Annotated in this window: 120 protein-coding genes, 8 tRNA genes, 3 rRNA genes and 3 pseudogenes (2 of these 134 running past the window's edge); 24 read left to right on the top strand and 110 right to left on the bottom strand. The window is 35.3% G+C overall.

The features are described from left to right. From MHB61_RS11655 to MHB61_RS11615, 9 genes are all read right to left on the bottom strand, one after another. Positions 1-291, bottom strand: the 5' portion of a protein-coding gene (locus tag MHB61_RS11655) for a RusA family crossover junction endodeoxyribonuclease (RefSeq protein WP_014570746.1). The gene continues 99 nt to the left of window position 1, outside the view; 291 of the gene's 390 nt are visible here — the first part of the coding sequence; it begins with the start codon at positions 289-291; its stop codon lies beyond the left edge, outside the window. Further along, on the bottom strand, positions 281-445 hold the full coding sequence (locus tag MHB61_RS11650; RefSeq protein WP_014570747.1) for a hypothetical protein: 165 nt from the start codon (positions 443-445) through the stop codon (positions 281-283). The genes MHB61_RS11655 and MHB61_RS11650 overlap by 11 nt, the downstream gene beginning before the upstream one ends. Next, positions 426-1,343 (bottom strand): ATP-binding protein, encoded by a 918-nt coding sequence (locus tag MHB61_RS11645; protein ID WP_098408064.1) that lies wholly within the window; start codon positions 1,341-1,343, stop codon positions 426-428. Before MHB61_RS11645 ends, MHB61_RS11650 begins: the two co-directional genes overlap by 20 nt. A 9-nt stretch (positions 1,344-1,352) precedes the next feature. Next, positions 1,353-2,159: a phage replisome organizer N-terminal domain-containing protein gene (locus MHB61_RS11640; RefSeq protein ID WP_014570749.1), complete on the bottom strand. Its 807-nt coding sequence runs from the start codon at positions 2,157-2,159 to the stop codon at positions 1,353-1,355. Positions 2,160-2,283: 124 nt separating this feature from the next. After that, positions 2,284-2,709, bottom strand: a complete 426-nt coding sequence (gene ssb / locus MHB61_RS11635) for a single-stranded DNA-binding protein (RefSeq protein WP_014570750.1) — start codon at positions 2,707-2,709, stop codon at positions 2,284-2,286. Continuing rightward, the gene (locus MHB61_RS11630; protein ID WP_137016309.1) at positions 2,702-3,460 is read right to left on the bottom strand and encodes a Rad52/Rad22 family DNA repair protein; all 759 of its coding nucleotides are present in this window, start codon (positions 3,458-3,460) and stop codon (positions 2,702-2,704) included. Before MHB61_RS11630 ends, ssb begins: the two co-directional genes overlap by 8 nt. An 8-nt stretch (positions 3,461-3,468) precedes the next feature. Then, positions 3,469-3,987, bottom strand: coding sequence for a host-nuclease inhibitor Gam family protein (locus MHB61_RS11625; protein ID WP_014570752.1), 519 nt, complete (start codon positions 3,985-3,987; stop codon positions 3,469-3,471). Positions 3,988-4,086: 99 nt separating this feature from the next. Next, positions 4,087-4,314, bottom strand: a complete 228-nt coding sequence (locus MHB61_RS11620) for a hypothetical protein (protein ID WP_014570753.1) — start codon at positions 4,312-4,314, stop codon at positions 4,087-4,089. Between the two features lies 1 nt (position 4,315). Next, a complete protein-coding gene (locus MHB61_RS11615) occupies positions 4,316-4,516 on the bottom strand; it encodes a helix-turn-helix domain-containing protein (protein ID WP_014570754.1) in 201 nt (66 codons plus the stop codon). Between the two features lie 150 nt (positions 4,517-4,666). On the opposite strand from MHB61_RS11615, the gene MHB61_RS11610 reads away from it, so the two are divergent. Beyond that, positions 4,667-4,945, top strand: a complete 279-nt coding sequence (locus tag MHB61_RS11610; protein WP_014570755.1) for a DUF3892 domain-containing protein — start codon at positions 4,667-4,669, stop codon at positions 4,943-4,945. A 29-nt stretch (positions 4,946-4,974) separates the two neighbouring features. On the opposite strand, the gene MHB61_RS11605 is transcribed toward MHB61_RS11610, so the two are convergent. The 4 genes from MHB61_RS11605 to MHB61_RS11590 all read right to left on the bottom strand — a co-directional run bounded on the left by MHB61_RS11605 (position 4,975) and on the right by MHB61_RS11590 (position 6,565). Next, positions 4,975-5,169: a hypothetical protein gene (locus MHB61_RS11605; protein WP_014570756.1), complete on the bottom strand. Its 195-nt coding sequence runs from the start codon at positions 5,167-5,169 to the stop codon at positions 4,975-4,977. Positions 5,170-5,263: 94 nt separating this feature from the next. Next, positions 5,264-5,533, bottom strand: coding sequence for a hypothetical protein (locus tag MHB61_RS11600; protein ID WP_014570757.1), 270 nt, complete (start codon positions 5,531-5,533; stop codon positions 5,264-5,266). 12 nt (positions 5,534-5,545) lie between these two features. After that, entirely contained in the window at positions 5,546-6,313 is a 768-nt protein-coding gene (locus tag MHB61_RS11595; protein ID WP_014570758.1) for a phage repressor protein/antirepressor Ant, read from the bottom strand. A gap of 12 nt (positions 6,314-6,325) precedes the next feature. After that, positions 6,326-6,565 carry a helix-turn-helix transcriptional regulator gene (locus MHB61_RS11590; RefSeq protein WP_023189646.1) on the bottom strand — a complete coding sequence of 80 codons (240 nt, stop codon included), beginning with the start codon at positions 6,563-6,565 and terminating at the stop codon, positions 6,326-6,328. A 105-nt stretch (positions 6,566-6,670) separates the two neighbouring features. Between MHB61_RS11590 and MHB61_RS11585 the strand changes: the two genes are divergently transcribed. After that, positions 6,671-6,928: a hypothetical protein gene (locus MHB61_RS11585; RefSeq protein WP_014570760.1), complete on the top strand. Its 258-nt coding sequence runs from the start codon at positions 6,671-6,673 to the stop codon at positions 6,926-6,928. On the opposite strand, the gene MHB61_RS11580 is transcribed toward MHB61_RS11585, so the two are convergent. After that, complete coding sequence (locus MHB61_RS11580) at positions 6,918-7,127, bottom strand: hypothetical protein (RefSeq protein ID WP_014570761.1); 210 nt, start codon at positions 7,125-7,127, stop codon at positions 6,918-6,920. The two genes, MHB61_RS11585 and MHB61_RS11580, sit on opposite strands and share 11 nt — an antisense overlap. A gap of 154 nt (positions 7,128-7,281) precedes the next feature. On the opposite strand from MHB61_RS11580, the gene MHB61_RS11575 reads away from it, so the two are divergent. Then, on the top strand, positions 7,282-7,824 hold the full coding sequence (locus MHB61_RS11575) for a hypothetical protein (RefSeq protein ID WP_014570762.1): 543 nt from the start codon (positions 7,282-7,284) through the stop codon (positions 7,822-7,824). 131 nt (positions 7,825-7,955) lie between these two features. Here MHB61_RS11575 and MHB61_RS11570 read toward each other — a convergent pair whose 3' ends face one another. After that, positions 7,956-8,156, bottom strand: a complete 201-nt coding sequence (locus MHB61_RS11570; protein ID WP_014570763.1) for a putative transcriptional regulator — start codon at positions 8,154-8,156, stop codon at positions 7,956-7,958. A 274-nt stretch (positions 8,157-8,430) separates the two neighbouring features. Here MHB61_RS11570 and MHB61_RS11565 point away from each other — a divergent pair, with 274 nt between their 5' ends. The 4 genes from MHB61_RS11565 (at position 8,431) to MHB61_RS11550 (ending at position 11,031) form a co-directional block, all read left to right on the top strand. Beyond that, a complete protein-coding gene (locus MHB61_RS11565) occupies positions 8,431-8,994 on the top strand; it encodes a helix-turn-helix domain-containing protein (RefSeq protein WP_014570764.1) in 564 nt (187 codons plus the stop codon). A 5-nt stretch (positions 8,995-8,999) separates the two neighbouring features. After that, entirely contained in the window at positions 9,000-9,434 is a 435-nt protein-coding gene (locus tag MHB61_RS11560) for a zinc peptidase (protein WP_014570765.1), read from the top strand. A 13-nt stretch (positions 9,435-9,447) separates the two neighbouring features. Further along, positions 9,448-9,783: a hypothetical protein gene (locus tag MHB61_RS11555; RefSeq protein ID WP_014570766.1), complete on the top strand. Its 336-nt coding sequence runs from the start codon at positions 9,448-9,450 to the stop codon at positions 9,781-9,783. Between the two features lie 66 nt (positions 9,784-9,849). After that, positions 9,850-11,031, top strand: coding sequence for a tyrosine-type recombinase/integrase (locus tag MHB61_RS11550; RefSeq protein WP_058207138.1), 1,182 nt, complete (start codon positions 9,850-9,852; stop codon positions 11,029-11,031). Between the two features lie 299 nt (positions 11,032-11,330). On the opposite strand, the gene MHB61_RS11545 is transcribed toward MHB61_RS11550, so the two are convergent. The 15 genes from MHB61_RS11545 to MHB61_RS11475 form a co-directional block, all read right to left on the bottom strand. After that, on the bottom strand, positions 11,331-11,837 hold the full coding sequence (locus MHB61_RS11545) for an Asp23/Gls24 family envelope stress response protein (protein ID WP_003131479.1): 507 nt from the start codon (positions 11,835-11,837) through the stop codon (positions 11,331-11,333). 20 nt (positions 11,838-11,857) lie between these two features. Further along, positions 11,858-12,046, bottom strand: coding sequence for a DUF2273 domain-containing protein (locus MHB61_RS11540; RefSeq protein ID WP_012898445.1), 189 nt, complete (start codon positions 12,044-12,046; stop codon positions 11,858-11,860). 10 nt (positions 12,047-12,056) lie between these two features. Continuing rightward, positions 12,057-12,596: an alkaline shock response membrane anchor protein AmaP gene (gene amaP / locus MHB61_RS11535; protein WP_031299493.1), complete on the bottom strand. Its 540-nt coding sequence runs from the start codon at positions 12,594-12,596 to the stop codon at positions 12,057-12,059. A gap of 47 nt (positions 12,597-12,643) precedes the next feature. Beyond that, positions 12,644-12,886 (bottom strand): GlsB/YeaQ/YmgE family stress response membrane protein, encoded by a 243-nt coding sequence (locus tag MHB61_RS11530; protein WP_003131476.1) that lies wholly within the window; start codon positions 12,884-12,886, stop codon positions 12,644-12,646. Between the two features lie 174 nt (positions 12,887-13,060). Further along, positions 13,061-14,020, bottom strand: a complete 960-nt coding sequence (gene fmt / locus MHB61_RS11525; RefSeq protein WP_003131475.1) for a methionyl-tRNA formyltransferase — start codon at positions 14,018-14,020, stop codon at positions 13,061-13,063. Further along, positions 14,017-14,481 (bottom strand): VOC family protein, encoded by a 465-nt coding sequence (locus MHB61_RS11520; RefSeq protein ID WP_003131474.1) that lies wholly within the window; start codon positions 14,479-14,481, stop codon positions 14,017-14,019. The genes fmt and MHB61_RS11520 overlap by 4 nt, the downstream gene beginning before the upstream one ends. Then, positions 14,447-14,968: an NUDIX hydrolase gene (locus tag MHB61_RS11515; protein ID WP_003131472.1), complete on the bottom strand. Its 522-nt coding sequence runs from the start codon at positions 14,966-14,968 to the stop codon at positions 14,447-14,449. The genes MHB61_RS11520 and MHB61_RS11515 overlap by 35 nt, the downstream gene beginning before the upstream one ends. Before the next feature lie 12 nt (positions 14,969-14,980). Further along, entirely contained in the window at positions 14,981-15,355 is a 375-nt protein-coding gene (locus MHB61_RS11510) for a nuclear transport factor 2 family protein (RefSeq protein WP_014570768.1), read from the bottom strand. Between the two features lie 58 nt (positions 15,356-15,413). Next, the gene (locus tag MHB61_RS11505) at positions 15,414-17,753 is read right to left on the bottom strand and encodes a primosomal protein N' (protein WP_137016310.1); all 2,340 of its coding nucleotides are present in this window, start codon (positions 17,751-17,753) and stop codon (positions 15,414-15,416) included. Between the two features lie 138 nt (positions 17,754-17,891). After that, on the bottom strand, positions 17,892-18,245 hold the full coding sequence (gene rpoZ, locus MHB61_RS11500) for a DNA-directed RNA polymerase subunit omega (protein WP_010906189.1): 354 nt from the start codon (positions 18,243-18,245) through the stop codon (positions 17,892-17,894). Positions 18,246-18,424: 179 nt separating this feature from the next. Continuing rightward, a complete protein-coding gene (gmk, locus tag MHB61_RS11495) occupies positions 18,425-19,042 on the bottom strand; it encodes a guanylate kinase (protein WP_003131468.1) in 618 nt (205 codons plus the stop codon). Between the two features lie 147 nt (positions 19,043-19,189). Next, entirely contained in the window at positions 19,190-20,785 is a 1,596-nt protein-coding gene (gene rny / locus MHB61_RS11490) for a ribonuclease Y (RefSeq protein ID WP_003131467.1), read from the bottom strand. Positions 20,786-21,015: 230 nt separating this feature from the next. Further along, positions 21,016-21,729 (bottom strand): glucosamine-6-phosphate deaminase, encoded by a 714-nt coding sequence (locus MHB61_RS11485; protein WP_003131466.1) that lies wholly within the window; start codon positions 21,727-21,729, stop codon positions 21,016-21,018. Between the two features lie 104 nt (positions 21,730-21,833). Beyond that, entirely contained in the window at positions 21,834-23,033 is a 1,200-nt protein-coding gene (gene metK / locus MHB61_RS11480; protein ID WP_003131465.1) for a methionine adenosyltransferase, read from the bottom strand. Between the two features lie 325 nt (positions 23,034-23,358). Further along, on the bottom strand, positions 23,359-24,552 hold the full coding sequence (locus tag MHB61_RS11475) for an SAM-dependent methyltransferase (protein WP_003131464.1): 1,194 nt from the start codon (positions 24,550-24,552) through the stop codon (positions 23,359-23,361). A 252-nt stretch (positions 24,553-24,804) separates the two neighbouring features. On the opposite strand from MHB61_RS11475, the gene MHB61_RS11470 reads away from it, so the two are divergent. Then, complete coding sequence (locus MHB61_RS11470) at positions 24,805-25,557, top strand: biotin--[acetyl-CoA-carboxylase] ligase (protein WP_003131462.1); 753 nt, start codon at positions 24,805-24,807, stop codon at positions 25,555-25,557. A 106-nt stretch (positions 25,558-25,663) separates the two neighbouring features. On the opposite strand, the gene MHB61_RS11465 is transcribed toward MHB61_RS11470, so the two are convergent. The 39 genes from MHB61_RS11465 to pheS all read right to left on the bottom strand — a co-directional run bounded on the left by MHB61_RS11465 (position 25,664) and on the right by pheS (position 60,976). Beyond that, a complete protein-coding gene (locus MHB61_RS11465; protein ID WP_137016312.1) occupies positions 25,664-26,128 on the bottom strand; it encodes a PspC domain-containing protein in 465 nt (154 codons plus the stop codon). Between the two features lie 28 nt (positions 26,129-26,156). Further along, complete coding sequence (locus MHB61_RS11460; protein WP_003131460.1) at positions 26,157-26,360, bottom strand: PspC domain-containing protein; 204 nt, start codon at positions 26,358-26,360, stop codon at positions 26,157-26,159. A 61-nt stretch (positions 26,361-26,421) separates the two neighbouring features. Beyond that, on the bottom strand, positions 26,422-27,537 hold the full coding sequence (locus MHB61_RS11455) for a DUF4097 family beta strand repeat-containing protein (RefSeq protein WP_003131459.1): 1,116 nt from the start codon (positions 27,535-27,537) through the stop codon (positions 26,422-26,424). A gap of 213 nt (positions 27,538-27,750) precedes the next feature. Beyond that, positions 27,751-29,286 (bottom strand): amidase domain-containing protein, encoded by a 1,536-nt coding sequence (locus tag MHB61_RS11450; protein ID WP_373962036.1) that lies wholly within the window; start codon positions 29,284-29,286, stop codon positions 27,751-27,753. Between the two features lie 973 nt (positions 29,287-30,259). After that, the gene (locus MHB61_RS11445) at positions 30,260-31,156 is read right to left on the bottom strand and encodes a class II fructose-bisphosphate aldolase (RefSeq protein ID WP_003131457.1); all 897 of its coding nucleotides are present in this window, start codon (positions 31,154-31,156) and stop codon (positions 30,260-30,262) included. A 182-nt stretch (positions 31,157-31,338) separates the two neighbouring features. Continuing rightward, positions 31,339-31,424: transfer RNA gene (locus tag MHB61_RS11440), tRNA-Leu, on the bottom strand. A gap of 35 nt (positions 31,425-31,459) precedes the next feature. Beyond that, positions 31,460-31,531: transfer RNA gene (locus tag MHB61_RS11435), tRNA-Gly, on the bottom strand. 25 nt (positions 31,532-31,556) lie between these two features. Continuing rightward, positions 31,557-31,629 (bottom strand) — tRNA-Thr (locus MHB61_RS11430). Between the two features lie 12 nt (positions 31,630-31,641). Then, positions 31,642-31,723, bottom strand: a tRNA-Leu gene (locus tag MHB61_RS11425). 8 nt (positions 31,724-31,731) lie between these two features. Further along, positions 31,732-31,804 (bottom strand) — tRNA-Lys (locus MHB61_RS11420). A gap of 17 nt (positions 31,805-31,821) precedes the next feature. After that, positions 31,822-31,894: transfer RNA gene (locus tag MHB61_RS11415), tRNA-Asp, on the bottom strand. 29 nt (positions 31,895-31,923) lie between these two features. Next, positions 31,924-31,996, bottom strand: a tRNA-Val gene (locus tag MHB61_RS11410). A gap of 3 nt (positions 31,997-31,999) precedes the next feature. Beyond that, positions 32,000-32,115 (bottom strand): 5S ribosomal RNA (rrf, locus tag MHB61_RS11405). An 83-nt stretch (positions 32,116-32,198) separates the two neighbouring features. After that, positions 32,199-35,099, bottom strand: a 23S ribosomal RNA gene (locus MHB61_RS11400). A 138-nt stretch (positions 35,100-35,237) separates the two neighbouring features. Beyond that, positions 35,238-35,310, bottom strand: a tRNA-Ala gene (locus tag MHB61_RS11395). A 93-nt stretch (positions 35,311-35,403) separates the two neighbouring features. Continuing rightward, a 16S ribosomal RNA gene (locus tag MHB61_RS11390) occupies positions 35,404-36,950 on the bottom strand. Together the 16S, 23S and 5S rRNA genes with 8 tRNA genes alongside form the textbook arrangement of a ribosomal RNA operon. 262 nt (positions 36,951-37,212) lie before the next feature. Continuing rightward, entirely contained in the window at positions 37,213-37,872 is a 660-nt protein-coding gene (locus MHB61_RS11385; protein WP_004254956.1) for a trimeric intracellular cation channel family protein, read from the bottom strand. Between the two features lie 106 nt (positions 37,873-37,978). Then, positions 37,979-39,919 (bottom strand): threonine--tRNA ligase, encoded by a 1,941-nt coding sequence (thrS, locus tag MHB61_RS11380; RefSeq protein ID WP_004254953.1) that lies wholly within the window; start codon positions 39,917-39,919, stop codon positions 37,979-37,981. Positions 39,920-40,462: 543 nt separating this feature from the next. Continuing rightward, complete coding sequence (locus MHB61_RS11375) at positions 40,463-40,780, bottom strand: ATP cone domain-containing protein (protein WP_004254946.1); 318 nt, start codon at positions 40,778-40,780, stop codon at positions 40,463-40,465. Positions 40,781-40,837: 57 nt separating this feature from the next. After that, positions 40,838-42,100: an Nramp family divalent metal transporter gene (locus MHB61_RS11370; protein ID WP_012898456.1), complete on the bottom strand. Its 1,263-nt coding sequence runs from the start codon at positions 42,098-42,100 to the stop codon at positions 40,838-40,840. 105 nt (positions 42,101-42,205) lie between these two features. Then, positions 42,206-42,814, bottom strand: coding sequence for a nitroreductase family protein (locus MHB61_RS11365; protein ID WP_004254938.1), 609 nt, complete (start codon positions 42,812-42,814; stop codon positions 42,206-42,208). Between the two features lie 141 nt (positions 42,815-42,955). Next, entirely contained in the window at positions 42,956-43,591 is a 636-nt protein-coding gene (upp, locus tag MHB61_RS11360) for a uracil phosphoribosyltransferase (RefSeq protein ID WP_004254935.1), read from the bottom strand. 225 nt (positions 43,592-43,816) lie between these two features. Further along, positions 43,817-44,956, bottom strand: coding sequence for a cation:proton antiporter (locus MHB61_RS11355; RefSeq protein WP_137016339.1), 1,140 nt, complete (start codon positions 44,954-44,956; stop codon positions 43,817-43,819). Between the two features lie 54 nt (positions 44,957-45,010). Further along, positions 45,011-46,174, bottom strand: coding sequence for a MalY/PatB family protein (locus tag MHB61_RS11350; RefSeq protein WP_004254927.1), 1,164 nt, complete (start codon positions 46,172-46,174; stop codon positions 45,011-45,013). Between the two features lie 246 nt (positions 46,175-46,420). After that, entirely contained in the window at positions 46,421-47,509 is a 1,089-nt protein-coding gene (locus tag MHB61_RS11345) for a cystathionine gamma-synthase (protein ID WP_010906196.1), read from the bottom strand. A 30-nt stretch (positions 47,510-47,539) separates the two neighbouring features. Further along, positions 47,540-48,505, bottom strand: a complete 966-nt coding sequence (locus tag MHB61_RS11340; protein WP_004254910.1) for a homoserine O-succinyltransferase — start codon at positions 48,503-48,505, stop codon at positions 47,540-47,542. Positions 48,506-48,654: 149 nt separating this feature from the next. Continuing rightward, positions 48,655-49,215 carry an NUDIX hydrolase gene (locus MHB61_RS11335; protein WP_004254908.1) on the bottom strand — a complete coding sequence of 187 codons (561 nt, stop codon included), beginning with the start codon at positions 49,213-49,215 and terminating at the stop codon, positions 48,655-48,657. An 8-nt stretch (positions 49,216-49,223) separates the two neighbouring features. After that, on the bottom strand, positions 49,224-49,934 hold the full coding sequence (locus MHB61_RS11330; RefSeq protein WP_223203824.1) for an AEC family transporter: 711 nt from the start codon (positions 49,932-49,934) through the stop codon (positions 49,224-49,226). Between the two features lie 5 nt (positions 49,935-49,939). Next, positions 49,940-50,131 (bottom strand): hypothetical protein, encoded by a 192-nt coding sequence (locus tag MHB61_RS11325; RefSeq protein WP_031297017.1) that lies wholly within the window; start codon positions 50,129-50,131, stop codon positions 49,940-49,942. A 135-nt stretch (positions 50,132-50,266) separates the two neighbouring features. Beyond that, positions 50,267-51,136 (bottom strand): aldose 1-epimerase family protein, encoded by an 870-nt coding sequence (locus tag MHB61_RS11320; RefSeq protein WP_004254893.1) that lies wholly within the window; start codon positions 51,134-51,136, stop codon positions 50,267-50,269. 313 nt (positions 51,137-51,449) lie between these two features. Continuing rightward, positions 51,450-52,394, bottom strand: a complete 945-nt coding sequence (locus MHB61_RS11315; protein WP_004254890.1) for a 3'-5' exoribonuclease YhaM family protein — start codon at positions 52,392-52,394, stop codon at positions 51,450-51,452. A 246-nt stretch (positions 52,395-52,640) separates the two neighbouring features. After that, a complete protein-coding gene (gene rmuC / locus MHB61_RS11310; RefSeq protein ID WP_004254886.1) occupies positions 52,641-53,945 on the bottom strand; it encodes a DNA recombination protein RmuC in 1,305 nt (434 codons plus the stop codon). Between the two features lie 91 nt (positions 53,946-54,036). Further along, positions 54,037-54,687 carry a ribulose-phosphate 3-epimerase gene (gene rpe, locus MHB61_RS11305; RefSeq protein WP_004254883.1) on the bottom strand — a complete coding sequence of 217 codons (651 nt, stop codon included), beginning with the start codon at positions 54,685-54,687 and terminating at the stop codon, positions 54,037-54,039. A 58-nt stretch (positions 54,688-54,745) separates the two neighbouring features. Then, positions 54,746-55,003: a hypothetical protein gene (locus tag MHB61_RS11300; RefSeq protein WP_004254880.1), complete on the bottom strand. Its 258-nt coding sequence runs from the start codon at positions 55,001-55,003 to the stop codon at positions 54,746-54,748. After that, a complete protein-coding gene (locus MHB61_RS11295) occupies positions 55,000-55,260 on the bottom strand; it encodes a hypothetical protein (protein ID WP_004254877.1) in 261 nt (86 codons plus the stop codon). Before MHB61_RS11295 ends, MHB61_RS11300 begins: the two co-directional genes overlap by 4 nt. Beyond that, a complete protein-coding gene (gene rsgA, locus MHB61_RS11290) occupies positions 55,232-56,155 on the bottom strand; it encodes a ribosome small subunit-dependent GTPase A (protein WP_004254873.1) in 924 nt (307 codons plus the stop codon). The genes MHB61_RS11295 and rsgA overlap by 29 nt, the downstream gene beginning before the upstream one ends. Before the next feature lie 59 nt (positions 56,156-56,214). After that, positions 56,215-57,279 (bottom strand): 3D domain-containing protein, encoded by a 1,065-nt coding sequence (locus tag MHB61_RS11285; protein ID WP_058221526.1) that lies wholly within the window; start codon positions 57,277-57,279, stop codon positions 56,215-56,217. A gap of 226 nt (positions 57,280-57,505) precedes the next feature. Continuing rightward, the gene (pheT, locus tag MHB61_RS11280) at positions 57,506-59,899 is read right to left on the bottom strand and encodes a phenylalanine--tRNA ligase subunit beta (protein ID WP_004254861.1); all 2,394 of its coding nucleotides are present in this window, start codon (positions 59,897-59,899) and stop codon (positions 57,506-57,508) included. Positions 59,900-59,935: 36 nt separating this feature from the next. After that, positions 59,936-60,976: a phenylalanine--tRNA ligase subunit alpha gene (gene pheS, locus MHB61_RS11275; RefSeq protein ID WP_004254858.1), complete on the bottom strand. Its 1,041-nt coding sequence runs from the start codon at positions 60,974-60,976 to the stop codon at positions 59,936-59,938. Between the two features lie 453 nt (positions 60,977-61,429). Here pheS and MHB61_RS11270 point away from each other — a divergent pair, with 453 nt between their 5' ends. From MHB61_RS11270 to MHB61_RS11255, 4 genes are all read left to right on the top strand, one after another. Continuing rightward, on the top strand, positions 61,430-61,963 hold the full coding sequence (locus tag MHB61_RS11270; RefSeq protein ID WP_004254852.1) for a phenolic acid decarboxylase: 534 nt from the start codon (positions 61,430-61,432) through the stop codon (positions 61,961-61,963). Positions 61,964-62,198: 235 nt separating this feature from the next. Continuing rightward, positions 62,199-62,738: a PadR family transcriptional regulator gene (locus MHB61_RS11265; RefSeq protein ID WP_004254847.1), complete on the top strand. Its 540-nt coding sequence runs from the start codon at positions 62,199-62,201 to the stop codon at positions 62,736-62,738. Between the two features lie 166 nt (positions 62,739-62,904). Beyond that, positions 62,905-64,383 (top strand): glycosyl hydrolase family 18 protein, encoded by a 1,479-nt coding sequence (locus MHB61_RS11260; RefSeq protein ID WP_014570773.1) that lies wholly within the window; start codon positions 62,905-62,907, stop codon positions 64,381-64,383. A gap of 19 nt (positions 64,384-64,402) precedes the next feature. Further along, a complete protein-coding gene (locus MHB61_RS11255; protein ID WP_004254840.1) occupies positions 64,403-65,065 on the top strand; it encodes a lytic polysaccharide monooxygenase auxiliary activity family 9 protein in 663 nt (220 codons plus the stop codon). A gap of 42 nt (positions 65,066-65,107) precedes the next feature. On the opposite strand, the gene MHB61_RS11250 is transcribed toward MHB61_RS11255, so the two are convergent. The 8 genes from MHB61_RS11250 to MHB61_RS11215 form a co-directional block, all read right to left on the bottom strand. Beyond that, entirely contained in the window at positions 65,108-66,400 is a 1,293-nt protein-coding gene (locus tag MHB61_RS11250) for an adenylosuccinate synthase (RefSeq protein ID WP_004254838.1), read from the bottom strand. Positions 66,401-66,672: 272 nt separating this feature from the next. Further along, complete coding sequence (locus tag MHB61_RS11245; RefSeq protein WP_137016337.1) at positions 66,673-67,293, bottom strand: CadD family cadmium resistance transporter; 621 nt, start codon at positions 67,291-67,293, stop codon at positions 66,673-66,675. 258 nt (positions 67,294-67,551) lie between these two features. After that, positions 67,552-67,710, bottom strand: coding sequence for a hypothetical protein (locus MHB61_RS11240; RefSeq protein ID WP_004254823.1), 159 nt, complete (start codon positions 67,708-67,710; stop codon positions 67,552-67,554). A 169-nt stretch (positions 67,711-67,879) separates the two neighbouring features. Further along, positions 67,880-68,347, bottom strand: coding sequence for a hypothetical protein (locus MHB61_RS11235; protein WP_004254819.1), 468 nt, complete (start codon positions 68,345-68,347; stop codon positions 67,880-67,882). Between the two features lie 65 nt (positions 68,348-68,412). Next, positions 68,413-69,090, bottom strand: coding sequence for a hypothetical protein (locus tag MHB61_RS11230; protein WP_004254818.1), 678 nt, complete (start codon positions 69,088-69,090; stop codon positions 68,413-68,415). Between the two features lie 65 nt (positions 69,091-69,155). After that, positions 69,156-69,683, bottom strand: coding sequence for a pyridoxamine 5'-phosphate oxidase family protein (locus MHB61_RS11225; protein WP_004254817.1), 528 nt, complete (start codon positions 69,681-69,683; stop codon positions 69,156-69,158). Between the two features lie 79 nt (positions 69,684-69,762). Beyond that, positions 69,763-70,014, bottom strand: coding sequence for a hypothetical protein (locus MHB61_RS11220; RefSeq protein WP_004254815.1), 252 nt, complete (start codon positions 70,012-70,014; stop codon positions 69,763-69,765). 95 nt (positions 70,015-70,109) lie between these two features. Further along, positions 70,110-70,433 carry an iron chaperone gene (locus tag MHB61_RS11215; protein WP_004254812.1) on the bottom strand — a complete coding sequence of 108 codons (324 nt, stop codon included), beginning with the start codon at positions 70,431-70,433 and terminating at the stop codon, positions 70,110-70,112. Positions 70,434-70,671: 238 nt separating this feature from the next. Between MHB61_RS11215 and hslO the strand changes: the two genes are divergently transcribed. The 4 genes from hslO to MHB61_RS11195 all read left to right on the top strand — a co-directional run bounded on the left by hslO (position 70,672) and on the right by MHB61_RS11195 (position 73,572). Then, entirely contained in the window at positions 70,672-71,538 is an 867-nt protein-coding gene (hslO, locus tag MHB61_RS11210) for an Hsp33 family molecular chaperone HslO (RefSeq protein ID WP_004254807.1), read from the top strand. A 54-nt stretch (positions 71,539-71,592) separates the two neighbouring features. Next, positions 71,593-72,114, top strand: a complete 522-nt coding sequence (locus MHB61_RS11205) for a dihydrofolate reductase family protein (protein ID WP_004254803.1) — start codon at positions 71,593-71,595, stop codon at positions 72,112-72,114. Between the two features lie 127 nt (positions 72,115-72,241). Further along, a complete protein-coding gene (gene dusB, locus MHB61_RS11200; protein WP_010906232.1) occupies positions 72,242-73,246 on the top strand; it encodes a tRNA dihydrouridine synthase DusB in 1,005 nt (334 codons plus the stop codon). 95 nt (positions 73,247-73,341) lie between these two features. Further along, complete coding sequence (locus MHB61_RS11195; protein ID WP_004254795.1) at positions 73,342-73,572, top strand: hypothetical protein; 231 nt, start codon at positions 73,342-73,344, stop codon at positions 73,570-73,572. Positions 73,573-73,611: 39 nt separating this feature from the next. Here MHB61_RS11195 and MHB61_RS11190 read toward each other — a convergent pair whose 3' ends face one another. The 13 genes and pseudogenes from MHB61_RS11190 to yfmF all read right to left on the bottom strand — a co-directional run bounded on the left by MHB61_RS11190 (position 73,612) and on the right by yfmF (position 86,857). Next, positions 73,612-74,496, bottom strand: coding sequence for a YitT family protein (locus MHB61_RS11190; RefSeq protein WP_004254791.1), 885 nt, complete (start codon positions 74,494-74,496; stop codon positions 73,612-73,614). 149 nt (positions 74,497-74,645) lie between these two features. After that, a complete protein-coding gene (locus MHB61_RS11185) occupies positions 74,646-75,521 on the bottom strand; it encodes a YitT family protein (RefSeq protein WP_012898480.1) in 876 nt (291 codons plus the stop codon). A gap of 99 nt (positions 75,522-75,620) precedes the next feature. After that, on the bottom strand, positions 75,621-76,550 hold the full coding sequence (locus tag MHB61_RS11180) for a YitT family protein (protein ID WP_004254786.1): 930 nt from the start codon (positions 76,548-76,550) through the stop codon (positions 75,621-75,623). After that, complete coding sequence (gene aspS / locus MHB61_RS11175) at positions 76,531-78,303, bottom strand: aspartate--tRNA ligase (protein WP_004254782.1); 1,773 nt, start codon at positions 78,301-78,303, stop codon at positions 76,531-76,533. The genes MHB61_RS11180 and aspS overlap by 20 nt, the downstream gene beginning before the upstream one ends. Before the next feature lie 60 nt (positions 78,304-78,363). After that, positions 78,364-78,733, bottom strand: a pseudogene (locus tag MHB61_RS11170) (HIT family protein). Positions 78,734-78,757: 24 nt separating this feature from the next. Next, positions 78,758-80,050, bottom strand: a complete 1,293-nt coding sequence (hisS, locus tag MHB61_RS11165; RefSeq protein ID WP_004254776.1) for a histidine--tRNA ligase — start codon at positions 80,048-80,050, stop codon at positions 78,758-78,760. Positions 80,051-80,362: 312 nt separating this feature from the next. Continuing rightward, complete coding sequence (locus MHB61_RS13840) at positions 80,363-80,704, bottom strand: hypothetical protein (protein ID WP_249351763.1); 342 nt, start codon at positions 80,702-80,704, stop codon at positions 80,363-80,365. A 20-nt stretch (positions 80,705-80,724) separates the two neighbouring features. Then, positions 80,725-81,498 (bottom strand): helix-turn-helix domain-containing protein, encoded by a 774-nt coding sequence (locus MHB61_RS11160; protein WP_249351759.1) that lies wholly within the window; start codon positions 81,496-81,498, stop codon positions 80,725-80,727. 243 nt (positions 81,499-81,741) lie between these two features. After that, positions 81,742-82,317: a DUF5626 family protein gene (locus MHB61_RS11155; protein ID WP_010906237.1), complete on the bottom strand. Its 576-nt coding sequence runs from the start codon at positions 82,315-82,317 to the stop codon at positions 81,742-81,744. A gap of 259 nt (positions 82,318-82,576) precedes the next feature. Further along, a complete protein-coding gene (pgsA, locus tag MHB61_RS11150) occupies positions 82,577-83,149 on the bottom strand; it encodes a CDP-diacylglycerol--glycerol-3-phosphate 3-phosphatidyltransferase (protein ID WP_004254763.1) in 573 nt (190 codons plus the stop codon). Between the two features lie 40 nt (positions 83,150-83,189). Beyond that, entirely contained in the window at positions 83,190-84,086 is an 897-nt protein-coding gene (locus tag MHB61_RS11145) for a helix-turn-helix domain-containing protein (RefSeq protein WP_004254758.1), read from the bottom strand. Between the two features lie 211 nt (positions 84,087-84,297). Then, positions 84,298-85,581, bottom strand: a complete 1,284-nt coding sequence (yfmH, locus tag MHB61_RS11140) for an EF-P 5-aminopentanol modification-associated protein YfmH (protein ID WP_004254752.1) — start codon at positions 85,579-85,581, stop codon at positions 84,298-84,300. Next, positions 85,571-86,857 carry an EF-P 5-aminopentanol modification-associated protein YfmF gene (yfmF, locus tag MHB61_RS11135; protein ID WP_021214872.1) on the bottom strand — a complete coding sequence of 429 codons (1,287 nt, stop codon included), beginning with the start codon at positions 86,855-86,857 and terminating at the stop codon, positions 85,571-85,573. The genes yfmH and yfmF overlap by 11 nt, the downstream gene beginning before the upstream one ends. 197 nt (positions 86,858-87,054) lie before the next feature. Between yfmF and yaaA the strand changes: the two genes are divergently transcribed. After that, on the top strand, positions 87,055-87,417 hold the full coding sequence (gene yaaA, locus MHB61_RS11130) for a S4 domain-containing protein YaaA (RefSeq protein ID WP_004254746.1): 363 nt from the start codon (positions 87,055-87,057) through the stop codon (positions 87,415-87,417). Beyond that, a complete protein-coding gene (gene recF, locus MHB61_RS11125) occupies positions 87,417-88,493 on the top strand; it encodes a DNA replication/repair protein RecF (protein WP_010906242.1) in 1,077 nt (358 codons plus the stop codon). Before yaaA ends, recF begins: the two co-directional genes overlap by 1 nt. Positions 88,494-88,579: 86 nt before the next feature. Here recF and MHB61_RS11120 read toward each other — a convergent pair whose 3' ends face one another. Further along, positions 88,580-88,948: a carboxymuconolactone decarboxylase family protein gene (locus MHB61_RS11120; RefSeq protein WP_004254740.1), complete on the bottom strand. Its 369-nt coding sequence runs from the start codon at positions 88,946-88,948 to the stop codon at positions 88,580-88,582. Positions 88,949-89,025: 77 nt separating this feature from the next. On the opposite strand from MHB61_RS11120, the gene MHB61_RS11115 reads away from it, so the two are divergent. Next, positions 89,026-89,403 carry a MerR family transcriptional regulator gene (locus MHB61_RS11115; protein WP_010906243.1) on the top strand — a complete coding sequence of 126 codons (378 nt, stop codon included), beginning with the start codon at positions 89,026-89,028 and terminating at the stop codon, positions 89,401-89,403. A gap of 12 nt (positions 89,404-89,415) precedes the next feature. Here MHB61_RS11115 and MHB61_RS11110 read toward each other — a convergent pair whose 3' ends face one another. The 9 genes and pseudogenes from MHB61_RS11110 to MHB61_RS11070 form a co-directional block, all read right to left on the bottom strand. Next, positions 89,416-90,360: an alpha/beta hydrolase gene (locus MHB61_RS11110; RefSeq protein WP_010906244.1), complete on the bottom strand. Its 945-nt coding sequence runs from the start codon at positions 90,358-90,360 to the stop codon at positions 89,416-89,418. A gap of 122 nt (positions 90,361-90,482) precedes the next feature. Next, on the bottom strand, positions 90,483-91,463 hold the full coding sequence (galE, locus tag MHB61_RS11105; protein WP_010906245.1) for a UDP-glucose 4-epimerase GalE: 981 nt from the start codon (positions 91,461-91,463) through the stop codon (positions 90,483-90,485). Between the two features lie 51 nt (positions 91,464-91,514). Continuing rightward, positions 91,515-94,511 (bottom strand): beta-galactosidase, encoded by a 2,997-nt coding sequence (locus tag MHB61_RS11100; RefSeq protein WP_127093583.1) that lies wholly within the window; start codon positions 94,509-94,511, stop codon positions 91,515-91,517. A 5-nt stretch (positions 94,512-94,516) separates the two neighbouring features. Next, a pseudogene (locus MHB61_RS11095) lies at positions 94,517-95,139 on the bottom strand (sugar O-acetyltransferase). A 40-nt stretch (positions 95,140-95,179) separates the two neighbouring features. Continuing rightward, complete coding sequence (locus tag MHB61_RS11090; RefSeq protein ID WP_004254716.1) at positions 95,180-96,661, bottom strand: UDP-glucose--hexose-1-phosphate uridylyltransferase; 1,482 nt, start codon at positions 96,659-96,661, stop codon at positions 95,180-95,182. 173 nt (positions 96,662-96,834) lie between these two features. Next, a complete protein-coding gene (locus MHB61_RS11085) occupies positions 96,835-98,034 on the bottom strand; it encodes a galactokinase (RefSeq protein WP_004254713.1) in 1,200 nt (399 codons plus the stop codon). Positions 98,035-98,060: 26 nt separating this feature from the next. Beyond that, positions 98,061-99,080, bottom strand: coding sequence for a galactose-1-epimerase (gene galM / locus MHB61_RS11080; RefSeq protein WP_004254708.1), 1,020 nt, complete (start codon positions 99,078-99,080; stop codon positions 98,061-98,063). 129 nt (positions 99,081-99,209) lie between these two features. Continuing rightward, positions 99,210-100,598, bottom strand: a complete 1,389-nt coding sequence (locus tag MHB61_RS11075; RefSeq protein ID WP_004254704.1) for a glycoside-pentoside-hexuronide (GPH):cation symporter — start codon at positions 100,596-100,598, stop codon at positions 99,210-99,212. A gap of 278 nt (positions 100,599-100,876) precedes the next feature. After that, positions 100,877-101,614, bottom strand: a pseudogene (locus tag MHB61_RS11070) (MurR/RpiR family transcriptional regulator); the annotation flags it as partial. Between the two features lie 125 nt (positions 101,615-101,739). Between MHB61_RS11070 and mgrA the strand changes: the two are divergent. After that, on the top strand, positions 101,740-102,744 hold the full coding sequence (mgrA, locus tag MHB61_RS11065) for an L-glyceraldehyde 3-phosphate reductase (protein ID WP_004254695.1): 1,005 nt from the start codon (positions 101,740-101,742) through the stop codon (positions 102,742-102,744). A 67-nt stretch (positions 102,745-102,811) separates the two neighbouring features. On the opposite strand, the gene MHB61_RS11060 is transcribed toward mgrA, so the two are convergent. The 5 genes from MHB61_RS11060 to MHB61_RS11040 form a co-directional block, all read right to left on the bottom strand. Further along, complete coding sequence (locus MHB61_RS11060; RefSeq protein ID WP_004254691.1) at positions 102,812-103,951, bottom strand: nicotinamide-nucleotide adenylyltransferase; 1,140 nt, start codon at positions 103,949-103,951, stop codon at positions 102,812-102,814. After that, entirely contained in the window at positions 103,938-104,915 is a 978-nt protein-coding gene (locus tag MHB61_RS11055) for a D-2-hydroxyacid dehydrogenase (RefSeq protein WP_004254687.1), read from the bottom strand. The genes MHB61_RS11060 and MHB61_RS11055 overlap by 14 nt, the downstream gene beginning before the upstream one ends. Positions 104,916-105,112: 197 nt before the next feature. Continuing rightward, positions 105,113-106,405, bottom strand: coding sequence for a peptidase U32 family protein (locus tag MHB61_RS11050; protein WP_137016334.1), 1,293 nt, complete (start codon positions 106,403-106,405; stop codon positions 105,113-105,115). Positions 106,406-106,660: 255 nt separating this feature from the next. Further along, positions 106,661-106,828, bottom strand: a complete 168-nt coding sequence (locus tag MHB61_RS11045) for a hypothetical protein (protein WP_004254670.1) — start codon at positions 106,826-106,828, stop codon at positions 106,661-106,663. 136 nt (positions 106,829-106,964) lie between these two features. Further along, entirely contained in the window at positions 106,965-107,888 is a 924-nt protein-coding gene (locus tag MHB61_RS11040; RefSeq protein WP_004254664.1) for a peptidase U32 family protein, read from the bottom strand. A 220-nt stretch (positions 107,889-108,108) separates the two neighbouring features. On the opposite strand from MHB61_RS11040, the gene MHB61_RS11035 reads away from it, so the two are divergent. After that, positions 108,109-108,390 (top strand): DUF3270 domain-containing protein, encoded by a 282-nt coding sequence (locus MHB61_RS11035; protein WP_004254660.1) that lies wholly within the window; start codon positions 108,109-108,111, stop codon positions 108,388-108,390. Positions 108,391-108,412: 22 nt separating this feature from the next. Here the strand turns inward: MHB61_RS11035 and MHB61_RS11030 are convergent, their stop codons facing one another. After that, the gene (locus MHB61_RS11030) at positions 108,413-109,234 is read right to left on the bottom strand and encodes a putative RNA methyltransferase (RefSeq protein WP_004254659.1); all 822 of its coding nucleotides are present in this window, start codon (positions 109,232-109,234) and stop codon (positions 108,413-108,415) included. Between the two features lie 117 nt (positions 109,235-109,351). Here MHB61_RS11030 and MHB61_RS11025 point away from each other — a divergent pair, with 117 nt between their 5' ends. Beyond that, positions 109,352-109,978 (top strand): copper homeostasis protein CutC, encoded by a 627-nt coding sequence (locus MHB61_RS11025; protein ID WP_004254657.1) that lies wholly within the window; start codon positions 109,352-109,354, stop codon positions 109,976-109,978. A 39-nt stretch (positions 109,979-110,017) separates the two neighbouring features. Here MHB61_RS11025 and MHB61_RS11020 read toward each other — a convergent pair whose 3' ends face one another. From MHB61_RS11020 to MHB61_RS11010, 3 genes are read right to left on the bottom strand one after another with little or no spacing between them, the layout of a single operon-like run. After that, entirely contained in the window at positions 110,018-111,037 is a 1,020-nt protein-coding gene (locus MHB61_RS11020) for an ABC transporter permease (protein ID WP_004254656.1), read from the bottom strand. Further along, entirely contained in the window at positions 111,030-111,800 is a 771-nt protein-coding gene (locus MHB61_RS11015) for an ABC transporter ATP-binding protein (protein ID WP_004254655.1), read from the bottom strand. The genes MHB61_RS11020 and MHB61_RS11015 overlap by 8 nt, the downstream gene beginning before the upstream one ends. Positions 111,801-111,818: 18 nt before the next feature. Next, positions 111,819-113,624, bottom strand: a complete 1,806-nt coding sequence (locus MHB61_RS11010) for a glycerophosphoryl diester phosphodiesterase membrane domain-containing protein (RefSeq protein ID WP_170959153.1) — start codon at positions 113,622-113,624, stop codon at positions 111,819-111,821. A 278-nt stretch (positions 113,625-113,902) separates the two neighbouring features. Between MHB61_RS11010 and MHB61_RS11005 the strand changes: the two genes are divergently transcribed. Continuing rightward, positions 113,903-114,304, top strand: a complete 402-nt coding sequence (locus tag MHB61_RS11005; protein ID WP_004254651.1) for an HIT family protein — start codon at positions 113,903-113,905, stop codon at positions 114,302-114,304. Between the two features lie 12 nt (positions 114,305-114,316). After that, positions 114,317-114,538: a hypothetical protein gene (locus tag MHB61_RS11000; protein ID WP_010906257.1), complete on the top strand. Its 222-nt coding sequence runs from the start codon at positions 114,317-114,319 to the stop codon at positions 114,536-114,538. Positions 114,539-114,549: 11 nt separating this feature from the next. Here MHB61_RS11000 and MHB61_RS10995 read toward each other — a convergent pair whose 3' ends face one another. Then, on the bottom strand, positions 114,550-114,583 hold the final stretch of the coding sequence (locus tag MHB61_RS10995) for a hypothetical protein (RefSeq protein WP_004254648.1). The gene runs 311 nt beyond the window's last position; the window shows 34 of its 345 coding nt (coding positions 312-345); its start codon lies off the right edge, out of view; the stop codon is at positions 114,550-114,552.

Here is a 114,583-nt window from a genome sequence, read left to right as displayed (position 1 = left end):
CTTAGTCATATAATCTTGTAAGTTCTTCATAAGATTGTCTAAGTCAGGTCTGCTTGTTTTCCATTGCCACCAACGCTTTTTTTGCTTGATAGCGTAGAAGAAAGTAACGGATAGCTTCAAAGGAACGTTTTTTTCAAAGCACTCTTTCGGTTTATTTTTCATGAGTTGAGCTTTAAGGCTGTAGTTTTTTGTCCCTCTACGGTCATAGAATTGAAGTTTCCCTTTCACTTTTTTAATGCCTTTTTGCTGCTGAGTAGTTGGCATTTTATCTAATTCAAATTCAAACTTCACTTGCTTCTCCAAATCTAGCAATTGCAGGCATCTGAGCCATACGATTAAGGATAAAAATAATCTCATGCTCAGTTTTCTCTGCCAGCTTCTGCTTTTTAATTTTTCCAAGTGGGTAATGTTCGTTTTCCCACTGCTCAATGATTATTGTTTTCATTGCTTCTCCTAGAACGGCAATTGACTAACACGCTTATCTTTAATATTTTCAAAATTGAATGCTTTTTTTCCAATACCTCTGAACAAACGGCTATATGTCCTGTTATGATATTTTTTCTTATTTCATCACTTTTTAGATTAGTGGTAATAATAGTCTTAGTCCTTGCATCCAAAACTTCTGTCAGTAAAGACATCGACCATTCTGTTATTTTCTCGCTTCCAATATCATCAATAACTAATAAGTCAGTATTTCTAAAAACTTCCATGAAGTATTCAGTTGAATAAAAGCTGTCTTTATTATCAAAACTATCTTTGATTAAGTGAAGAACCTCTGACCAACTTGCAAAAATAACGGTTAAATCAGTATGCTGCAAACAATCTTTTAAGATGCTCATGGCTAGGTGACTTTTCCCTGTTCCTGCTGGCCCGCTTACTACAGTATTTCCCTCACCGCCAGTATAATAATATTCAGATACTTCTTTTGCGAACGCCAAAGCTCTCTTTTCTTCGTCAGTTACTGCATTAAAATTTTCAAAACTTGCTTTTTTTATTGTCATATCTCTCACAATGCTATTGCGATTAAGCCTTTTGACAAACTCAGCTTTTTTCCTACGTTTAATCACTTCTTCAGTCTCACGATAGACAACATCGGCATAACCACAGTTCATAATCAAAAAAGGTTCATGTCCACTCAATGCTGTTTTTTCGTTATTATCAAATTTATTTTTCTCTTTAAGATATTCGTAGAATTTAGAATAACTTTTTGAAACTTCATCGCTAGTCATCTTATTATCCGAAATGAATTTTTCAATTTCTGGATGGCTTGTTACATCATTTGCCATTGACCTAAATTTATTCATATCAACAAATTTTCCAATAACATCTCCGATACTTTCCATTTCTTCCTCCTAAAATGGCAATCCAAGATCATCATAAGGCTGTGCTTGTTCTTGGCGCATTGGTGTCTGGTTAAGGTAATTATCAAACTTCGTTCCGAATAAAGTTGACGGCTGTAAATATTTTTCTGCTGGTTGACCGTTTATTGTTTTACCTGTCCAGTCAGCAACTTTATTATCAACGACCTTCTTAAAGTCATCTAGTTTATAATCCTCATTCCACCTCGCTTTGATAAAACGTTTGTGAGCTTCAGTAGTTCTAAAACTTCGCCCTGTTTTTTCATTCAAGTAAGAAATAATTTCAGAATATGGAATAACATCGTCAGATTTATCTGACATAGTATTATTATTCTTTTTCTTATTCTTACTCTTATTCTTATCTTCTTCTGTTGCATCACGTGACGTCACGCTAACGTCACTATTCTCTAAAAGCTTCTTCCGTTCTCGATACTTCTTATTACGTTCAGCATTTAATTTTCTGATTTTCTCCATTCCATCAATGTTTTGGTGCTTTTCCCAATTACTGATACCAATCATGTTGTTATCATATATCTCAATCAACCCAAAGTCTCTGAATGTTTTGAGAGCCAATCTTACAGTAGAAACAGGCCTATTACACAAAGCAGAAATCATTTCATCAGTATATGGAATATGATTACTTAAATAGACAAGCCCAGAATCATTTGTTTTTCCCGCCAAACTAAGCAAGTAAACCCATATTCTAAAGATCGCATCATTTTCTGGCATCTCATCAATCAACTTCATTTTTTCATCATCGAAAATATTAACGCTCAATTTAATCCAACTAATTTCAACCATTCGATCTCCTTTCTTCTATATTTATTTCAAGTTTTATTTTTCAAATTAAAGGCTGGGGGATGTTGCGCATTGCCTATCCCCTCGAATTTAAGCATTTGTTACGCACGCTGCACCTGGTTGTTAATTAAAATGGTAGGTCATCATCTGAAATTTCCATTGGATCACTTCCAAAAGAATCATTATTTTGTGGTTTTGAAGCTGGATTACCAACTCGTTCACCATTTGCTTGATTACTTTTTTCTAGTACTTGGAAATTACTTGCGACAACCTCCGTAATATAAACACGTTGCCCTTGTTGGTTCTCATAGTTCCGAGTTTGGATATTCCCAATAACTCCAATTAATTGACCTTTATGAGTCCAATTGGCTAAGTTTTCGGCTGATTTACCCCAGATAACACAATTGATGAAGTCAGCTTCTCTTTCTCCATTAGCATTTTTAAATTGACGATTAACTGCAAGAGTAAATGAAGCAACTGCTTTATTTTGTGGTGTATATCTAAGTTCAGGTTCTTTAGTAATTCGCCCTACTAGAGTGACATTGTTAATCATTTTGTTCTTCCTTTTTTATATCTACGAATTTTTCGATATCATTGTATGCTTCATCAAGTGGCATTTTTAGCCAATCATTTTGTTCATCAACACTTGCCCCATAGTCTTTTCCGGCAATAATAGCCATTTTGTTAACTACAGCTTGAAGCTTTTTCTCATCAAATTCTTTTTTATCTTTACCAACAACATATAATTTAGGTGGAGTTGGTATCTCTTCTTCAGTAAAATCAGCTTTTGTATTTTGAACCTTTGAATTCTGAGGTAAAGCCCAACTTGGAAGCTGTGGATTCTTCCACCAAAAGTCCTTTTTTGAATTTTTATCAAAAACTTTGTTCCAACCATCAGTCTTTTCAAGTGAGGTTTGAGCAAAACTGGTAGGTAAGTCATATAAATATCTACCTACTCCCCATTGGACAGCTGCTCTCTTCATTGATCCAGATAATCCACCTTTGACTGCTTCAACCTGAGTATTTTCTGCGCCATCCCATTTGGTGACCCATTCATCTCCAAACTTAACGGATATACCACATAATGTTCCACCATCTGGAGCTGTTTTGAATTCGTTCTTCCATCCAGCAATTCCAAAAACTTCATCAAAACGTTCTTGAACTGCCCGATTATCCATATAAGCAAGAACCATAGCCCAAGGTTTCCCTTGTTTAGAAAATCCTGATTGTTGAACTCTCCAAACTACTCGGTCAGGTTGTAAAGGTTTTTGTAAGGCAAGCATTTGTTCTTCATAATCTGCCATGATTTACCTCAAACTTTAACTGTAAATTCTTCTGTTTTATCAAACTTGAAACCCTCTACGATTTCGCCATCTTCTGACACGAGCTGACCGCCATCTTTTACAAATGCTTTTAGCGCCTTTTTATTGACGCTCTCAGTCGTTTTAGTCTTAACAGAAATGAATTTGCCGAACCCTTTTTCTTTAAGCTCTGAAAGCAAATTATCGTCATAAGAAGCATTTTCTTTTTTTGAAAATCGAACACTACCATTGATTGTTTTCTTAGGACTTTTCGTCTCAAGAGTTAAATAATATTGTTCAGCCAGTCCTTTGAAATAATCCATTTCTTTCTGTTCTTCAGCTTGAAGTTTTAAACGGCGCTGTTCAATTTCATACAATTCGGCATTATATTTTTCTTCGATAGCTTTTCTTGATTCTTCAGCTTGAATTTCATACTCGTCACATTGGATTTGATGTTCTTTATATTTACCAAGTACCCAGTTCAGTTCACTATCATTTTTAACTTTATACGGTTCTTTTTCTTCCGTCATTTAATGTTCTCCGTTTCAAATTTTTAGGCATTCGTGGTATAATTTAAGTAGAAGTTTTGGCGAATTTCCTACTTGCTCTGCGTGCCATGCAGGGCTTTTTTATTTTGCTACTGTTAATTTTTGACGAAATTCATCATTTTTGCGACGAATAATTAATTCTGTTTCGGCTGATTCAAGTTTAGCTTCAATGGCTTTAGCGTAATCCATCCACTCATTGCGATTTTCTTCCATCGCTTTATCATGAGCTAGCAAATCTTTATTTTCAGCTAAAAGTCTGTCATAATCAGCTAACTTAGCTTTTTCTTCTTCTGTTTTAAATCCGAACATTTTATTTTCCTTTCTCTCTGAATTCATCTAAGCTGATGTCTAGTGCATCCGCTATTTTGACCATTGTTAGCCAACGAGGATTTTCAGAATTTCTTTTTTTAAATTGATGAATTTGTTGAGCACCAAGTCCTGTAACTTTTCCAAGTTCATACTCAGTCATATTTTTATCAACAAGTTTAGTTTTTATCTTCGACCACAACATTTAGTGTTCCTTTCTTGTTTTTTACATAATTAAACACAATATATAGTATGTTATGTTGACTAAAACAATTTGTAGCAGTATAATATAGTAGAATGGAATACCGCGGCTAGCTGTTTTTATTCAAAATATTAAATAGAAAGTTGGTACCCTATGGGAACATACCAAATCACTCATGTCCGTGTTTCGGATAACAACGCAACTTCTACAGAGAAGATTACTGATGTTAGACTAGCTGGCAATTATGCAGATTGCACAGTAGCTCAAATCATCAAATATCTTGAAAACAATAACGACTTCTTCTATACGACTGCTTATCAAACAGCTAAGTCATTTATAGAAGTTGCTACCTCATCACTTGGAAATAAGTACATTCGTACTAAGGCTAATTACACTACAAAAGATAATTTGCTCAGCCTTCCAAGATTCTAAATTTTGGCCCATTACTTATGTGATGGGTTTTATTTTTTTAACTGAGGTCCATCTTTTTCTGAAGGCTCATCAACTTCATACTTAAAAGTCACAAGTTGATTAACTTTTCCTTTAGTTTCGCTTGGCTCGTTGCTCAATGCATATTCAACGGGAGTTACTTCTCCGCTCAATGTACGTGCCAAAATTTCAGTAAGTTTTTGTTCAAATAATGTGTTTGATTTCATAAATTTCTCTTTTCTAGCGGAGCACCGCATTTAATAAATTAACTTGGTATGTGGAGGTAGTCGTTTTCTCCTTAATCATGTCTTGCCCGACATTTTAGTAATAAAAATCATGTAAATCTTCCAATAGATAGAAGACTGAACCACCTCGATTTATCGAAGGTAATCCGTTTTCTCTCCACTTTTTCAGCGTATCTGATGACATATGGAATTCTTTTAACAAATCAGACTGCCTGATTTCTCCGGTCTTGCTTTCATATTTGAAAAGCTCCTTTTGGAATTTCAGCCATTCATTCGTCATCTTACGAAATTCTTCTAGGACGCCATTGGCTAGATACGCAGCCATTGGATCATATCGTTCTCCCATAGCTTCTCCTTTCTAACTAGCTAAATCTTGTAAAAATTTGTTTACAAAATAGATTTGACCTTTGCCTGTTACTTTGGGCGTTTTGGTTACGGTGATCTTCCCACTATTATGAACGTGAGTGTTTTCGGTAAACTCTAAAATACCTAAATTCATCGAACGTTGAGTTGGTGAGTTATAATCGCTACCAATTTTTTTAACGAGGTATCCGTTATCTCTAAGCCAAGTAAATAATCGTTTCTCTCCGATATCAATTCCATTTTGTTTCAGGATTTTAGCTAAATCTCGAATGAGAATCGTGTTTTTGGAAGCTGAAACACTATCAGCGAATAACGCTTTTGGTTTCATTTGGCTTTTTTCTAGTTCAAGTTGCTTAATCTGATTACCTGCTTGAAGTAGTAAATCAGCCAAACCGTTACCAGAAATAACATCTTGTACTTTCGCATCCGTCATATACGCTCCGTGCTTGCGGATTGTTGGGAGGACTTCAACAGCCAACCAATCTGTGAATTTTTCAGATACAGCATTGTTTGCTTTGAATGCAAGTTTGTATACCATAGGTTCACTGATGAATGAACCTTTTTCAATTTCCCCAGAAAGTTGGGGAAGATATTTATTAATAGTTTCCCAGCGAATGCTCTCGTAAATCTTTCCACTCTTATTTTGCTTTTGAGTTAAACCTAACGATTTTGCGACTTGTTCTGCACTAAATAGAACTTCTTCTCCCTCGACTTTAACGTCAAGATTGAAAATTCCATTTGTGAAATTTTGTAATTCGTTCATATTTTTTCCTTTCTAACTAGCTTTAAACCGATTATATTCGGTTGTTTTTCCTAAAAAAATAAAATCAATAGGATAGTCGTAAATTTCTGCCAATTTTCTTGCTAGACTCATGGGAATTTCAGTGCTATCTTTTTCATAACTCAAAATAGTTTGATAGTTTTTTCCAACAATTTCAGCAACTTCTTTAGCTGAAAAGTCAGCATTTGTTCTTGCAGCTTTTAATTTAATTTTTGGTGGTGTTTTCTCTGCCATACTGGCTCCTTTCTGTGTGTGTATTTGAATCCTCCAAGTGCTATAATGATTGAGTAAATATTTCTCAGATATTTACTTAATATTATGGAAAGGAGGAATAGTGTAATGGATTATTCTGATATTGTGTTCACGTTGGAATTTGACGATGACGGAGCAAATTATAGAGCTAACGATTTTCTATCTAAAGGATGGAAACTTATTAGCGTTGGAACAAAATTAATTGATATTCTTGAAAATAATCAAGCCTACTACAATACTGCCTATGTTGTTGGAGCAACTAAAGAGCAGTATGAGGGCTATTTAATTCAGGAAGAAGAAGATTTAAAAGAATCTCAAAGGATTACTGACCGTTTTACTGATTAGATTTTAAGTGCCTCAAACTTTTGTTCATGGCAACTTTATAAAGTTCTGTATCTACTGAATACAGGACTTTATTTATTTGGATTACTGAAAGCTCGGTTTTTGATAGTACTTCAATTATTTTTTCGAAAGCTTCTTTTTCTTCTTCAGATAACAAATGATTAATCGAAGCACCATTGAAACCTCTTAAAATTTTTTCCATTTTCGTTTCCTTTCTATTTTTAAACTTCTGCTTTCGCAGTAAGGGAAGTTCAGGAATCGAACCTGTTCGCCAGTCTTCCCTGCTCATTGTGAGCGATATCATAACTCCGTGATATAATGTAAGTGACTAAACTAAAATTATATTGGAGGTTCTTATGAACAAAAAATTACAGATCAACTTGAAAGACTTAGCAGACAAATTGAATAATAAAATAGGTAAAGTTTTAGGGTGGATTGCAATAGCAATAGTGGGATTTAGTTTTAATAATATTTTAACTATTATTTCAAATCCTAAGCATTTTATTTATCAAGACATTTATAAAGATTTTTATAATTACTCATTTATATCTCCAAATTTAATGACGATATTTTTAATTTTCTCTTTTGTTATGGGGATAGCTTGTCTTTTTGCTATGGTATCTTTGATAATAAAAAAGAAATTTGTTTCATTTCTAGGATTACTAGTAATATTATTACTAAGTATATTTAATTTTTCTAATACTTTTTATTCCCTGAAAGGGATATCAGAAAATAGAAAAATAAGTGTAAACCTAGAAATAGTACATCCATTTATATCAGATAAAGAATATCTATTATTAAAATCTCAATATATGCAGACTAATTCAAAAGAAGAATTTGAAAAAATCAATAATAGGATAAGATACATAGCTAATAAAAACGATGCAAATATCAATTAAGATATATAGTATAATCCACAAAGCTATGAAGTTCGCTTTGTCTTGCAAAGTTTTTTGAGGTTTCGCTTTGTAATCAAGGAGATTAAGCAATAACCATCCACATACTATATTAAGTAAAAATACTCTAGTCATTAACTATCTTTCTGCCCCTCTGGGGCTTTTGGTTTTGTCAGTTCAACTGCTGCTTTATAAGCATTTGACCATTCAAATAACTGAGGTAATAAAGAGTCTTTGATAAATTGAACAGAAAAATCTTTTAACAGTTGTTTTTTGTACCACTCAACACTATGCTGCTGAATAGTTTCTCTGTAATGCGTGACTACTTTTTCCATTAGAACCTCCATTTGCCTGCAAGGGCTTTTTATTTGCCAAACTTGCTACTTACGTCGCGGTGGATACGTCGTGTACCGTCATTTGAGCCTGTTCCGTCCGCCGTACTGAATGCTCCATGTTTGTTCGCTTGTTTGACTTTATGAATTAATTATAACACCGATTTTATTCGGTGTCAACTATAAAAACGATTTTATTCGATATTTTTTAGCTTTTGTTATTTACACTACCGATTTTTTTCGGTATAATATATTTAAATATTAAAGGGAGATGGAAATGGGAAGATCAAAATTAACGCCAAGAGAAGAAGCATTAAAGCCTATTATTGCAGGTAATATAAAAAAATATTTAAATAAATTCAACAAGAAACCTGCAGATTTGCAACGAGGAACTGGAATAGCCCAAAGTACTATTAGTGATTATACTAGCGGAAAAACTTTGGTTAATCCTGGTAATGTTGAAAAAATTGCTAGTTTCTTTGGGATTTTAAAATCTGATATAGATCCAAGATTTAGCGATGAATGGGTAAGCGAAAATGAGTTTCCTATTATTGAAAAAACTATTGATGCAATGAAACAACTTGAAGAACCACGTCAAAAAATAGTTCTTGATACTGCTTCTTCTCAATTGGAAGAGCAAGAAAAGGCTAAAAGAGCTGTTAAACCAAAACCAAAAGTTACTCCTCTTTTTGATATAAATTCTCCGCTTACTGACGAAGAGCTTCAAGAGGCTGTTGACGAAGCTGTAGCTTTTGATGGTGTGCCTCTGACAGATAGAGAAAAAGAACTTTATAAACATTTGCTCCGTGAAACATGGGAAGAAGACCATGGCAGGGGGTAAAATATATGTCAGTTATAAAGGAGTTGCTTTCAGAACTCGCACTAAAAATAAAATACTATAATCCTTCAGATTACCCTCATCTTAAAGATGGAATGAAATTTAATATTAGAGGAACAGCTTATATTTTTATTGATATATTCAATAGTGAAAAGGTAACTCAGAATATATTACTTCACGAAATAGGGCACGTTTCCTTTGGACATAGACATCTTGATTGTCGTTCTTCTGGTTGGGACAGAAGGCAGGAAAGAGAAGCCGACCGCTATATGATTGAACATAGAGCCGATGAATGGCTTGCTCAGTTCGATTGGGAACCGGATGTTATTGATTATGATAAATTTATTGAATATTTTGAGTTAGAAAAACGTCATTATGGATTGGTTGTTGAGGTGTTTGATGAAATAATCGGTCAACCTCAACTAGATAGCCACTGTTTATAGTAAGGGATGAAAAATGGATTACACAGAATTTAGAAAATATGTTGAAGAAAATACTCGTGCTCAAGGTAAATTCTTAGAAAAAGCTACAATATACCTATTAGACAAAAACGCTAGTAGACAATCATCCGCAAAATGGCCTGATTCTCGAATTGAGAAAGAAGCTAACAAGATGTGGGATATGAACATAAGCGGCGCTTTCACAAACGTGGCAGAAGGAATTAAAAATGCAGAAAACAAGCCTCGCTTTCACAGTCACGAAGAGCAAGTAGATTACTGGATAAACTTCATGAATGAGTATGAGTTTTTAGAAAACTTTACTGACGGTATCGATGATATGGAATTTGAATAAATAAAACTTTAATACTATCGCTTTCTCCTTAATCATGTCTTGCCCGACAATAGAACAGGAGAAAAAATGAATATTAAAGAAGTTCAAAAAAAAGACGGTACAACCGTCTATAAAGTAAATGTCTATCTTGGTGTAGATAGCCTAACAGGTAAGCAAGTACGCACCACGGTTACAGCCAAGAACCGTAAAACGTGCGAGAATAAAGCTCACCAAGCTATGAATAAGTTTATCAAAAATGGCTCTACTGTTGCAAGAGAAAAAGTTTCATTTGACAATTTTAATGCCTTAGCCACTAGTTGGTTTGATTCTTATAAATTGACAGTAAAAGCAAACACTATCAGAATCAATAGTAATTTTTTAAAAAATTATATTTTGCCAGCACTCGGAAACTATAAAGTTGAGAAAATTACAACTGTACTATTGCAAAATATTGTTAATGACTGGGCTAGAAATGCCAATACTGCTGAAATAGTTAACGGTAATCGTGAAAAGGGAAAAAGTAAAGATTATAAATTGTTGCTCAATATCATCAAACGCATTCTTGATTATGGTATGCAATTAGGTGTTATTTCAGACAATCCAGCTATAAAAGTATTTTCTCCAAAACTCAAGACAAGAACAGTCAAAAAAATAAAGTATTTTAATAATGATGAACTTAAACGTTTCTTGGCTTACCTTGACTCGTTACAATCAACCACAACAAATAAAAAGAGCGCTACTCTATACAAGCTTTTACTTGCTACTGGTTTGCGTATCTGTGAGGCTTTAGCCTTATCATGGTCTGATATTGATTTTGTCAATAATACCGTTAGTGTTTCTAAGACACTCATACAATACAGCAATGAGATACAAGACAGCGCAAAAACAAAAGAAAGCAATCGTTTAGTTTCTGTAGATAGCGAGACAATTTCAATGTTGAAAGAGTGGAGAAAACACCAAAATTATGGTGCTATATCTTTGCATGATTCTCTAGTTTTCTCATATCATCAAAAAATGAGAACTTACGAACTCGAAAGACAGCACTTAGTTCGACACTTTAAAAAAGCAAAAGTTCCTAACATAGGTTTTCATGGTTTCCGTCACACTCACGCAAGCCTACTAATGAACAATGATGTAAATCCTAAAGAAATTCAAATGAGATTAGGACATGCAGACTATTCGATCACAATGAATTTGTACAGTCATCTTGCTAAAGAGAAAAAGAAAGAAACTGCTGAAAAGTTCGCTAATATACTTAAAGCACTATGATTTTTCGAGTTTTTTCCGAACGTAACTAAAAACGTAACTAACTAATATAATGACAACTGAAATCCCTTTATATAAGGGATTCTAGGGATTTGTTGTGATACAGAGCTATTATACCCTTAGTAGTCAATGACTGTCAATGACTTTCGTCAGATGATTTTCCTTAAATTTCTTAAAAACACTCTCTTTTCATGATTCTTTTGTACTATATATAATACTTAACCGTTTTCTATTTAAAGTAAAATTTTCTTGAAAGTAACAAAAAAACTGACATCTTGTCAGTTTTTTTGTTAAATTGATTCTTATTTTACACGAGCATCATCGCCCATGTCATCAACTTTTTCTTTGACTTTATCTACTTGATCAGATGTAAATTTCCCTGTTGTTTGAGCTGCGCCAACCACACGATCTTGTAAACTTTTTTCATCATCTTTTTGTTGTTCTTTTGTTTTAATATCAACAACTGTAACATTAACTTCAACAACTTCTAAATCAGTCATATCAGAAACTTCTTTACGAATGACATCCTTAATTTTTCGGTAAATATCAGGAACGTTCTTCTTGTATTCTGTGACTACTTTTAGGTCCACTGCAACTTGTTTTTTACCAACTTCTACACCGACACCTGCTGTAACATCATCTGTATTTACTAGTTTTCCTGTCAGATTTGAGAAAAATCCTCCATCGACAGACAATAGTCCATTGACAGATTCAAGGGCAAGTCCAACAATTTTTTGAATCACTTTATCTTCGTAAGTCAAGCTACCTTTAACTTCAGTTACTTCTGTTTTTGTGTTTTCTTGTACCATAATTTCCTCCTAGTATTTTCTTATTTTTTCTTTAATAGTTGTTCAATGATTCCCGTACGTTGAAGATAAAGGCCAACGAAAATTCCTAAGCCAATAAGTAAGAAGAGAAGAATCATTTTCCAAAATCCGATTGTGAAGATACAAATAGCTATAATTAAACCTACTATTCCTCCAATTATCGGATAGCGATATCTTTCTAAAAGATTCATTTCCACCTCCTTATTCTACACGACGACTTGTCGAACTTTTATTTTCAGCAAGTGAGCTAACTTTTATTTTTAATTTTAAGTCATAATTTATACCAAAGAAATTTTGGATACTTTCTTTAATTTCTTGCTCAATTTCTTTTGTTTTTTCGACAATCTCAACTCTGGGAATAATTTCTCCTTTAACATCAATTTTTATTTTGGCTTGATATAAAGTCACATTGATTTTTGGATTTCTGATATAACCGTTGTTACTAACAATTTCTCTGACCAATCCTTCGATTGCTGAAACTTTTAAAGTTAGATTTCCTGTTTTATCATCTAGTAGAACTTCCTGATAAGTTTTTGGATAAAAAATAAGAATCAGCAAACAAATTAACAATAATGCTCCTAAAATTGAAGAGCTGATAAATATATATTGGGAAAGATGATTCCCAATGTAAGGAATTTCTGATGAGGGCATAAGCTCCCAACGAAAATTCATATAATTAAAGTAATCCCATAATATGGGGATAAGAATGGTGAGAAAGAATAAATCAGCCAAAATAAAAATAAATTTTTTCCTTTTGACACGATACCTCCTCTCTTTTGCTGCTTTATCTAGTTGTTAGCTCTACCTAAGAAGAATGAAACGACAGCAACAACGATGACAGCACCAACAATAGAAGGGATAAGTGCCATACCAGCTAAACTTGGACCCCAAGAGCCTAAAAGTGCTTGCCCGACGAAAGACCCAACAAGACCGGCTAAAATATTAGCAATCCATCCCATTGATTTACCCTTATTTGTAATTGCTCCTGCAATTACACCAATAATAGCTCCAACAATTAATGACCAAATCATAAATACCTCTTTCTAGTACAGTTCCTGTACATTTTTAATATATCAAAGTTCAAGCAACTTTTAAAGTAATTCGCTTTCTTTTTATTACACTCTAACTTATTTACCATATTTTGATGTAAAAAAAGTTCTATCATTAAAAATGATAGAACTTTTAATTTATTATTGTGGATAAATTTAGTCGCCAAACTTATCTCCAACTTGTATTTTTTGACCTAGACCGTTAAGAAAGCTAACGATATCCATCTTGGGTTTACCTGCTGGTTGAACGAAAAGAAGTTCAAGGAGTCCCTCACCTGTGGCAACTTTTAATGATTTCTTCGTTTTTTCCACAATTTCACCAGCTTGTAAGTTACCGACAGAATCATCAACAACTTTTGTTTCATAAATCTTGAAACGCTCTCCATTCCATGTGGTATGTGCAACTGGGAATGGATTCATACCACGAACTTTATTGAAAATTTCACGTGCAGATTTATTCCAGTCGATTTTTTCTTCTTCTGGCGAAATATTAGGACTAAAAGTCACTTCATCTTCGTTTTGAGCTTGAGCTTTTAATTGGCCACTCAGGTATTTTGGCAATGTTTCAAGTAACAAATCACGTCCAACAAGGGCTAACTTTTCAAACATAGTGCCAACATTATCATCCTCAAGAATTGGAGTAGAATCTTGAGAAATCATGTCACCGGCATCCATTTTACGAATCATTTCCATGATGGTTACACCAGCTTCTTTTTCGCCATTCATAATAGCATAATGAATAGGTGCCCCACCGCGATATTTTGGTAGTAAAGAAGCATGAGTATTGACTGCAAATTGAGCAACATCTAATAATTTACCTGGCAAAAATTGTCCAAAGGCGGCAGTCACAATTCCAACTTCTCCTGATTCAAGGAGCGTCATGATTTGAGTCATTTCTACTGAGCCTGAAAGTTTTTCTGGTTGAAGAACAGGCAAGTTAACCGTTAAGGCAAGTTCTTTAACTGGTGTCATTCTTAATTCCTGTTTCCGACCAACCTTACGGTCTGGTTGAGTCACTACTGCTAGAATTTCATATTGATTAGAATCAATCAAACCTTTTAAAACGGTCGCAGCAAATTGTGGTGTCCCCATAAAGATAATTTTTGTTTTTGTCATAAGTTTTCAAACTCCTCGATAATAATTTTCTTTTGTTTCATTAATACTTGAACAGCCTTATCGCCTTTTGCCATTAACTGTCCAAGATTTTCTGGAATAATTTGCCAAGAAATACCAAATTTATCTTTGCACCAACCGCATTGTTCGGCTTCTTTAACATGAGAAAGTTTTGACCAATAATCATCAATTTCGGCTTGATTTTTACAAGTTACAGTAAAACTAACTGCTTCATTAAATTTGAAAATTGGACCGCCATCAAGGCAGATAAAGTCAAGGCCATTCAGACTAAATTCACCATTTAATACTTTTCCAGACATTCCTACGAAATGCTCATCTAGCTTTTCATCAGGATAATATTCGATGTTTTTGATTTTTGAATTTGGAAATACAGATACATAATAGTTCATTGCTTCTTTGGCATTGTTATCAAACCAAAGGCTTGGGATAATTTTTGCTTCCATAGTTGACCTTCCAATCTCTGTAAATTTCAGCTTTATCCACATGGGGATAATTATTGATTTCGGCAATTACTTTTAGGACAAGTGGAGATGAATTTTCTACTGACAAGTTTTTAATCGATTTCCAGACTGCTCTGTCAGAGTCATTTTTTCCGTCAGCAACAATTTGTGGTAATTTTTTGGCTACACTATTTAATTTTACATCAAAAAGGTTGAAAATGTGGTGCCCAACGACTCGACGGTCATTTTCATAAATCCAAGCCGAATACAGGCGATTATTAGTACTTGCAAGAACCGTAAACCCTGTTTCTTCAAGAACTTCTCGCTCTAATGTGTCAACCATTGATTCACCAACTTCTTGCGAACCGCCAGGTAAATCATAGCGATTTTGATAGGGACCTGAATTTTTTTCAATGACAAGTAATTTCTCATTGTCAATTGCCACACCATAGACTCCAAAATGCTTCAATAAATCGAATTTCTCAAACATATTTACCTCATTTCATTTCAAAAATGGCCGAAATTTTTCATGTTTTTGTTCAAATTCTTGAATTTCACAAATTTTATTTCCGGAAAATTTAACAAGAGAAATTCCATCAAGAATGCCTTCTTTACCTTCATAAAAACACCGGAAAGTCCATGTGAATAAAGCAGTCTCATTATCCACATAATATTTATCCACAGTCCATGACTTAACTTTGTTTTCCACAGGATTATTCCACTGACAGAACCATTTTTCAATTTCAGCTTTTCCTTGATACTGAGCGCCGAAATATTCTGTCCATAAAATATCTTCTGATAAAATTATCAGTAACTTTTTGATGTCTTTATTTAACCATGCGTCAATTGTTTGTTGAAAAAGTTCTATTTTCTGCATTTTCCACACCAACTTTCTTTTGTTTTCAAATTCTTAACTTTTTCACCTGTGGAAATTTTTATACAAAATTTTGTGGCTCACTATCAATCAATACTCGTAAATTTTTGTTATCCCGAAGTTGGGTTAATTCAAGCACTTGATTTAAAGCTGATTCTAATTCTTCTTCAAAACGATATTTAACTAAGATTTGATAATGATAAAGGTTATGTGTTCTGGCAATTGGTCTGGCGGTTGGCCCTAATATTTTAGCTTTTTCTGTCAAATTTTGCTTGAGTAATTGAGCGATCTCATAAGATTTTTGAATGGCAACTTCTTCATCTTGATGAGAAACAAGCACTTGAACGGTGAAATAATAAGGTGGATAGGAAAGTTCACGACGAAATCTCATTTCCATTTCATAAAATTTTTCGTAATCTTGAGCCTTGGTCATTTCAATAGCATAATGATGTGGATTGAAAGTTTGAATTAATACTTCACCTTTTTTATCTGCTCGTCCAGCTCGTCCAGCCACCTGCATCAACAATTCAAAGGAACGCTCACTCGCTCTAAAATCAGGTAGATTTAGGCCAGTATCTGCGTTAATGACACCCACTAAGGTTACGTTTGGAAAATCTAAACCTTTGGCAATCATCTGAGTTCCTAAGAGGATATCAGCTTCATGATTACCAAACTTTTCAAGAATTTTTTCGTGAGCATTTTTTGTCCGAGTCGTATCTACATCCATTCGCAAAACTCGTGCTTCAGGCATGATTTCTCGAAGTTCTTCTTCGACTTTTTGCGTTCCTGAACCGTAATAACGAATTTTTCGTGAATGACAATTAGGACAAGTTTGCGGAATTCCTTCGACATGACCACAATAATGACAATTCAAAGTTCGGGTATCCATGTGAAGGGTCAAGGAAATATCGCAATTGGGACAATCAACAACAAAACCACATTCACGACACATGACAAATGAAGAATAACCCCTTCGATTCAACATCAAAATGACTTGTTCATCTTTGTCAATTTTTTCTTTTATTTTTGTCAGTAAAGATTGTGAAAAATTAGCAGATTGGTCAGAAATTTCACTGCGCATATCAATGATTTTTATTTCTGGCAGGATTGCTGCTTCATTTGCCCTTTTTGTCAGTAATAAAAGTTCATAAACTCCGCGCATGGCACGTGCTCGCGTTTCTAAACTTGGCGTTGCAGAACCTAAAACAAGTCTTGCACCATGCCATTTTGCACGCAAAAGCGCAATATCTCTTGCATGATAACGGGGACTTGAATCTTGCTTATATGAAGTTTCATGTTCTTCATCAATGATGATAATTCCCAAATTTTCAACAGGTGCAAAAATAGCTGAACGTGCACCGACAACTACCTGAGCTTTGCCAGATTTAATTTTTCGCCATTCATCATATTTTTCACCATCAGATAAACCAGAATGCATAATCGCCACTTTATCTCCAAAACGAGCAATAAATCGATTAGTAATCTGTGGCGTCAAAGAAATTTCTGGCACAAGCATAATTGCTGTTTTACCGAGTTTGAGAAAATGGTCAATGGTCTGTAAGTAAACTTCTGTTTTACCTGAACCAGTAATTCCTTCCAACAAAAATGGTTTGTCAGAAGATGCAATTATTTTTTCGTAAGCTGCATTTTGTTCAGAGTTGAGAATTTTAGCACTGTCATTTTCCGCATCTTCAAATTTTTCTTTCGTCCTCGAAATTTCAACTTCTTCAATTTTGACTAGGTCATGCTCAACGAAAAATTTAATGATTTGTGAAGAAAAATTTAATGATCTGACAGCAATTTTTTCTTCTTGAAGTCTTAATAGAAAATATTTCAACTCTAAGCGTTTTTTAGCTCTCTTTTCAATTTCAAATTCAGCTAGTTTTTCGATATCTGGAATAGATAAGAATTTTTCTGTTTTTTTATTTTCTTTAGATTTTGCTAAATATTCTACTGACAGCTGACCCAAACGCACAGCCTTTGCTGACGAGATTTTTTCTGCTTCTGTCAGTTGTGACCATTTGACAGAAGTTCCGTCAGTCGATTTTAGGAGCTTGTCATAATTAGAATTCAAAAGATTAGGTAACATGGCTTTTAGACATGAAATTTTATAAGAAAATACTGAATGACGCATTTCATCTGCCAACCAAAGCTGTTCATCCGTTAGGACTGGCTCAACGTCGAGTAGTTCAGAAATTCCTTTCAAATTTACTGACGGCTCAAGTTCTTCATCTTCAAATCCAATGACAATTCCTTGAACAAGCCGGTTTCCACTTCCAAAAGGAACATGGACCCGCATGCCCACTTCAAGCAAATTTTCAAATTCAGCTGAAAGGCTGTAAGAAAAGGGTTTATCCGTCTGCATCAGAGGCACATCAACGATGACTTTAGCAATTTTCATTTATTTTTGACCTCCGTTTTCTTATCTTTAATTATAACAGAAAAGCATTTTTCCTGCTTTTGACTTATCCGCTTCTTACTGACAAAGCTGTCAGTAACTTTTAGAAATCAAAAAAGCGCCAATTGACGCTTAAAAAATTTATTCTGCGGCAGCTGCTTTAGCGGCGCGGCTATTTTTTTGTTTTGCTTCTTCTTCAGCTTCTTCTTTAGCAATTTGCTCTTTGATGAGTTGTTCTTTCATCTTAGCTTGCAAACGTTCCAATTCGCGTTTTTCAACTAAAGTTTCACGTTTCAATTCAGGTGATGGGTGAATTTTAACTGTTCCATCAGCAATTTCTTCCAAAGCACGCAAAGTATTTTTTACAGCTTTAAATTCTTTTGTTGGGCGTTCTTTATCACGCAATTCATGCGCACGTTTTGCTTCCAAAACTACTAAAGAATATTTTGAATCAACTTGGTCCAATAACTTGTCAATTGAAGGTTCTAACATCATAATTCATTACCTCATTTTCTAAACTTTTCATTCTATTTTTACTGACAGACTTGTTATCGTCAAAATACAATTCTGTCAGTAAAATTTATCAACTTAATCATTTCTGGCAGGACTATCAGTAGAATTGATAGCTCCTTCGCATTAAACTGATAAATCTGTCAGTAATTTTTCCAATTAAATCAAACTTTCACATCATCAATCATATGAACGTAGCGTTCAATCACGCGGTCCACTCGGTAATGTTCAGCTTCAATAATCTTCTTAACACGTTCGGCAGCAAGTTCAACTTTGTCATTAACGACGGCATAATCATATTCACTCATCAAGCGAATTTCTTCTTTTGCTTTTTCAAGTCGTGAAGCAATGACTTCAGCTGAATCTGTCCCACGTCCAACTAAACGTCCACGCAATTCTTCCAAATCTGGTGGAGTCAAGAAGACAAAAACACCATCTGGAACTTTTTCCTTCACTTGAAGCGCACCTTGCACTTCAATTTCTAGAAAAACATCTTTTCCTTCGTCCAATGTCTGATTGACATAAGTTAAAGGTGTGCCGTAATAATTTCCAACATATTCAGCATATTCCAGCATCTGACCATTGCGAATCATTTCTTCAAATTCATCACGTGTCCGGAAATAATAATCTTTTCCATCTACTTCGCCAGGACGTTGCTTACGCGTTGTCATTGACACTGAATATTCAAAGTTGTTTTCACTCTCAAAAATTTTAGCACGAACTGTTCCTTTTCCAACACCAGAAGGTCCAGAAAAAACAATTAATAAACCACGCTCACGCATTTTTTCCTCCGATATATCTCTAATTCCATCTCTTAATCAACGATTAAATTCATTCTATCAAAAGCTAGCTCTTAAAACTAGCTTTTGTAATAAAAAAGAAATATAATTTTGTAATAAGACACAAAAAAACTGTCAAAAGACAGTTTTTTATTTTGCATAGTCAATCGCTCGAGTTTCACGGATAACAGTAATCTTGATATTACCAGGATAATCCATTTCATCCTCAATTCGATTTTTCACATCACGCGCCAAAATCACAATTTGGTCATCCGTTAATTTTTCTGGTTTAACCATTACACGAATTTCGCGTCCAGCTTGCAAGGCAAATGCTGTTTCCACACCTTCAAAGCTTGTTGAAATTGCTTCAAGGTCTTTCAAACGTTTGATGTAATTTTCAATTGATTCACGACGAGCTCCAGGACGTGCTGCTGACAAAGCATCAGCCGCTGCAACAAGTACCGCAATGTTACTCAAAGGTTCTGTATCACCGTGGTGACTCGCAATTGTATTGATGACAATTGGATTTTCCTTGTACTTACGCGCAAGTTCTGTTCCAATTTCAACGTGGCTTCCCTCAACTTCATGGTCAAGTGCTTTACCAATATCATGCAAGAAACCTGCACGTTTAGCAAGTGCCACATTTTCTCCCATTTCGCCAGCCAAATTACCAGCAATATGAGCAACTTCGACTGAGTGATCAAGTACATTTTGTCCATATGAAGTACGGAAATGCAAACGTCCCATAATCTTCATCAAGTCAGGATGCAAGTTATGCGCCCCAACTTCAAAGGCTGCTTGTTCACCATATTCACGCATTTTATGATCAAGTGCTTTGCGGTTTTTCTCAACCAACTCTTCAATTCGCGCTGGATGAATTCGACCATCTTGAACTAATTGTTCAAGAGTCATACGAGCAATTTCACGACGAATTGGGTCAAATCCTGAAAGTACAACTGCTTCTGGCGTATCATCAATGATGACATCAATCCCAGTCAAAGCTTCAAAAGTACGAATATTACGACCTTCACGACCGATAATCCGACCTTTCATACCGTCGTCTGGTAAATTGACAACTGAAACAGTTTGTTCAGCTACAGAATCAGATGAAACGCGTTGAATAGCAAGTGAGATAATATTTTTAGCTCGCTTATCTGCTTCAACTTGAGCTTTTTCTTCGCTTTGACGAATAATTTGAGCCATTTCTTTTGTCAAACCATCTCGAGTTTCACTCAAAATAATTTCACGAGCATCATCTGTGCTCAAATTTGAAATACGCTCCAATTCTAGTCGTTTCTTTTCTTCAATATGCGCTAATTGTTCTTCTCGCTTACTGAGCGTATCAGTTTTTCTAACGAGGTTCTCCTCTTTAGAATCTAAGTTTTCTTCTTTTTTCGTTAAGGTATCATCCTTACGGTCTAAGATTTCTTCACGTTGTTTTAGGCGCTTTTCAGTCTCCTTTAACTCCTGACGTTCTTGCTTAAATTCATCTTCGATTTCACGACGCTGCTTTTGTTCTTCTTCACGAAGGGTGTAACGGGCTTCTTTTTTGAAGGCTTCAGCCTCCATTTTCAAAGACTCCGCCTCACGTTTAGCATTCGCCATCACCTCATTTGCTTTATTTTCAGCTTCATTAAAAAGAGATTCAGCATCCTGCTTATTTTTCTTTATATTTTGAGCGTAAAAAATAAATGCGACAACTAATACAACCAATAAGACCAAGAGAACGATAGAAATAATGTCCATTAGTCTCCTCTAAAGTCAGTAGTAATTCCAATAAATTCTACTCACAGTTTGATTATAAATTAATGTATTTTACATAGTAAAACACTCATTTATTATATCATTTTAAGGCTCATTATTCAATGAAAGATAGTGTAACGCTTTCAGAATAATTTAGAGTCAATTATGTCATCATAAATTGACCTCCTTTACGAATAAATAAAAACAGTTATTTTACTAACTGTCTTCATCAACTAATTTTCAAGTAAAGCAGCGGCTTCTTCATCCAAAATAAAAGTAACATTTGGATGCGTCCGTAAAATAGAAGCTGGAATTTCTTCTGTGATTGGCCCCTCAAGAACTTTTTTCATAATCTCTGCTTTCTTTTTTCCGTCAGCAAAAACTAAAAGTTGCTTGCTAGCTAGAACTGTTCGTGGACCAAAAGTGACATAAGGAGAAGCCGGTTCTTTATCTGTCAAATTTTTGATTGACTGATAAATCTCATCCCCTTCTTCAAATGGAACAGCAAAAATTTCTCGCTCAAAGCTTGTATGTCCAGGCATATTTGCACAAAAATGACCATCTTCTCCTATCCCCATAACAATCAAATCAATCCCACCGTCCTGTAAGATTTTTTGATCAAAAACTTGATTATTTTGAGCATTTAATTCATGAAGATTACCATCATCAATATGTACTCGATCATAAAAAGCTGTCTTTAAAGCACTCATTGTTAATCCATAGCGTTCACCAGCAAGTGGTACTTCATCAAAATTGTAATAATGGATATTTGAGCGATCAAAATTCATTTTTTGGAGTTTATCAATAAGAATTTCATACATTCCAAGAGGGGTATTTCCCGCTGTAAGCGAAAGATTTACCCTTTTTGAAAGCATCATCTTATCAAGAACAATCGCTGCAGCAAGTTCACTCATTGTGGCGTAATCTTTAGTGATTATTTTTTTCATAGAAGCTCCTTTTTTCTTGTTACTTCTATTTTACAGGATTAAGTATTCTATTTAAAGCAATTCTACTCGTTGAAAATAAAAAAAGCGGAAATCCGCTTTTTTTATTATTTTTTAAGAGCTGTTTTAAGTTCTTCAACCTTATCTGTTTGTTCCCATGGTAATTCTACATCTGTACGGCCGAAATGCCCGTAAGCTGCTGTTTGTCCGTAAATAGGACGGAGTAAGTCAAGCATTTGAATAATTCCTGCTGGGCGAAGATCAAATACTTTACGAATTGCTGCTAAAAGTTCATCATCTGAGACTTTACCTGTGCCAAAAGTATCAACATTGATTGACGTTGGTGTCGCAACACCAATAGCGTATGAAAGTTGAATTTGCGCTTTTTCTGCAAGTCCAGCTGCCACAATATTTTTGGCTACATAACGTGCTGCGTAAGAAGCTGAACGGTCAACTTTTGTTGCATCCTTACCAGAGAAAGCTCCACCACCGTGGGGAGCATACCCACCATAAGTATCAACAATAATTTTACGTCCAGTCAAGCCTGAATCCCCTTGAGGACCACCAATAACAAAACGTCCTGTTGGATTGATGAAGTATTTAGTTTCATCATCTAAAAGTTCAGCTGGAATAACAGCCTTGATGACTTTATTAATCACATCATCGTGAATTTCTTCGTTTGTTGCTGACGCAGCATGTTGAGTAGAAATAACGACTGTGTCAATGCGTTTTGCTTTGCCATTATCATCATATTCTACAGTTACTTGTGATTTTGCATCAGGACGCAAGTATGAAATTTCACCTGATTTACGTAAATCAGCTAATTTTTTAACTAATTTATGTGAAAGTGAGATGGCGAGTGGCATATATTCGGCAGTTTCGTTAGTCGCAAAACCGAACATCATTCCTTGGTCACCAGCACCAATCAAATCAAGCGGGTCAACTAATTGGCCATTTTTATCGCGAACTTCTTCGGCTTCATTTACCCCTTGTGCAATATCGCTTGATTGCTCAACAAGTGAGACGTGAACGCCCACTGATTTATAATCAAATCCATTTTCGCTATCTGTATAGCCAATTTTTTTGATTGTTTCACGAACGACATGAGCAATATCAACATAAGCTGATGTTGAGATTTCACCAAAGACATTGACCGTCCCTGTATATACGACCGTTTCACAAGCAACGTGTGCATGTGGGTCTTGTGCGAGAATGGCATCAAGAATGGCATCTGAGATTTGGTCTGCAACCTTATCTGGATGGCCTTCTGATACTGATTCTGATGTAAATAAATGTTTTTCTGACATTAAAAATGTCCCCCAATCTAAATTTTGGTTACAAGGCGTCTTTAAACTTATCTAATATTTGCTGACGAAAAACCTTCATAGGATAGCCGTTGGCGCTTCAGCGCTTACGGAGATGCTAGTATTTTCATCAGTAATTTTTAAAATAAATCAAATCCTTTCGGGACTCGTAACTCTCTTATTTTACCTCTTTTTTGGAAAAAATGCACTCTTTCCTTTACATGATTCTAAAATAAATCTACTGATAAATTTTAAATAAGTTGTCCTTATGATAATTCAAACCCGAAATGCTGAATGGTCTTGTTTTTCAACTTATCAATTGTCAAACTTAATGTTTTTTAAACATGTATTCGCGGGTCATTGGCAAACCTTGACCTGAAGCACCTTTAGTCAAAAGATATTGAACAACATCAATATTTCCAGCTTCAAAACTTGCAGCGCAGGCTTGAAGATAAAGTGTCCACATCCTTGCAAATGGTCTACCCATTTCTTTTTCTACTTCATCAAAAACTTCGAGATAATTTTCATTCCAAATTTCAAGCGTTTTTTGATAATGACGACGAAGAGGTTCAAGATCATCCATTTGCAAACCAGCAGTCATAATATGTTCAACATTTTCAGCGATATTTGGAATATAACCTCCAGGGAAAATGTATTTTTCAATAAATGGATCCACACCAGCACCGCGATGTTGTCCAGTAATACCATGAATCAATGCACGACCGTTTGGTTTGAGATAATCAGAAACTTTTTGGAAATACATTTCCAAATTTTCTTTCCCAACATGTTCAAACATTCCGACAGATGTAATGTAATCAAAAGGTTCTTCTTTGAGGTCACGATAATCAACCAAATAAACTTTCACTTTATCAGAAAGTCCCAAATCATCCGCTTTTTTGCGAACATAATAATATTGTTCTTCTGAGAGTGTCACTCCGACTGCTGAAAGGCCATATTCTTGAACAGCCTTAAACATCAAAGTTCCCCAGCCACAACCAATATCAAGCAAACGTCCCCCAGGTTTACTATCGAGTTTGTCCAAAATATGATGAACTTTAGCAATTTGTGCTTCTTCCAAAGTCATATCTTCATGTTCAAAATAAGCACATGAATAAGTCATCGTTGGGTCAAGCCATTTGTTATAAAAGTCATTCCCAATATCATAATGACTATGAATATCTTCACGAGATTGTTTTTGAGAATGATTTCCCAAAAGTTTTATCATTGATTTCCCAATACCAGATTGGTCTGTTAAAAAGCTACCAGCCTTACGATATGCTGAGGTAACAAGCTCTTGAATGCTCCCCTCAATTTCAATTTCTTCATTCATGTAAGCTTCAGCCAATACTAAGGTTGGCATTGAGCTCAATTCACTAAATGAGAATTTTTTATTAAAAGTAATGTGAACTTGCGTTTCTCCCTCACCATACTTTTCTGTTTTTCCATCCCAATAAGTTACTGCAATGGGGATATCGAAAGCAACTGCAAGTGCTTTGTTCAAAACTGTTTTTTCAAATACCAAGTTATTCTTCCCTTTCCTAACATTGTTCTAATAAAACTATACTCCGTAGATTATTGAAAGTCAAATACTTACTATCGTTAGATTTTTCTGAAAATTTTCATTGTCAGTAAATTGCTAAAGATTTTGCCCATAACCGAGGTCAGTCTCCTAGACTATAAAAAATAGATAACTTTGAACTTGCGCAAGTACAGAAACGTAATTTCCTAATTTTTTCTCTCGCTTGCAGTCGACTTCACATGGTATAATAAAAAAATGAACGACAAACTTGAAAAATCTATTATTTTACAAAAAAATCCTTGGCTGACCGATGTAAAAATTGTCGCTGAATCTGAATCAACTCAAAAAGATGCTAAATTAGACGGACAAGAAAATTGTCTTTATTTAACTGAAAGACAAAATAAAACTTATGGTCGTTTTGGCCGTCAGTATTTTGCTGCGCCGTCTGGCGGAATTTATATGAGTTTGTCACTCAAGCCCAAAGTTGAACTAGAAAAACTTCCAGAGTTCACTCTGCTGACAGGAGCTGCCATTGTGTCAGCAATCGAAAAATTAACTGACAAAAAGCCTCAAATTAAATGGGTTAACGATATTTATCTAGACGATCAAAAATTTGTTGGTATTCTTGCCGAAACATCACTTAATCCAACTCAAGAAGCTCAAGTTATCATTGGTGTCGGAATTAATTTTTCTATTTCCCAATTTCCAACTGAAATCGAAGAAAGAGCCACTTCTTTATTTTATAATGAACAAGCAAACATCAGTCGTTCGGAATTAATTGCCGAAATCTGGTCTGAATTTCATCGTTTATCAGAGGGTTCATTTTTTGAAATTTATAAATCTCACTCATTTATTCTCGGCAAACAAGTTGAATTTGTTCAATCTGGACAAACTTTTTCCGGAAGAGCCACAGATTTAACCCCTAAAGGTGAGCTTATCGTAAATTTAGATAATGGTCAGCAAAAAATACTTTCCAGTGGCGAAATCTCACTAAAAAAATGGACTTAATCAGTCCATTTTTTCAGTTATTATTATTATATTATATAGGAGGCCAGTTTTTGGTCATGGTGGACCAGAATTATTTTACTGACAGAACTTTCTGTCAGTAACTTTTTTAGAAATCTGACCATTCATCTTCTTTTTCTTTTTCAACTGGTTGTGCTTCCTTAGTCTTACGACTTTTTGGTTCATCCCATGGATTTCCCCATTGGTTTGAATCTTGTTGATTTTGACGTCCTTTATCTTCATAACGACGTGCCCAATTATTCATTTTATCTGAATAACGTTCTGACCAACGATCCATTTTTTCATCAAAATGTTGCGCTTTACGATTCCATTTTTCTTGATAATCATCTTCTGAATCATCATAGTAATTTCGTGGTCTAGCACTTGGAATAATCCAACTTGCTACGAAATACAATGGAATCAATCCGCCCCAGCTTCCAAAAGCCAGAACAACAAATAGGATACGTAGAATCGTCACAACATCACGACCCAGACCAAAATATTCTGCAATCCCTGCAATGACACCACTGACTCTACGATTTGTCACTGATTTTGTTAATTGTCTTTGAGACATAATTTATCCTTTCTTCATAATCGTTGAATTAACCTTGTGACGGTGTCATCAATAGACTCGCAATCACATAAACAATGAGTAATGTTCCCCAACTTCCGAAAGTACCAAGCACAATCAGAACCCGAATTACATTAATTACTGTACGGCTCAAGCCAAAGTATTCACCAAGTCCCCCGACGGTTCCTGCGATGACTCGATTGCTACTTGATCTTTTCAGAGTTTTCTTAGCCATTTCTCACCTTTCTTTTCAAATTTACTGACAGAACTCTTATAAAATTTCTGTCAGTAAAATTTTATTCAGTTTCTTCTTTGTCAGTAGTTTCAGTATCTTTAAGCCAAATCGTTCCTGATTTTGTTTCAAATTCAAAGGTTAATGACTCAGCACCTTGACGGACAATCGCTGCTCCATTACGGCCAGCTTCAAAAGGACTATCAAGATTTAAACGTGTCTTATATCCGCCAAAGATTGTGCGAACATGACCAACCAAGCCCAAACTTTCTGGTACAGAAACTTTGATATCGCCATTCACATTTTTAAGATTTAATTTGTGAGCCGTTCCTGTTTTTTCGGTCAGCAAAATATTTCCGTTTACGAGTGAGACATCACCAGATTCAAAAGCAGTTGTAATTCTGATATTACCATTAACTCCAGTTAATTCTAAATCTGAATTCGTGCCATCAATTACTTTGATTTCACCATTCTTATTGTTAATCTTCAACTCATCGCTGTTTACTTCAAGCACTTCAGCATTTCCGTTCATAAGATTAATATTCATTTTTTGACTGGAAATTTTTTCAACTTTAAGTTCTGCATGAGGTGTATTAATCTCAATATTTTCATATTCTTTTACTGGTAAGTAAAGTTCAATATCCGCAGAAATTCGACCATTTGCTTCAATTTCAAGCACATCATCTTCAACTTCAAGTTTAGTTTTTTCAGCAATGTAAGCTTCTACATTACCATCTTCAACTGCCCCGTAAATTTTATATTCTACTTTTACATGGGCATTTTCACCCGGTAAAATATTTACTTTACCACTCTTAAGATTAAGATTAACATTTTTGAAATCTTCGTTGATATCTTTTTCTACAGTGTGAGAAATTGATTTAACCTTAGGAAATCCTTTTGAAAAATCAATATTATCATCAACAGATTTTGCAACCCCTTGGAAAATTTCTTTACCTCTAGCAAACAAACTTTCTGCAACATTTTTCATTGCATCAGGAAAATCTACATCGTGATTAACATATCCTTCTTTATCTGTATATGTGAATTCTTTGTTCTCAGTTTTATCATCAGAAGCTTCTCCATTCACTGAACCATTTTTTTCAAGTAATTCTAAAGCTTCATCTTCCGTGATAATTCCACGACGCATCAAATCCATAATTCTATCTTTTTTATTAGCCATTTTTTTAGATCCTTTCTCTGCTCATTCAAGCATTCAATATCTTAAAAACTTTTTTTATTGAGATTATCTTTATCTCGTACACTTATTATCTCAAACTTTTACCAAATAAAAATCAGCCTTTGGGCTGATTTTTAACATCTTCTTTTTTTAACTAAATAAAAGATTCAATACTCCTATTTTACTGACAGAACCACTAATTAATTTTGTCAGTAATTATTTAGGTTGAATATAAGTTGCCAAAGCAGCTACACCAGCAGAAATATGGCGTTCGCTGACAATATTATTACCTTTAACATTCATCTCTGAAACGAGAATAGAGTTATCTGAATAAACCTTTTCAACAAAAGCTACGTGACCATATTCTGAACTTGAACCAGCTACTCCTGGTGGGAAGCTAACAGCATAACCCTCAGTTGGAACAGTTGTTGTGAAATAACCTTGAGCTTGGGCATTAATTCCCCATTCTCCACCATTTCCCATATGTGTTCCAACGAGCCCACCTAATTGAATGATACGGTTATAAACATACTGTGTACAATTACCAAAAGCATAACTATCAGCACCTGGATATTCTACCCCATTATATTCTGGATAAGCTGAATTATCTAATTTTGATGCCACCAATGGACTTTCAGGAATTTTACTATCTACAACTTGTGTTGTACTATCAACATTATCATAAGCATCTAATTTATATTCTTGAATAATTTCAATTAATTTTTGTGCATATGCTGGGTCAGTAGCAAAAATTCCTTGCAATGCTTGAGCCGCCTCTTGGTAAGTCTTAGCATGTGACTTCCATGCGCCAGCATAAATTTCTGAGTTCCAAGTTGTCCCTTTAATCATTAAATTAATATAATCATCCAAGGCTTGGTCATAATTACTATAAACTCTAAAACTTTGTTCAATATAATAAGGATTATTTCCCGAAAATTCTTCCGTCTTAAATGAAATTGATTTTCCTAAATAAGCACCTGTAATATTGAAAATATTAAAATACTGCTGACTCATATTACTTTGACCAGAACCAGATTCTAAAATCGCCTGTGCCAAGATAATTGATGCATACAAATTATTCTTACCAGCTAAAATTCTCACGCGGTCTGCAATACTTTTAATAAAGGCTTCTGTACTAGAAGTATCAATTTTATCAATTGACTTAGCTGCTTCAATTGTTTTCAAAACAGGGCCAGCGTAAATAGAAGGAGCTGAATCTGCTGAAGAATTAGGAATTTGTGCTGCAGTTGATGTTTGATAGTAGGCATTATCCTGTGAATAATTAGAGGGTGCAACTGTAGAAGTTGATGCTGAAGGAGCTATGGTAGAAACTGAAGTTGATGGTGCTTGAGTTGTTGTAGAGGAATTACTAGTTGAATTATTATTTGTTGATGAACTTGGATTACTTGGTTTTGATGTCGAACCTGAAGTACTTGGTTTTGATGATGAACTTGAATTACCTGTACTTGACGATGAACTTGAAGCATTTGAATTTGATGATGAGCTTGAGCTACCTGTACTTGATGATGAACTTGAACCCCCTGTACCTGATGATGAACTTGAGCTACCTGTGCTTGATGATGAACTTGAGCTACCTGTGCTTGATGATGAACTTGAGCTACCTGTGCTTGATGATGAACTTGAGCTACCTGTGCTTGATGATGCATCTGAACTACTTCCAACAGTTACTCCATCAGCATGGCCAGCCACGCCAAAAGTCGTCATTCCTAAAATCAGCGCTGTTCCCGCAATAAATTTTTCCTTTTTTAAGCGCTTAGTTTTATCATTATTAGTCAATTTTAGTTAATCCTCCATGGTATGTATTATAATTTCAACATCATTTCTTTCAAGACATCTACTTTTACACAATTGTAACATTTAAAAATAAGCAAGTCAAATTAATCACTTTTATTTATTGAACACATTTCCATTTTTATTTGAAAAAATTATTATACGATATAGCTAGTAGCAAAATCATATAAAAAATGTCCTTCATAAGTGACAAAGCCATATTTAATCATATTTTATAATAAGTTGTTTATGACTTAGTTGAATTAACCCGTGCTCTCTCTAAAACAAATGACTACTATCGTCTCTAAAAAATATTCTGTTCTCTTTATCTTATATTTCTAAGTAAAATTACTAAAAAATAATATATTTATTACAAATTTAATAATGTAGAAAAATCAAATTCAGTCAAAAAACCTTATACATCGTCCGCTCATATTTCACAACTCTTCTTATCTTCATCTAGGTAATATTTTAAAAAGGTAGCATTCGCATAAAATAGATTCTTATATTCATTTTTTTTAGTCCCTCTCAAATGTCTTTTAAAGGAGAAATTTCAAATATCCTAAGAACAATTAATGAAGGAATTACTAGAGTACACTCTTTTGCTGTATAATAGTTCAAATCAATAAAGCTTATACCAGATTATTCGTAAATTAGACAAAATATTTTTGTAAGACAAGCATTCTTCTGGCCCAATCAGGAATTCAATGTGCCAATTTGTTAAAATCAAATTTTCTTTCATCATTCTGTAAGCAATGATAGATTTCCAACAACCAGATAAAGTTTTTTACTAGCACATAATGGATAAAATCGAAAATACTTGTTGAACATATATACTAAGATAGAACCTTATGCTATATCAAAGCAAATTGAAAAATAAAAAAACGTCCATCATAAATGACAAACGTTTATTTAATCATGTTTTAAAAGTTGATTAAGCTTTGTTAGCTGAACCGAATACATCGATACGTTCTTCAACAGACGCAGTAATTGCATCGAAACCAGGTTTCAAGAATTTACGTGGGTCGAAAAGTTTTTTCTTCATGTATTCTGCTTCATTAGCATCAAATTCATTAACGAATTTACGAGTAGCAGCTGCGAAAGCAAGTTGGCATTCAGTATTAACGTTAACTTTAGCTACACCATTAGCGATAGCTTCTCTGATTTGATCATCAGGGATACCAGAACCACCGTGAAGTACGATTGGCACATTGTGTCCCATAGCTTCAACAAGTGCTTTGTTCAATTTTTCAAGGTGATCGATGTGAAGACCTTTCCAGTTTTCTGGGTAAGGACCGTGAATGTTACCGATACCTGCTGCAAGGAAGTCAACACCAAGTTTAGCCATTGCAACTGCATCATCGATAGGAGCAAGTTCACCTTCACCAACGATACCGTCTTCTTCACCACCAATTGAACCAACTTCACATTCAACTGAGATGCCTTTAGCATGAGCTTTAGCGATTACTTCTTCAGCAAGTTTAAGGTTTTCTTCGATTGGAAGATGTGAACCATCAAACATCAATGATGAGTAACCAACTTCGATACATTCCAAAGCATCATCAAAATGACCGTGGTCAAGGTGAATAGCAACTGGAACTGTGATTCCCATTGATTCTACAAGAGTTTCAATGAGGAGTTTACACATTTTGTAACCACCCATGTATTTAGCCGCACCCATAGAAGTTTGGATCAATACTGGAGTCTTTTTAGCTTCTGCTGCACGCAAGATAGCTTGAGTCCATTCAAGGTTGTTTGTGTTGAAACCACCGATAGCGTATCCGTTATCACGAGCGGCTTGTACGAATTTTTCTGCTGAAACGATTGCCATTTCAAAATTCCTCCGAATATTTTATTACTTACCTAGTATAGCATTTTGTGAAGTATTTTTCTAGTCCAAGCTCGCAAAAATACAAAGTAACCGCTTTATTAAGCCATTCTTAAAGAAAGATAAAGAAAGATAAAGAAAGATAAAAAAAGATTAATAGTTTAATAACTATTAATCTTAGCATATCCCGAGGACCGGTTTCGAACCGGTACGAAGGTTACCCCTCGCAGGATTTTAAGTCCTGTGCGTCTGCCAGTTCCGCCACCCCGGGTATTATACAAAAACTCCCACTTGGGAGAATTATCAAGCGAACGACGAGATTCGAACTCGCGACCCCAACCATGGCAAGGTTGTGTTCTACCCCTGAACTACGTTCGCACTTAAACTTTGTGTCTTACGACAATGCCGACTACATGATTCGAACACGCGACCCTCTGATTACAAATCAGATGCTCTACCAACTGAGCTAAGTCGGCTAATACCTAGTATGCGGATGAAGGGACTTGAACCCCCACGCCGTTAAGCGCTAGATCCTAAATCTAGTGCGTCTGCCAATTCCGCCACATCCGCTAGGATTATGACCCGTGCTGGGCTCGAACCAGCGACCCTTTGATTAAAAGTCAAATGCTCTACCAACTGAGCTAACGAGTCATTAGTATTTCTACTAACGGTTCTGACGGGAATCGAACCCGCGATCTTCGCCGTGACAGGGCGACGTGATAACCGCTACACTACAGAACCTTTATTCACTTAATGGCTGAAACAACCAATGGGAGTTAACGGGATCGAACCGCTGACCCTCTGCTTGTAAGGCAGATGCTCTCCCAGCTGAGCTAAACTCCCAAAACTTGGCCACTCGCCTATCTCCCAGGGGGCAACCCCCAAGTACTTCCGCCGTAGATGGACTTAACTTCTGTGTTCGACATGGGAACAGGTGTATCTCCATCGCAATGATGACCAAATCATTAAATGTTACCTTGAACATTCAAAACTAAATAACAATTCTTCTAACTTTTAAACCATAAGCATATTATATTTGACTCTTTTGGTAAAGTCCTCGAGCGATTAGTACTGGTCCGCTCCAAGTCTCGCAACTCTTCCACTTCCAGCCTATCTACCAGATCATCTCTCTGGGCTCTTAATTCTTACGAATGGGTAATCTCATCTTGAGGTGGGCTTCGCACTTAGATGCTTTCAGCGCTTATCCCTTCCCTACATAGCTATCCAGCCGTGCTCCTGGCGGAACAACTGGTACACCAGCGGTAAGTCCATCCCGGTCCTCTCGTACTAAGGACAGATCCTCTCAAATTACCTACGCCCGCGACGGATAGGGACCGAACTGTCTCACGACGTTCTGAACCCAGCTCGCGTGCCGCTTTAATGGGCGAACAGCCCAACCCTTGGGACCGACTACAGCCCCAGGATGCGACGAGCCGACATCGAGGTGCCAAACCTCCCCGTCGATGTGAACTCTTGGGGGAGATAAGCCTGTTATCCCCAGGGTAGCTTTTATCCGTTGAGCGATGGCCCTTCCATGCGGTACCACCGGATCACTAAGTCCTAGTTTCCTACCTGCTCGAGTTGTAGCTCTCGCAGTCAAGCTGGCTTTTACCTTTACACTCTACGATTGATTTCCAACCAATCTGAGCCAACCTTTGAGCGCCTCCGTTACTCTTTAGGAGGCGACCGCCCCAGTCAAACTGTCCGTCAGACACTGTCTCCCTGGCCGATTATGCCAGCGGGTTAGAGTAACCATAAGTCAAGGGTAGTATCCCAACAACGCCTCAATAGAAACTAGCGTCCCTATTTCAATGGCTCCTACCTATCCTGTACATGACTTACAGGTACTCAATATCAAACTACAGTAAAGCTCCATGGGGTCTTTCCGTCCTGTCGCGGGTAACCTGCATCTTCACAGGTACTAAAATTTCACCGAGTCTCTCGTTGAGACAGTGCCCAAATCATTACGCCTTTCGTGCGGGTCGGAACTTACCCGACAAGGAATTTCGCTACCTTAGGACCGTTATAGTTACGGCCGCCGTTTACTGGGGCTTCAATTCATACCTTCGACTTACGTCTAAGCACTCCTCTTAACCTTCCAGCACCGGGCAGGCGTCACCCCCTATACATCACCTTGCGGTTTAGCAGAGAGCTGTGTTTTTGATAAACAGTTGCTTGGGCCTATTCACTGCGGCTGGCTTTTACACCAGCACCCCTTCTCCCGAAGTTACGGGGCTATTTTGCCGAGTTCCTTAACGAGAGTTCTCTCGATCACCTGAGGCTACTCGCCTCGACTACCTGTGTCGGTTTGCGGTACGGGTAGATATGACTTTACGCTAGAAGCTTTTCTTGGCAGTGTGACATCAGAGAGTTCGCAACCGTAGTTGCTTCCCCATCACAGCTCAATGTTAAAGAGAAATGCATTTGACACATCTCACACCTCACTGCTTAGACCAGAATCCATTAACTGGCATCTCTTAGCCTACTGCGTCCCTCCATCACGATCATATCTAGTACTGGAATATCAACCAGTTGTCCATCGACTACGCCTTTCGGCCTCGCCTTAGGTCCCGACTAACCCAGGGCGGACGAGCCTTCCCCTGGAAACCTTAGTCTTACGGTGGATAAGATTCTCACTTATCTTGCGCTACTCATACCGGCATTCTCACTTCTTAACGCTCCAGCACTCCTCACGGTATACCTTCATCGCGGTTAAGAACGCTCTCCTACCATTGATAAAATATCAATCCAAAGCTTCGGTAATATGTTTAGCCCCGGTACATTTTCGGCGCAGGGTCACTCGACTAGTGAGCTATTACGCACTCTTTGAATGATAGCTGCTTCTGAGCTAACATCCTAGTTGTCTGTGCAACCCCACATCCTTTTCCACTTAACATATATTTTGGGACCTTAGCTGTTGGTCTGGGCTGTTTCCCTTTCGACTACGGATCTTAGCACTCGCAGTCTGACTGCCGAACATGTGTATTAGCATTCGGAGTTTATCTGAGATTGGTAATCCTAGACGGACCCCTCACCCAAACAGTGCTCTACCTCCAATACACTTACATTTCGACGCTAGCCCTAAAGCTATTTCGGAGAGAACCAGCTATCTCCCAGTTCGTTTGGAATTTCTCCGCTATCCACAAGTCATCCAAACACTTTTCAACGTGTCCTGGTTCGGGCCTCCAGTGCGTCTTACCACACCTTCACCCTGCTCATGGATAGGTCACTAGGTTTCGGGTCTACATCATGATACTAAGTCGCCCTATTCAGACTCGGTTTCCCTACGGCTCCGTCTCTTCAACTTAACCTCGCATCATAACGTAACTCGCCGGTTCATTCTACAAAAGGCACGCTCTCACCCATTAACGGGCTCGAACTTCTTGTAGGCACACGGTTTCAGGTGCTATTTCACTCCCCTCTCGGGGTTCTTTTCACCTTTCCCTCACGGTACTGGTTCACTATCGGTCACTAAGGAGTATTTAGGGTTGGGAGATGGTCCTCCCGGATTCAAACTGGATTTCGCGTGTCCAGCCCTACTCAGGATACTGCTAGGTATAAGCGCTATTTCGTCTACGGGATTATTACCCTCTTTGATTAACCTTCCCAGGTTATTCGACTATAATGCTTAAGTCCACGTTGCAGTCCTACAACCCCAAGAAGCAAGCTTCTTGGTTTGCCCTTCTTCGCGTTCGCTCGCCGCTACTTACGAAATCGTTTTTACTTTCTCTTCCTGCAGGTACTTAGATGTTTCAGTTCTCTGCGTTACCTTTACATGAGCTATGTATTCACTCATGAATAACTGCTAGTAGCAGCTGGGTTTCCCCATTCGGAGACCTAGGGATCAATGCGTACTTACTGCTCCCCCTAGAATATCGTCGTTAGTCACGTCCTTCATCGGCTCTTAGTGCCAAGGCATCCACCGTGCGCCCTTATTAACTTTGCCATGATGATTTATAATCATCGTTTTTCAAGTATAAGTTTGTAAATTCTTTAAAATTCACAGCTTTTGGTTTATTTATCGTTATTAGATATTGTTATTTAGTTTTCAATGTTCAAGTGATTTTAACGTCTTGTCTGACAATGGAGCCTAGCGGGATCGAACCGCTGACCTCCTGCGTGCAAAGCAGGCGCTCTCCCAGCTGAGCTAAGGCCCCACAATCAAGAATTTGATTCTTGCTTAGGTTTATCACTAAACCCCTCAAAACTGAATAAAGTTGAATGCTCATGTCTTTGTATATATTCCTTAGAAAGGAGGTGATCCAGCCGCACCTTCCGATACGGCTACCTTGTTACGACTTCACCCCAGTCATCGGTCTTACCTTAGGAAGCGCCCTCCTTGCGGTTAGGCAACCTACTTCGGGTACTCCCAACTCCCGTGGTGTGACGGGCGGTGTGTACAAGGCCCGGGAACGTATTCACCGCGGCGTGCTGATCCGCGATTACTAGCGATTCCGACTTCATGTAGGCGAGTTGCAGCCTACAATCCGAACTGAGAATGGTTTTAAGAGATTAGCTAAACATCACTGTCTCGCGACTCGTTGTACCATCCATTGTAGCACGTGTGTAGCCCAGGTCATAAGGGGCATGATGATTTGACGTCATCCCCACCTTCCTCCGGTTTATCACCGGCAGTCTCGTTAGAGTGCCCAACTTAATGATGGCAACTAACAATAGGGGTTGCGCTCGTTGCGGGACTTAACCCAACATCTCACGACACGAGCTGACGACAACCATGCACCACCTGTATCCCGTGTCCCGAAGGAACTTCCTATCTCTAGGAATAGCACGAGTATGTCAAGACCTGGTAAGGTTCTTCGCGTTGCTTCGAATTAAACCACATGCTCCACCGCTTGTGCGGGCCCCCGTCAATTCCTTTGAGTTTCAACCTTGCGGTCGTACTCCCCAGGCGGAGTGCTTATTGCGTTAGCTGCGATACAGAGAACTTATAGCTCCCTACATCTAGCACTCATCGTTTACGGCGTGGACTACCAGGGTATCTAATCCTGTTTGCTCCCCACGCTTTCGAGCCTCAGTGTCAGTTACAGGCCAGAGAGCCGCTTTCGCCACCGGTGTTCCTCCATATATCTACGCATTTCACCGCTACACATGGAATTCCACTCTCCTCTCCTGCACTCAAGTCTACCAGTTTCCAATGCATACAATGGTTGAGCCACTGCCTTTTACACCAGACTTAATAAACCACCTGCGCTCGCTTTACGCCCAATAAATCCGGACAACGCTCGGGACCTACGTATTACCGCGGCTGCTGGCACGTAGTTAGCCGTCCCTTTCTGGGTAGTTACCGTCACTTGATGAGCTTTCCACTCTCACCAACGTTCTTCTCTACCAACAGAGTTTTACGATCCGAAAACCTTCTTCACTCACGCGGCGTTGCTCGGTCAGACTTTCGTCCATTGCCGAAGATTCCCTACTGCTGCCTCCCGTAGGAGTTTGGGCCGTGTCTCAGTCCCAATGTGGCCGATCACCCTCTCAGGTCGGCTATGTATCATCGCCTTGGTGAGCCTTTACCTCACCAACTAGCTAATACAACGCGGGATCATCTTTGAGTGATGCAATTGCATCTTTCAAACTTAAAACTTGTGTTTAAAGTTTTTATGCGGTATTAGCATTCGTTTCCAAATGTTGTCCCCCGCTCAAAGGCAGATTCCCCACGCGTTACTCACCCGTTCGCTGCTCATCCAGTTGGTACAAGTACCAACCTTCAGCGCTCAACTTGCATGTATTAGGCACGCCGCCAGCGTTCGTCCTGAGCCAGGATCAAACTCTCAAATAAAGTATTTAAGTCACCTTAGTGACTGGCTTGTCTTTCATTATTGATTGACAGATTTTTGATGTATCTTACTACATCACATGAGTCATTCTTCTTTATTCAGTTTTCAATGGTCTAGCTTATCGCTTCAAGACTCTCGTCTCTTGCGACAACTATTATATTCTATCAAACCTAACTAAACTTGTCAAGAATTAACTGTGACTTTTATACCTTTTTTTATCTTACATCCGGAAAATCCCACGGTTGTCATGTTTTATTAAATACATTAATATTCGATTCTTGGTAAATTTAGTTTTCTTTGTTCCGAAATGATTCTGATGAGAACGATAAAGATGACAGAAATAAACAAAGCTAAGTTATGGCTGATTACCGATTGAAGGTATACATATAGAATTCCACCAATAATACATGGTAGGGCATAGATGTTTTCTCTAAAAATCATCGGAACTTGATTTGCAATCACATCGCGTATCATTCCACCACCGACACCTGTCAATACTCCTAAGAATACAATGAAGAAGATATTTTGTGAATAACCATGTGCTATTCCGGCATCAATCCCTAATACAGTAAAAATTCCTAGACCTATGGCATCAGAAACTAAGAGAAGATTATTGTAGAAACGTGCTGCTTTAAAAATACTCAATGCTTCTCTTCTTGATTTAATTATTAGTGCTACAAGCATAGCTACTATTGATGCAATAATCGAAATAACTATAAAAAATGGCGATTTTAATGCTGTAGGAGGTGTTGCTCCTAAGAGTAAATCTCGAAATATCCCACCACCAACTGCTGTTATTACTGACATCACAAGAATACCAAAAATATCTAGTTTATGATTGATCCCCACCACGGTCCCCGAAATAGCGAATGCTACGGTTCCTAAAATTTCCAAAAATAAATAAAAACTGCTAATCACTTCCATATCCCTTTATACTTCACCTTAATAATCTTTTTAATACAATTTATTATACCCTATAATTCTCCAATATAAATAAAAAAGAGACTGATTTTCAACAGTCTCTTTTTCTTTAATCAACGCGGCTAAAATTAGCAACATCTGCGCTGATATTTTCAATAAATTCTTCAAGCGGAATGACTTTTGTTTCTTTTGAGCCATAACGACGAATATTTACAGTTCCATCAGCTTGTTCTTGGTCTCCAATAACGATTTGATATGGAATTTTGTGTGTTTGTGATTGACGAATCTTCCAGCCCATTTTTTCATTGGCTTCATCGACAACAACGCGGAATCCTTTATCTTGAAGTTCACGTTGAATTTTCCATGCGTAATCGGCATGAATTTCATTATTTACTGGGATAATGGTTGCTTGAGTTGGAGCGAGCCATGTTGGGAAAGCACCTTTATAAACTTCGATAAGGTAGGCAATGAAACGTTCAAGTGTTGAGATTACGCCACGGTGAATCATTACTGGGCGATGTTTTTCCCCGTCAGCACCGATATACGAAATGTCAAAGTTTTCAGGATTAAGGAAGTCCAACTGAATAGTTGAAAGTGTTTCTTCATTACCAAGCGCAGTTTTAACTTGAATGTCAAGTTTAGGACCGTAAAATGCTGCTTCTCCTTCTGCTTCAACGTAGTCAAGATTCATGTCATCCATTGTCGCTTTGAGCATGGCTTGAGATTTTTCCCACATTTCATCATCTGGGAAATACTTCACTGTATCTTTAGGGTCACGGTAGCTGAGTCGGAAGCTGTAATCATTGATTCCAAAGTCACGGTACATGTCCATAATCAATTGAAGAATTTTACTAAATTCTTCTTGAACTTGTTCTAACATGACGAAAGTATGACCATCATTCAAAGTCATTTCGCGGACACGTTGAAGTCCTGAAAGTGCTCCTGATTTTTCATAACGGTGCATCATCCCAAATTCAGCAATACGAATTGGGAGTTCACGATAAGAGTGAACGTGATGTTTATAGATAGCAATATGGCTCGGACAGTTCATTGGACGAAGTTCCATTTCTTCGCCATCACCCATATCCATTGGTGGATACATATCTTCATGGTAATGTTGCCAGTGACCTGATTGTTTATAAGTATTAAGGTTCATCATGACTGGTGTGATAACGTGTTGATAACCGTTTTTCACCTCTTGGTCAACGACAAAACGTTCAATAATTCGACGAATTGTTGCTCCAGCTGGGAGCCAGTAAGCAGTTCCCGCACCAAGTTCTGCGTCATTAAAGAACAAGTCAAGTTCGCGACCGAGTTTACGGTGGTCACGTTCTTTTGCTTCTTCACGAAGTTTAAGATTTTCTTCTAATTCTTCTTTTGTAAACCAAGCTGTACCGTAAATACGTTGCATCATCTTGTTATCAGAATTACCGCGCCAGTAAGCACCTGCAACGTTGAGAAGGTGGAAAAATTTGATGACACCAGTTGATGGAACGTGTGGGCCGCGGCAAAGGTCAGTATATTCACCTTGAGTATAGATAGTAAGTCCACCTTCATCTTCATTGTGTTCTTCAATGAGTTCGAGTTTGTATGGATCATTTGCAAAAATTTCTTTTGCTTCTTCTTTGCTTACTTCTTTACGTTCTGATTTGAAGTTTTCTTTAACAATTTTCTTCATTTCAGCTTCAATTGTTGCCAAATCATCATTTGAAATTTGACCGGCTTCGTTATCTGTATCGTAATAGAAACCATCTTGAATAGCTGGTCCAACACCCAAGTGAATATCAGGGAAATGGCGTTTTGCTGCTTGAGCAAAAAGGTGAGCAGCTGAATGTCGTAAAATTCCAAGTGCATCTTCATGGTCTGGTGTTACAATTTCAAAGTTGCTATCTTCATTGATTGCTCGAGTGGCATCAATCAATTTTCCGTTGACCTTACCTGCAAGTGTTTTTTTGGCAAGACTAGGTGAGATTGATTTAGCAATTTCAAATGTTGTTACGCCCGCCTCAAATTCTTTTACGTTACCGTCTGGAAATGTTATTTTAATCATTTTATGTGCCTTTCTTTAATCTTTTTTTAGTTGGAAATTACTGACAGAAAAATCCGAATTACTTGTTAAAAGTCTTGTCAATAATTTATGGAAATAAAAAAACGCAAATCTCATCCTATAAAGGACGCTACTTGCGTGTTACCACCTTTGTTCTATTTGCTGACAAAATTCGTTAAGCTCTTTCTAGCAATTATTGCTTACAAAAGTGCTCAATTTTTAGCTATAAAATTGCTGTCAGTAAATTTCTCTTCTTTGACGTAACGTGTCAGAGACGCTTTTCTGTTGTCCAAAAAAGAATTTAACTTACAAAAAGTCTGTAAGTAGTGAGTGGTATTTTTAGCTGCCATTTTCAGGCTCGCATCAACCGCCTGATTTCTTAGAAATTTTCACTAAAAACATGTCTCTTTTTATATTGTAAAGCTTGACCTAAAATTTGTCAAGAAGGAAATTATACTAAATAAAATTACTGACAGCCCAAGATTAAAAGTTCTGTCAGTAATTTTTACTGACGAGTAAAAAAGAACTCAATGAGTTCTTTTTATATTAATGTCTTTGCTCAATATTTTGCTTTGTTTTGTAAGCAAGAAAATCGCGTGCCACATCTTTATCAAAATCATTGAGTTGTTTTATCACTTGGTTTTGAATCGTTTCAATCTCAATTTTTTCAAAAGAGAGCTCAGCAATTACTTTTTCAACGACTTTTGTTACATTATTAGCAATCATATTGGCGTGGAGCGGTTTATCTTTGTATTTACCATTGATTGCAGCTTTGAATACTGCCGTTTGAATGCGGAAGCTATCCCAGTCAACGACATGTCCATTACGTTTGATAACTACTTTATTAACTAATTTTGCTTGCATCAATTTCTCCTTATTTTTTAATCTTCTTACAATACTATTATACCAAATTTTTCGGAATTATTTAAAAGTTTCGACGATTAATACGATATTGAGTAGAGTTACAAAAACTCCTGTTGCTAATAAGAGCCACTTTGTAAACCAAACATTTTTATATTTACCCATTACTCTTTTAGAACTTGTCAAATAAATTTGCAAAAAGATAGTAATTGGTAATTGGATACTTAAGAAAACCTGTGAATAAATTAAAATATTAAAGGGCGAAGTCACAAAACTTAAAGCGCAAATGGCAATCGTTGCTCCAATTATTGTGATTAAAACACCTAATTTACTATGTGGGTCTTGTGCATCATAAGGTTCTGCAAAGATTCCTGCAAAAATTGACCCACCTGCCATTCCGGCTGTTACCGATGAGGCTACTCCTGCAAAAAGAAAAGCAATCGCAAAAATAATTGCAGCCACTGGACCAAGGAGAGGAACGAGCATTTCTTGTGCTTGATTAATTTCTGTTACAATTCGAGGGAAAAATAAAGCCGCAGCAATGATAATAATTGCAGAATTAATCACCCAGCCTAGAAACATTGAAAAAATTGTATCAAAGAACTCAAAACGCAATTGTCTTTCCATCACCGCTTCATCTTTTAAATTCCACTGACGACTTTGAATAACTTCCGAGTGTAAAAATAGATTATGTGGCATGACAACTGCCCCTAGGGCTGACATGATGATTGGCATTGATTTTGCATCAACAAAAGGAATAACCATTCCTTTTGCTGCTTGTCCCCAATTAATATGTGGAATAATAAAAATTTCTAGTAAAAGTGCAATCCCAATCAAACTTACAAAACCAATAATAACTTTTTCAATTTTAGGATATGAATTACTAAACAAAAACCAGATAACCAAACCAGCTGTTAAAATTGCTCCTACCACAATTGGTAATTTAAAGAGCATTTGCAAAGCTATTGCTCCACCCAAAATTTCAGCAACTGCTGTCGAAATAGAAGCTAAAACTCCCGTTCCCAAAACTGTTCTACTGAGCCAGGGTCTAAGGTATTGGGTCGCATTTTCTGACAAACACTTTCCTGTGACAATCCCTAAGTGGGCCACATTATGCTGGAGAAAAGCCAACATAATTGTTGATAGTGTAATTACCCAAAGTAATTTATAACCAAATTGAGAACCCGCAGCAAGATTGGCAGCCCAATTTCCTGGATCTATAAATCCCACCGCAACAATCAATCCTGGTCCAACATACTTCAAAAAATCAAGGGCTGGATATTTTTTATCTTGTAAAAATCGCCTCATTTTTATCCTTTTCATTTTCACTTCCTTTTGGATAATTATAGCATGCAGCTTTTAAGAGTTCAACTTTACAAAATAAAAAACCGTCAGTAAATTTTACTGACGGTCATTAAAAATGATTGATTATTTAGCAACGATGAAACGGTCTGCATCATCCATGAAAGTTTTTTCGCCAGCAGGTGCTTCGATTGAACCAAATACAAGTTGTCCACGAAGTTTCCAGCTTTCTGGAAGATTCCATTCTTTAGCAACAGCTTCGTCAATCAATGGATTGTAGTGTTGCAAGTTAGCGCCTAAACCAAGTTCAGCAAGAGCAGTCCATACATTTACAGAAATAATTCCTGAACCTTGTTCTGACCAAACTGGGAAGTTATCTGCATAAAGAGCAAATTGTTCTTGAAGATTTTTAACAACTGCTTGGTCTTCAAAGAAAAGAATTGTACCAAAAGCAGCTTTAAATCCATCAAGTTTTGCACGTGTGTTATCCCAAGCTGATTCAGGAACACCTTGTGCTTCCATGGCTGCTTTAAGTTCTGGGGCAACAATTTCATACCAAAGTTTATCTTGGGCATCACCTGTGAGAATCAAAAGACGTCCAGTTTGTGAATTGAAAGCTGTTGGTGAAAAACGTACAGCTTCTTTAATTGTTTCAATCACTTTTTCTTCATCTTGAACGTTTCTTCCAAGAGCGTAGATTGTGCGACGGTTTTCTAATGATTTAATGAATGACATAATAATTACTTCCTTTTTTGTTTTTATTGTTTACATATGTAATCTTATCAAATAAATTTACACTTGTAAACTATTTTGATTCAAAAAATTACTTTTTTTATAAAATAAAAAAAATCCCTATTTGAAATAGGGATAAATTTATTATTTAGTACCGAACAAACGGTCTCCAGCATCACCAAGACCTGGGACAATATAACCATGTTCATTAAGTTTTTCATCCAAAGCTGCAGTATAAATTTCAATATCTGGATGTGCTTTTTGGAGAGCTTTCACTCCTTCTGGTGCAGCAACAAGACAAACAAATTTAATATTTTCTGCTTTAGCATTTCGTTTTTTAAGAGAATCAACTGCTAAAATTGCTGAACCACCAGTCGCAAGCATTGGGTCAACAAGGAAAATTTGACGGTCAGCAATGTCGGCTGGAAGTTTAACTAAATATTCAACTGGTTTAAGTGTTTCTTCGTCACGATACATTCCGATATGCCCTACACGAGCAGCTGGAATCAATTTCAAAATTCCGTCTACCATCCCAATACCAGCACGCAAGATTGGTACAATCGCTAATTTTTTACCTGCGATTTGTTTAACTGTCGTTTTTTGAACGGGTGTTTCGATTTCGACATCTTCAAGGGGTAAATCTCTTGATACTTCGTAGGCCATGAGCATTCCAATTTCATCAACAAGTTCACGGAATTCTTTTGTCGATGCCTCTTTACGACGCAAGATTGAGAGTTTGTGTTGAATCAATGGATGTTCTACGACTTGAAATTTTGACATTTTGATTTTCCTTTCGCTAGATCTCTTTGCTAAGCAAAGTTCAGATTTATAAACTGCCTTTAAAAGGCAATTTTGCTAATTTTAGGCAAAATTTTTTAGAGCCTAGCAAGTTCGCTATTCTCTAAAAGCATTTTTTCTATTTTACCACTTTTTTGGTCTTTTTGGGAGGAATAAGATGAAATTTAAAAAAATTTAAATTTTTCGTCTTTTATTCTTTATTTTTTCTTAATTATCATATTTTTTCAAGACCATTTTAATTAAAAATGGTGCTAATACAGTTGCTAAAATAATCACGATAACCAGCTCCGAATAAACTTCATCTGTAATAATGGCACTCGTCAGACCAATTTGAGCCACAATCAGGGCCATTTCTCCTCGTGAAATCATTCCTGTTCCAATCAACATACTCTCACCAGTACTTAATTTACTTGCTTTTCCAACAAAATAGGCGGGGATAAATTTTGTCAAAATTGCTAAGAAGGTAAAGAGTAAAATTATCCAAGGATGATGAATTAAACTATCGAATTGAACAGATATGGCGATAAGTACAAAGAATACTGGGATAAAAATAACATAACCGATTGCTGAAGTATATTCTTCAATCTTATGACTTACTTCTGTTTGTGAAATAGCAAGTCCTGCAAAGAAACTACCTATTACCGCTGACATTCCTACGCTATCAGCAAGTAGACTTAAGCCCAAACAAATAATCAAGGCAACAATCGTATTTTTGTTGGCAATGGGTAGTTTTTGGACGAATTTCCAAAATCTTGGAATAAGCTTATGCACAAGAAATAAAAAGGCAAAAAAGAAAAGTTCAAGCAAAAATTGGATGAAAAGATGAGAACCAGAACCACCATTTTTAAAACTAGTAAAAATTGATAAAATCAATACAGCTAAAATATCATCAACAACTGCTGCTCCTAGAATAATCGAACCTGCACGTGTACTGAGTTTACCATATTCTTGTAAGACTTCAACCGTAATCGACACTGAGGTCGCAGCGAAAACAATTCCATAAAAGAAACTGGTCGATATTCCGTAACCAAAGCCAAAAGCAACAAGTCCAAAGGCAATTAATGGCACAATTACACCACCAACTGCAACGAGCATTGATGCTTTAAAATTTTTCTTTAGAACAGTTAAATCACTCTCAATTCCTGCTAAGAACATGAGTAAGATAACTCCAATCTCAGACATCACTTCTAGAACATGACCGCTATGAACCAAGCCTAAAACTGATGGAGCAATCAAAATCCCAACAAGCATTTGTCCAACGACAGCTGGAATTTTAAGGCGTCTTGAAACAAGAGTAGCAATTAAAGAGGCAATTAAAACAATTGTGAGTTGTAAAATATCATTCATAAGTTGATTTTAACATATTTTTCATTCTTAAAAACACATTTTCGACTAAAATCCTTAAATTTTGAATGTTTCTACGAGTCGTTTGCTTGCTTCTTCAGTCAATGAAAAAGGTGCAGCAGCATTTAATCTGGCATGCGCTTGTCCAGCTTTTCCAAAGCTTATTCCTTTATTTAGAATCACACCTGCCTCTTCTGCTAATTTTTCATCCAATACCTTATCTTCTAATTGATATTCAGAAAAATCAAGCCAAATTAAATAGGTTCCTTGAGGTTTCATTACTTTGATTTTTGTTTTTTGATGAAGTTCTGACTCAATATAAGTGATATTTTTTTCAAGCACATTTTTGAGTTCATTTAACCATTCACTTCCATTTTCATAAGCAACTTTGGTGGCTAGCATTCCTAAAGTGCTAATTTCTTGTTGATTATTTGCTAGTCTTCTTTGCAAGTATTTTTCACGTAAATCTTGGTTTTCAATAATTGCATAAGCGCATTTCACGCCAGCAATGTTAAAACTTTTGGTGGCAGAAGATAAAACAACTGAAAAATCTTTGAAGTCTTCTGAAAGAGTGTTAAAGGTCTGGTGCTGATGACCAAACAATGTTAAATCTTGATGAATTTCATCAGAAACGACAATCACATTATGCTTTTTACAAATTTGGCCAAGTTTTATCAGTTCTTCTTTCGTCCACACGCGCCCACCAGGATTGTGGGGGTTACAAAGAATATATAATTTCACGGAATTTTCAACAATTTCTTTTTCAAAAACTTCAAAATCAATTAGAAATTCCCAATTTTTTTCCATCAGTTTATTTTCAATTAGCTTTCGATTATTTAGCTTAACTGTTCTGGCAAACGGGGGATAAACAGGTGTGTTTATTAAAACAGCATCATTTTCTTTGGTCAATGCTTGAATGGCCAGACCAATTCCTGGAACAACTCCTTCAACCAAAATTAAAGCTTCTTTAGAAAAGTCATACTGATGTTGATTTTTTTCCCAATTTTGAATGCTTTTAATTAAATCTTCTTCTACATAGGCATATACATAAACTCCATAGTCTGCGTAATCATGAATACTTTGTTTTATTTCTGGTAAGGCAAGAAAATCCATATCAGCCACCCATAATGGAAGTTTATGAGGATTCTCTTTTATTTCTTGCCATTTTACAGAATTATGGTCAAGTCGATTTGGAATGGTTGTAAAATCATATTTTGTCATTTTTATACTCTCTTTTTTCTTTTCGTCATAGGATAGCTGTCACTGCTTTAGCAGTTTACAGATATGATAGTAGCTCCATCAGTAAAAAATTTACTGACAGAACATATTTTAGCACTTATGGATATGCTGGTAGTCTCATCATAGGATAGCCGTTGGCGCTTCGCCTTTTTGTCACAAAACGGACAGCGTAGCACGCAGTGCGTAGATAGCCTTTACGGATATGCTAGTTTGTTCATCAGTAATTTTTTAATTTTCTAAAGCTTCTTTGAGATCTTCTATTAAATCGCGAACATCTTCTATCCCAATCGAAAGGCGAAGCAAATCATCTGTTAAACCATAACTTTCTCTAATCTCAAGTGGAATATCATGGTGAGTTTGCGCTGTTGGATAAGTGATTAAAGATTCAACACCTCCTAAGCTTTCAGCAAAGGTAAAAACGCCCAAGTGATTTAAAATAGCAGGAATTTTGGTTTTGTCAGTAACTTTTAGAGAAATCATGCCACCTAATCCTGAGTAAAGTACTTCTTTTACTGATGGAAGTTTTTTTAGGAAAGTCACAATTTTTTGGGCATTTTTAGTTGCCCTCTCCATTCTGAGGCTTAAAGTTTTCAAACCTCGCATGACAAGATAACTGTCAAATGGAGAAAGAACTGCTCCAGTAGTATTGAGCTGATATAATAATCTTTCATAAAGTTCTTCATCATAAACAATGACCGCTCCAGCCAAGACGTCATTATGTCCTGATAAATATTTTGTTGCCGAATGAATCACTAAATCCGCACCCAATTCTAATGGTTTTTGATAAATTGGGGTATAAAAAGTATTGACAACAATCACTTTTGCATGATATGCCTGTGCTTTATTGGCGATTTTTTCAATATTATATTTAACCATCATTGGATTTGTCGGTGTTTCAATATAAACAATATCAGTATTTTCATCTATTAGCTCAAGCATTTCTTTTTCAGTTTTAGCATAGGAAAAGTAAAATCGTCCCTCTTTTTCTTGTTCATCGAACCAGCGAAATGAACCTCCATACAAATCTCGACTGGCAACAATTTTTGAACCGATTGGGAAAACTGAAAAGGCCAAGACAATTGCAGCCATTCCTGACGAAGTTGCTAGAGCAAATTGTCCTGATTCAATTGAAGCAAGTGCTTCTTCCAAGGTTGCTCTTGTTGGATTTTTGGTTCTGGTGTAATCAAAGCCAGTCGATTGGCCAAATTCTGGATGTTGATAGGTCGTTGAAAAATGCAAAGGACTAACTAAAGCTCCCGTTGCCTCATCTTGATGAATTCCGACTTGCGCCAATAAAGTATCTAATCTTTTATCCATAAAATTCCTCATTTTTTAACTCATTATTTTTTACTTTTGCTCTTTTTGATTAAAATCATAATTTTCTTCATTCAAATGTTGACTCAGACGTTCTCCTAGATAAGGCGTTCCTTGATAAACCGCATAATTCAACCAATTTGAAAAAAAGAGGGAAGCTGCTGAAGCCCAAGTGCTTTTTGGCTTATTTTTATCATCATTTTCTGGAAAATAATTTTGGGGAAGATTGGGTTTCAGTCCTTCTTCTTTATCTCTCTCATATTCCCAAGCTAAAGTTTCACGGTCATATTCTAAATGGCCAAAAAGGTAAATTTCACGCAAATTTTTCTTCGCTAAAATTGAAAATCCGGTTTCTTTGGAGCTTGACAAGACTTCCAAATCAGGTACTTTTTTTATTTCTGATGGATTTGATTGGGTATATCGCGATTGTGGATAATTAAAAAAATCATCAAATCCTCTAAATAATGGATTTTTAGGTTGCTCTACTGAGCTTTTGTAAATACCACACAATTTTTGCGGAAGATTTTCTTTAGTTACACCATAGCGAGCATAAAGTGCCGCTTGTGCCCCCCAACAAATATGCAGACTTGAATAGACATGGCTTTTAGACCAGTCAATAATTTTCAAAAGCTCACTCCAATAGTCCACTTCTTCAAAGTTTAACTGCTCAACCGGAGCTCCTGTGACAATTAATCCGTCGTAATATTGACTCTTAATCTCAGAAAAAGATTTATAGAAGGAATCTAAATGCCCTTGTTTCGTATTTTTAAAATCATGAGAAGTCATATATAAAAATTCAACATTAATTTGTAATGGAGTGTTCGATAGTAATCGTAAAATTTGTCTTTCAGTTATTAATTTACGCGGCATGAGATTGACCACCAGCAAATTTAAAGGGCGAATATTTTGATTCTTCGCTCGTTCATCATTCATAACAAAAATATTATCCGCTCGCAAATCATCAATTGCGGGCAGACCTTCAATCACTTTTACCGGCATAAATCACTCAACTTTCAAATAGAATTAGACTCAATTATAGCCCTTCGTGATTTTTTTGCAATAGTCTCGTATTTTAATTCTGTGATGGTCTAATTTAAAATTTTTAATCTTATAATAAAACTTGCCTATGGCAAGTCTCATTTTGTATTTTATTTATTTATAATTCGAGTAATGATTTTATCATAGATTACTCTCATTTCTTTTTCTGAGGATTTTTCGGAAAATTTTTCTAGGGGAATCCAGGCTAATCCCCCTGTTTCATCCGTATTCTTTTGAAGTGAATCACTTTCCTTTGCTTCAAATAAAAAAGTAACATTAAGATGAATATGAGCACTGACATAACCATATTTTCTGTGATGATGTCCAAAAACAGGTAAGGCTTCAATTGAAATTGGCATTTCTGAAAGTTTTTTGAAAGATCGCAGTCCCGTTTCTTCTTGAACTTCTTTTACCGCTACAGCTAATAAGTCAGCATTGCCGTCAGCATGGCCGCCTACCCAACCCCAACTTTGATAAATCTTATGATAAATTCCTAAAATTTTATCATGACTTTCATTCAAAACAAATACACTTGCTGTAAAATGTGCAATAGAAGACCGATTCAAATTTTTTTCATCAGCTGCAAAATCTTGAAAAACTTTAAAATCTGTTTTTTCTTGCTGACCTTCTGGTACAAAATTCTCTAATAATTTTTCTATTTGATTTTTCATTTTTCACCTCACAAAATTATTACAATGATACTCATTAAAATTAAAGAAATAAACATGGATAAACTTATTGTCAATCCAGCTAAGGCCTTATCATTTCCAAGTTCTATAGCCTGAATCATATGTAAAAAGGACATTGGGCAAAAGAAGATTAATAAAAGAATTTCTTTTATTATAGCTGGAAATGGAAGGAAAAAATAAACCAAACTAGCTAAAATAAAGGCTAGTAAATAGCGCCAAGTCATATTTTTAAGACAAGTTTTAAATTTTCCCTTTGGCAGACGAAATTCCATAAAAAGCCCAATCGTAAAGATAGATAAAAGAGTATTAGCATTTGCTAAGGGGCGAATTGGAATCAGCCATTCATCCGGAAAAGATAGGCCGAAAATTGCTAAAATAAACATAAAAATATAAACAACAAAGGGTGGATTACGAAATAAGACGCCAAATATTTCTTGTAAGATAAAGCCGTGCTTTTTTCTACCACTTGAAAGTTCAACAATTGCTTGAGTAGTCCCTGTCACCATTAATGAATTTCCCATGTCAAACATGGCAAGAAATGGAATTGCTGCTGGAAAAAAACTAGAAACAAAAGGAATTGAAAAATTTCCGATATTATAACCTGACAAATCAAACATATAAAGTCCACGTTCTTCAACAGTAGCTTTTCGTCCAATAAATTTTCCTAGAAAAACTAAAAGAAGATTGGAAAAAAGTCCCATAAACATCAAGATAAAAAAATATTAGAGAGTTTTGTATGATTGACTCCAATTAAAATTGTTGCTGGCAAGGTCAAATAAACAACCATTTTTGAAGTTAATGCTCCGTCTTTTTGATGAAGAATTTTAATTTTCTTTAGTAGGAGAGCTAAAAATAAAACAAGCATGATACTCAAGGCGTTCAGAAGAATTGTAGTCATTATTTTACTTTCTGTCAGTCGTTTTTTATTCTGTCAGTAATTTTGTAACTCCTAAGTTTACTGACAGCCTATCTCAATTAATTCTAGCATTTTTTTAAGCAAAAACTCCCGTAAAAATACGAGAGTCTTTTTTGATTATTTAATTTCAATGGTATATTCACAAGAAAATTTTCCTTCTGGTGCCAATTGATTGATTCCAAATTTGTTGGTAATATCTCCATCAGTATTTTCATCATCTGCAATTCCACACCAAGGTTCGATACAAACAAAGGGTGCTTCATTTGGATAAGGTGACCATAAACCAAAATAAGGCATATTTTTCCATGTTAGGCTGACTCCGTGGTCATCTAATTTATTGGTCAAAGAAACTTTCATCTCCTTTGATGAGGTATAAACTAAAGCATCTTTATCAAAAAGTGCTCTTGTTAACGGAAGTTGACTGACTTGACTTTCAACTCTTTCATCTAGTTTCAAAGTTCCTGACGGTGGATCAAGTGGAATAAATGTCCGCTTTTCATCTGGTGAAATTGTTAATTGGTAATCTTCAAAAGTTCCATTTTTTAAAGGAACATTGAAAGCTGGGTGAGCCCCAACGCCAAAAGACATGAATTTTTCATCTTCATTTTTCACTTCATAACGAACTCTAATTTTATTGTCTACTAGTTTATAAGAAACACGGAAAACAAAATGAAAGGGATAGTGATTTAAGCTATCTTCATTGTCACGAAGTTCAAAAACAAGTTCATCAGCTGATTTCTTAATTAATTCAAAGTCATTATCACGTGCAAAACCGTGTCCGCCCATTTTATAAGTTTTGTCATTATAGCGATATTCCCCATTTTTCAATTTCCCTACGATTGGAAAGAGAACTGGAGCATGACGGCCCCAAAATTTTGCATCTGCTTGCCACAAATATTCAATATCATCATGTTGAATAGAATGCATTTCTGCTCCAAAAGTATCCACAACAACATTTAAGTGGTCATTTTTTAAAGTGTAATTCATAAAAAACTCCTTATATTTTTTTAACTTCCTCTATTTTACCATTTTTACTGACAAAAATTTCTGTCAGTAAAAAAATGTACGTCACACTTCAGAATGTTGACAAAGTACTTTCCACAAAAAATCAAAAAATTTAATTATGACTCAAATGACTGTGGAAATAGACAAAAGAGGAGCCTCTTGGGCTCCCCTTTTAACAATCCACTCGACTGCGAGAGTGGAAAGCCTAGCATGAAGTGCGAAGCTGTTCCACACCAAATTGTTCAAATTTAGGTGCAAAACAGCTTTTTTATTCACTTGAACCATGCGCCACGGTTTAATCTTTTCTTGGTTTATAAAAATTACGATTAGATAAAGCCCAAACGCGTTGACTAAATTGACCTGGGTCAAGCGTTTGAGTCGCCGTAGTCATCATCATCATATTGGCATCCATAACATCAATTTGATGAATCATTTCTGCTTCCATAATTTGCGGACGAACAGGGCTACCATATTCCAACTCACCATGATGACTCAACAAACAATGACGAAGCATTAATAAATCTTCATTGTCATCATCAAAGCCAAGTTCAATGGCGGCTTTACTCACTTCTTCATCAATCAAAACAATGTGCCCAAGCAAATTTCCGCGCAAAGTATAAGAAGTATTTTCCGCACCTGTAAACTCTAAACATTTTGCCATATCATGCAGTAAAACACCGGCAAACATCAAATTTTCGTTGAGTTGTGGATAAACTTCGCAAACTTTTTCTGCTAATTGAAGCATGGTGGTTGTATGGAAAGCAAGACCTCCTTCAAAAGCATGGTGATTAGTTTTTGCAGCAGGAAATTCATAAAATTCTTTATCAAATTTTTTCAAAATCGTTCGTACAATTCGATTTAAAGTCGCATTTTCAATACGGAAGACGATTGATTGAACATATTCACGTAGATCTTTTTCTTGAACAGGAGAACTTTCTCGGTAATCATGAGGTTGATTAGGTTCACTATCTGTCGCCAAACGTAATTGTATTTTATTGACTTGAGGCATTCCATTATAAAGTTCTTTGAGAGCCTTCATATGTACGACACGTCCAGCTCTAAATTGTTCAACCGCCTTAGGATTGGCATCCCAAATATTTCCGTTGATTGTTCCTGTTCGGTCTTGAAAACTTAAAGCTAAAAAGTCTTTTCCTGCACGAGTTTGACGTAATTCAACTGATTTAATCAGATAAAACCCTTCAAAAAATTCGCCAATTTCTAAGTTTTTAATGAGCACCATGTTTTCTCCTTTAAGATGTGAGTACGAGCATTCAGAAGTGATGGAAATTGTGGTTCTGAATATAATCCAGTTACTATTTCACACGCTTCTACGAGCCCGAACTCAGTTAAATTAATTTGCAGGGGCGCTTCATTTCACCAAAGAAATAAATGTTTTTCTTTCTTACGTCCCACTTTTATATGTTAATTTTTTACCGCTTTTAAAAGCGACTTTCTTAGATATCGAACCTAAACTAGAAAGAGAAGTTTATTCATTATCTATCCCTAGAAGTTCACTACTTTTACTATTATCAATTTCATTGATATTCCGTAATTTACGATTCATCACATTTGTTCTTGTGGTGATTAGATTGCTAATCTCTTTTTCAGATTGTTGCAGACGTTCTTGAACTTTTTTCAGTGAACCTTCAAACTTACCAAATTCTGTTTTGACAGCACCTAGTAGCTCATAAACTTCAGCTGATTTTTGTTCGATTTGCAAAGTTTTAAAGCCCATTTGCAAACTGTTCAAGACGGCTGTCATTGTCGTTGGACCTGTCACATTGACCTTGTAATCACGACTGATTTGTTCATAAAGTTCAGGGTTATTGACCACTTCCATAAACAGCCCTTCAGTTGGTAAAAACATGATGGCAAAATCTGTTGTTTTTGGTGGAACAATATATTTTTCGCTGATTGATTTGGCTTGAGCTTTGACGGCATTAAACAATGCTTTTCTTGTCTTATCAATTTCCAGACTGTCATTAGATTCTAAAGCCATTTGCAAGCGTTGATAATCTTCCATCGGGAATTTTGAGTCAATTGGTAATAAAAGCTCTGAATCATCAGATTTTCCAGGTAAAATCAAAGCATAATCAACTGCATTGCCCCCTTGGATATTGACTTGTTCACGGTATTGACTACTTGTAAACATTTGCTCTAAAATTCGGCCTAACTGAATTTCACCAACAATCCCACGTGTTTTAACACCTGTCATTACCTTTTGTAAGCTGTCCACATCGCTGGCAAGATTTCTCATTTCGCCCAAGCCCTCTTCCACATTTTTCAAATGTAAAGTTACCTGTTCAAAGGATTGCGAAATTCTGCGATTTAATGTTTCTTGCAATTTTTCATCGACCGTTTCTTGAATCTGACTCAATCTTTTATCATTTGAATCTTGTAATTCTTTAAATTTATGGTCAAATTTGGCGGTAATTGACTCTGTCAGTTCTGACAGTTTACTAACCGTTCTATCAGTAGATTCTACCAAACTTACAGAAATTTTTTCTAATTTTTGCTCATTTGAGTTTTGTAAATCTTTAAACTGCCAATCAAACTTACTATTGATATTTTCTGTCAGTGCCGAAAAATCATTATTGACCGAACGTAAACTACTAGAAAGTTCCTGTCTATTTTGCGCAAGTTGCTGGTTAATATCTGAGCGCATTTCCGATAAATTTTGATTAAGATAATTTAACTGATGACTCGTATTTCCTTTGTCAGTTTTTTTGAAAAAATTGGCAAGGGACAGTAAAATCAAAAGTATAAGTAATATAATAATTATGACTTCCATCTTGATTTTTTATTTTCCTACATTTCTAAAAACTTTAAATCAATTCCTAAAGTTTACTGACAGAAAAGCTGTCAGTAACTTTTTGAGAATTTTATAAATTTACACGAAGTTTTTCAATATTTTTCTCAACTTCACCATTAAAAATAAATGACCCTGCAACAAAAACATTAGCTCCGGCAGCTTTAGCAACTTTAATTGTTTGGTCATCAATTCCACCATCAACTTCGATTTCAAAATCAAGCTTTTTATCAGTCCGAATTTGAGCGAGTTCACGAACTTTATCCATCATTTCAGGAATAAATTTTTGACCCCCAAAACCAGGATTGACTGTCATTACTAAGACCATATCCACAAGTGGTAAAACAGTTTTAATCGCCTCTACAGGAGTTCCAGGATTAATAACTACCGAAGCTTTCATGCCGGCATTCTTAATTTTTTGAAGTGCTCCGTGAATATGATGAGTTGCTTCAACATGAATACTCATGCTATCAGCTCCTGCCTTTGCAAAATCCTCCACATATTTTTCAGGATTTTCAACCATCATGTGAACATCGAAAAATAAATGAGTTTGTGCGCGAAGTGCCGAAACAACGCCAGCTCCAAAGGTTAAATTATCCACAAAATGTCCGTCCATTACGTCAATATGTACAAGGTCAGCTCCAGCAGATTCTAAACGTTTCACATCTCTTGCAAAATTTCCAAAGTCTGCTGACAAAATTGATGGAGCAATTTTATTTTTCATTTCTATCCTCTCTCTAAATAACTTGAATTAGTAATTTATCTTTTGAAACTAAAAACACTTATTCACCACTATTTTCTGATGAATCATCATGAAGTTCTTCTTTAATAATTGTTTTCCAAGATTCACCCTCACGTTTATGCTCTACAACGGTTGCCGCACGAACTCCAAGCATAATTGCTAAGCCTAAAGCAATGACGGTCAAGAAATTCATCACAAAGGCCAGACTTCCACTTTTGAAGACAAACATTTCTAAGATTTGGCAAATAAGCGCAAAAATAACCGCTAAAAAGGCTTCTGTTTTCAATCGTTTTTTCATTTTTCTTTGTCCTGTGAACTCTCTAAATCTTTTTTATCCTCTTTGGGCTGATTAGTTAATCCAAAAAAGACACGGTTTAACCAACAAATAACAAAGAAAGTTGCAATAACCAAGAGGATAAATACAATAATCATCATTGTTTTTGACAAATCATTTTTAAAATAAATCGCTAAAATCCATGCTAAAACAAGGGCAAAAAAACTAGCTTGTTTTAACCAAATATTATCTTTAGCCCTGTTTTTTTCGTTTTTTCTCATAAGTCTCCCTCGTGTGATTAATTTCATCTAAAATCTGTAAATAATTATCATAGCGGCTCTCTAAAATTTCATGATTTTCTAGTGCCAGCTTGACTGCACAGCTGGGTTCATGCGTATGTGTACATTCGCGAAACTTGCAATCATGACTGATTCTTAAAATTTCAGGAAAAGCAGCATTTAAATCCGGCTGATTCGTCACTTCATAGTCTAGACTAGAAAATCCCGGTGTGTCAGCAATTAAGCCACCAGCCAATTCAAAAAATTCAACATGACGTGTCGTATGACGCCCACGTCCCAGTTTTTCTGAAGTTTCTCCCGTTGCCAGTTGCATTTCTGGTGCAATTTTATTTAGCAAAGTAGTCTTACCAGCGCCAGTTTGCCCCATAAAGACAGTTACTTTTCCCGCTAAATTACTGACCAAATGCTCAGCATCAAAAAAAACATCATAACCAATTTGTTCATAATCACTTTTTATCTGTTCATAATCTGTCAGCTGATTAAAAGTTTTTTTATTCTTATCTGAGCCTTCCTGCATCTCTGTCAGTAAATCCAACTTAGAAATGTAAATCATCGGGTGAATATTTTTATGCTCTAAAAAAACCAAAAAGCGGTCTAATAAATTCAAACTAAAATTTGGGCTCACTGTTGACATAATAATCACAGCTTGATCAATATTAGCAATAGATGGTCGAATTAAAGAATTTTTTCGCTCACCAATTTTTAAAATATAACCTTCTGAATTTTCCTCAGTAGAAAATTCAACAAAATCTCCCACAACAGGTTTCATTCCTTTTTTTCTGAAATTACCACGCGCACGCGTCTGATAAACTTCACCTTCTGATTCTACATCATAAAAGCCTGCCAAAGATTTGACAATACGTCCATTTTTTATCATGTTCTCATTATACCAAAAAAAGGCTTCACTGTAAGCCTTTCATTATTTTTTAAAGTTTATTAACTCAAAACAGTGATTTGAATATTTTTCCGTCCCCAAGCAATTGCTTGGTCATTAGTTGGAAAATGGACATCAATGATATTCCCAATAATTGCTCCCCCAGTATCACCAGCAATTGCAATTCCATATCCTGGAACTTCAACAAGAGAATTCAAAGGAATAACACTTGGGTCAACCGCAATACAAATTGGATTTTTACTTAAATCAATTCCCGTTGCTGTAATCCCATTCAAAGCATAAGCCGTTGCTTCTACATTTAAAGTACGACCACCAGAAGGAGTTGTTGGAGTAGTTTGTTTTGGTGGATCTGGCACTGTCGGTGGATTTGAGCTCGTATTTTTAACTGTTTCCGCTTTAGCTTTAACCTCAGCTACCGATTTAGCCAATGCTTCATCGCGAGCTTTTTGTTCTGATGCTGCTTTTTCTTGCATTTCACTCAAAAGTTGTTTATTAGAACTAATTTTATCCTTAAGCGATGAAATACTACTTTGCAAGCTATCTACTTGTCCTTGATAGTCATTTTGGTTTTTCACAAGAGATTCTTGCGTTTCTTCCAATTTAACTTTCATTGTTTTAAGTGAAGCTTCTTTCTCTATCAAAGATTTAGCTTGGTCAGCCTCGGCTGTCAAAACTACATTCAGATTGGTCAAACGTGTAATCATCTCTGAGAGATTTTTTGATGACGCAACGACATCAATATATGAGAACGTAGCCCCACCATTTGATTGTACTGCCCGCATTTGTTTTGCGACAGAAGCCTTGAGTTGAACAATATCATTTTCAGTTTCAGCAATTTTGCTTTCATATTCTGTGATTTTGCTCTTTGACTGCTTAACTTTTTCTTGAGCTTCTTGCGCTTGACTATAAATCTTATTCGCCTGCGCTAATTTGCTATCGAGTTCTGTTTGGAAGTTTGTAAGTTCTTGGTTGACTTCCGTTTGAGAGCTCTCAGCATTTACCTTTGTTACTCCTAAGAGATTAGATGGTAGTACTGACAAAATCATCAGTAAAGCTCCCACAAGTATTCCAACTTGTTTTATTTTTTTAGGAATTAAATTCTTCATACTTTGTCTATTCTAACATATCCCCTCAGGATTTTAATTGCAATATCTTTACTAAGATTAACATAACTTTAAAATAAATACAAAATGACACTTCCATAAGAGCCACTTGATTTACTGAAAGCAAATTTTCATTCGCTTCTTTATTATTTATTTGCAAAAAAATCTCTATCAGTAAAATACCAATAGAGATTTTTACTGACAGTTTTTTTGTCAGTACTTTTTTAAATTAACGGATTTCTATATCCAATTTTTCCACAAGATTTTTTGTAATTTTATTGACCGCAGCCGTAATTTCTTCATCTGTCATTGTATTTTCAACAGGTTGGAAAGTGAGACTGTAAGCCATTGATTTCTTACCAGCCGGTAAGTTTTTGCCTTGATAAATATCAAATAACTCAACTTGGCTAAGTGTTTTGACACGACTTGATTTAATGACAGAAACAATTTGTGCATGTGTCACTTCAGCATCAATCAAAAGTGCGATATCACGGTGAACAGCTTGAACTTTCGGAATGTCAGTAAAGATAGTTTGAGCTGGTAATTCTTCAAGCATCACTTGCATATCAAGACCAGCAACATAAGTTTCTGCAATATCGTATTTTTTAGCTGTCGCCGGATGAATTTGTCCTACAAAACCAGCCACACGACCATTAATTTTAATGACAGCAGTCCGTCCTGGGTGCATCGCTGCTTGATTATTGCTTGGAATAAATTCTACTTCTTTGTATGCTTCGAGAAGGTTTTCCACAATTCCCTTAGCATAGTAGAAATCAACAGGAACAGCTTGCCCATTATATGATTTATCCACAACATTTCCAGAAATAGCAAAAGCAAGGTTTGGTACTTCTATCGGACGAATATCATCTGGATTTGGTAAGAAAATATTGCCAATTTCATAAATTGCCACATCAGCATTTTTACGATTCTGATTGTAATTTACAATATCCAAAAGTCCTGGAATCATGTTTGCACGAAGTGTTTGACGATCTTCGGTCATTGGCATCATAAGCGTTGTTGTTTCAAGCTGACCCACAAATTCAGTTGCTTTTTCTGGAGTTACAAGCGAATAACCAATAACTTCATTAAGCCCTGAACTTTCGAGACCTGTTCGCACTGTACGACGGAATTTTTGCATTTGAGTCAATTCACCAGCATTTTGTGAGGAAGGCAAAGTACTTGGCAAATTATCATAGCCATAAATACGAGCTACTTCTTCAACTAAATCAGCTTCAATATGAATATCCCAACGACGTGATGGGATTTCACAAGTAAATTTTTCACCCTCAACTTCAACCCCAAAGCCAAGTTGAACAAAAATTTTTTCCACAGTCTCAAGAGATAAATCTGTTCCCAAAGCACTATTAACACGACTCAAAGTAATTGATACTTTTGGCAAAATAGGTTGATAATCATTTGATTCAACAACACCTGAAAGAACTTTTCCACCAGCCAATTCAACTATCATTGCTGCTGCAAAATCAAGTGCCTCACGAACCGTTCCTTCATTAATTCCTTTTTCAAAACGACTTGATGCTTCCGAACGCAAAGCAAATTTTTGAGAAGTTTTACGAATTGAAGTCCCATCAAATAGAGCCGCTTCAAGGGCAACACTTGTTGTTTCGTCAGTAATTTCACTATCAGCGCCACCCATAACACCACCAAGCGCTACAGGAAGTCCATTTGCGGTAACCACAATATCAGAATCATCTAATTCACGTTCAACATGGTCTAAGGTTGTCATTTTTTCACCAGCCTTAGCTTGACGAACCAAAATTTCATCAGAACCAAATTTAGAAAAATCAAAACTATACAAAGGTTGACCAAAAGCCATCAAAACATAATTCGTCACATCCACTACATTGTTGATTGGTTTCACACCAGCATTCATCAAACGGTTTTGCAACCATTGTGGTGATTTAGCAATCTTAACCCCTTCAATCAAACGAATTTTATATGTTGGAACCTTATCTGTTTCAACTTTTACTGCAATTTTACTTGCTGCTGATTCAGAAGCTTCTACTAAATCTTTCTTTTCTAATTGAACTGGTAAACCATAAATAGCACCAACTTCCCAAGCTGCCCCATGCATTGACAAAGCATCCGCACGGTTTGGTGTAATTGATAATTCAATGATTTCATCATCCATATCAAGATAAGAGAAAATACTATCACCAACTTTAGCATCCGCTGGCATTTCAAAAATACCATCCTCATGCTTCATTGGATTAATTTTTTCATCAATCCCAATTTCATCAAGCGCACAGAGCATCCCGAGAGATTCAACTCCTCGAATTTTACCTTTTTTGATTTTATAATTATCAGCAATTCGAGCACCCACAAGTGCTACAATTACTTTCATACCCACACGAACATTTGGCGCACCACAAACAATTTGCAATGATTCTTCAGCTCCAACATTCACTTGTGTGATGTGTAAGTGTGTGTCAGGAATATCTTCACTTGATAAAATTTCTCCCACAACAAGTTTTGACAAACCTTCCATTGGACTTGTCACGCCTTCAACCTCAATCCCAGACGTTGACATCTTTTGTTCTAATTCAGCCGATGTCGCTCTAAGATTAGGCACCAACTCTTTTAACCATTTATATGATACTTGCATTTTATTTCACTTTCTATTCACAGTCTTTTGACCTTTTTATTTTCCAAATTGCTCTAAGAATCGTACATCTCCTTGATAGAATCCACGAATATCATTGATTCCATAACGGAGCATCGCAATACGTTCTTGACCAAGCCCGAAAGCAAAACCAGAATAAACTGAAGAATCTAAACCAGACATTTCAAGCACATTGGGATGGACCATACCTGCACCAAGAATTTCAATCCAGCCGGTATGTTTGCAGACGTTACAGCCTTTTCCGCCACATTTGAAACAAGAAATATCAACCTCAACAGAAGGTTCAGTAAATGGGAAATAACTTGGACGCCAGCGTAATTCACGGTCTTGACCAAACATTTTTTTCATGACAAGGTCAAGCGTTCCTTTAAGGTCCGCCATTGTGATATTTTTATCTACAACCAAACCTTCAATTTGATGAAATTGGTGGCTGTGAGTGGCATCATCTGTATCACGACGATAAACACGACCAGGAGCAATCATGCGTAAACCACCTTTAGAGAAATCATGAGCATCCATTGTCCGAGCTTGCATAGGTGAAGTATGCGTACGAAGTAAAACTTCATTAGTGATATAGAAGGTATCTTGCATATCACGAGCTGGATGATCTTTTGGAAGATTCATTCGCTCAAAATTATAATGGTCCGTTTCCACTTCATAGCCATCAACAATTTCATAACCCATTCCAAGGAAAATTTCTTCAATTTCTTCTTGCGTTTGAGTTAAGATATGGCGACTTCCTTTTTTCTGAGCTTTTCCTGGCAAAGTCACATCCAAAGTTTCTGATTCTAAAGCGGCATTCATTACTGCTTGTTCAATTTCCACTTTTTTAGCTTCAAATTTTGCCCCAAACTCATCACGAAAAGCATTGGCAAGTGCGCCAATAACTGGACGTTCTTCATTAGTTAGGTCTTTCATCCCTTTCAGAATTTCAGTCAATTCACCCTTTTTACCAAGCATCACAGTTCTTAAATTATTCAGTGTTTTTTCATCAGCAACAGAGAGTAAGTCAGACAAAGTCCGCTTGCGAAGGTCTTCAATTTTTTCTTGTAAGTTCATTTTTATCCTTTCAACTTATGAAAAATATATATTTGTTATTAAAAAGAGATTTGAGCCAGATTTAATAGAAAATAAAAAATACCACAACTCTCATCTCCAAAGGAGCGAAAGCCGCGGTACCATCCTATTTTATCACTTAATTTAATTATTTAATTCACACAAAAGCCTACCTTTTAGACTATCACTCTAAATGATAGATTAAAAATAGCTTTCTTTAGTAAGGTGAACTTCAATTGCAATTCCATATTGTGGCTTTCAGTCGGTGACCACAATTCCCTCAAATTTCATAGACAATCTACTCTTCTTACATCTATGCTTAATTTTATCACTTTCATAAGATTTGTCAACTTTAAGAAAGTGTATTTTTTTATCTTGACAAAACAAAAAACGTATTTTATAATAAATATATATTTAAAACATGTTTATAAAACATGTTTAGAAAGAAGAAATTTAATGAAAACATTTAAAAGCTTAGAAGATTTTGTCGGAACACACTTTATCTATACCTATGATAATGGTTGGGAATATGAACTTTACGTCAAAAACGACCATACCATTGATTACCGTATCCATGGCGGAATGGTCGCTGGCCGCTGGGTCAAAGACCAAAAAGTTTCATTAGTGATGTTAACCGAAGGGATTTATAAAATTACATGGACAGAACCTACTGGTACTGATGTTGCCTTAGATTTTCTTCCAAATGAAGGAAAATTACATGGCATGATTTTCTTCCCGAAATGGGTAGAAGAACACCCAGAAATCACTGTCTGCTTCCAAAATGATTTTATTGACTTAATGCATGAATCTCGCGAAAAATATGAAACTTATCCTAAATATTTAGTTCCAGAATTTGCAAAAATCACTTATGCTGCTGAAGCAGGCAAAGATAATGACGATGTCGTCGCACAAGCTCCTTACAAAGAAATGACAAATGATATTCGTAACGGAAAATACTTTGACCAAAATTATAAAATGATTAAGCATTAATTTTCAAGTCAAAAATAATAAAGAAGAGACAAATAATATTTAATTTGTCTCTTCTTTATTTGAGAAATCAATAGAATACCAGCTTATCAACATTAAATAATTATCAATTTAGATTTCCTTAAATTTCGTTATATATAATAGAATAGACAGTTTTTTAAAAATGAAGTTTAAATTCTACATCAAAAATTTACAATTTACTATTTTTTGTGTATCATGGAAATAAAGGAGAAAAAATATGAGCCATAGAGATAAATTATCTTATATTATACTTGGACTTTTAAAGACCGAACCATTAAGTGGTTATGACCTTAAGAAAAAGTTTGAAAGTGAAGTCGGTGAATTTTGGCAAGCCAACACAGGGCAAATTTATCCTTCACTTAGAGTATTATTAAACGATCAAGCCGTTACTTTTGATGTACACATTGTAGGTGAAAAGTTAGAGAAAAAAACCTATCAAATTACTCCAAAAGGAATCGAACTATTTAACGAGTGGTTAAAACACCCTGTTGACCGCTATCCAATTCAAAAAGATGAATTCATGCTCCGCCTTTATTTTCTTGATGACAAAAATGAAGAAAATCTCCAAAAACTAATTGAAGAAGAAAGTATTGTCCACCAGAAAAAACTGGAATATCTGATTAAACGTCAAAAAGACCTCTTTGGTGAAGATGAAAAAAATAAAAAAAGTGGCCACTATTTGGTTTTAGATTTTGCTATTCAAAGAGAAACTTTTAAAAAAGAATGGTTAGATTCTTTACTTAAAGATTTAAAATAAGAAAAACACTAATATTTTATGAATATTAGTGTTTTTTTATCCTTCAAAAATAATTATTTTATAAACCTTTTTATTTTTAGTTAAGGAAAAAATTGTTAAAATAAAGTTAGCGCTTACAGAACAAGATTCCGGAATCTTTAAAATCACTATTGTTTAGGAGATATTTATGATTTCAGTGAAAAAACGTAGAGAAATTAAGGTTTTTTTGGTAACAGCATCTATAGGAATTGTTGTGTTAGGAGGGCAACAAGTCTTAGCAGATGCAGCTAGTGAAATGGTCAATCCAAAAGATAAAGTGCTTGTAGGTTATTGGCACAATTGGAAATCAACAGGAAAAGATGGTTATAAAGGAGGAAGTTCTGCTGACTTCAATCTTTCAAGTACACAAGAAGGCTACAATGTAATTAATGTTTCCTTTATGAAAACACCTGAAGGACAAACCCTTCCCACTTTCAAGCCTTATAACAAAACCGATACTGAATTCAGAGCCGAAATTTCAAAATTAAATGCCGAAGGTAAGAGCGTCTTAATCGCTTTAGGAGGAGCTGACGCTCATATTGAATTAAAGAAAAGTCAGGAAAGTGATTTTGTTAATGAAATCATTCGTCTTATAGATACTTACGGCTTTGATGGATTAGATATTGATTTAGAACAGGCTGCAATTGAAGCAGCAGATAATCAAACTGTTATCCCATCCGCTTTAAAAAAAGTTAAAGACCATTATCGAAAAGATGGTAAAAACTTTATGATTACGATGGCTCCAGAATTTCCTTATTTAACAAGTTCAGGAAAATATGCACCATATATCAACAATTTAGATTCGTACTATGATTTCATCAATCCTCAATACTATAATCAAGGAGGAGATGGTTTCTGGGATAGTGATTTAAATATGTGGATTTCTCAATCAAATGACGAAAAAAAAGAAGATTTTCTCTATGGTTTAACTCAACGTCTCGTAACAGGAACAGATGGGTTTATTAAAATCCCAGCCAGTAAATTCGTTATTGGTCTACCATCTAATAATGACGCTGCTGCAACAGGTTATGTGAAAGACCCCAATGCCGTAAAAAATGCATTGAATCGCTTAAAAGCTTCTGGTAATGAAATAAAAGGTTTAATGACTTGGTCAGTAAATTGGGATGCTGGAACCAATTCAAATGGCGAAAAATATAATAATACTTTTGTAAATACATACGCCCCAATGCTCTTTAACAATCAACCGATTGAAGATACTGAAAAGCCAACCTTGCCCACAATTTCAATTAGTAATGTGACTGCTTCTACTGCCACGATTCAAGGAAAATCTACAGACAATGTTCGCATTGATCACTATGAAATTAAGATTGGTACTCAATCATTTAAAAGTACTTCCGGCTTACAAGATGTGACTGGATTATCCAAAAAAACTGAATACAATGTTGAAATTGTAGCAGTTGACCCTTCAGGTAATCGTTCTGATACGGCCAGAGCTACATTTATGACACTGGACACATCAGCGGAAAATAATACTTGGCAAAAGGATAAAGTTTATGTTCAAGGTGATCGTGTTACTTTTAATGGAGTAAATTATGAAGCAAAATGGTGGAATACTGGCCAACTACCTGACCAATCAGGAGATTTTGGTCCATGGAAAAAGCTATAAATAGGAGAGGAATAAATTTATGAAAAAACTACTTACCGGTTTATTAGTTGCTGCAGGTCTGCTCAGTGTCTCCCTTTTAATTAAAACAGATACTGTATCAGCTCATGGTTATGTTCAATCACCACCAGCCAGAGGCTATCAAGGACAATTAGATTCTCAAAGTTTAGGGTGGACCGCCGCTTTTAACATTTATGGAAATGTTATTAGTAACCCACAATCTTTAGAAGCACCTAAAGGCTTCCCAGAGTCTGGTCCCGCTGATGGTCGGATTGCTTCTGCAAATGGAGGCTTAGGGCAAATAGGCGACTTTGTTCTAGATAATCAAACTAGTTCACGCTGGAAAAAAACATCTATTAGTACAGGTTCTAACATCTTTACTTGGAAATACACTGCACCTCATAAAACAACTAAGTGGCACTACTATATGACCAAAACAGGTTGGGACCAAAATGCACCTTTAAAACATTCAGAATTAGAGCTTATAGGGACAATCAATCACGATGGTTCTCCTGCAACAAATAATCTCTCTCACACGATTAACATTCCAACTGATCGATCTGGATATCACATTGTTTTGGCTGTCTGGGATGTAGCTGATACTTCTAATGCCTTTTATAATGTAATTGATATCAACGTCAATAATAAAAATGCTAGTTCACAAGTCTTTGGACCCTTCTTGTAAACAAAAAAAGTCAGAGCATGCTCTGGCTTTTTTATTTTGACTTTATACGCCCCAAACTGATTCTAAAACATTAGTTTGTTCACGACCAGGACCTACTGAGAAAGTCGAGATACGTACGCCAACTAGTTCACCAACACGACGAACATAGTTACGAGCAGCTTCTGGTAACTCTTCTAAAGTTCGGCATGAAGTAATATCTTCAGACCATCCTGGCAATTCTTCATAGATTGGTTTGCAATCTGCTAATTCCTTAAGTGATGCTGGATAATGAGTAATTTGTTCACCATTACTACGTTCGTAAGCAACACAAATTTTTACTGTTTCAAGTCCTGAGAGAACGTCAATTGAATTCAAGCTAAGATTTGTCAAGCCAGAAACACGTTTTGCATGACGCATTACGACTGAGTCAAACCAACCAACACGACGTGGACGTCCTGTTGTTGTTCCATATTCATGTCCTACTTCACGAATTTGATGTCCAACTTCATCAAAAAGTTCTGTTGGGAATGGACCATCACCCACACGTGAAGTATAGGCTTTACAAACACCAACAACTTTTGAAATTTTTGATGGACCCACACCAGAGCCAATCGTTACCCCACCAGCTACTGGGTTTGATGAAGTTACAAATGGATATGTTCCTTGGTCAATATCAAGCATTACCCCTTGCGCACCTTCAAAAAGGACACGTTTTCCTGCATCAAGGGCATCATTCAAGATAACTGAAGTATCTGTCACATATTTTTTAAGTTGTTGACCGTATTCATAGTATTCTTCAAAAATTTCTTCAAATTCGATTGGTTCTGAATCATACATTTTTACAAATTCACGGTTTTTAGCTTCAAGGTTTGTACGTAAACGTTCCTCGAAGATTTCTTTGTCAAGTAAGTCTGCAACACGAATTCCGACACGGGCTGCTTTATCCATATAGGCTGGGCCAATCCCTTTAATGGTTGTCCCAATCTTCTTATCGCCTTTGGCTTCTTCTTGAAGGAAGTCTAATTTTTTATGGTAAGGCAAGATAACATGTGCACGGTCTGAAATACGTAAGCTCTCTGCAGAAACTCCATTTTCAGCGAGATAAGCGATTTCTTCAATCAGTGATTTTGGGTTAACAACGACACCATTCCCAATAACGGAAATCTTTTCAGGGAAGAAAATTCCTGATGGAATAAGGTGAAGTTTGAACTTTTTGCCGTCGATGACGATGGTATGACCTGCATTGTCTCCCCCTTGATAACGGGCAATAACTTCTGCATTTGAGCTTAGGAAATCTGTAATTTTACCTTTTCCTTCGTCTCCCCATTGCGTTCCGACAACTACTACTGATGGCATAATATTCTCCTTTTGGATAGTTTTGACTATCCACTTTTCTTAAAATATTTTGCACGCTCCAAGTTCGCTTGGCTGGCATTTCTAAAAAACTTCTTCAACTTTTGAACTAATTTATCAAAAGTAAAAGATAAATCATTTCTTGAAAGCTCCTATCGCACTATTTTTTATTTTATCAAAAAACATCAAGATTTACTTAAAAAATCCTGATGCTTTTGATTAAATCTAAATTATCGTTCGGAAATACGGAACTTTTTTAATCTTTAAATTATGTTTTACAAAAAACTGAGAATTTTGGAGACTGTTCCACTTTCTAGTAAAACCATTATTCCAAGTACTATATAAACAAAAGCAAGAATCCAACGACTGTATTTTTCTAAAACGTCATGAAGGTGAGGAATTTTTGCAATTGTTTTTCCAAGAAGCCCTAAAATTAATATGTTTAAGGCAAAAATTATTATAGATAATAGCAAATTATTAGCTGACAGTGTCATAAAAAATGGAGTAAACAAAGCAATATTATCCGCTCCACAACTCGCAAAAGAAATGATAATAACAGTTCCAAGCAAGCTTTTATTTTTCCTTTTTTGTAGCAATTCATCTAATTCTTCATCGTCATCATCATCCCCAAAGAATAAATATTTTATTCCTAGTCCTAAAGGAATCAGGCCCAGTAAGCCTAAAATCCACTCTTCTGGAACAAGTTTTAGGATGACCGCAAAAAATAAACTGACCAATACAAGTGCAAAAGAACCAATTATTTGTCCCAAAGTAATAGATAAATGACTTTTTTTATCAAAACGAACATATAATATTGCTAGTAATATAAGTAAATCTAGGGCTGTTGCCCAGTAGATAACCGTTGAATTCATTATAACTGAAAACATATTAACCATTTTCTAACCTCTCAAAGCTATTGAGGATGAGCTTTTTCATTATTCTACTAAATAAAAAGCTATAAGCAAAGGGTTTAAGATTGACAACTTTAAATGCTTTGAACAATTTCCATGGATATTTATTATTTTTGTTACAACTTGTAAGTTTCGATTCTTTAAATTTTAGAAAACGAATAAAAGGCAGGACAATATTCTTCAGTTAAGAGCTAGAAAAATATCCATTATACAATTATTATCACTTATCTGACATTTGAGTTATTAATTTAGTGAAAGAAGCGAGATATTTTTTTCTTCAACTACTTTTAATTGACCATTTTCCAATTTTACAATACAGCTATGTTGATAATTTGATTCATCACCAAATATAACGGTAGCTTTCTGTCCATCAGCTAAGATGATGATGTCGCCTTTTTTCATGTTCTAAATTCTTTCTATTTTATAAAAATGGATTTTATCCAGTTGGATGATAGATTACATTTATCTTGAGATTATAGTTTGCACCCTAATACAAGTTTTAATATTTTAGCAAAATAAGCTATATTTTTTCGAATTATTAGTGCTAATTGTCTTAGAAAACTTTATTTTCTCAATCATTTATCGGAAATGCATCCATAGATTTTAGAGAACGAGCAACTGGGACAATTCTTTTACTTTTTTGTTGACTTTTAAAACCTAGAGTAATTTCAGAATTATCGTTAGGTAGCTTCTTAGCAATTTTAGAAACTATTTTTTGCAGGACTATAATTTTACTTTGTGCATAGGAATCCCCCATTTGTGAATCTATATTTATATTAAATAGCCTTTTTGAATCTCTTTCTTTTTTAGGATAAACTTCAATCATATCTCCTTTAGAAATATCTGCATTTGTCACATTATGAACGACTTTATAACTCCATTCATAATTATCAAAAGTAAGCTTCGAATCCCCTTTAACAGCAAGTTCTGATTTTAAATCTGAAATTACTGAATCGTACTTGCTATTTTTATTCTTTGAGCATGACGATAGTGTTAATATTACAAGAAAAGTAAGACTCCATAAGATAATTTTTTTCATAACTACTCCTAGTTGTTAAACTCTTATTCCATGTCAATTTGTTTTTTTATTTTGTGATTGAAAAATTATGAATCTTGAGGATATGTCCAATTTTTAGTGGTTGAATTATAATATGTTCTTGCCTCATTTATTATATTATCAAAAGTAGGAAGTCCTAATCCTCCATTTTCATAATGAGCTTCAGTATAAGCCCTTAAATGTTCAGGGAGTATTTCTTTTACTTTGTTTTCAATCGCTTCTGTACACTGCTTGTAATCGCTATCATATTTTTCTTGAAACTGACTGTCACTATAACTTATTTTTGGTTCAGCATACATGGTAATGATATCTCGCAACATTTGTCTATGCCAAGCCTCTTTCTCAAGTTCAATAGATTTATATCCTTCTTCAAGTTTCACCTGATCTTCTTGTGATAATTTTGATGAATCCTTGTAATCAATTGAAGAACCAGTATCTGTAGACTCCCTTTCTTTTTTGGAAGATTGAGAAGTGCTACTAGCAAAACTTGCTTGTGAACTCTTTGGACTGGGATAGAAAAAGATCGTTAATAAAATTCCTATCGCAAATATTAAAAGACTCACAATAACAGTTCCTAAAACAAGCACTGTTTTTTTATTAGAGTTTGGAACACTAGACTCCTCGCGTACCAAGCCTAGTGAAAGAGCCTTTTCATAGTCTTCTTCATTAGGCTCACGCCCATTTACATTTTTAAAGGATTTCTCCCACTCCTTTTTTCTAATCATTTTCTACTCCAAATTTTCATAATTTATATAAAATCATTCTCTTTTAAAGAACATTTTTATTTAGCTTAACAATATAAGTCCCAAAAATTTCTAATTTTTTTCTCAGGATGGATATTTTGTTTTACAGTATATGAGTCCAATTCAATTTTTATTACTCCAACTCGCTCTAACATTTTTTCTGGCATGGGGTCGTATTCTTTTCCTTTTGCTGCATGCTCCATTAAAAGCTCCAATGCCACCCTCTTTTCGTCCAAATTTTCTATCATTTCTGCTTTTCCAAAACCAATCAAACTTTGATAGGCGTAAGAATAAGTTGAAGCATTTTTATTTCCTTCGATTAGCTTATGATGACTATCCATTTCGACAGCAACTAAAGGATTTTTTTCTAGCATTGATACTTTCTTTCCTTCTTTTGCTCCATGAACATATAGTGTTAGTTGATCATTATTATCCCAAGAATAGCCGAAATTTACTGGTACTACATAGGGGTAAATTTCTCCATTTATGGCCAGACGAACGACTTGTACTTCTTCAACCAGTTCTTTAATTAGCTCAATGTTTGTGACCTGTCTTTTAGCTCTTCTCATATCCATTGTTATTATCCTTTACTTCTGTATTTGTTCAATTAATTTATATTAAATTTTTACATATGATTATTTTAAAATACCATTCTCAGGGTTTACTTATCCAACGAATCCATTCGGGCAAAGCTTCTTTTTTAGGCTTGTAACCTTTCTTAAACAACGTATAAAAATATTCTTTATTAAGACGTTCAAATTTATCTAAAAATGATTCATCTACATTTTCATTTTTACGAACTGCATTGATAAAAGCAGTTAAAATAATTGCTATGACTAGTCCTATATAAATTAATATAAAAAAAGCAATAAATATTAATATTGGTCCAAGTGGTACAGTTCGCATAATTCACATTCTTTCTTTTAATAATTGGTTTCAGGATACATAAATTTACAAATACAAATAATTTTTATAGTTTATTATCAAAACACCAGTTAAATTTAATGGCCCAAGTTCCATTTTACAATCTCACTAACTAAGCGTTTGAGTTCATTGGTTTCAACATCATAAGGGACTTTTATGGTCCCTTTACTGCATTCGTATTGTTCTTTAAGAGACGCACTATTATTTTCAATGAAGTTTGGTTTGGGATAAATTCCTAAGTGCTTTTTTTGAGGACTTGCATAAATAAGGACATTCTTATCCTTAAACCATGCAGGCATTCCGTAGGAAATACGTTCTTGTGCTTCAGGAAAGACCAATTTTACAGTTTCTCTGACAGTGTTCATTAACTCATCATTTTTAAAATAATCTTCAAATTCCATAGCAGGCCTCTCTCATCTTCATTATCATTTTTTTGTTGTTTTTAGTAATAATATGTTCAAAAAAAAATTTATTTACTGCTATTAGTTTATCAAAATCCTTTATTCTTAACAAACACTTTTAAGATTTCTCAAACGTCAAAGGAAAATCTGAGGTTTTTTCTTGCTTTTATATCATTTATTGATTGACAATTTTTGTGCTCTATTGAGGTCAGTTGGGGTCTTGTGGTACAATAGACTCATGGATAAAATTATCAAATCAATCTCAAAAAATGGGCATTTCAGAGCTTTTGCTTTGGATTCAACCCTAACTGTGAAAGAAGCACAGGAACGCCATCAAACATGGCCAACTTCGACGGTTGCCTTAGGTCGTACATTGATTGCTGGACAAATTTTAGGAGCTAATGAAAAAGGTGATACTAAAATTACAGTTAAAGTTCTGGGTGATGGAGCAATGGGTCCAATCATCGCAGTCGCTGATAGCCGCGGCCATGTCAAAGGTTATGTCAAAAATCGTGAACTCGACTATAAAAAAGCTTCAACTGGTGAAGTGTTAGTTGCTCCTTTTGTTGGTAATGGCTTTTTAGTTGTGGTCAAAGACATGGGGCTTAAACAACCTTATAGTGGTCAAGTTGATTTAATTACTGGTGAAATTGGCGAAGACTTAGCTTGGTATTTTTTAAGTTCAGAACAAACTCCTTCTTCTGTTGGTGTGAATGTTTTGCTTAATGAAGACTCAGATACAGTCAAAATTGCTGGTGGATTTATGTTGCAAGCTTTGCCAGATGCTACTGACGAAGAAATTACCGAAATTGAACATAATATTAAAAGTATGCCTTCAATTGCAACAATGCTGACCAGTGAAGAACCATTAAAAACGATGTTAGACAATATTTATGGCGATATGGAATACAAAAATCTTGGCGAATTTCCTTTGGAATTCAAATGTGATTGTAGTAAGGAACGTTTCCTTGAAGGCATTAAATCTTTAGGAAGAGAACCAATTGAGGAAATGATAGCCGAGGATCACGGTGCTGAAATTATTTGTCAATTCTGTGAAAACAAATATGAGTATTCTGAAGATGAATTAAAAGCACTCCTTAAGTAAAATAACTAATTATTTTACTGACAGAAATTCTGTCAGTAAATAGAATTGAGAAAAATGACTGTAAAACTTTTTATTGCTTCTACATTAGACGGCTATATTGCCACCAAAGAAGAAAGTCTCCAATGGCTTTTTGATGTTGAGGGTGAGGGTGATAACGGCTATGGTGCTTTTTATAGTGATATTGGTACAATCATTATGGGTAAAAAGACTTATGATTGGTTAGAAAAAGAGCAAGCCGGTCAGTGGCCTTATTCTGACAAAACTTCTTATATTTTAACTCATCAAAAAATTTCTTCTACTGACAATATCGTTTTTATTGACAAAGAAAAACTGACAGAGCTGTCAGTAAATTTTGCGGATACTGACAAAAATATCTGGGTTGTTGGCGGCGGAGAAGTCATCAAACTTTTTATTGAAAATCATTGGGTTGATGAATTACAAGTTACCATTGCCCCAGTTTTACTAGGAGACGGAATTTCACTTTTTCCGTCAGGAAATTACAAAGAGAAACTTCAACTGATTGACACAAAAATTTACGGACAATTTGTTGAATTACATTATTTAGTAAAAAAATAGATACTGACGATTTTGTCAGTATTTTTTGTCAGTAAAACTTACTGACAGAATTCACCGACAGATCTGTCAGTAACTTTTTAAGCCTTAAAACCTTGTGAAATCTCAAAAAATTGCTATAATATTCTTTATGACTATGGACAAAATTTACAACGAATCGTGGAAAATTGGCGATATCGAAATAAAAAATAAAATTGTGTTAGCACCAATGGCCGGAATTACGAATAAAGCTTTTCTGACTACTGCTAAAGAATTTGGAGCTGGACTTGTTGTAACTGAAATGATTTCTGATAAAGGAATTGAACATCGCAACAAAAAGACTTTGGAAATGATGGATTTTGAAGGGGTCCCTCATCCACTCTCAATGCAAATTTTTGGGGGTGAAGTAGATACTCTGGTTGAAGCAGCCAAATTTGTTGAAGCAAATACTGTTGCTGATATTATTGATATCAATATGGGTTGCCCAGTACCCAAAGTCACTAAAAACGAAGCCGGTTCTCGTCTTTTGCTTGATCCTGATAAAGTTTATGATGTGGTCTCTGCTGTTTCTAAAGCTATTTCAAGACCACTAACAGTGAAAATCCGAATTGGTTGGGATGACGACCACCTTTTTGCAGTTGAAAATGCTAAAGCGATTGAAGCGGGAGGCGGAGCGGCTGTTTCTATGCATGCACGAACCAAAGCACAAGCTTATACAGGAAATGCTCAAGAAAATTGGCACTGGCTCAAAAAATTGACCGAAAATGTCAATATTCCGGTCATCGGAAATGGCGATGTCAAGACTCCTGAAGACGCGAAACGCATGATTGATGAAACAGGCGTCACTGCGGTCATGATGGGAAGAGCAGCCCTTGGAAACCCTTGGATTCTTCATCGTACCGAGCATTATCTACGAACAGGTGAACTATTGCCTGAACCAACAGTTGCGGGAAAAATGGAAATTGCAAAACTTCACTTGGCACGTCTCGTCGAATTAAAAGGTGATAATCTTGCTAGCCGAGAATTTCGTCAGCACGCAGCATATTACCTAAAAGGAGCTTCTCGTGCAGCAAAAGTAAAAGTTGCTGTCAATCAAGCAGAATCACAAGCAGAAATTATCACTATTCTCGATAATTTTGTGAATGGAATCAAATAAAACGATATGAAATCTGGAAATTTCCAGGTTTTTTAGTTATAATAAATATAGAGATAAATATTCAAACAATTCCGAAAATAGAAAGGGTTTTCTATATGCGTACAACAAAAGCCACTGAAGAAATCGAAAAAGCTATTATTCACCTGAAGAAAGCAAAACGAGAAATTAGTAATTATACTTTTGAATACAATGTTCAAAACTTGATTCAGTTAGATAAGACAATTAAGCAGTTGGAAAATATCAAAACTGGAATCAATGCAGATAGTTTTTCTGTTGAAGGAGTCAAATCTACTGGTGAAATTGAAGGCGCACGTCTTTCAAGATAATTAATTTCACTGACAAAAATAAAAAATAGCTCTCTTGAGCTATTTTTTTCCTTTTTTAGCCACTTTATAACGACTGCGTGGATAAGTGAAATCACCAATGACTTCATGAACATTTATAATTGATGTGAAAGCATTCGGGTCAAGAATAGACAAAATTTGTTTTACTTCTTGAATTTCTCCAGGGTTTAAAACAACATATAAAATTTCTTTAGAATTTCCTGAGTAAGCCCCTTCTCCATGTAAATAAGTCGCGCTACGACCGATTTCTTCAATAATTGCTTTAGCAATTTCAGCATGATTATTCGTGATAATAAGCATTCCTCGAACCGTATAACCACCAGATTGAACCACATTAATTACTTGTGCTGCCACAAAACTTGCAATCAAAGTGTACATCATATGGCGTAAATCAATATAGCTTAATGAAAGTAACATCACACAAGCATCAAAGATAAAGAAAGTTCGCCCAACAGCGACCCCAGCCTTAATCTGCAAAAGCTTGGCAATAATATCGGCCCCACCAGTCGTTCCACCAAAACGGAAAACTAAACCAATTCCTGTTCCGGCAAATACACCAGCGAGCAAAGCAGCGATTAAATAATCATGTCCAACATTAATTGCGACTGGAATCCGTTGGAAAATCCACATCCAGATTGAAAGACTCACGATTCCCCAAATTGTATAAACAAAGGTTCGGCGCCCAAGAAAGCGATATCCAAGAATTAAAAGTGGAATATTTAAGATAAGCTGGGTGTAGGAAGGGTCAATATTCAATAAAGCATAACCAATCAATGAAAGCCCAGCGACTCCACCTTCAGCCAAGTGGTTCCCCATGTTGAACTCAACAAAACCAAAGGCATAGATTGCTGTACCAATTGTAACAGCAAGAAGTTGCAAAAAATGCACCTTAGATAATTTTTTCATAATATTCCTCAAAAATTTCGATGAAATATCCTTGCCGAGGGCAAGGATGTTTAAATCTATTGTAGTTTAAATTTAGAATTTAGTCAACTTTTGAAAACTTCTCCCTTTTTAACTTAAGTATCTTAAAAAAAATAGCCCAATGAGCTATTTTATTTTTTTAAATCTTTAAATCTACCCCGTTTAGGAGCGAAATCTCCCACAACTTCATGAACATTGATGACTGAAGCGAAGGCATTCGGGTCAATTACCGATAGAATTTGTTTTACTTCTTGTATTTCACTTGGGTTAAGAACAACGTAAAGCACTTCTTTTTCAGTTCCTGAATAGGCTCCTTCACCGTGTAAATATGTTGCGCTTCGGCCAATTTCTTCAATAATTGTTTTAGCAACTTCTACATGATGATTTGTGATAATAAGCATTCCCCGAACTGTATAACCACCATTTTGAATCAAATTAATCATTTGCATTGAAATAAAACTGGCAATCAAAGTATACATCATATGTTTAAGGTCAACATAACTTAAAGATAGAGCCAAGATACAAGAGTCAAAGATAAAAAGCATTCGCCCAACAGGAATTCCTTTTTTTATTTGAAATAACTTAGCAAGAATATCTGTCCCACCTGTTGTTCCACCAAAGCGAAAGACTAATCCGATTCCTGAACCTGAAAAGACTCCGGCGAGTAAAGCGGCTATTAGAGTATCATTTCCAATATTAATTGTAAAACTGACCCTTTGGAAAATCCAAATCCAAACAGCTAAACTCACAATTCCCCAAATTGTATAAATAAAGGTTCTTCTTCCTAAAAAACGATAACCTATCATCAGAAGAGGAATGTTGATTAAAAGTTGAACATAAGAAGGGTCAATATGCCATAAAGCATAAGAAATCAAAGAAAGTCCGGCGACCCCTCCTTGAGCTAAGTGATTCGCCATATTAAAGGCGACAAAGCCAAAAGCATAAATTCCAGTACCAATTGCGATGGCAAGCAAGTACAAAAAATGTACTCTTGCAAATCTTTTCATTTTATTTCCTCCTTTATTTTTTCAGATAATAAGGGGAGAAAGTCCTCCTTTTGGCTTTCTCCCTTTTATCTTTCTTTTTTCAATGTAAAACCTAAGCAGTTAATCTTCTACTTCTGCAAATTTTCCAAGCACTCGAACATTCTCCGATATTGATACAAAAGCATGTTCGTCATATTTTTGAATAATATCCTTGAATTCCTGATATTCATACATTGTAATGACAGTCATGAGGACGGTCTGACTGGTATGTGTATAGCCACCTTCCGCGTCATGTAAAATGGTTACTCCATGTTTAAAACGATTCACTAATTTCTTTGTCAGTAATTCTGGATTTTTAGTTACAATCATTACTTGAAGACGTTTTTGTCTTGTAAAGATTGCATCTTGTACACGAGAGTTAACGAAAATAGCAATTAAACTATAGAGCATGTATTCCCAGCCAAAAAGAACTCCGGCTGTAAAAATAATCACACCATTGACCAGAAATGCCAAAGTTCCAACACTTCTTCCTGTTTTCTTACGCATATAGAGGCTGACGATATCAGTCCCTCCAGAAGAAATCCCAGATTTCATTGCATTCCCAACACCAAATCCCATAATTGCCCCACCAAAGACAGCATTAATAACTGGCTCATGAGTTAAGGGCGTCACTGGAATAAAATGGATGAAAACTGAACTCATAACAACTGTAATCACTGTATAAACGGTGAACTGTTTGCCTATTCCTCGCCAAGCAAGAATGAAAAGTGGCGCATTTACTAATATCAAAGAAGCAGAAATAGGTAAGATATTATGACCACTTATTCTGGCTACTAATTCAGTAACAACCTGAGCTGCACCCGTCGCACCAGAAGCATACACATGTCCTGGCTGATAGAAAAAGTTCAATGCGAATGATGAGAAGACAGCATAAACAACTGCTGCCGAAAATTTATTTGCCATTTTTTCAGCGCCAATAGATTTTAAAACTTGATAAAGTCCAATTCTATCTAGAAGGGCGCCGAGAATTTTATTGATCTTTGTTTGCAAGTTTAATACTCAATTCTTCCAGTTGTTTTTCAGCAACTATGGATGGAGCCTGTGTCATTGGGTCAGAGGCTTTGTTATTTTTAGGGAAAGCAATTACTTCACGGATATTGTCTTTTCCAGCAAGCAACATTACGAAACGGTCAAGACCGAGTGCCAAACCGCCATGTGGTGGGAAACCATAATCAAGTGCTTCAAGCAAGAAACCAAATTGTTCGTTTGCATCTTCTAATTTAAAGCCAAGAGCGCTCAACATTTCTTCTTGAAGTTGGCGGGTATTAATTCTTAGTGACCCTCCACCAAGTTCATAACCATTTAAAACAATATCATAAGCATGGGCACGAACTTTTTTCAAATCAGAATCTTTGCTATGTCCGTCAGCAGATAAAAAGGCTTGTGTTTCTTTCGTTGGTAAAGTAAACGGATGATGAGCAGACATATAACGTTCTTCTTCATCTGACCACTCAAACATAGGCCAATCAATGACCCAAAGGAAATTGAACTGACGGAAATCAATCAATCCTTGTTGTTTACCAATCGTTAAACGAAGCGCACCAAGAGCTGAATTTGCTACATCAAGACTGTCAGCAACGAAGAGTACCAAGTCATTGTCAGTCAATTTCAATTCATTAACAAAGCTGTCAGTAGATTCTGCTAAGAATTTAGAAACGCCACCAGCAAATTCACCTTTTTCAAATTTAACCCATGCAAGGCCTTTGGCCCCATTTTGTTTGGCTTGTTCTGTCAATTTATCAATTGACTTACGAGAATATTTGTCAGCAGCATCTTTGACAACAATCGCTTTAACAACTTCTGCTTCTTGGAAAACTTTGAAATCAATTGTTTTAGCAAGTGCTGACAAGTCTGTCAGTAACAATTCAAAACGAGTATCAGGTTTGTCAGAACCATAAAAGTTCATGGCATCATCATATTTCATACGTGGGAAAGGTAAAGTGACATCAATTCCTTTCACATCTTTCATGACTTTAGCAATTAACTCTTCTGTCAAATCTTGAATTTCTTCTTCTGACAAAAATGATGTTTCTAAATCGACTTGTGTGAATTCTGGCTGACGGTCACCACGTAAATCTTCATCACGGAAACATTTAACAATTTGATAATAACGATCAAGTCCAGCAGTCATTAAAAGCTGTTTCATTAATTGTGGTGATTGTGGAAGAGCATAAAATTCACCTTTATTAACACGAGATGGAACAAGATAATCACGCGCTCCTTCTGGTGTTGATTTATTTAAAAATGGTGTTTCAACATCAATGAATCCTGCTCCATCCAAATATTCACGAATTGAACGAGTCGTCGCATGACGCATTGTGATATTTTTAAGCATTTCTGGACGACGTAAATCAAGGTAACGATATTTCAAACGAGTATCATCAAGAACTTCAACATCATCTTTAATTTCAAAAGGTGTTGTTTTAGAAGTAGACAAAATTTCAATGGCAGTCGCTTCAATTTCAATACCACCAGTTTTAATTTTGTCATTCTTGCTTGCGCGCTCAACAACTTTACCTGTCACTTCAAGAACAAATTCATTGCGTGCTTTATCAGCTGCTTCTGCCACATCAGCCGCTGCTGTTTCAGGATTGACAACGATTTGGACAATCCCTTCTCGGTCACGTAAATCAATGAAAATTAATCCACCAAGATTACGGCGTTTGGCTACCCAGCCTTTAACCGTAACCGTTTGATTTAAGTATTCTTCTGTAATATTTCCCGCGTAATTTGTACGTTTCATATAAATGTAAATTTTACTCTTCTAGTACACAAAGTAAAATTTTACTCCTCTTTCTTTTTATTATCTATAGTTTTGTTTTTCAGGTATGACACCACGAACACCACCGGTTGGATTCTTTACATCTCCCTGATGCCGCGGTATTAGATGAACATGACAATGAAAAACAGTTTGTCCAGCTGCTTTACCAACATTAATGCCAATATTGTAGGCCTCGGCATGAAATTTCTCAGTTAAATTATCTTTTGATAAGTCTAAAAGTTCTTCAATTGCTTTTCTTTCAGCTTTGGTCATCTCAAAATATGAAGACACATGTCTTGTTTGGCCTAATCAACATATGACCTTCACTGACTGGATAGGCATCATAAAATGCCTGTGCCAATTCATTTTCAAAGATTGTATCTTTCATCTGACAAAATGGACAATCCGTCATCAATTCACCCCTGCTTTAAGTCACTTAAAGTTCTTCATCCGCATAAATCTCTTCAAAAATCGGTGCAAATGATTCATGAACAGCTTTAAGTGTTGTTTCTACTTGTTTACGTGTTTGATTATGTTTCACTTTGATTTGACCTGTGCGAATCTCATCTTCTCCAAGTGTAATAATCAACTCAGCACCCAATTTTTCAGCCGTTTTAAATTGCGCTCCTAGTTTTCGATTTGAGAAATCACGTTCGACTTTAAAAGCCTGTTCACGTAGGCTTTCAGCTAATTTTGTTGCTTCAAGATTTGCTTTTTCGCCCATTACAGCAATATAAACATCCAAAGTTTCTTCAGGAATGAAATTAATTTCTTGTTTTTGAGCAATCATCAAAAGTCTTTCAATTCCTAAACCAAATCCAAAGGCAGGAGTTGCTGGTCCGTCGAAATATTCAACTAACCCATCATAACGTCCACCACCACATACGGTCAAATCTTTGCCATCAAAATCAACAATAAATTCAAAAATTGTATCATTATAATAATCCAAACCACGAACCATATTTGGGTCAATAGTGTACTCAATATGTAAAGCTTCAAGTAAGGCTTTCACTTCTTCAAAATAAGCCTTTGAAGCTTCATTGAGATAATCTAAAATAGCTGGAGCATTTTTAACAATTGCGATGTCTTCTGCTTCTTTACTATCCAAAACGCGTAAAGGATTTTCATTGAGACGACGACGGCTATCTTCTGAAAGTTGATTCTCAAAAGGAGTCAAATAATCAATCAATGCTTGACGGTAAGCCATGCGACTTTCCATATCTCCAAGTGTATTCAGAGCTAGTTTAAGACCAGTAATTCCTAACTGGCGGAAAAGTGTGTCAGCCATTGCAATAATTTCTACATCAACTGCTGGATTTTTCACTCCTAAACACTCTACGCCAAATTGATGAAATTGACGTAAACGTCCTGATTGTGGACGTTCATAACGAAACATTGGTGCGTCATACCATAGCTTCACTGGTTTTACTACTTCAGGGGCATAGAGTTTATTCTCAATATAAGCCCGAACAGCTGAGGCAGTTCCTTCTGGACGAAGCGCAATATGACGTCCCCCTTTATCCTCAAAATCATACATTTCTTTGGTAACAATATCACTTGTTTCACCTGTTGCACGACTAAAAAGTTCATAGCTTTCAAACATTGGTGTCCGAATTTCTTTGAAATTATAATCATTGAAAACGCCACGAGCAATTTCTTCGATGTACTGCCATTTTGCAGTTTCAGCAGGCAGTAAATCTGCTGTTCCTTTTGGTTTTTGAAGTTTCATTTTTTTCCTTTCGGTTAACTGGGAGTAAAAATCTTTATGATTATTCATTGGGTTTGAACATTCATTTCAAAGATACCGTTTACATAAGAAAGCACCCTAAAGCTTCTCGCTCTAGGGTGCATCATTGCACGGTACCACCTAAATTTGCTCCTAGAAAATCAGAGCCTCAGATTGATTATAACGTTATCACCGATAAACACTGTCACAAACCCTATGAGCTTTCACCAACACTCACTCTCTTTTCTATTATTGTAACGCAAAAAGTGAGCCAAAGCAAGCAACTTTTGTAGGATTTAGAAAATATTTTAACTTCTATGATTCTTCTAAATTAAGAACATGGCGATTATAATATTTTTGAGCAAAATCACGACTAATAGGAACTTCTAAAAAGTCAAATAAGGCAATCACTCTAAGCATTTCTTTTTGACCTTCTATTTTTCCATTCCTATAATCTAAATAAGCCCAAGCAAAGCGATAAAGTCCTTGGACATGTGTATCAAGTGCTTCTGCATAGTGATGAACCATTGATAATAAGTTACTTGCTTTTTGGGTTTCCCCTCTACTTATGAGTGTCATAGCACATCGCCCGGCAGTCTGTACAATACGACGTCGATAAATTAATTTACCTTTATATTCTTTCTCGTGTAAATTAATATCTGATATTATTGTATAAACTAAAGAGTAAGGGAGTTGCCAAGCATTTCAAGCCAAAGCTCGATTCCAAATAAAAAATCACCAATTTCTGTTACTTCTTCATCATTTAATATTTGATGACAAGCTTTAGCAGTTAATTCTAAGACACGGTAATCAGTGTATTGTCTGGTCAATCTTTCTTGCGAATGCAATTCAAGCCACTCATTGTTATAGTTCAAAGTTTCAAAATTTTCTTCAAGGATCTTAACTTTTATTTCTTGATTATTCGCATATTTTTGTGCTTCATTTTGAATCATTTCTGCTTCCGCAAATTCTTCTCTTAACTGTATCCTATCCAACCAGTTGATATAATGAACAAAATAATCATCCTTACTTCCATTGATAATATAAGAAAAATCCTGTTCCGGAATATGCATGAGCCCAAGCATTGCATCAATCAAATCATACGGTAGCAAAATTTTTCCACTTTCAAATAGCTTCAAACGAACAGGATTTACACCAACTGGAATAAAAAAATCATCACGATAGCCTTGCTGGTAGCGAATGATATGAAACTTTTCCCCATAAACTTCATCAACTCGACTTTCTCCAGATAAATACATAAAGTCACTCAAAGTATAACCCATAAATTTTAAAAGTTCAGCTAATTTCTCAAATGAAATATTAGAAGTTCCATTTTCAAATTTGACAATTCCAGTCTTAGACATAATAGCTTCTAAATCTTTATATTTAAAAGCCGCCAACTGCCTCAATTCTTTGAAACAACTACCACAATTTTGTGACTTTTGTTTCATTTACCTGTTCCTCTTTTGCTATGATGATTCCATTATATATTTATTATATAACGTTTTCAAGAGGTTTTTATTTTTTTGAATAATTATTTGCTTTGAAATAGAAAAGAGACCCTTAAAGGGTCCCTTTTCTATTTCAGTGTCAGCCCGACTTTTTTATCTTAGATATCAATTTTACGATTAGAAAAATTATCCCTGCCACAAAGAAGATTAAGCTAAGAAATACTAAACTTAATGTAAGCATAATTAATTAGTTGTAATTACAATATTATTTGAACTATTAATTGTGGCACGGACCCAGCCGGTCCAAGACAGGATATTGTAAATTGGTGTACTAAATGAGAAGCGGGCTGTTGCTTGTTTAGAACTATCAACTGTTACAGTTGCCGAGTTTACAGGCATCGCAATAATATAGTCAAGATTATTTGCAGAAGTTATTTTGTTACTAGAAATATTGATATAATAAGTTACATTCCAACCAATTCCCCAAGCATTAATTGTATAACTTCCATTTGAAACGCGTGTTCTTGGGTTAAATAGTGGAGTAAGAGAAATATTGGATACTGCTCCATTTTTATCTTTTATGGTTTGAACAGCACCACTTACTGGTAATATAGTTGGGTCAAAAACCGCAGACTCTGAACTATCTAGTACATCAACAGTTGAAACTAAAGAGTTATCCACATTTTCAATTACTATCTGAGGAACTTGATTATTACTTTGAGTAGATGAATCAGTATCTGCATTAACCATTAAAGGTGTTGCAAAAACTAAGAATGTGACTGAGGTCATCAGACCTATTAAAGTTTTTTTCGATTTCATGTTGTTTACCTCCTTTATTGAAACAACAAATGCTAATGTTCTTTCACAACATTTATCACTAATTCCCCCTTTCTTTTTAGAGTATCTATGCAATCAAATCGACTGCTAAACTTTCTTTTGTTTTTTCTAAAATCATTATAGCACCTGATTTTTATATTTTTTCAATTCGTATCCTCTAGGGTACTTTTTTCTTTGACTAATCAAAACAAAAAATCCAAGTATTTCTACTTGGATTTTTTTATTTTCTATTTGGAAATGATTAATCAGCATTTCTAAAAACTTGCATATTTTTAGCAAAATAGTCATAGCCACTATAAATGGTAAAGAAGACACAAACATAAAAGAGGATTGTTCCTATATACAAGGGATTTCCAATGAAAAGGAAAATAACACTCAACATTTGTGTGGCAGTTTTGATTTTACCAGGCATTGCAGCCGCCATAACAACTCCACCTTGTTCAACCAATAAGAGGCGCAATCCTGTAACCGCAAGCTCACGGCAAATAATAATGGCAACAGCCCACATTGGAACAACATGAAGTCCAACTAGAACAACAAAGGCAACCATATTGAGCATTTTATCGGCCAATGGGTCAGCAAATTTACCAAAATTGCTGACAACGTGCCATTTACGGGCGAGATATCCATCAAGCCAGTCAGTAAATGAGGCTACGGCAAATACAATTGCTGCGATAACCCACATCACTGAACTATGGTCTTGTGAAACAAAACCGTTAAAATGTGCACCTTCTGGTAAATAAAATAAAATCACAAAGATTGGAATCATAAAAATCCTTGCCATTGTCAATTGATTGGGTATTTTCTCTTTCATAGTTCTCCTTTTGCAACTTAAAATAAGCCTCAGCTTTTATTTATTGAGCAGCTGAATTGCTTGTCGTTCGATTAATTTGTAAAGTAATTTTATTTGGTCCAGTTGTGGTTAGTGATGATAAATCAAGAGCTTTTCCATTAACCGTAATGGTAAGCCCTTCAACACTTCCAAGTGTAATTACTGAATTTTCTGAGCCTGTTGTCACTAAAGCAGACAGACTATTGGCTCCATCAGATAATGTTTGACCAGTTGCTGGAACATTGGAATTCGTCATGCCAACCCAAATTGTTCGTCCTGCTGCAACTGAAAAATCAACTTTTATAGGGTCAGAAATATTAGAAATTGTGGCAATCATTGCCGAACTTGAGCCTGAGATAGCAATTGTTGGTTCAGGTGTACTACTACTTGCTTGTGTACTACTTTCTGATGGTTTTGTAGAGCTTGTAGAAGACTTAGAAGTACTAACTTCACTCTTTGAATAAGAATAATCATTGGTTATTAAATCTGGTGTTTCTGGTTTATTCATAATTACCGCTGCAAAAACACCTACTACAATTAATAATGCCGCTGCTGATAAAGAAATAATTGGTACATAATGACGCCATGTTTTTGGCACTTCTTCCTCAGGTTCTACTCGCTCACTCGGTTTCACAAAATGATAATTTTCTAGGATGTCCTCTTTATCCTCAACTGTGATTCCTTTGCCTTCATCATAGGCTTGAATAATTCTATCTGCATTCAACCCCAATTTTTCTGCATATTGTTTGAGGTAAGCTTTAATGTAAAAGTCACCCGGTAGGGCTTTATAGTCATCTGTCTCCAGTGCTACGATATATAATTTTTGTACTTGAGTTAATTGTTCTGCTTCAGAAAGATCAAGTCCAAGCGATGTCCGCTTTTCTTTTAAGACTTGTCCGATTGTTTTGATTGTCAACATATCCTCCCTTCATTTTTGTACTGCACATCGATTGTTAATTATCACTGTTCTTTGTTTATTTTGGAGATTTTTACTATCTCGCCTTAGAAATTGCGCTGACAAAGTTTCACTGAGACTTTGAGCGACTTTTATTTTACTGACAGAAAGATTTTAATATGCTTAAATTTCTGTCAGTAGATTTTTAGCTTTTCTGTCTTACTGACAGAGGGATTTATTTAGGTAAAATTGTAAATTCTACTTTTTTCATCTCAGAAATAAATTGGTCAGCAAATTTTTCAATTTCTGACAGACTTAATTCTTTCAAAATTTCAGGGAAATCAAAGAAAGTTAAGTCACCATAAATTTCTGATGAAAATTGATTAGCAATATATTCAAGCGAATTTAATGAACTAAAATAATCTCCCAACATTTCTCTTTTGAGTAAGTCGAGATGTTCCTCACTAAAATCTCTATCTATTTTATAACTTTTTATGGCTTCTTGCAAAGTTTGACCTAAAATTTGCGGATTTTCTGTGTCAGCAGTCAACACTGCAAAATGAAATCTCTTGTCCAAATCAAAGGAGAAACCAAAGGAATCGTCGATTAGCCCTGAATTATAAAGCTCTTCATAGCGCTGACTGGTTCTACCAAAAAGCAAATCGAGAAAAAGTTGATTGGCTAATTTATATTTAAATAGGGTCTTTGAGTCACTTGAAAGTTGGTCTTCACCGCGCAGACCCAAAGCAAATTTTGGCATGGCGACTTCAAGTTCCAAACTCTCTCCCGAAATTGGTTCGCTCGCTTTAATTTCTTTTCTTTGAATTTCTGATAGATCAGCAAAGTCTTTTTTAGCTTGATTACTTCTTACAAAGTCTGACATCATCTCAATATCAAAAGGACCTGTTAGGAACAAATTCATATTTTTAGGATGATAAAAAACTTCATAATTTTTATACAAATCATCTGCCGTAATGGCATTAATTGTTGCCGGTGTCCCAGCAATATCAGCTGCTAAAGGAGAATCAGGATACATTTTTTCCAAAAGCCCTGCAAAAAGACGCCAATCGCTGTCATCTTGATACATTTGGATTTCTTGTTGAATAATTCCTTGTTCCTTTTCAACATTTTCTTTTGTAAAATAAGGTTTTTGGACAAAATCAAGTAAAAGTTCTGTACATTCATAAGAATTTTCACGAGTAGAAAAAAGGTACGAAGTCCTTGAAAAACTTGTAAAAGCATTAGTTTGAGCTCCCAAAGCTCCAAACTTATACATGACATCACCCTCTTCTTTTTCAAAAAGTTTATGCTCTAAGAAATGGGCGATTCCTTCTGGAAAAGTCTGAAATTCACTTTCTCCCAATGGGACAAAACTTGTATCAAGTGAACCAAAATTTGTAGTGAACAAGCCGTAAGTTCGATTGTAATCTGCTTTTGGAAGATAATAAACTGTCAAGCCATTAGGCAAAATATCTGTAAATAATCTCTCACCTATTTTTTCATAAAACTTACTTTTCAAGGCTGACCTCCATTTTTTCCTGATTCACAGTAAATCCTTTCATAAAGTATTCTGCCTGCAGATTTAATGATTTTGCAACGCTAATCAAATCGGCTTTTGAAACAGATTCGAGGGCATTTAAAAATTCAGACATCGGTAAAAATTTATCTGGAATAAGTGCTTTTACATACTCTAACTCAATTGTGTTTGACGGCGAATCCTGCCCCACAAAATAAGCATTTCGTAACATTGTTTTGGTTTGCTCAACTTCTAATTCTGTAAAATCTCCTGATTTTATGGCTTCTAATTGTTCAAAGATTAAACTTTTGGCTTCTTCATAATTTTCAACGTCAATTCCAGCTGCAATTTTTAGAAAACCTGTGAAAGAATCAAAAGTTGAAGAAATTGAATAGGCTAAACTTGCTTTTTCCCGAACATTGGTAAAGAGTTTTGAATGAGCAAAACCTCCCAAAAGTCCATTCATCACTTGCAAAGCAAGGTAGTTTTTGTCTCCATAAGCAATTGGCATTTGATAAGCGAATTGCAAAATAGATTGAGCCACCTCTTTTTCATCTGTCACTACTGAGCTTTCTGTCAGTGATTGTTGATAAGAAATTTCTTTACTGACAGCTCTGTCAGTAAAATTGAAGTCTGAGAATCGTTCAATCATTCGTTTTTCATCTACATCACCTAAGACAAAGATATCAATGGCATTGTCTGTCAGCATTTTTTGATAATATTCAAAAACGGCTTTTGGATTTTCTTTGGCAATCAATTCGCTCGTTCCAACACTTGGTAATGCTTGATTCTCATCTTCAAAGAATAAATTAGCCAACTGACGGCTGGCATAATAAGAACGGTCATCATTCATTGAGGCCAAATAATGCAATAAATTTCTTTGCTCTCTTTTGAAAATTTCGGGATTGAATTGACCATTAGCAGCATCGGGTTGAAAAATTGCAATTTTCAAGAAATCGACTGCTGCTCCCAAAGTATCAAAATCAACAAGTTTAGGATTTACGATACTCATATTAAGAGAAAGTAAATGTTGTTTCCCTTTTTTAGCCACTCCTGTCGTAAACGAAGCGCCATACATTTCAGATAATTTGCGACTAAAATCTTTTCCGGTTTGATAAACCGCATTAGTGCTTTCGAGCATATTAGAAATAAGGACACGTTTCCCAAGGGTGTCAGCTGACATTTCTTCACGAAAACGAACCATTAGTCTTACTGTTTTAAATTTGCTTTCTTTAATGAGATGAAGCATCACTCCATCTGCCATTTTAATTTCTGTCAATTGACTATCACTTTCCTATTTTATCAAGCTTTTTCTAGTTATTAAGGCAACCTTTATTATACCAAAAACTGAAGGAATTTTGTGAGATTTCCTAACGAAAATGACGAATAATTTTTATCTTAAAGCTTCCTTATTTTATTCAATAAATTTCTAAATTTCCAATGAACTAAATTTCAGATTTATGTTAAAATAAGACTATGAAAAAATACATTTTATTTGAAGAATATATCACACTCGGACAAGTTTTGAAAGAACTTGGATTAATTTCAACAGGAGGTCAAGCAAAAATTTTCCTTGCTGAAAACGAAGGAAATATTTTCTATAATGGCGAAGCTGAAAATCGTCGTGGCAAAAAACTCCGTGACGGAGATTTATTAGAATTTCCAACTTTTGATTTAAAAGTTACTTTTGAGCAAGCTGACGCTGATGCGATTAAAGAACATGAAGCAGAAAAAGTTGAAGAAGCGCGTGTTAAAGCTATTGTGAAAAAAATGAACGCGGAAAACAAGACGACAAAACCAGCTAAAAAAGCTCCGCCACGTTTTCCTGGTAGAAAATAATGAAACTCAAAGCAATTGAACTCAAAAATTTTCGTAATTATGAGGAATTAAAACTTGATTTTCACCCTAATCTCAATATTTTTTTAGGACAAAATGCTCAAGGGAAAACAAATATTCTTGAGGCGATTCATTTTTTAGCACTCACTCGTAGTCACAGAACAAGTCACGACAAAGAGCTCATTTCTTGGTCACAACAAGAAATGAAGGTCTCAGGAGTCGTTGAAAAAGCTCATGCAACTGTTCCACTTGAAGTTCAATTAAGTCCCAAAGGGAGAATTGCTAAAGCCAATCATCTCAAAGAAAATCGCTTAGCCGACTACATTGGTCAACTAAAAATCTTGATGTTTGCACCTGAAAATTTGGAATTAGTCAAAGGTTCTCCAGCTACCCGCAGAAAATTTATGGATATTGAACTGGGACAAATCCATGCGGTTTACCTTTATGATTCCATGCGATATAATCGTGCGTTAAAAGAACGGAATGCTTACTTAAAATTTGATAAAGACAAAATTGATAAAAATTTTTTAAGTGTTCTTGACGGACAATTAGCTGAACATGGTAATAAAATCATGCTTGAGCGGCAAAATTTTATTGATAAACTTGAAGTTCATGCAAAAAAAATCCATGAGCAACTTACTCATGGTAAAGAAAATTTAAAAATCATTTATAATCAAAATGTGAAAACTGACTTTTCAAAAGAATTATTGAGCAGACAAGACCATGATATTTTTAGGCATCAAACATCGGTTGGCCCTCATCGTGACGATTTACAATTTTTTATCAATGAGATTAATGTTGCTGATTTTGGTAGTCAAGGACAACAACGAACCGTTGCTCTCTCAATTAAATTAGCAGAAATTGATTTAATTTTTGAAGAGACTGGTGAGTATCCGATTTTACTTTTAGATGATGTCATGAGTGAATTAGACAATCATCGTCAACTTGATTTGATTGAAACAAGTTTGGGTAAAACACAAACTTTTATAACTACAACTACTCTTGATCATCTTAAAAATTTACCTGAAAATCTGAGTATTTTCCATGTTAATGCTGGAACCATTGAACAAGAGCAATAAAAAGTTACTGATGAAACTACTAGCATATCTGTAAACTGCTAAAGCAGTAACAGCTATCCTATGACAAAAATTCATCAGTAACTTTTTTACTTTCTGTCAGTAAAAATTTCCTTAGCAACAAAGATAGCATTTAAAACTCTTGGAAAACCGACATAAGGAGCATAGTGAATAAAAGTTTCAATAATTTCTTCTTGCGTTAGTCCAACATTTAACGAAGCTTGAATATGCACGCGCAATTGATTTTCACAGCCTCCTTGAGTCAACAAACTGGTGATAGTAATCAATTCACGGTCTTTAAAATTGAGAACTCCTCGCTCATAAATCGTTCCAAAAGCAAATTTTAGCATCAGATTATTCAAGTCTGGTGCAAGGTCTTTGAGTGAATCAAAAACAACTTCAGCAGCTGCTCCGTCAATTTTCGCTAAATTTTTTAAACCAATTTCTTTTTTATTCATTTTATTTACCAGCTTTCTATGATAAAATCATTATAAACCTTCAAGTTAACTTGAGGGCAAGCAAAAAAGAGAAAAAAATGACTAAAACTTATAAAATTTCAGAAATAGCTTTACTGACAGAACTTCCAATCGCTACTCTTCGTTATTATGAAGAACTTGATTTATTAAAACCTGCTCGAAACTCTAGTAATTATCGAGAGTTTACAGAAGCTGACCTTGAATGGATTTTCTTTATCAAAAGAGCTAAAGCAACAGGAATGTCTCTTGCAAAAATCCAAGATTATTCTCGCTTAAGAGAGCAAGGTGATTCAACAATTATTCAACGTATTTCACTTTTAGTTGAACAAGAGCGAATTTTACGCCAACAAATTACTGACTTAGAAGGTCACTTAGATTTTATTTTACAAAAAAAACATCATTACTATGAAACTCTTCAAAAAAACTCGGAATCTTAATTCCGAGTTTTTTTATGGTGTTTCATATAAAAAATTTTTAACATATTTTGCTACAGTTGGATTTGTCGGAGCTTTTGAATGCCTAAGTTTCGTTGGATACAAACTTGCAATGATTTCATTTCCATTCTTTTTAAAAAGATGGTAAATTGAAAAACTATCTGCCCACGGAATAGCACTATCCGTCTGTTTTTCCGTATCAAAATCTCCTTCTAACAACATCATTTTTGTTTTTGGTGATATCTTTTTATAGTTATCAGCAATATAATTATACATTGTAGTTTTAATTAAAGGGCCATTTTTCAACACATCCGTCAAAGTTTCTCCTGCAACAAGATTTGTTACATCATTATATTCCCCTTCTAAAGAAAAATATTTATTGACCGGAGGAAAATTAGATTTATCTGCCGTATCAATCATGTAATAGATTGCTCCAGTTGCACCAGAAGAATAACCAACTAAATTAATCCATGGTACTTGATAATGCTCCACCAGATAACTAATTGCTTTTTGTAATCCTTTGGAAAAAAGAGAGCCCGAATCCGTTTTGGCAACCGTTCCAAATTCAATCATTGGATACTGCATATCTTTAGAAATATTTCCTTCAACTTTTAATTCATAGTCTTTCTGAACATCTGACATGAGAACCAATGGTTTATCCCCCGCTTTTTCCATTGGTAAAAGTTGAGTAACTAACCGATTAATTGACGATACGTCCCCTCCAGAACCTGTAATATAAATTGTTGGATAAATCACTTGTTTTCCTGAATTTGATATGGAGCTACTACTAGTTTTTGTCGATATTGATGACGTTTGTTTATCATTATTTTTGGTCACGGAGGTTATCCCTTTAGGCCAAAAAAGAAAAAGAGCTCCCGCTAAAATAATCACTAAACCAAAAAAAGCTAGTGATACTCTTTTAAATTTATTTTTATTTCTTCTTAACTGTCTTTTTTTCATCCACTTTATTATATCAATTTTTTTAATAATAATTATCACAATTACCATTACATTTTCATGACGATTACATACAAAAAAAGCTCAAAAATTTGAGCTTTTTTTTTCGAATTTTAGATAATTAACTAGTAACCTTTTGGATGACTTTGGTGCCATTTCCAAGCGTTCGTAATAATGTGCTCTAAATCATTTTGTGCTTTCCAACCCAAAATTTCACCAGCTTTTGTTGAATCAGCAACCAGCTCATCTGGGTCTCCTGCACGGCGTTCACCCATTTGGCTTGGAATTTCTTTACCTGTTACTTTTCGTGCGGTTTCAAGCACTTCAAGATTTGAATAACCCTTACTTGAACCGAGATTAAATTGGTCAGACTGACCGCCCGCTTTAAGATACTCTAGTGCTTTGATGTGTGCTTCAATCAAATCTTCCATATCAATATAATCACGAATACAAGTTCCATCAGGCGTGTGATAGTCATCACCATAAATAGTAATGAACTCTCTTTGACCAAGTGCAGTTTGCAAAATAATTGGAATCAAATGTGTTTCATTTTTATGAGCTTCACCAATTGAACCATCATCCTTAGCCCCTGCAACATTGAAATAACGTAAAGCGACATAAGTCATATCAGTTGCTTGCGATTGCCATTTCATCATTTTTTCCATGATTAATTTGCTTTCACCATAAGGATTAATTGGTTTTTGAGGTGTTTTTTCTGAAATTGGACTTTTTTCTGGAATTCCAAATGTAGCTGCTGTACTTGAGAAAACAATATGTTTTACTCCGAATTCTTCCATCGTTTCTAGAATTACTTGAGCACCACCAACATTATTATTAAAATACATTAAAGGTTTTTGCATTGACTCACCCACTAAAGAGTAAGCACAAAAGTGCATGATTCCTTCAATATTTTCTTTTTCAAAAACATCTGCTAAGAAAGCTTGATCACGTACATCACCCTCGTAAAAGCGTACATTTGCTGGAACAGATTCACGGTGGCCTGTCACTAAATTATCCACCACTGCCACATCGTAACCACGTTTAAGAAGCATATCTACCGCGTGACTTCCCACGTATCCTGCTCCACCAAGAACTAAAACCGTCATAAGAACCTCCATTTTCTCTATATTATATCAAATTCTTGAAAATTTGGATCATCACGTTAATTTAAAACTAACTTCATAATGATAATTTCCCTTTGTCAATAAATATTCCTGAGCGACACTTGGACTCCATGAATCATCTCCACCTACACCCATATGGAATCCGTCAATATTTAACCATGTTCCTGCTTCTTCTTCAAGTAGATGCCAATGTCCCTTTTTAGCAAGCTGGTTTTGACTATACGGACTTAGATTAAAAGCAAAAGATTGACCCATTGCCCGAACTTTTAAACGACCATAATTTAACTCTCTGGTTTCCATCCTCAACCCATTTTCACTAGGAAAAATATAAGGGGTTGTCATATCAGTAATCCTTAAATTCCACTGGCCAAATAAACTTGCCCCTCTTCGGTCAGGATAATTTTCATCTGGGCCAAGTCCAAAATATGTAACATTTTCTGCTTTTTCAGCTAGTTGAAGACTCAAGCCAATTCGAGCTGGTTCTGGAAACTCTATATTTCTTTTAAAATCAACTTTTAAAAGAAGTTCACCGTTTCTAAAAATATGATATTCTCGAATGGTTGAAAATGCAATTTTTCCTTTTGCTTCATAGTCTGTTTGGACAGAAATAATTACTTCATTCTCTGTTGCTTGTATTATCATAGTTTTCAAAAGCGTTTTTAACTCATAAAAGCCAATACCCTTCCAACGTTCTAACCAAGCATTAGGATCAATATGTTCAACTTCACTAACACCAATATCATTATCTAATGGAGCCCTTGTAAATTGTTCTGAGAGCTCATGCAGTAACTTTTCATTGCCTTTCTCATCAAGCCAGCGCGAGAGATTACCATTGCTTTTATTAAAAATAAATTTCTGTTTTGCTGATCGTACGGTCAGTAGCTCTTCATCCTCAAAAAGTGTAATTTCTTCATTACTATCTATTCTGTCAGTAAAATTAATTTTTTCTTGTAGAACAAATTGTTGATGAGCAACTTCAAAATCAGACTCAAGAAGATTACATTTCTCAATTGTTTTAACTTGAATGTTCAAAAATAAATTATCTGTTCCATCAATAGGCAACTCAGACAGGTCTATTCTCATAGACCCTCCAGCAGGCATATTCAATATAAGCTCATTTTCCCATAATACTTCTAAGCCATTGATCAGTTGGTAACATAATTTTTCATTGTCAGTACTTCGAAATAGATACTCATTTGTAACTGTAAAGGCAAAAACTTGACCTAGTGGAGTTTTCTCCAATTCAAACTGATAATATTGTTGCCAATATTTTGCTTCACGAAGAGCTGGTTTTGCTTGACGATTTGGAAAAACAAGACCATTAAGGCTAAACTGACGATCATTTGGCTTGTCCCCAAAGTCACCTCCATAAGCATAATTTCCATCTTTTAATAAACCTTGATCCACCCAATCCCAGATGAATCCACCTTGCAATCGGTCAATTTCTCGAAAAGCTTGCCAGTACTTCCCAAATCCTCCTAATGAATTCCCCATATCATGAGCATATTCACAAAGAATTAGTGGTCTATTCTCTCCAGCTACCCCCATCCAGGTTTTTAATGAATAAGGCGCATTAATACTTGGACTATCTACTCTAGCATACATCGGACAAATGATATCAGTGGCATCTGTTGCTCCTCTACTTGCGTCATCTCCCCCCTCATAATGAACAGGGCGGCTAGAATCAAATGATTTACACCAATCATATAAAGCTTGATGGTTACTTCCATAACCTGACTCATTCCCAAGAGACCAAATAATAATTGATGGATGATTACGGTCACGCATAACCATTCGTGTAACACGTTCACTCATTAATGGTAAATAAGTCGGATCATTTGTCAAACGATTCATCGGAGTCATTCCATGCGTTTCGATATTTGCTTCATCCATAACATACAATCCATATTCATCACACAATTCATACCAGCGTGAATCATTAGGATAATGAGAGCAGCGGACCGCATTAAAATTATGTTCTTTCATCAATTTGATGTCTTTAATCATCACTTCTTCAGAAACGACATAACCATGCTCAGGGGTAAATTCGTGCTTATTCACTCCACGAACAAGAAGTGCTTTCCCGTTTATTTTTAGCTGTCCTTTTTCAATAGCAATTTTTCGAATACCAATTTTTTTTGTTTCTTTATGAAATACCGCCCCACTCCGGTCCATTAAAGTTAATTCTAAACGATAAAGATAGGGAATTTCATCTGACCATAATTTTGGATTGACTACTCCAATTTCTGCATCAAAACCATGACACTCTCCAATTAATTGTTCGTCATCATAAAGCTTAAATTCTAAACAAGCATCATCCATGTTTTTAGCATATGCTTGAAGTTTTACATTTGCAAAATCTAAATCCTCATCCAAATCTGTTTTTATAGAAAAGTCTAACAAGTAGTTATCTGGAAGCCATTGTAAGTTCACCGAACGAAAAATACCTGACATTCGCCACATATCTTGATCTTCAAAATAGGTGACTTTTGACCAACGAAAAACTAGAACTTTTAAACAATTTTGACCTTCTTTGGCCAGGTTGCTGATATCGAATTCAGCAGGCAAGCGGCTATCTTCTGAATAACCTCCGTATTCCCCATTCAACCAAAAATGAAAAGCTGATCCAACCCCTTCAAATGTAAGGTGAACATGACCGCTCTCAAGCCATTCTTTTGTGATATCAAAATAGCGACTATAAGCTCCAACTGGGTTAGCCTCTGGTACATAAGGAGGCTGAATTGGAATAGGATAAGTCACATTTGTATAAATTGGAACATCGCTTTTATCCTTAAATTCTATTTGCCAATTACTTGGAACGATAATTTCCGTTTTACTCTCCGTCAGTTCTAACCAATTTTTAGGTACATCTGAAATTCTAGAAAAATGATCAAAATTCCAAAGACCATTCAGTGATTGCTTTTCTAAAAAGTCCATAGGTGTATGCATTGGCAACCTATTCCAATTTGAAACTACTGGATTTTCCCAATCTTTACGCTCTAGTACATCAATCATTGTCATCATAGCCATTCCTTTCAGATGAACTCATCTAAATCAATCTTTTTTCCATGATCATAAGTTTTAAAGTCAGAATCATTAATTTTTCTTTTAACCATACAAGGAGTTCCAAAAGCAACCACATTATCTGGAATGTCTTTAGTTACAAGACTCCCTGCGCCAATCACACTATTTTTTCCAATTCTAACACCAGGTAAAACAATTACACCAGCACCTAGCCAAACGTTTTCTTCAATGTAAACTTTTTTATTATATTGAGCCCCTCGTTTACGTAAGTCAGGCGAGACAGGATGTGTCGCCGTGTCAATCGTAACATTTGGTCCAAACATGACATGATTTCCTACAAAAATATCTGTATCGTCAACCAATGTTAGATTAAAATTAGCATAAATCTCTGTCCCAAAATGAACATTTTTTCCGCCAAAATTAGCATAAAAAGGGGGTTGAATAAAACAATTTTCCCCAATTTCTGAAAACATTTTTTTAGAAGTTCCATTTGTTGCTCTGGCTGAGTCACTGAAGTTTGATTAAACTTTTCCAGTAAAACTAAAGCTTCTTGTTGCTCTTTCCATAATTTTTGATCGTTAGGAAAGTAGAGTTCTTCTGTGTGAACTCGTTTGTAGCTTTCTAATTTAGGCATTTTATCAACTCCTTTTTAAAGCTCTCTTGATTTATGAAAATTAATTATTTACGAAATTTATAAATTCATAAAAACCTTTTTGTCCTACTTCATTATCTTTGAATACTCCGGCATCTTTTAACACCTGTTCAAATACTTCTCCAACTGCTTCCTGAACTGTTTCATGAACTGTTTCTTTTGAAAAATATTCTGTTTCTTTCAATTCTTCAGCCCATGGTTTGTGAATTTCTGACATCTCATTTTCTTGATTCAAGAGATATTTTTCAACTTCCAAAAGTTCTGTCTTTAACCTGGCTGGTAAAATTGCAAGTCCCATCACTTCAATCAATCCAATATTTTCTTTTTTAATATGGTGTAAGGCTGGATGTGGATGAAAAATTCCATCTGGATAAATTTCACTTGTATTATTATCTCGTAAAACTAAATCTAATTCATATTTCCCCTCTCGAATTCGAGCAATCGGAGTAATTGTATGATGAAGCTTTCCGTCAGCACTTTTAGCTTTGATTTGAAGACTTTCATCACTATAAACTTGCCATTTTTTTAAAAGTTCATCTGCAGCTTTTGAAAGTTCTACTTGGTTTTTACTTGATAATCTTAGAACAGACATTGGCCAATTCACAATTCCGCAAGAAACTTCTGGAAATTGTTGAAGTTTAATTTCTTCTCGAAGTTCAGCTTTTGCCATCGGAAATTCATAACGTCCAGCTTGATAATGGTCATGAGTCAAAATTGACCCTCCTACAATTGGTAAATCTGCATTAGAACCAATCATATAATCAGGAAATTGATCTAGAAATCCCAATAAATTATCAAAAGCACGTTTATTAATTTCCATTGGTTGGTGTTTAGCATTTAGTAAAATCGAGTGTTCATTAAAATAGGCATAAGGAGAATATTGGAAGCCCCAGTCTTCGCCGTTAATTGAGACTTGAATGATTCGATGATTAGAACGAGCAGGTTTATTTCCTATGCCATAAAATCCTTCGTTTTCCAAACAAAGTTGACAGGCTGGATAAGAGGAAGCCTTTACTAATTTAGCTGCCGCAATGGCTTTGGGGTCCTTTTCTGGTTTTGAGAGATTAATCGTTATTTCAAGTTTTCCATATTTTGTCAAATGACTAAAGGCAATATTACGTGCAATATCTCGAGTTTTTACTTGGTTCACTTGCTGTGCCAGTTCATAAAAATATTGAGTTGCTGCATCTGGAGAAGTCTTATATTTTTCCCAGAAATCTTGATTGATTTTACTTGGGCGTGGTGTAATAAAATTCATCAGAGCGGCTTCATAAAATTCATCTTGTCCTTTTTCAATCACATTATTTTCATTTGCAATCGCTAAAAGTTGGTCCATTAAAATCAAGGAATCTTTCTCGTGAGCTTCTTTATCGACTTCTGCCCAATCATTTAGACCAAGAAAATGAAGAAGTTGATTTCTGTGATAGAGCTCATCAAGTGGCTCAATCGTTCCATTTTGTAAAGCAAGACTAATAAAATCTTGAATTGATTGATAAATTGACATAAAATACTTTCTAATTTACTTCTGTAAGTAAAGTTCTTGCTTTGTCTTGATTAGTGAGTTTTGGAAATGAATACAAAATTCAAGCACTTAGTTTTGAGTGCTTGAATTTGCTATCACTAATTTAATGTTAACTCACTTAAATCACTCATAAAATTTTTTAAATATTATTTGATTTATTCAACATCCAACTTTGTTGAACCAGAACCAATTTGAGCGACGTAAAAGCTTGCTGGATAACCGACAACTTCTTCGTAAACTTGGCCGACGGCTTTTTCAAAGGCTGAAACATTGTCATGAGCAACAAGAGCGATTGCACAACCGCCAAATCCGGCTCCAGTCATTCTGGCCCCCAAGACACCGGCTTGTTTTTGAGCAGTCTCTGCTAAGGTATCAAGTTCAAGTCCTGTGACTTCATAATCATCTTTCAAAGAAGCATGTGAAGCATTAAGAAGTTCTCCAAATTTTGTCAAATTACCTGCAACAAATGCTTTTTGAGCAATTTTAGTTCGATTATTTTCATAAACGGCATGACGTGCACGTTTAATTAATGTTTCATCCCCAATCAAATCAGTATTGGCATCAAATTCTTCATTTGATAATTCTCCAAGTGATTGAATGTCCAATCTCGTTTGCATTCTTTTGAGCGCCTCACGTGTTTCAGCAAAACGTTCGTTGTATTTTGATTCTGTCAAAGCCCGCGGTTTGTTAGTATTCATGATAACAATATCATAATCACGAAGTTCAACAGGAACCATCTCATATTTTAGAGTGTTACAGTCCAATAGGATTGCTTTTTTGACTTCACCAAAACCAATAGCGAATTGGTCTAAAATTCCAGAATTAACACCAATATAATCATTTTCTGTTTTTTGTCCTAATTGAACCAATTCAAGACGTGGAACATTTAAGTTAAATAAATCATCCAAAACAACGCCGACTAAAAGCTCAAGTGATGCTGATGATGAAAGGCCAGATGCTGTAGGAATTTCTCCTTTTATCAACAATTCAAAACCTTTGTCAATTTCATATCCTGCTCCTTTAAGCATGACAATCATTCCTTTAACATAATTAGACCAAAGCTCACCATCTTTCTTTTCAACTTCATCTAAATCAAATTCAATGACGCCTAATTTAGGAAAATTTTCTGAGTAAAGTTTGACTTTTTTATCTTCTCTCAGACGAGCTAGTCCTGTTGTTCCAATTATAATTGATGCTGGGAAAACATATCCCCCATTGTAATCGGTATGTTCACCAATCAAATTAATTCGTCCTGGGCTAAAAAAGTATTCAACTTCTTTTGTATCTCCAAAAACTTCTGCAAATTTTTCTGTTAATGCTGATAATACAGTACTATTTTCTACAACTATAGACATTTCTTCTCTCCTCTAAATTTATTTCTTTATTTTGTATGCAAGCTGTAAATTGTGGTTGCTTGATATTTTTCTCCCGCTTTTAGGCTGATATCTCCAAGCTCTGGAATTTGCTCAGACCCAGGTGATACTTGACATTCAAAAGTAATTCCACCATGGTGCACTTGCTTTTTCTCATGATAAAGAGTTCCTAAATCACCAAAATTTGCTGTAAATATCACAATACTTGGTTGGTCGGTAAAGACTGAAATTGAAGTATCATCAAGCGTTAAACGAGCTTGTTCTTTATCAAGTCCTAACTGGTCTAACAAGAAAGGATGGTCAATTCCTTTAACTAATTGAACTTGTTCCATATTAGAATTGAAGGCATTTGATAATTGTTTTTCCTGACGGAAATCCAAGTCTGTATTTTTTATATCAACGATATCACCACGAACAATTTCTGTTTGGTCTTTTAAAGGAACAAATCTTGAAGCGGCCAGTCGAAGTCCATGATTTTCAACAGATTCACTAGCATCACCATTCAAATTAAAATAGACATGCCCAGTTGGATTAAACACAGTGTCTTTATCAGAAATGGCCTCATAATGAATTTTCCACTTATTGTCATCATCAAAAGAATGAGTTACTGACATTTCTATTTTACCAGGATAACCATTTGTTCCGTCATTAGAAACTAAGGAAAATTTGACTTGAACTTCAGCTCCTAAATCGGTAACTTCATATGTCCAAAGTTTAGTATGAATACTTTCTTCCCCACCATGTAAGGTTTGAGGGCCTTCATTTTGATTTAAGATATAATCTTTCCCAGAAATTTTGACCAAACCATCCTTAATTCTTCCTGCTGTAGGTCCAACAGTTGCACCAGGATAGGCATCTTTTTCTAAATATTCTTTAGCTGAATCAAAGCCTAGAATCAGATGCTTTCCATCTTTTTGCCAGTCAACAATCCGAGCGCCCAGATTTGTAAAAGAAATTGTGACACCTGCTTTATTGGTTAGACTAATTAAGTCACTTCCTAAGCCAAAATCTCTTATTTTAATTTCCATGATATTTCCTAACTATAATGACCTTTAATCAAATTTTAAAAATTCTACTGACAGATTTACTGATGACAGTTTAAACAAATTTCATCTTTTTATTTTCTATCTTACAAAAGCTGTCAGTAAATTATTTACCTATTTTAAACGTTCTTCGAGTTCTGCAACAATTTCTTCGTGACGTTTTTCAGTCAATTTAACTTTGAATAAATAAACTGCTAAAGCGATAATCATCAAAATGGCTGGAACTACAAATGAGTAGAGTTTAAATGTTGCCACACCGTAAGTGTGTCCAGCGATATATTTTGAACCTGTCATTCCGGCTGAAATTGCCACAAATCCATAGATACCATTTGAGAAAGCGCCGGCAATTTTATCAAGCAATGGACGCATGGCAAGCGTTACGGCTTCATTACGTACTCCATTTTTCCATTGACCATATTCTACCGAGTCAGTAATTGTCATTAATACTGACAAGAAAACAAGTTGATAGGGGGCAGTTAAGAAGATTAATCCAGCAACAGTCATTGCTACTGAACTTCCTAAAACGAACAAGAGATAACCAAGAAGCATTGAAATGATTGCTCCAGTCAAAACTTTGCGTCGTCCAAATTTTTTAGCTAAAATCGGAAACATTGGGACGAGAATGATTGAACCAATGAATCCGACAATTCCTGTAATTGAATAAAGACTAGCATTTCCAATAACAAAAGTAAAGTTCAAAATCAAAGTTGCTGTTGTTGCCACATAAGCAATGGCAAATAAAATATATGAAAGTGACAACCACATTAATTGGTCATTTTTTAGGAGCGCTTTAAATACATCCAATGTATTTGTTTTGGTTCCTTCTTGACGAATAACTGATTTTTGTTCTTTAGTTCCCCAAGCGGTTACCAAAGCCGAAATTCCTTGGACCAAAGCGGCAATAACACCAAAAGCAAAGAATCCTCTTGCTCCTTGAGCATGTCCACCTTTAGTAAAGAAAATTGTGATTGGAATCGCTAAAATAGTTGCCCCTTGCGCACCAATTGCTGAGCCAAAACGGGCGAAAGTTCCAAGTGTTTCACGTTCAGAATTTTTTTCTGATAGCGCTGGAATCATTGACCAGAAGGCAATGTCTTTGAATGAATAAAAGGCGTCAAGAATAATAAAGGCAATGATGAAGACAATGGCAAATAATGTACGATTATCACTTTTTGCTAGTCCGAAGAAGTCTGAAAACATGAGCATAATCATCAAAGATGACATAATCCCACCAACAACCAACCAAGGTTTAAATTTTCCCCATCTTGTGTGGGTATTATCAATAATTGAACCAATGATTGGGTCAAAAATAATTTCGATTAAACGAATAATAACGACTAAACTAGTGACTAAAGCAATCATCGCATCCTCATGTGGTGTTCCAGCAAACATTTGTGCCGTTACAAAGGCGATGAAGAATGTACTAATTGAATAATAGTAAACATCATGTCCTAATGCACCAAAAGCGTACGATAAACGTTGTTTCATTTTTCCCTCTTTCATGGGAATCCTCCTTTATACTAAATCTACTTAATTCATAAGTAAATCTACAAAGCTACTGTTTTGCCTTTTGAAACGAGTAATCCTTGGTTGGGAAAACTTTTATTTTGGATAAGTTTTTAAAAGCGAAACAGTCTTCAATTTCATTTTGAGATCGCTCACATTTAGAGTATAACACTTTGATTTAAGAAAGGGTTTCCAATTTTAGCTTATCTTTTGGAAACCCTTTCTATTTTGCTCTTTTTATAAAAAAAAGCTCGATATGACTTGATATCGAAGCATTATTGTTTTAAAGTATAAATGGAGTAAGCATCAATTAGAACTCTTGATAAAATGGATAATGAGAGTCTACTATGAACATCTAAATCAAAATAATTCACCTCAAGACTACTCTTGTAACCAATCAAACTTATATCCGAAAGATTGGTCAGACTGGTATTAGCATTAACAGTTAAGGATAATATTTTGGGATTTTGTCCTTTGGCAATATTTAGAGCATTTAAAATTTCTACTGTTTCTCCTGAAAGTGATAAAACGATGATTAGGCTTTTTTCATTAACAAAACGGGCATAGTAAGCCATGTATTTTGAATCATCATGCAAACTGACGGGCTTACGGAAAAGTTGCAACTTTTTCATCAGTTCGTCAGCAACGTTTGTTGATAAGCCTCGTGAAAAAATTAAGATTTCCTCTGATTCTTGAATCAACTCCACAGCTTTTTCAATTTCTTCAGCAGAGATATTTTCTATTGTTTTCAAAAGTTCTTCTTGATTTTTAGCAATAGCCCCCAAGACTTCTTTGGAAAAACCATTGATTTCAGGAAGTTTTTTCTCACGAATTGAATATCTAAATTCACCATAACCTTCAAAACCTTTTTTTCTTACTGTTCGATTGACAGTTGAGAGAGAAACATGAGCCAATTCTGCCAATTCTGAAATTGATAATTGTGGAATTTTCTCATAGTTTTCTTGAATAATTTGCCAAGTATAGGATTCAGCATTGGTTAAATTGGACATATTTTTACTCCATTGATTCGCTTGTTGTTATCAAAAAATGTTTTCTATCCTAAAATTATAACATTTGACGCTTACATTTGCTATAATTCCCTGAAATCGTTTTTATTTCTATTTTTAAGGAGAAAGTAATGACTTATATTCCCAATCCCACTCGTTATGACCACATGATTTATCGCCCAGCTGGAAATTCTGGTTTATTATTGCCTGCCCTTTCATTAGGACTCTGGCATAATTTTGGTTCGGTAGATGATTTTGAAAATGCGAGGGACATGATTCATACGGCATTTGATTTAGGAATTACTCATTTTGATTTGGCCAATAATTATGGGCCAGAACCTGGTTCGGCAGAACGTAATTTTGGTCGTATTTTGAAAGAAGATTTCCAAAAACTACGTGATGAGTTAATTATCTCAACTAAAGCTGGTTATCCAATGTGGCCTGGACCCTATGGAAACTGGGGCAGCAAAAAAAGTTTGCTGGCTAGTCTTGATCAATCTTTGGAGCGTTTGGGACTTGACTATGTTGATATTTTTTATTCACATCGTCCTGACCCAAATACACCGATTGAAGAAACAATGGGGGCTTTAAAGAGCGCTCTGGATAGCGGAAAAGCACTTTATGTAGGTTTGTCCAATTATTCCGCCAAAGAAACCGAAGCTGCGGTCTTAGCAGCTGAAAAGTTAGGCTTTAAACTCTTGATTCATCAACCTCGTTATTCAATGCTAGATCGATGGATTGAAGATGATTTGCAAGAAACTTTGACGGAGGCGGGGATAGGAATAATCGCCTTTAAACCTTTGTACCAAGGGCTCTTAACCGAAAAATATTTACATGGTATTCCTGAAGATTCGCGAATGCGTGATCCTCATTATGCAACTTTGCATGATGACAGTCTTACGAAAAAAAGATTGGAACAAGTCCAAGCGCTTAATGATTTGGCTCAAAGTCGTGGACAATCTTTAGCTCAAATGGCCTTGGCCTGGGTTTTACGAGAAAGAGATGACAAGGTTCAAGGCATCACTTCTGCTTTAATTGGCGCAAGCCGTCCGCAACAAATCATTGAAAATGTGGCAGCTTTAGAACATTTGAAATTTACTGACGAAGAATTAATTAAGATTGAAAAGCTCTTATAAAGAATAAAAAAGTTACTGACAAATCTGTCAGTAACTTTTTATTTTCTAAATAAAGCTGTCAGTAAAACTAATAGCTCAATCGGTCAATTTTTACACCAGTATATTCGTGAACAGCATCAATTGCATGATGATAACGTGTTAAATAACCTTCTTGGTCTCTATGGTCTCCTTCGTCATCTAAAATAACAACTTTATCCATTAAACCAAACTCAGCTAATTGACGCATCAATTCTTCATGGAATTCATGACGTGATTCTTCCCATTCCATATGACGAAAGCCGTCATCAATATATTCTGTAATTGGTGGAATGACTAAAATTAAATCCATTCGTTCATCGGCAATTGTTTTCTTGAATAGAGGTTCAAGCTGTTCGAAATCTTCTCTAGGTAAGTATAATTTAGCGTACACTCTGGTCACAATGGCATCAGTATCTAAAAAGACAATTCCTTGGTTAGCAGGCGAATTGACTTCGCGAGAATTTGCATCATATTGACCTGTAATCATTCGAGCATAGTCATCCATTTTCAACTCATCATCATCAATATTAAAAGCTTCTTCATATTCTCTAGCGTATTCTTCTGAAAACGGGGCATTAATGGAACGTGCCAAACGGCGAACAAGGGTTGATTTACCTGTTGAAGCTGAACCCATGACGGTTACAATTTTCGAAAAATGTCTTCTAAAGACGCGATTAATGTGAGTCCAGTATTCCTGCGGATTTTCTCTAATTTGTGTGGCTGATAGTGAAATATCATGTCTGTCAGCAATTTCAACAGCATATTGATTCCCGTCAGCTGGAAATCGTTTCTTCAATTCTGCTGCGTATTCTAATTCGCCGACATAAAAAGTGACTGATAAATCTCTCTCCAATGTATTATGATGAATCAATTCAAATAAACGATTTGCCCATTCGTCCCAACCATTAGGCATTTCTGGTAAATCATTTTCATTAAGCATCGAAACTTTAATATTTTCTTCATCATTAAAAGCTTCACGCAAATAACGAAATCGTTTCTCAAGAGGTAAGCCAATTTGAGCACCACGGTCATTATCATAACCAGAAACGACAAGCAAGACCCCGTCATTCAAACTCGCACATTTATAGATTTGTTGCTGATGCCCCGTATGTAGAGGAGCAAAAGTTCCAAAATAAATACCGATATTTTTTCCACTTAATTTTGATTTTGAAATATTATTTGTGAGCATTTCGTTTATATCCTGTTTTCATATCAACAATATTTGTCAATTCCTTACCATTTGCATAGGCATCGAGATTTTTTTCCAATATTTTCATAAAGCGACGCCATGTTTCAGGAAGAGTATAACCGCCAGAAGCATGAGGAGTGATTAATAGTCTTTCTGTATGCCAAGCCCGGTGACCTTTAGGCAATGGTTCTGGGTCGGTCACGTCAATTCCTCCCCCAGCAATTTTTTTAGACTCAAGAGCATCACACAAGGCTTCTAAATCGACATTTGTTCCCCGACCAACATTTAGGAAAATAGCATTTTCTTTCATTAAATCAAATTTTTCTTGATTAAATAATTTATAAGTTTCATGGGTCCCAGGGACACTTGAAGCAATAATATCAGCTCTCGGTAAAACTTTGTCTAGGTCAGTTTCGGCATAGACTTCATCAGCAAATTCTTCATCACCATAAACAGTTCGTTTGACTGCAATGACATGACCTCCCAAAGCTTGAATCTTTTGTGCAAAGTGACTTCCAATATCACCTAAACCATGAACCAATACTGTTGAGCCATAAATAGATTGAATCTGACCAATATTTTCCCAGATTTCTTTTTCTTGTTGTTTTTGATAAAGGTCAAATTTTCTTAGAAGAACGAAAGCCATTGTTAGTAAATGCTCAGAAATCGTAAGTCCATAAGTTCCTGTTGCATTTGTCAAAACTACCTCTTGAGGAAAATTTGCTCCTTGAGTATAACCATTGGTTCCAGCTGATAAAAGTTGGAGCCATTTTAAATTTTTATATTTTGCTAATAAATCAGGCTTTGGCAGACCAACTAATACTTCTGTTTCCAGAAAATCTGATTCTGTCAGCTCTTCTTCTTTTTTAAATTGAAACTGGTAAGCTTTATTTTTCTTGAAAGCCGCTTTTGTTTCATCTGAAAAATTTAACCAAACATTTTCTAAGGCAATTGCTTTTATCATTGGGACTCCTTTGTATAAAATGAATTTTAAAGACTACTTAAAGAGAATAAAGTCAAGCCTTGTTTTCTTTATCTTCTTTCTTTGATTATAGCACTTTGCCTTAATTTTATAAAAAATAGAAGTTTGACAATTCTGAAATTATCAGTCCTAAAATGACATAAAAGAGAATTTCAGAAAAAATTCTCTTTTTATTTTTATTAAGCTCGTACTGTTTTAGCAAGACCTGTTTTTTTATCATAAAGATTAATCAAACCTGAGCCATTTTTACGAATCATATCCCCTGCTTTAACCGCAAAAGGAACATCAATATGTAAAAGGGTCATTGGGTTTGGTGCACGGTCAATATGTTCATCTGTTTCTGCCAAACGAAGATTTTTGACCATTGTTTCCACGTGGCGGAATCCTGGACCATAAAATTCAATTTGGTCACCTTCTGTAATAACATTTCTTTGACGAATTGTAGCTACCATTGTTTCAGCATCAAAGTCAACAACTTCTCCGACGAATTTGTACTCAGGAATTTTACGACGAACCCCAAAGAGTTGTTTATTTTCATCAGGCGTTCCATAATAAAAGCCAGTATCTAATTCACGTTGAGCTACTTTCCATAATTCATCAACTAAGGCTGGTTTTATTTCTTCAAAACGTTCTGGTGATTCCAAATAGGCATCAATAGCTGCTTTATAAACGTTAGAAACTGTTGAAACATAGTGAATTGATTTCATTCTTCCTTCGATTTTAAGCGAATTAACTCCATTTTCAATCATATCAGGAATATGTTCAATCATTGACATATCAACGGCTGACATTGAAAATTCTTCAGTGACTTCACCAGTAATCGATTTTCTCTCGCCAGCAAATGGCATATCATATAAATCATATTTCCAACGGCAAGATTGTGAACATCCACCGCGGTTAGCATCACGCATACTCATATAATTTGACAAGACACAACGTCCTGAGTATGAAATACACATGGCTCCGTGAACAAAAGCTTCAATTTCAACATCAGTATGTTGACGAATTTCTCTTAACTCTTCTACAGAAACTTCACGCGCTAAAACTACGCGTTCAAGTCCTAAATTTTTCCAGAATTCTAAGGTTTCATAGTTAGTAGCAGACGCTTGGGTTGACAAGTGAATGGCCAAACCTGGTGCTTCAGCAGCGCAGATGGCAATCAAAGCAGGGTCAGAAACGATAACCGCTGAAATTCCTAAATCACGTAATGTACGGAACCATTCGCCCGCCCCTTTTTCATTCCCTTCATGTGTCACCATATTGGCTGCTACATAAACTTTAGCGTTGTGGGCACTTGCATAAGCGACCCCTTCAGCCATTTCTTCAAAGGTAAAATTACCTGCGCGTGAACGTAAGCCATAGGCCTGTCCACCAATATATACTGCGTCTGCGCCATAATCAATAGCGACTTTTAGTTTTTCGAGTGTTCCTGCTGGTGCAAGCACCTCTGGACGTGTTTTTGTAATTGACATGTTTCAATTCTCCAATTTTCAAGATTGTAAGTATTTTGAAAAGGCTCCAAAAAGAAAAATCTTAGTCAAATTTATTGTCAGTAAATTTGCGAGCCAAAACTTCTTTGTTTCTTTATTTTACAGGATTTCTTGCCAAATTTAAACCTTCAAATGTGACAAAGTTCTTTGACATTATGTTGCTTATCTCTCATTTTTACTGACAGAATTATTGATAAAGCTTCTTGCATTTTTGTCAGTAAATCCTCTATTTCAACTTTATTTTCCTGATTTTCTCATATCATTTATAACGAAAAGAATAAGTACCCCAATAATCAATATGAGCGTCAAAATTATTTTTTCTCTTGTTCCTGGATCAAAGAACAAAATAATGAGCCAGACAATCAGTATCAGCAACGGAAAAAAATATTTTTGAAATTTAATCATTATTTTCTCTCCTAAAGAGTTAATTTAAATTTTTATGAATTTTATTTAAAATTAATTATAAATGATTTACGAACCTTTGACAATAGTTTTTCATCAAAAAAAAGCTGTCAGTAAATGAACAACTTCTTTTCTTTTTTTATTTAATGGCATCTTTGTCCAAATCATAGAAACCGTGTGATAATGTCCGTCCTGCAGGATGTATTTTTCGGATTTCTTCATCTAGTTGGAAAGCCTTAAGTTCTGTAAATTCGCCTGCTTCAATCAGCTTTTTAGCTTCTACAAAAAGTTTGCTTATCGCTACAAAATCTTCACCACGAGTAAAAATTCCATCCAATTTCCAATGGTCATAACCCATTGCTACTAAATCTGAAAGTTCTGTCATCATATCTAAATCATCATTAGCAAAAATATGCGTCCCGTGATTATCTTCAAAGATTGAATAATGTGTATCAACTTTCTTAGGTTCAGAGACAAAAAGATTTCTTTCTCTGTCTTTGCCTTTTTCTTCAGTCTTGATGAAATTATAATAGTTTTGCACCAATGGACGTTTGCTATGATGAATCACTGTTGCACCATAAACTAAAATTTCGCCTGGTACAGCTAGTTCATCGGTCATATCAGCAAGTTCTTCTTTTGGCAATTCACGTGCAAGAACAGCTTCAATTGCCCCTTGTTTGGCCCAAAAATTAACTTGGCGGGCAGAAGCAACCATGGTTGAGGCATCATAAGTAAATGGTAACTCATATTTATCACGTTGCAAAACAAAAATCACACCCGCATCGCCTACTGCAATTCGGTCAGCTTTAATTTCAACTAAGAAATCTAAAAAATCTTTTATTTTTGCCATCATCTCTGTATGCATCAGAGCATTGACCGCGACAGTCACTGTCTTTCCTGCATCATGTGCAAGTTCTGTAATTTTTTGAATCTCTTCGTTGGTTAAGGCAGTTGGTACGCGTAAACCATAATTTTTTTCACCAATGTATAAACGGTCGACTCCAGCTTCGAGCAATGCTTTAGCTTGCTCTAGGCTTTCTGCCGTAGAAGTAATAGTAATCATAGTGATAATTATATCATATTGTTCTCTTACACGTTTTTTCTAATTTATCCTCTTACTAAAATTTACTACTCAAAATGATATTTATTCATAAAAAAGTATAGGTTAATTTTATTTTAACCCAAACGAAACTAAATAGTAATTAATTTAAATTTCAAGTAACGTAAACCTTTGCTTTTTATACTATAATTGATTACATAATATAGGAAAGTGCTAGAAAATTATGGAATTAAAGAATTTAAAAGATTTTTATGAGAAGCAAGAATATGTCGATTATAACGAAAGTAAAAATTTTGAGCAAAGACAAGTCAACAAAAGAATTGAAGAATTAAGCTTCTTCACTAATATTGCTGTTTTCTCAATTTTTCTTGTTTTTACTACTTACATTTTGGTGAGTTTATTGGCAAGCTGGATTGCTATTCCAGTTTCTATTGTTCTCTCGCTTGCTCTTTATATTTCCGTGAAAAAAGGAATTGCTAAAGCGATTAAATTTATGATGAAATAAAAACTGCCTAATAGACAGTTTTTTATTTTATTCCAATTAAAATTTGCACATGAATTCTCGCTGTTTTTGGCGGATTTTCCTTTGCAAATTTTTTTCTTTCCTCAGAAACTGACCATTCTAATGGACTCATCAATAAGAAATCTTGACGCAAATTTTCTGGAATTTCAAAAGTATAATCAATTGTTTGTTGAGTATTCTTAGGAAATTCTTCTTTAAAACGCTCAATAACTGCTTGATTATCATAATCAACTGGAAGTTGATAAACTTCTCGCAACTCACGTAAATAATTTCTGTCAGGAATAATTTTAATGACCCGGCCATTTTCTGTCAGAACTCGATGAAATTCTGCATAATTTGAAGGCGTAAAAATATTCAAAATTACTGACAGACTTTCGTCAGCAAAAGGGAGATTAGTTAAATCAGCTAAGGACAGAAAACTTTCCGTATCTAATTCGGTTGCCATTTCAATTCCATCTTTAGCAATATCAAAAGCAAACTTCGCCCCCGCACCCTCTAGGAGTTCTAAAAATGAACCTTCACCTGTTCCAACATCAAGTAAATTTCCACTGACAAATGATTTTTGAATTTCTGTCAGTAAATTTTGATACATTCCTGCTTGAATTAGGCGTCTACGTGGTTCAAACATTTTACGCGTATAATGCTCTGTGTCAGCTTTTGTTTGTAAAAAATTAACATAACCTTTCTTGTTTAAATTATAAGTATGATTATTTTCACATTTTAAGGCATAGGCTGCCAATTGAAATTTTCCATGACAAATTGGACATCTCAACATTTCCACATTTTCTTCTAAAAGTAAATAAGCTTTTTCAATTTTTTTTAACATAGTTCTATTCTAGCATAATCACTTTCATTCTTTTTATTCAAAATAATTCTTGTAATTTTTTTAAGTTAAACAAGATAATCATGTTATAATATTTTTAGTAGATGAAAGGAAGAAATTATGATTATCCGAGAACTTTGCCTTGAAAATTTTACCAAAATTCCTCAAGCGCTTCAAGCCGGCGTTGAGAGAATTGAACTTTGTGACAATCTCGCCGTTGGAGGAACCACTCCTTCTTATGGTGTCATTGAAGAAGCTGCCAAATATGTTGCCGAAAGTAAGACAACTCTTGCTGTCATGATTCGTCCTCGCGGTGGTAATTTTGTTTATAATTCTCATGAACTTAAAATTATTGAAACTGACACCCTTAAAGCTGTTGAAGCTGGTGCCCAAAACATTGTATTTGGTGCCCTTACTCCTGGCAATGAAATAGATACTGACGCACTTGAAACAGTGAGTATTGCCGCACAAGGGCTCCCAATCACTTTCCACATGGCTTTTGATGAAGTCACTGATCAAGAAAAAGCAATTGACCAACTTGTCGAATTTGGCGTAGATAAAATTTTGACGCACGGTGGGCCACTTGACCAACCCTTAAATACTGACAAACTTAAAAGTCTCATTGACTATGCTAAGGGTAAAATTAACATTATTATTGGTGGGGGTGTCAATGCTGAAAACTTTGAAAACCTCGCTCAATTAACCGGAACAAATTATGTTCATGGCACAAAAATTATCAAATTATAAATAAAAAAGTTACTGACAGACATTCTATCAGTAACTTTTTTATTTATTTTTAAGTCGGAATCTAACATAAAATTTTGTCAGTAAAAAGTTCGTAAGTAATATAATCAAACTCAAGAAAAATGGTCGAACAAAAATTAATGACAGAATCAATTCAACAATTGTCACAAACATCATCACTCTAAAAATAAGCACCCGTAAGCCAGCTGTTTTAGCCGCTTTTTTCAGTGGATAAATTCTTGTTAAAAGTTGATAATCAAAAGCCGTTTGTAATGATAAAAGTTGAAAAATAAGCAAATAGTTAAATACAACCACCATAATAATGGCAACAATTCCATTATTAATAAAAATCATCGCTAAAATTGACAAAATAAGTAAACGAATCGTTAAACCAAGATAATCTCCTGAGCGTAAAAAACTTCTTGTAAATAGATACTCATAAGTTCTTTTTGTTTTCGTCAGTAGAAAATCAAGATATTTCCGACGATGACTGTGTGATTTAAGTCCCTTAACATTCGTAAACAGTGAAAATAATCTTAAAGTTCCTGTTTTTCGTCCTTCTTCTAAATCAATCAAGAAAGCCCAATCCAAAAGTCCACTTTTTTGAGAAGACCAAATTTTGTAAGCCAACCAAGCCGCTTTGATTGCGACAAGTAAGACGAACCAAAGGACTAAGAAAATAGGATTAAATCTTAATAATGGAGCAGCAATCAAAACCAAAAGTGCTGACACAACTGCTGGAATAATCAAAGATCGGATTAAACATTTTACTAAATATGCCCGAACTTCCATTTCTTTTGTCAGTAAAAAAACTTTATCTGGACTCTCAATAAATGTTGCCAAACGTCCCACAATTTGACTAGCCAAACTGATCAAAATAACTAAAATAATTTTGCCCCATAAATTCAGCTGATGAATTTGTAGAAAGTTAATGTACTGAACTACCAAAGCTCCTAATAAAATCATCAGGAACAAAACAAAATGGTCATTAAAAACATAACGAAGATATTTTATATTTTGCTTATACCAAAGGTTACGTCGTTTTTTAAAAATTTCATTCATTTGACTTTCCTGCCTCTACAACTTCTTTAGAGTTTGGAATATTTCCTTTTGTTAAGGCAAGATAAATTTCATCTAAACTTGCCTTAGGCTGATTAAATTGAGTCCGTAATTCTTCTACTGTTCCAAAAGCAACAACTTGACCTTCATGCAAAACAATAAATTTATCACAGAATTTTTCAGCTGTGGACAAGATATGTGTACTCATTAAAATCGAACTTCCTGATTTTTTCATGTCAATCATCAAGTCAATCAAATCCTGAATCGCAAGCGGATCAAGTCCCATAAAAGGTTCATCAACAATATAGAGCGAAGGTTCCACTAAGAATGCGCAGATAATCATCACTTTTTGTTTCATCCCTTTTGAAAAATTCACAGGGAACCAATCTAATTTATCACTCAAGCGGAAAGTTTCTAATAATTTTTCAGCACGTTCAAAAGCCAAGTCAACAGAAATCCCGTAAGCTAAAGCTGTCACTTCAATATGTTCACGCAAAGTCAATTCTTCATACAAACTTGGTGTTTCTGGAATGAAACCAATTTTTCTACGATAGCCTTCTAAATCTTGTTGTAAAGTTAAGCCGTCTAATTCAATTTGTCCAGAATAAGGAGTCAAAAGTCCAATAATTTCTTGAATTGTCGTCGATTTTCCTGCACCATTTAAACCAATGAGTCCAACTAACTCTCCTTCTTTAATTTCAAAATTAAGGTCTTTTAAGACAGGGTGCCCCAAATAGCCACCTGTTAGATTTGTTACTTTTAACATACATTCCTCTTTTCAATCTTATTCTATATTTATTATTGAAGTCATTCTTAAAATACGTTGCGCATAGCTCGGATTATCATCATCCTCGGCGATAACTTCTTTTAAGTCATCAAGATTATCTGTAATAATTCCATCTACTCCATTGAACATCTGTTCTCTCATATCCGTTTCGTCATTGATCGTCCAAGCAAAAACCATCTGCTTTCTTGCCTGAGCTTTATCCACAAAACTACTATTGAGTGTTGTGGCCTCCATGGTATAGGCCGACATCTTAGTTTGTGGGAAAAGTAAGTTGAAGGGAAGGATGAAACTCACTTTAATCTTAGGATTAATTTTTTGTTCAATTAAAAGGGCATTATAATCTAAAGAATGGATCATAGCCTTATCTTTTAAAAGCCGTGCACCATATTTTTTACTAAAATTTTCAACCATCTTTGGAGAATCAAATGGAGAAACTTTAATCTCAACCAGTAATTTTTGGTTAAATTTTTCTGCAGCCGCTAAATAATCATCAAAACTTGAGATTAAAGCCTTTTTCCCATTTTCCGAAACAACTGTATTCGTCAATTCTGCTAAGGTAAGTTTTTGTGGCGGAATATCAATTCCAGCTAAATCTTTTAAAGTTGGATCATGGAAAACAACAAATTGATGGTCTTTTGTTTCCTGAATATCCATTTCAACATAATCTGGTTTTGATTTAGCCGTAGCTTCCATGGCTGGAATTGTATTTTGCACCCCATTTTCTTCATCAACTCCCCGATGTGAAATGGTTAAAGGGACAGTATCCATAAATCCTTCAACATAAGTCCAGCTCACTAAAGCAAAAATTAAAACAGCTAAAGTAGAAAAAATTATTTTATATTTTCTTCTAACTTTCGGAGATTTTTTTACTACTTCTGAAATTTCAAAGGCTTCCAAGTCAGCTTCTCTCATCAAGTAACTAAAAAGCATGACCAAACTCAAGGTAGATATAATAGAGCTTCCCAACCAAATCAAATCCAGTATTGACACTGCTCCCACAAGGGCAAAAGAAGTTTTATCCAAATAATCTTGGGCAAAGTAGCCGCCCATAAAAAGAAGCCCCTGCATTATTATACTAAATAAACCGATAAGTCCAAAATAAACAGATAGTCTGAAAAAATTTCTAACTCCTTTTGTTCGTTTTAAACTTTCTTTTATTGCTACTTTCAATGATTGACCTTTTAAAATCATCAGTGGAAGAGTCAAAATTAAACGGGTACTAATCCAAAATGTTATAGCATAAAATAGGAACAAAATTAGCATATTTTGCCAACTTTTAAAGAAAAATTCAAATGTAAAAACAGGAATTTTAATTTTCGACAAAAGTGGCGTACTAAAAACATAACGTCCAAAAGGAATAATTAATAGAAAATAAAATACGAAAAAGACTAATTGTTGAATTCTGACATTTTTAAGATCCGAAATAACTTGCCTAAATAAACTTTTTAAACTAAAAGTTCTCGCCTGAATCAAACGAATTCCTTGAAACTGAACGATGAATTGCAGATAAACCAAAAATATGAGCACAAACAAGACAACTACGAGCCCCAAAACTCCTAAGAAATGCTGCTGAAGCAAGTTTCCAAGATTATTATAAGAAACATAAGGAATTCCACTAACTCGCATAATAAGCTCAGAAATGGATTCTAAAAGTGGAATAATAACAAGTGTGATGACTATAGTTGCCCCAACAAAAATCGAAAGATATTCAAACCAAAACTTAGAAAACTCTCGCAAATATTTAAAAATCAAACCAAGTGGCCGATTAGCATTCTTTTTCTTCTTAGCTTTTTTTCTCACCATACTCCTAAACTCCCCCATACTTTCTCTAAACAGAAGAATAATTTTCATTACATTATATCAAATTTATAAAATAAAAAATGCTTAAATTTAAGTTATAATAAATAAAAGTTTTATTTATTATAACATATTTGAATTTCCCTTTTTCGGCAATTCCCTTACGATTTAGTAAGTTTCAGCATTATTACTGGGATTTTTAGCTTATTTATAATATAATCTAAGTATATTATAAGTTTTGACTTTGAGTAAAGAGTCATTATTACTACTGGAGGACCTATCAAATGGAAGATTGTATTTTTTGCAAAATTATCGCTGGTGAAATTCCTAGCACCAAAATTTATGAAGATGATGATGTTCTTGCCTTCCTTGATATCACTCAAACAACTAAAGGGCATACATTAGTGGTTCCCAAAAAACATTATCGCAACATTCTTTCAATGACAGGCGAACAATCAGCTGAACTTTTCAGCAAAGTCCCTTTTATTGCCAACAAAATTGTTAATAATCTTCATGCTAAAGGGATGAACATTTTACAAAATAATGAAGAAATCGCTGGTCAAACTGTTTTCCATACTCATATTCACCTTATTCCTCGTTTTGATGAAAATGATGGTTTCGTTGGAAAATTCACTGCTCATGATTATGATTTAGCTGAAATTGCTAAAGAAATCAATGGCCAATAAAAGGACATTACTATGATTGAATTATTTAAAGACTTAAAAAATATCATTGGCGAGTTGTCAGAAGAAGTCAACACGATGAAAGTAAATGTGGAACGCGTTCAAGAAGAAGGTATCAAAGCAGAAAAAGTTGGAAAAGATATTCAAAAAAAAGTAGATGAATTTCAAATTTCCATCCAACCTAGAGTTGAAAAAATTAATGAACTTGTTAATCAAATAAATAAAAGAGTTGAATAATTTCAACTCTTTTATTTTTTTGATTTTTCTTGATGTTTATAAAAC

The organism is Lactococcus sp. FSL K6-0773, from assembly GCF_038006485.1.
Classification (GTDB): Bacteria; Bacillota; Bacilli; order Lactobacillales; family Streptococcaceae; genus Lactococcus; species Lactococcus lactis.
The sequence above is the reverse complement of the archived record's forward strand: the minus strand, read 5'-3'. Positions and strand labels throughout refer to the sequence as shown.

What these genes read in the sequence shown, in the direction of transcription:
- MHB61_RS11650 (WP_014570747.1), bottom strand. Translation starts at nt 445, where the DNA reads ATGAAAACAATAATCATTGAGCAGTGGGAAAACGAACATTACCCACTT.
- MHB61_RS11645 (WP_098408064.1), bottom strand. Translation starts at nt 1,343, where the DNA reads ATGGAAAGTATCGGAGATGTTATTGGAAAATTTGTTGATATGAATAAA.
- MHB61_RS11640 (WP_014570749.1), bottom strand. Translation starts at nt 2,159, where the DNA reads ATGGTTGAAATTAGTTGGATTAAATTGAGCGTTAATATTTTCGATGAT.
- ssb (WP_014570750.1), bottom strand. Translation starts at nt 2,709, where the DNA reads ATGATTAACAATGTCACTCTAGTAGGGCGAATTACTAAAGAACCTGAA.
- MHB61_RS11630 (WP_137016309.1), bottom strand. Translation starts at nt 3,460, where the DNA reads ATGGCAGATTATGAAGAACAAATGCTTGCCTTACAAAAACCTTTACAA.
- MHB61_RS11625 (WP_014570752.1), bottom strand. Translation starts at nt 3,987, where the DNA reads ATGACGGAAGAAAAAGAACCGTATAAAGTTAAAAATGATAGTGAACTG.
- MHB61_RS11620 (WP_014570753.1), bottom strand. Translation starts at nt 4,314, where the DNA reads ATGTTCGGATTTAAAACAGAAGAAGAAAAAGCTAAGTTAGCTGATTAT.
- MHB61_RS11615 (WP_014570754.1), bottom strand. Translation starts at nt 4,516, where the DNA reads ATGTTGTGGTCGAAGATAAAAACTAAACTTGTTGATAAAAATATGACT.
- MHB61_RS11610 (WP_014570755.1), top strand. Translation starts at nt 4,667, where the DNA reads ATGGGAACATACCAAATCACTCATGTCCGTGTTTCGGATAACAACGCA.
- MHB61_RS11605 (WP_014570756.1), bottom strand. Translation starts at nt 5,169, where the DNA reads ATGAAATCAAACACATTATTTGAACAAAAACTTACTGAAATTTTGGCA.
- MHB61_RS11600 (WP_014570757.1), bottom strand. Translation starts at nt 5,533, where the DNA reads ATGGGAGAACGATATGATCCAATGGCTGCGTATCTAGCCAATGGCGTC.
- MHB61_RS11595 (WP_014570758.1), bottom strand. Translation starts at nt 6,313, where the DNA reads ATGAACGAATTACAAAATTTCACAAATGGAATTTTCAATCTTGACGTT.
- MHB61_RS11590 (WP_023189646.1), bottom strand. Translation starts at nt 6,565, where the DNA reads ATGGCAGAGAAAACACCACCAAAAATTAAATTAAAAGCTGCAAGAACA.
- MHB61_RS11585 (WP_014570760.1), top strand. Translation starts at nt 6,671, where the DNA reads ATGGATTATTCTGATATTGTGTTCACGTTGGAATTTGACGATGACGGA.
- MHB61_RS11580 (WP_014570761.1), bottom strand. Translation starts at nt 7,127, where the DNA reads ATGGAAAAAATTTTAAGAGGTTTCAATGGTGCTTCGATTAATCATTTG.
- MHB61_RS11575 (WP_014570762.1), top strand. Translation starts at nt 7,282, where the DNA reads ATGAACAAAAAATTACAGATCAACTTGAAAGACTTAGCAGACAAATTG.
- MHB61_RS11570 (WP_014570763.1), bottom strand. Translation starts at nt 8,156, where the DNA reads ATGGAAAAAGTAGTCACGCATTACAGAGAAACTATTCAGCAGCATAGT.
- MHB61_RS11565 (WP_014570764.1), top strand. Translation starts at nt 8,431, where the DNA reads ATGGGAAGATCAAAATTAACGCCAAGAGAAGAAGCATTAAAGCCTATT.
- MHB61_RS11560 (WP_014570765.1), top strand. Translation starts at nt 9,000, where the DNA reads ATGTCAGTTATAAAGGAGTTGCTTTCAGAACTCGCACTAAAAATAAAA.
- MHB61_RS11555 (WP_014570766.1), top strand. Translation starts at nt 9,448, where the DNA reads ATGGATTACACAGAATTTAGAAAATATGTTGAAGAAAATACTCGTGCT.
- MHB61_RS11550 (WP_058207138.1), top strand. Translation starts at nt 9,850, where the DNA reads ATGAATATTAAAGAAGTTCAAAAAAAAGACGGTACAACCGTCTATAAA.
- MHB61_RS11545 (WP_003131479.1), bottom strand. Translation starts at nt 11,837, where the DNA reads ATGGTACAAGAAAACACAAAAACAGAAGTAACTGAAGTTAAAGGTAGC.
- MHB61_RS11540 (WP_012898445.1), bottom strand. Translation starts at nt 12,046, where the DNA reads ATGAATCTTTTAGAAAGATATCGCTATCCGATAATTGGAGGAATAGTA.
- MHB61_RS11530 (WP_003131476.1), bottom strand. Translation starts at nt 12,886, where the DNA reads ATGATTTGGTCATTAATTGTTGGAGCTATTATTGGTGTAATTGCAGGA.
- fmt (WP_003131475.1), bottom strand. Translation starts at nt 14,020, where the DNA reads ATGACAAAAACAAAAATTATCTTTATGGGGACACCACAATTTGCTGCG.
- MHB61_RS11520 (WP_003131474.1), bottom strand. Translation starts at nt 14,481, where the DNA reads ATGGAAGCAAAAATTATCCCAAGCCTTTGGTTTGATAACAATGCCAAA.
- MHB61_RS11515 (WP_003131472.1), bottom strand. Translation starts at nt 14,968, where the DNA reads ATGTTTGAGAAATTCGATTTATTGAAGCATTTTGGAGTCTATGGTGTG.
- MHB61_RS11510 (WP_014570768.1), bottom strand. Translation starts at nt 15,355, where the DNA reads ATGCAGAAAATAGAACTTTTTCAACAAACAATTGACGCATGGTTAAAT.
- MHB61_RS11505 (WP_137016310.1), bottom strand. Translation starts at nt 17,753, where the DNA reads ATGAAAATTGCTAAAGTCATCGTTGATGTGCCTCTGATGCAGACGGAT.
- rpoZ (WP_010906189.1), bottom strand. Translation starts at nt 18,245, where the DNA reads ATGATGTTAGAACCTTCAATTGACAAGTTATTGGACCAAGTTGATTCA.
- gmk (WP_003131468.1), bottom strand. Translation starts at nt 19,042, where the DNA reads ATGCGTGAGCGTGGTTTATTAATTGTTTTTTCTGGACCTTCTGGTGTT.
- rny (WP_003131467.1), bottom strand. Translation starts at nt 20,785, where the DNA reads ATGGACATTATTTCTATCGTTCTCTTGGTCTTATTGGTTGTATTAGTT.
- MHB61_RS11485 (WP_003131466.1), bottom strand. Translation starts at nt 21,729, where the DNA reads ATGAAAAAAATAATCACTAAAGATTACGCCACAATGAGTGAACTTGCT.
- metK (WP_003131465.1), bottom strand. Translation starts at nt 23,033, where the DNA reads ATGTCAGAAAAACATTTATTTACATCAGAATCAGTATCAGAAGGCCAT.
- MHB61_RS11470 (WP_003131462.1), top strand. Translation starts at nt 24,805, where the DNA reads ATGAACGACAAACTTGAAAAATCTATTATTTTACAAAAAAATCCTTGG.
- MHB61_RS11465 (WP_137016312.1), bottom strand. Translation starts at nt 26,128, where the DNA reads ATGTCTCAAAGACAATTAACAAAATCAGTGACAAATCGTAGAGTCAGT.
- MHB61_RS11460 (WP_003131460.1), bottom strand. Translation starts at nt 26,360, where the DNA reads ATGGCTAAGAAAACTCTGAAAAGATCAAGTAGCAATCGAGTCATCGCA.
- MHB61_RS11455 (WP_003131459.1), bottom strand. Translation starts at nt 27,537, where the DNA reads ATGGCTAATAAAAAAGATAGAATTATGGATTTGATGCGTCGTGGAATT.
- MHB61_RS11445 (WP_003131457.1), bottom strand. Translation starts at nt 31,156, where the DNA reads ATGGCAATCGTTTCAGCAGAAAAATTCGTACAAGCCGCTCGTGATAAC.
- MHB61_RS11385 (WP_004254956.1), bottom strand. Translation starts at nt 37,872, where the DNA reads ATGGAAGTGATTAGCAGTTTTTATTTATTTTTGGAAATTTTAGGAACC.
- thrS (WP_004254953.1), bottom strand. Translation starts at nt 39,919, where the DNA reads ATGATTAAAATAACATTTCCAGACGGTAACGTAAAAGAATTTGAGGCG.
- MHB61_RS11375 (WP_004254946.1), bottom strand. Translation starts at nt 40,780, where the DNA reads ATGCAAGCAAAATTAGTTAATAAAGTAGTTATCAAACGTAATGGACAT.
- MHB61_RS11370 (WP_012898456.1), bottom strand. Translation starts at nt 42,100, where the DNA reads ATGAAAAGGATAAAAATGAGGCGATTTTTACAAGATAAAAAATATCCA.
- MHB61_RS11365 (WP_004254938.1), bottom strand. Translation starts at nt 42,814, where the DNA reads ATGTCATTCATTAAATCATTAGAAAACCGTCGCACAATCTACGCTCTT.
- upp (WP_004254935.1), bottom strand. Translation starts at nt 43,591, where the DNA reads ATGTCAAAATTTCAAGTCGTAGAACATCCATTGATTCAACACAAACTC.
- MHB61_RS11355 (WP_137016339.1), bottom strand. Translation starts at nt 44,956, where the DNA reads ATGAATGATATTTTACAACTCACAATTGTTTTAATTGCCTCTTTAATT.
- MHB61_RS11350 (WP_004254927.1), bottom strand. Translation starts at nt 46,174, where the DNA reads ATGACAAAATATGATTTTACAACCATTCCAAATCGACTTGACCATAAT.
- MHB61_RS11345 (WP_010906196.1), bottom strand. Translation starts at nt 47,509, where the DNA reads ATGGATAAAAGATTAGATACTTTATTGGCGCAAGTCGGAATTCATCAA.
- MHB61_RS11340 (WP_004254910.1), bottom strand. Translation starts at nt 48,505, where the DNA reads ATGCCGGTAAAAGTGATTGAAGGTCTGCCCGCAATTGATGATTTGCGA.
- MHB61_RS11335 (WP_004254908.1), bottom strand. Translation starts at nt 49,215, where the DNA reads ATGAAAAATCAAATAGAAAAATTATTAGAGAATTTTGTACCAGAAGGT.
- MHB61_RS11330 (WP_223203824.1), bottom strand. Translation starts at nt 49,934, where the DNA reads ATGGGACTTTTTTCCAATCTTCTTTTAGTTTTTCTAGGAAAATTTATT.
- MHB61_RS11325 (WP_031297017.1), bottom strand. Translation starts at nt 50,131, where the DNA reads ATGACTACAATTCTTCTGAACGCCTTGAGTATCATGCTTGTTTTATTT.
- MHB61_RS11320 (WP_004254893.1), bottom strand. Translation starts at nt 51,136, where the DNA reads ATGAATTACACTTTAAAAAATGACCACTTAAATGTTGTTGTGGATACT.
- MHB61_RS11315 (WP_004254890.1), bottom strand. Translation starts at nt 52,394, where the DNA reads ATGGTGCTCATTAAAAACTTAGAAATTGGCGAATTTTTTGAAGGGTTT.
- rmuC (WP_004254886.1), bottom strand. Translation starts at nt 53,945, where the DNA reads ATGGAAGTCATAATTATTATATTACTTATACTTTTGATTTTACTGTCC.
- rpe (WP_004254883.1), bottom strand. Translation starts at nt 54,687, where the DNA reads ATGAAAAATAAAATTGCTCCATCAATTTTGTCAGCAGACTTTGGAAAT.
- MHB61_RS11300 (WP_004254880.1), bottom strand. Translation starts at nt 55,003, where the DNA reads ATGAAAAAACGATTGAAAACAGAAGCCTTTTTAGCGGTTATTTTTGCG.
- MHB61_RS11295 (WP_004254877.1), bottom strand. Translation starts at nt 55,260, where the DNA reads ATGAGAAAAAACGAAAAAAACAGGGCTAAAGATAATATTTGGTTAAAA.
- rsgA (WP_004254873.1), bottom strand. Translation starts at nt 56,155, where the DNA reads ATGATAAAAAATGGACGTATTGTCAAATCTTTGGCAGGCTTTTATGAT.
- MHB61_RS11285 (WP_058221526.1), bottom strand. Translation starts at nt 57,279, where the DNA reads ATGAAGAATTTAATTCCTAAAAAAATAAAACAAGTTGGAATACTTGTG.
- pheT (WP_004254861.1), bottom strand. Translation starts at nt 59,899, where the DNA reads ATGCAAGTATCATATAAATGGTTAAAAGAGTTGGTGCCTAATCTTAGA.
- pheS (WP_004254858.1), bottom strand. Translation starts at nt 60,976, where the DNA reads ATGAACTTACAAGAAAAAATTGAAGACCTTCGCAAGCGGACTTTGTCT.
- MHB61_RS11270 (WP_004254852.1), top strand. Translation starts at nt 61,430, where the DNA reads ATGAAAACATTTAAAAGCTTAGAAGATTTTGTCGGAACACACTTTATC.
- MHB61_RS11265 (WP_004254847.1), top strand. Translation starts at nt 62,199, where the DNA reads ATGAGCCATAGAGATAAATTATCTTATATTATACTTGGACTTTTAAAG.
- MHB61_RS11260 (WP_014570773.1), top strand. Translation starts at nt 62,905, where the DNA reads ATGATTTCAGTGAAAAAACGTAGAGAAATTAAGGTTTTTTTGGTAACA.
- MHB61_RS11255 (WP_004254840.1), top strand. Translation starts at nt 64,403, where the DNA reads ATGAAAAAACTACTTACCGGTTTATTAGTTGCTGCAGGTCTGCTCAGT.
- MHB61_RS11250 (WP_004254838.1), bottom strand. Translation starts at nt 66,400, where the DNA reads ATGCCATCAGTAGTAGTTGTCGGAACGCAATGGGGAGACGAAGGAAAA.
- MHB61_RS11245 (WP_137016337.1), bottom strand. Translation starts at nt 67,293, where the DNA reads ATGGTTAATATGTTTTCAGTTATAATGAATTCAACGGTTATCTACTGG.
- MHB61_RS11240 (WP_004254823.1), bottom strand. Translation starts at nt 67,710, where the DNA reads ATGAAAAAAGGCGACATCATCATCTTAGCTGATGGACAGAAAGCTACC.
- MHB61_RS11235 (WP_004254819.1), bottom strand. Translation starts at nt 68,347, where the DNA reads ATGAAAAAAATTATCTTATGGAGTCTTACTTTTCTTGTAATATTAACA.
- MHB61_RS11230 (WP_004254818.1), bottom strand. Translation starts at nt 69,090, where the DNA reads ATGATTAGAAAAAAGGAGTGGGAGAAATCCTTTAAAAATGTAAATGGG.
- MHB61_RS11225 (WP_004254817.1), bottom strand. Translation starts at nt 69,683, where the DNA reads ATGGATATGAGAAGAGCTAAAAGACAGGTCACAAACATTGAGCTAATT.
- MHB61_RS11220 (WP_004254815.1), bottom strand. Translation starts at nt 70,014, where the DNA reads ATGCGAACTGTACCACTTGGACCAATATTAATATTTATTGCTTTTTTT.
- MHB61_RS11215 (WP_004254812.1), bottom strand. Translation starts at nt 70,433, where the DNA reads ATGGAATTTGAAGATTATTTTAAAAATGATGAGTTAATGAACACTGTC.
- hslO (WP_004254807.1), top strand. Translation starts at nt 70,672, where the DNA reads ATGGATAAAATTATCAAATCAATCTCAAAAAATGGGCATTTCAGAGCT.
- MHB61_RS11205 (WP_004254803.1), top strand. Translation starts at nt 71,593, where the DNA reads ATGACTGTAAAACTTTTTATTGCTTCTACATTAGACGGCTATATTGCC.
- dusB (WP_010906232.1), top strand. Translation starts at nt 72,242, where the DNA reads ATGACTATGGACAAAATTTACAACGAATCGTGGAAAATTGGCGATATC.
- MHB61_RS11195 (WP_004254795.1), top strand. Translation starts at nt 73,342, where the DNA reads ATGCGTACAACAAAAGCCACTGAAGAAATCGAAAAAGCTATTATTCAC.
- MHB61_RS11190 (WP_004254791.1), bottom strand. Translation starts at nt 74,496, where the DNA reads ATGAAAAAATTATCTAAGGTGCATTTTTTGCAACTTCTTGCTGTTACA.
- MHB61_RS11185 (WP_012898480.1), bottom strand. Translation starts at nt 75,521, where the DNA reads ATGAAAAGATTTGCAAGAGTACATTTTTTGTACTTGCTTGCCATCGCA.
- aspS (WP_004254782.1), bottom strand. Translation starts at nt 78,303, where the DNA reads ATGAAACGTACAAATTACGCGGGAAATATTACAGAAGAATACTTAAAT.
- hisS (WP_004254776.1), bottom strand. Translation starts at nt 80,050, where the DNA reads ATGAAACTTCAAAAACCAAAAGGAACAGCAGATTTACTGCCTGCTGAA.
- MHB61_RS11160 (WP_249351759.1), bottom strand. Translation starts at nt 81,498, where the DNA reads ATGAAACAAAAGTCACAAAATTGTGGTAGTTGTTTCAAAGAATTGAGG.
- MHB61_RS11155 (WP_010906237.1), bottom strand. Translation starts at nt 82,317, where the DNA reads ATGAAATCGAAAAAAACTTTAATAGGTCTGATGACCTCAGTCACATTC.
- pgsA (WP_004254763.1), bottom strand. Translation starts at nt 83,149, where the DNA reads ATGAAAGAGAAAATACCCAATCAATTGACAATGGCAAGGATTTTTATG.
- MHB61_RS11145 (WP_004254758.1), bottom strand. Translation starts at nt 84,086, where the DNA reads ATGTTGACAATCAAAACAATCGGACAAGTCTTAAAAGAAAAGCGGACA.
- yaaA (WP_004254746.1), top strand. Translation starts at nt 87,055, where the DNA reads ATGAAAAAATACATTTTATTTGAAGAATATATCACACTCGGACAAGTT.
- recF (WP_010906242.1), top strand. Translation starts at nt 87,417, where the DNA reads ATGAAACTCAAAGCAATTGAACTCAAAAATTTTCGTAATTATGAGGAA.
- MHB61_RS11120 (WP_004254740.1), bottom strand. Translation starts at nt 88,948, where the DNA reads ATGAATAAAAAAGAAATTGGTTTAAAAAATTTAGCGAAAATTGACGGA.
- MHB61_RS11115 (WP_010906243.1), top strand. Translation starts at nt 89,026, where the DNA reads ATGACTAAAACTTATAAAATTTCAGAAATAGCTTTACTGACAGAACTT.
- MHB61_RS11110 (WP_010906244.1), bottom strand. Translation starts at nt 90,360, where the DNA reads ATGAAAAAAAGACAGTTAAGAAGAAATAAAAATAAATTTAAAAGAGTA.
- galE (WP_010906245.1), bottom strand. Translation starts at nt 91,463, where the DNA reads ATGACGGTTTTAGTTCTTGGTGGAGCAGGATACGTGGGAAGTCACGCG.
- MHB61_RS11100 (WP_127093583.1), bottom strand. Translation starts at nt 94,511, where the DNA reads ATGGCTATGATGACAATGATTGATGTACTAGAGCGTAAAGATTGGGAA.
- MHB61_RS11090 (WP_004254716.1), bottom strand. Translation starts at nt 96,661, where the DNA reads ATGTCAATTTATCAATCAATTCAAGATTTTATTAGTCTTGCTTTACAA.
- MHB61_RS11085 (WP_004254713.1), bottom strand. Translation starts at nt 98,034, where the DNA reads ATGTCTATAGTTGTAGAAAATAGTACTGTATTATCAGCATTAACAGAA.
- galM (WP_004254708.1), bottom strand. Translation starts at nt 99,080, where the DNA reads ATGGAAATTAAAATAAGAGATTTTGGCTTAGGAAGTGACTTAATTAGT.
- MHB61_RS11075 (WP_004254704.1), bottom strand. Translation starts at nt 100,598, where the DNA reads ATGAAAGAGGGAAAAATGAAACAACGTTTATCGTACGCTTTTGGTGCA.
- mgrA (WP_004254695.1), top strand. Translation starts at nt 101,740, where the DNA reads ATGACTTATATTCCCAATCCCACTCGTTATGACCACATGATTTATCGC.
- MHB61_RS11060 (WP_004254691.1), bottom strand. Translation starts at nt 103,951, where the DNA reads ATGCTCACAAATAATATTTCAAAATCAAAATTAAGTGGAAAAAATATC.
- MHB61_RS11055 (WP_004254687.1), bottom strand. Translation starts at nt 104,915, where the DNA reads ATGATAAAAGCAATTGCCTTAGAAAATGTTTGGTTAAATTTTTCAGAT.
- MHB61_RS11050 (WP_137016334.1), bottom strand. Translation starts at nt 106,405, where the DNA reads ATGTCAATTACAAAAACACGTCCAGAGGTGCTTGCACCAGCAGGAACA.
- MHB61_RS11045 (WP_004254670.1), bottom strand. Translation starts at nt 106,828, where the DNA reads ATGATTAAATTTCAAAAATATTTTTTTCCGTTGCTGATACTGATTGTC.
- MHB61_RS11040 (WP_004254664.1), bottom strand. Translation starts at nt 107,888, where the DNA reads ATGATTACTATTACTTCTACGGCAGAAAGCCTAGAGCAAGCTAAAGCA.
- MHB61_RS11035 (WP_004254660.1), top strand. Translation starts at nt 108,109, where the DNA reads ATGGAATTAAAGAATTTAAAAGATTTTTATGAGAAGCAAGAATATGTC.
- MHB61_RS11030 (WP_004254659.1), bottom strand. Translation starts at nt 109,234, where the DNA reads ATGTTAAAAAAAATTGAAAAAGCTTATTTACTTTTAGAAGAAAATGTG.
- MHB61_RS11025 (WP_004254657.1), top strand. Translation starts at nt 109,352, where the DNA reads ATGATTATCCGAGAACTTTGCCTTGAAAATTTTACCAAAATTCCTCAA.
- MHB61_RS11020 (WP_004254656.1), bottom strand. Translation starts at nt 111,037, where the DNA reads ATGAATGAAATTTTTAAAAAACGACGTAACCTTTGGTATAAGCAAAAT.
- MHB61_RS11015 (WP_004254655.1), bottom strand. Translation starts at nt 111,800, where the DNA reads ATGTTAAAAGTAACAAATCTAACAGGTGGCTATTTGGGGCACCCTGTC.
- MHB61_RS11010 (WP_170959153.1), bottom strand. Translation starts at nt 113,624, where the DNA reads ATGGTGAGAAAAAAAGCTAAGAAGAAAAAGAATGCTAATCGGCCACTT.
- MHB61_RS11005 (WP_004254651.1), top strand. Translation starts at nt 113,903, where the DNA reads ATGGAAGATTGTATTTTTTGCAAAATTATCGCTGGTGAAATTCCTAGC.
- MHB61_RS11000 (WP_010906257.1), top strand. Translation starts at nt 114,317, where the DNA reads ATGATTGAATTATTTAAAGACTTAAAAAATATCATTGGCGAGTTGTCA.